We start from the raw sequence: 112,964 nt of genomic DNA on the forward strand, positions 1-112,964 counted from the left end.
TAGGCAGAGAAAATCCAAGCAAAACAACACGTTAGACGGTATTATTAATTCGCTTGCCGCTTAAGGTTCTGTACATGAGTGGCGATACGAGATAAATGAGGATAGTGAAATGGACAAGATGAAAGATGTTGCGCTGCTGGCGAGTCGTGTACTGCTGGCGCTGATGTTCGTGATGGCGGGCTGGAGCAAGATCGGCGGTTACGCCGGTACTCAGGGTTATATGGAAGCGATGGGCGTGCCGGGCTTTATGTTGCCGCTGGTGATCCTGCTTGAGCTGGGCGGTGGCCTTGCCATCGTGCTCGGTCTCTTTACCCGCAGCCTCTCCGTGCTGATGGCCGGTTTCACCCTGATGGCCGCCTTTATTTTCCACTATCAGCCTGCGGAACAGATGCAGATGCTGATGTTTATGAAGAACGTCTCAGTGGCCGGTGGTTTCCTGGCGCTGGCGGCGGCTGGTGCGGGTGCCTTCAGTGTGGATGCCCGTCTCGGCAAAAACTGGTAATGCCCTGAAGATTCAAGTTTTCCAATGCCTTTTGGCCGGTGCAACTGCACCGGCTTTTTTCTGTCTGCGTTTTCCGGGTCGGTGAGGCGGTGAGCCAAATCTGCGGCACCCTTCATGATTCCGCCTCTTTCCTGTCGCTGGCCATAAGCGCCTTTTGCATCTTCCCCCCCGATCCCTGACAATTCCCACTCCGGTGAAGTGACGGAAATGGCTCGTTTTTTCCGGCGCTCATCCCCTCTTGTGAATTGGCGGGAGTCGTCCATGTTTACCCTCTACCACTCCAATCAGCTGGATCTGCTCAAAGAGCTGCTGGTCAACCATATCCGGCAGGCCCCTCTCTCTCACCCCTTCGATCGGGAGCAGATCCTGGTGCAGAGCCCGGGCATGGCCCAGTGGCTCAAGCTGGAGCTGGCCAAAGCGTTCGGCATCGCCGCCAATATCGACTTTCCGCTGCCCGCCAGCTTTATCTGGGAGATGTTCACCCGGGTGCTGGCGGATGTGCCGCGTCAGAGCCCCTACAACAAGGGCTCCATGAGCTGGCAGCTGATGACCATTCTGCCCGCCTTGCTGGATCGTCCCGCCTTTGCCCCGCTCGCCGCCTATTTAGGCGGGGGAGATGAGGAGGATCCTGCCAAGGATCCCGAGCAAGTCAGGCTGTGGCAGCTCTGCCAGAAGGTAGCGGATCTGTTTGACCAGTATCTGGTCTACCGGCCGGACTGGATCGCCCGCTGGGAAGAGGGCGAAGGATTGGGGTTGGAACTGGCCGGGGTGAGCGGTCAGGATTGGCAGCCCGAGCTGTGGCGCGAGCTGGTGGCCCGCACCCTGGCGCTCTCTCCGAGCGGCTACCATCGCGCCAACCTCTACGAGGAGTTTATCCACGAGCTGCAACGCACCGCCGATCTGCCGGGCAAGCTGCCGCAGCGGGTGTTCGTGTTCGGCATCTCGGCGCTGCCGCCGCGCTATGTGGAGGCGCTGCTGGCCCTCGGCAGCCGGCCGGAGGTGGAGGTGCACCTGTTCGTCACCAACCCCTGCCGCTACTACTGGGGGGATCTGCTCGATCGCAAGACCCTGGCGCGGCTGGAGAACAAGCTCAAACCCGGCACCGATATCGAGACCCTGCAGGGCCCCGCCAACCCGCTGCTCGCCTCCATGGGCAAGCTGGGGCGCGATTACCTGCATCAGCTGATGGAGCTGGAGGTGCCGCAAATCGAGGCTTTCGTTGATATCGACGAGGTGGACGCTAGGGGCAATGTCAGCCTGCTGCGCGCCATCCAGAAGGATGTGCTGGAGCTGGCCGAACGGGGCGCCGGTCAGTTCGATCTCGACAGCAGCCACCACAAGAGCCCGATCGATCCGGCGGATGGATCCTTGCAGATCCACGCCTGCCACGGCCCGATGCGGGAACTTGAAGTGCTGCACGACCGGCTGCTGGCGCTGTTCGAGCAGGATCCGACCCTCACCCCGAAAGATGTGGTGGTGATGATGCCGGACGTGAACAGCTACGGCCCCTACATTCAGGCGGTGTTTGGCGCGCGCGGTCAAATCCCGTTTGCGGTCTCGGATCGGGCGGCGAGTCAGGAGAGCCCGCTGCTGCAAAGCTTCCTCGCCCTGCTCAGGCTGCCCAACGCCCGCTTCGGGGCAGGGGAGCTGCTCGCCATTCTCGAGGTGCCCGCCGTGCTGCGCCGCTTCGAGCTGGATGACGACGAGTTCAACCAGCTGCGGGTCTGGGTGCAGGAGACCGGCATCCGCTGGGGGCTGGACGACGGCTACCCCGTCCGCTTCGATCTGCCGCCCATGTCCGGCAACAGCTGGCTGTTCGGCCTGCGCCGCATGCTGCTCGGCTTTGCCATGGGGGATGGCGAGCCGGTGGCGGGCATCCTGCCCTACGCCGATATCGAGGGTCAGCAAGGGCTGGCGCTCGGCAAGCTCGCCTGGTTCGTCGATTCGCTGGCCGAGTTTTTGCCCCGCCTGCAACAGGCGCAGCCGCTGGCCGAGTGGAACGCCTGCCTGCTGGCGCTGCTGGAGCGTTTCTATCTGGCCGACGAGGATGAAGAGCGCCAGCTCCAGCTTATTCGCAGCCAGCTGGTCGAGTGGCAGACCCGGCTCGGCGAGGCTCGCTTCGAGCAGCCCATCAGTGCCGACCTGTTGCAGGATTACCTCGGCAGCGTGCTGGGGGAGTCCCGCTCCAGCCAGCGCTTCCTCGCCGGTCAGGTCAACTTCTGCACCCTGATGCCGATGCGCTCCATCCCATTCAAGCAGGTTTGTCTGCTCGGCATGAACGATGGCGTCTACCCGCGTACCCTGGCCCCCATGGGGTTCGACCTGATGGCGGTAGCGTCGCGGCGTGGGGATCGCTCCCGTCGTGATGATGACCGCTACCTCTTCCTCGAGGCGCTGCTCAGCGCCCAGCAGGGGCTCTATATCAGCTATCAGGGCTTCAGCGCCCAGGACAACAGCGACAAGGTGCCCTCTGTGCTGCTGGCGGAGCTGATCGACTATGTGCGGCAGGGTTTCGTGCTGGCGGGGGATGAGAGCCTCGATGACGAAACCTCCGGCAAGCGGCTGCTCAACCACCTGATGGTGGCGCACCCGCTCACCCCCTACAGCCGCAACTACTTCTATCCGGAGGCGGGTTCACGCCTCTTTACCTATGCCGCCGACTGGCTGCCCGCCCTCAATCCGGTGCGCGGCGCGGCCAACTTCCAGAGCGGCGAGCTGCCTTTACCCCCCGAATGGGGCAAGGAGCAGGGGCTGGAGCTGGCGGAGCTGCTGCGCTTCTATCGCCAGCCCACCAAATATTTCCTCAACCGTCGCCTCAAGGTGTGGTTTGAGCTGAACGAGGCCAACATCGAGGACAGCGAGCCGTTCGAGCTGGATGGCCTGCAACATTATCAGCTGAAAGATCTGCTGCTCGATGCCCATCTGGCGGAAGGTGAAAGTACCGAGCGTCGCGAGCGGTTGCAGCTCACCGGCCTGTTGCCGCAAGGGTGGTTCGGCAGCCTGCTGCTGGACGATCTGGATGCCGAGATGGGCAAGCTGGCTGATCGGCTGCGGCCATGGGTTGCTGCCAATGAGTCAGAAAAGCAGGCGGTGGAGATCGATATCTCCCTCACTCAGGGCCAGCTGCAAGGGTGGATCGACACCCAGAAGGGGCGCTTGCTGGTGGTCAAGCCCGGCAGCTTCAACGGCAAGGATCTGCTGCTGGGCTGGATCCAGCACCTCTGCCTCTCATTGAGCGGTGCCCCCGGCGACACCCTGCTGTTCGATGCCAAACAGAGCCTGCGACTGCCTGCGCTCGCTGCCGACGAGGCGCGCCCCAAGCTGGCGGCGCTGGTGGCGTGCTGGGCGCAGGGGATGAAGCGGCCGCTACCCTTCTTCCCCAACACCGCTTGGGATTGGCTCAAGGCGATCGAGAAGGATCCCGACAAGCCGGAGGCAGCTGACAAGGCGGCCCTCACCCGTTTCAACGGCGGCTGGATGATCAATGGGGAGGGGCAAGACCCTTATGTCGCCCGCTGCTTCCCCGAACTCGATGACGAGGTGCTGGGGCAGTTGCAGGTGCTGGCCCGCGAACACCTGACCCCGCTGCTCAAGACCCTGGAGGAGCTGAAATAATGGCTAACCCGCTCAATACATTGCGTTTTCCCCTCCATGGTGAACGACTGATCGAAGCCTCCGCCGGTACCGGCAAGACCTACACCATCGCCGGTCTCTACCTGCGCCTGCTGCTGGGCCACGGCCCGCTCATCAAAGAGGGGGCCGATGCCGGTCAGCCGAGCGCCCATGAACGGCCGCTCTCGGTGACCGAAATTCTGGTGGTGACCTTTACCGAAGCCGCCACCGCCGAGCTGCGCGGGCGGATCCGCGGCCGCATCCACGAGGCGCGGCTCGCCTTTATGCGCGGCCATAGCAGTGACACCCTGCTGACCCAACTGCTGGAAGAGGTGGAAGATCACGAGCTGGCGGCCCGTCGCCTGCTGGCCGCCGAGCGGCAGATGGACGAGGCGGCGGTCTTTACCATCCACGGTTTCTGCCAGCGGATGCTCAAGCAGAACGCCTTCGAGTCGGGCGCCCTCTTTGAAACCGAATTTCTCACCGACGACAGCCAGCTCAGGCTGCAAGCGGTGAGCGACTACTGGCGCGCCGAGTTCTATCCGGTGGATAAAGCCCTCGCCAGCGCCGTGCGCGCACTCTGGCCGAGCCCCGCCGCCCTGCTGCGAGAGATGGGCAGCTGGCTCGACAACAGCGAGCTGGAGATCCACCCCGCGCTGGGGGATGAGACCCTTGCCGCCCGCCATCAGGCGGCCATGAGTCGCATCGCGGCGGTGAAGAGCGAATGGCTGGCGCAGACGGACGAGATCCGCCGCCAGACTGACGGCCAGATCAGCCGCTACACCGGCAAGAACTACGAAGGGTGGCTTGCCAAGATAGCCGACTGGGCACAGGACGAGAGCAGTGGCTATGCCATCCCCAAGGAGCTGGAGCGCTTCGGCCAGACGGTGCTGGAGGAGAACCTCAAGAAGGGGGGCGCCGTGCCGACCCTGCCGCTGTTCAGCCAAATCGATGAATTGCTGGCGAGCCGCCCCGGCATTCGGGATCTCATCCTGCAACGGGCGGCCAAAGTAGTGCGCAGCCGGATGCAGGCCAGCAAGCGCCAAGCCCATCAGCTCTCGTTCGATGACCTGCTCAAAGACCTCGACGGGGCGCTTGGCTCCAGCCTTGGCGAGCGGCTCTGCGAGCGCATTCGCGCCACCTACCGGGTGGCGATGATCGACGAATTTCAGGATACCGATCCCCAGCAGTACCGCATCTTCCATCGGCTTTACGGCGGCCACACAGACACGGCGCTATTGATGATCGGTGACCCCAAGCAGGCCATCTACGGCTTTCGCGGCGCCGACATCTTTACCTACATTCAGGCGCGGCGAAATGTGAGCGCCCACTACACCCTCGGGCGCAACTGGCGCTCCAGCAGTGCGCTGGTGGGGGCGGTCAACGGCCTGTTCGAGCGGGCGAGAGATCCCTTTATCTACGAGGCGGATATCCCCTTCCTGCCGGTGGAGGCGCAGGGCAAGAGCAAGGCGCTGCTGCTCGATGGCACCACCGCGCCCGTGCTCCACTGCTGGCAGCTGACCGGCCAGCCCACCTTCAACCGGGGGGATTACCAGAGCAAGATGGCCCGCGCCACCGCCGCCGAGATCCACCGCTTGCTGACTTTGGCCCGCGAGGGCAAGGCGCTGATCGGTGACAAGGCGGTGAAGGCCGGGGATATCGCCGTGCTGGTGCGCACTGGCGCCGAGGGCAAGCTGGTGCAGCAGGAGCTGGCGCGCCTCGCCATCGCCTCCGTCTATCTGTCGAACCGCGAGAGCGTGCTGGAGCAGGTGGAGGCGCGGGAGATCCTGCTGATTTTGCACGCCTGCCAGAACCCGAGCGAGGAGCGCAGCCTGCGGGCTGCGCTCGCCACCGGGCTGTTTGATCTGGATGCCAAGGCACTCGATGGGCTGGCCAGCGACGAGCGGGCGTGGGAGAGCGCGGTGCAGGAGTTTATGGAGTACCGCAAGATCTGGCACCGCCGCGGCGTGCTGGCGATGCTGCGGGCCCTGCTGCACCGGCGCAATCTCGCCTCTTCGCTTTTGGCGAGCCCCTATGGCGAGCGGCGGCTGACCAACTTCCTCCATCTTGGCGAGCTGCTGCAACAGGTGAGCAGCGAGCTGGACGGGGAGTACGCCCTGCTGCGCTGGCTGGGGGAGGCGGTGAGCCGCCCGAGCGGCCAGGATGCGGAGCAGGTACTGCGCCTCGAATCCGAGCGGAAATTGGTGCAGATCGTCACCATCCACAAATCCAAGGGGCTGGAGTACCCGCTGGTGTTCCTGCCCTTTATCTGTAGCCACAGAACCGCCGAGACCCCGCTCTATCACGAGGCGGATGAGGCGGGCAATCGCACCATTCTCGATCTGACCGGCGCCGACTCGTCGCTCGCCGAAGCGGACAGGGAGCGCCTTGCCGAAGATCTGCGGCTGCTCTATGTGGCGCTGACCCGGGGCGTCTATGCCACCTGGCTGGGGCTGGCGCCGGTGCGGGCGGGGGCGGGCAAGTCGGAGAAGACCGACCTGCACCACACCGCCATCGGCTACCTGCTGCAAAAGGGCGAAGAGGGGGATGCCGCCACCTTGGCGACCGCCCTGACCGAACTGTCGCAGGCGCTGCCCGGGGTGGCCGTCGGTGAGCCCTCGCTCACCCGTCCGGCCCCGCTGCCGCCAGAGGAGGAGCAGCTGGGCGAGCCGCAGGTGCGCCACTTTAGCGGCTCCCTTGAGCGGGACTGGTGGATCAGCTCCTACTCCGGGCTGGCGGCGCAGGGCCACGGCCACAGCAAGGGCGTACTAGCCAATCCCGGCTTCGATGACGAGGTGGTGACCGAGGCGGCCGCGCTGGTTTCCGAGCAACCGGAGGAGGCTCCCCAGCCCTCCATCTTCACCTTCCCGAAAGGGGCGCGCCCCGGCACCTTGCTGCACAGCCTGTTCGAGACCATCGACTTTCAGAGCGCCGCGGGCGAGCCGCTGGCAGAGCATATCGCCAGTCTGTTGCTGCAAGACGGCTTCGACGAGAGCTGGGCCCAAGTGCTGCAACAGCAGGTGGAGGCGGTACTGGATACCCCGCTGGAAACAGGCTTTGGCGAGCCGGTGCGGCTGCGGGATCTGGCGCCCGAGCGCAAGCAGGTGGAGCTGGAGTTCTTCCTTCCCATGGGGCGGGTGACGGCACCGGCGCTGACGGCGCTCTGCCAGCAGCACGACCCGCTGTCGCGGGGCAACAAGCCGCTGAGCTTTGCCACCGTGCAGGGGATGCTCAAGGGCTTTATCGATCTGGTGTTCGAGTGGCAGGGGCGCTGGTATCTGCTCGACTACAAATCGAACCACCTCGGCATGAGCCCCGCCGATTACAGCCGTCCGGCGCTGGAGCGGGCGATGGCGGAGCACCGCTACGACCTGCAATACCAGCTCTACTCGCTGGCGCTGCACCGGCTGCTCACCCTGCGCCTGCCGGGCTACGACTTCGAGCAGCACTTTGGCGGTGTTTTCTATCTGTTCCTGCGCGGCATGCCGCAGGGGGGCATATTCCATACCCGCCCCAGCCGTGAACTGGTGCTGGGGCTGGATAAGTTGTTTAGCGAAGGTTGTGAGACACCCACAGCAGGATCTCATCCATTGAACGAGGTAGAGGCATGAGCGGCACCATGATCAGCACCGCAACCAGCGCAATGATGGTTGAACGGTTGAAAACACTGGCGCTGGCTGGCCGTATCCGCCAGCTGGATCTGCAATTTGCCAAGCTGGTGGCCGATCTGGGCGGCAGCCCCGAGCTGGTGCTGGGGGCGGCGCTCGCCTGCTTCGAGCTGGGGCGCGGCCATGTCTGTCTGCCCCTTGAAATGATCATCGCCGGATCACTGCGGCCGTTCGGGCTGGATCCCCAGCAGAGCCGGGATCTGCTGCTGGATCTGGCGGATCCGGCCCGCTGGCCCGCCCTGTTTGCGGCCAGCCCCTTGGTTGGTACGGAACAGCATGACGGGCTCGCCCCGCGCTGGCCGCTGCGGCTGTGGCACGGGCGGCTCTACCTTACCCGCTACCACGATTTTGAACTGGGGGTGGCCCGCCATCTGCGCGCTTTGAGTGAACGCGCCGAATGGCCGGAGATTGCCCCGGCCCTGTCGCGGCTGTTTGCCCGCGACTACGGGCTGGTGTTCGCGGCGCTGCTCAACGCTCGCCTCGCCCCCGACTTCTCGGCCCGCCACTTTATCGAGAAGTACCTCGATTTGGTGTTCCCGAGCGAGGTGGATTGGCCCGCCATTGAGGGGCTGCTGGCCAGCGCGCAGGCGGCGAGCGACCTTGGCAAGCTGGATACGCTGGTGCCCGAGGCGCTCTGCTGCAACGGCCAGAAGCTGGCGGCGGCTACCGCGGCGGCGCGCCCCTTTGCGGTGATCTCCGGCGGCCCCGGCACCGGCAAGACCACCACGGTCGCCAAACTGCTCGCCATTCTGGTGGAGACCGGCCTGCAAGCGGGCAAGGCCCCGGCGATCCGGCTGGTGGCTCCCACCGGCAAGGCGGCGGCGCGCCTCACCGAGAGTATCGGCTCTGCCCTGCAGGCCCTCGACTTGCCTCCCGAGTGGGTGGAAGCGATCCCCACCGAAGCGGGCACCCTGCACCGGCTGCTCGGGGTCATTCCGGGGCGCAGCCAGTTCCGCCACCACGCGGGCAACCCGCTGCACCTCGACTTGCTGGTGGTGGATGAGGCCTCCATGGTCGATTTGCCGATGATGGCGCGCCTGCTCGATGCGCTGCCAAGCCACGCCCGCCTGATCCTGCTCGGCGACAAGGATCAGCTCGCCTCGGTGGAGGCGGGGGCCGTGCTCGGCGATATCTGCAGTTTTATCGAACAGGGCATCAGCCCGGCGCAGGCGGAGTGGCTCTCCCGCCAGACCGGCTACCGCTTGCAGGGCTCGCCCGCGGGGGCACCGGTGCGCGACAGCCTCTGTTTGCTGGCCAAGAGCTGGCGCTTTGATCAGCACTCGGGCATCGGCCAGCTGGCGCGCGCCTGCAACAGCGGCGATGCCACGGCGGTGGAATCAGTCTGGGGCGCAGGATTCGCCGATATCAGCCTGCACCCCTGGGCGGGGGAGGCCTACGACGCCCTGATTGCCCAAGGGGTCGCCGGTTACGGCAGCTATCTGAAGGCGGCCCGCGCGGGGGAAGCGCCCGCCGCCGTATTCAAGGCATTCAACAGCTTCCAGATCCTCTGCGCCCTGCGCGACGGCCCGTTCGGGGTGCAGGGGTTAAACGAGCGGCTTGAACTGGCCTTGTCTCGGGCCGGGCTGATTGCCCGCGATGGCGACTGGTATGCCGGTCGCCCGGTGATGGTGGTGCGCAACGACCATGGGGTCGGCCTCTATAACGGCGATATGGGGCTCTGCCTGCCCGATGAAAGTGGGCGGCTCAAGCTATGGTTTGAGCAGCCGGATGGCACCCTGCGTGCCCTGTTGCCGAGCCGCCTGCCACCCCATGAGACGGTCTACGCCATGACCATCCACAAATCCCAGGGGTCGGAATTTGCCCATACCGTGCTGGTGCTGCCCGACAGCTCCAGCCCCTTGCTGACCCGCGAGCTGGTCTATACCGGCATCACCCGCGCCAAGGCCCGGCTCGATCTCTACGGCGATCGCGCCCTGCTGGCACAAGCGGTACGGAAAAAGACCGAGCGTTATTCCGGATTGGCGGAGAGGTTGGGGGAGTGATTGATTGAGGGGCGGTAAAGAGGGATTGTTGTTATCTAATTATTTTTCTACATCCGATACTGCATTATCCCCTCTCCCTTTGGGAGAGGGCAGGGTGAGGGGGAGCATTCAGGCATTAGATGGTCAGCTCCAGCCGGTTGCCTTCTGGGTCGAGAAAAGTGCTCTCGTAATAACCGTCGCCAGTCCAGCGTGGGCCATCTAAATGGCGTACGTCGATCCCTTTTAATAGCTTGAGGCGGGCGGTCATCTTATTTACCGCATCCACGCTGCCGAGGGAAAAGGCGAGATGGGCCAGCCCCTGCAGTGGGTGCGGCAGACTGGGATCTGCCGGAAACAGTATGGGGGTGTGCATCAGCTCCAGGCTTGCACCGCTTTCAAAACGGATAAAGGTGGAAGAGAATTGCTTGGCCGGATTGTAATAATGTTCATTTGCCTCACCGCCAAACAGCTTGCAGTAGAATATCTTGAGTGCTTCCAGATCCTGTGCCCAGATAGCGACGTGGTGGATGTACATGGCTTGTTTCCTTTGAGTTGATAGCCTCCATGTTATGCTGGGGTTTGAATGTACGACATGGCTGAGCCCGTCCTGATGATGTCTGAAACTGCCAAAGCTGAAATTATCGAACTCTCCCCTGATTGCCACGAGCAGATCTGCTGTGACAGCCTGCTGCCGGCCCTAGCGCAGGAGCAAGTGTGGCTGGCGGGTTACTCCTGTCTGCGCAGTCATTACCGGATCGAGCGCCGTTTGGCTGATGTGCATTGTTTTCTGCTCACGTTGGCGGGTGAGGGGGAGGTGCTGATCGGCGATTGCCGAGAACGGCTTTCAGCCGGGGAGTGGGCACTGATCCCGGCCGGAGAGCCTCTCTGTTATCAGTTACGCGAGGCGGGCGAATGGGAGCTGGTGTGGCTGCTGCTGCACAGGGACTCCCCATGGGATGCTTTTGCCAGCAGATCTCACCTTGGTTGCACTTCTCAGCAAGCGACTCTGCTGCGCACTATCGAGAACCTCTATGCGGAGCAGGAGCGCCATCAGGACCCGCAGCTCAGCGTTCTGCTGGTGGAGCAGCTGGGCTTCTATCTGCGCCGACTGTTGCAAAAGGGAGAGGGGAAGAGTCGCGGAGAGCGGCTGGCCCTGAATCTCGAATTGATGCTGAAAGAGGCGCTGACCGAATGCTGGGATATCGAGCGGATGGCCGGGGTATTGCACCTTTCCGAACGTCAGCTTTACCGGCTCTGTCAGCAGCACTTTGCCCTGGCACCTATGGCGCTATTGCAGCGGTTGCGACTGCAGCGGGCTGCCCTACTGCTGGCTAGCCGTACCGATCCAGTGAAGCAGTTGGCTCTGCTGTGTGGTTTCAAGAACGAATACCACTTTTCCACCGCTTTCAAACGCCTGCATGGGGTGGCGCCTACCCATTACCGAAATCTGCATCATCCCGGTTTTAAATAAGGCTCTGTCCCAATTACGTGTTGAAAGGCTAATCTTGAATCTCGTATGTTGGGCTTCGCAGGCTCAGCACCAACCTACCGATTGCGTAGGTTGTGGCTGAGCGTAGCGAAGCCCAACGTTTACCGCGTGCTCTCTTTTTTCCTGCCCCTCATCCCCGACCCTTCTCCCGCAAGGGGAGAAGGGAGCAATGCTGCTACCGCTGTCCGATTACGCTTCGCTAATCGAACCTACGTGGCTGGCGATCATATTTCCGGTGCCGCTTTATCCCCTCTCCCTTTGGGAGAGGGCTAGGGTGAGGGGAGCGGGTTGGCACAATATGCTGCACTTGGTCACTCCTCTTACACCACCCGATAATCCCATCCCCCAAATGACTGAATCGTGAGTTAAATCCGGTAAATGGGGCGCACTTGAACCACACTTATGGCTCCCCTGATTCGGCCTGTGTCGTGAGTGGCCGATAACCGGGGAAACGGTGGTGCGGTGGGGTTCTGGCTGACAGATTTTTTGAAATATGCCAAGGTAGCGCTTCACGACAATATGGCGATTCCCCGCAGTGGCGTGGGGCAGAAGAATAAGGATGGCCACTATGCTGCAGGACAGTGACACGATCAGGATCTCGGATGTCAGCGAAGCCGTGGTGCATGGCATTCTGGAGGTGATCAGCGATGGCATCTGGGATTGGCATGCCAATACCGGTTTCGTCTATCGCAACCCCGGCTGGTACCGGATGCTGGGCTACGAGCCGCATACCCTCGGTAATACCGTCTTCACCTGGGAGGGGGTGATCCACCCCGACGATCTGGCCGGGGTGATGGCCAAATTCGATGCCTGTCTGAGCGGCCAGGCTTCCGAATATTGTGCCGAGTATCGTTGTCGCTGTCGGGATGGCAGTTACCTCTGGATTGAGGATTGTGGCCGCATCATAGAGCGCAATCCCGATGGCTCTGTGGCACGGATGATCGGTGCCCACCGCGATATCCACGCCAGCAAGCTGTTGCTGGAGCAGCTGGAGCGGCGCAACCACTCGCTGGAGCAGCAGGTGGCGGATCGCACTGCCGAGCTGGTGCGGCTCAACGAGGAGCTGAAACTGCGGGTGGAGGAGAATCGTCAGTTGGCGGAGACCGATGCCCTGACCGGTGCCGCCAGTCGTTACCGGCTGGAGCGGGCATTGCAGTTGGAGTGCGAGCGCGCCCGCCGCTTCCACCTGCCTTTTACGGTGATCGCCATGGATGTGGACAACTTCAAGCAGATCAACGACCGCTACGGCCACAACGCCGGGGATCAGACCCTGATCAACATAGTGGCGCTGGTGCGCAGCCATATCCGCGAGATCGATCTGCTGGCTCGCTGGGGTGGCGACGAGTTTATGGTGCTGTTGCCCAATACGAACCGCGAGGATGCCATGGTAGTGGCGACCAAGCTGCAGGCATTGATGGCGAGCGAGTCCATCTGCCCCCATGCCCCTGCGACCATGAGCTTCGGGCTGGCGGAGTACCAGCAGGATGAGCAGAAGGAGAGCCTGATGGTGCGTGCCGATCGGGCGCTCTATCAGGCCAAGCAACTGGGCAAAGACCAGATCTGCTAACGGCGCAGCGTGTGGCAAAAAGGGCAGCAAAAAGGGCCGCAGGATTGCAACCTGCGGCCCTTTTGTATCTGCGCTTTGCGCATCAGCACACGAGCGGGGCGGCGTGACTTAGAAGTGGTAGCGCAGACCCAGCTTGAAGGTATCCAGAGAGTAGTGCTCGTCACCCAGACTCAGGGCGTTGAACTGGCGCTCGTAACCGATCCCTGCGGAGAAGTGGTCGTTGAAGGCGTAGTCCAGACCCACTTCCAGATTGGGGTGCAGGGTGCCTTTGGTCTCGTTGAGGTTGCCCTGAACGCGGTAGCCCAGCATGGCGCCGCTGCCGATGAGTTCCACTTCGGTGCTGGTGTAGGCAATGCCCGGCTTGGCGTAGGCGCTGAAGCCCCAGGCCAGTGGCTGGCTCAGCTTGGCGGCCAGGCTGATGCTGCGGGTGTCGATGGTGGTGTCGGTGAAGCCGGTCAGGCCCGGGGCGTTGACCCACATCAGCTGGCTCATCTGCTGGGCGTGCAGGCCCCCTTCGATGGCCAGCCAGTGGTTGAGGTCGTAGCCGACGATCAGGCTGCCGCCATCGAGCTGGTCATCGATGATCTTGGCGTCATAGGCCTGTTGGGCTGCGCCATCGAGATCCATGTTGGAGGTGGCGAGGTCCAGACCGACATACCAGCCCTGGGCGCAAGCGGCGCCGCTGAAGGTCAGGCCGAGCAGAGAGAGCATTGCAACTTTATTGAACTTGTTCATGGATGGATTTGCCCTGTTAATGCGAACTGCGTGTGATTGAATGGCCTCATCCATGAAGCTTATTTATATTCCATCGGGTCTCTATATCAGAGGGCGCGCAGTATAGAGAGGCCGTTTGATAATAACAACCCATCGCTGACCAGTTAATGACTGGATATAAATGGCGGGCTGTTTATGGCTGTTCAAATAATAGTTTGTTTAGAGTTATCACTTTATTTATAAGTGACCAAAATAAGGCGAAATATTCTCTGGCGGTTATTTGGTGCGATATTGGCGGGACGCACTTGATCTGGCTGGCTATTTTTCTGTCCCGGCCATGCCCCGGCCGATCACCAGCTGCTCGTTAATTAATCGCTTGTCAATCGTGCCGATTGTCAACGGTTTGCCGGTTTTTTGTGCGTGGCCTCGCGAGGAGGGACACGCTACTTTTTTGCCGGTTATTGCATTTTTGCTCTGAAAGCTGATTCAGCAATCACGGTTTATTGCTGTATTTTTGTTCATACGTAGTCTCTTTTGCTGTCAGTTGCGCATCTTGCCCGCTGGCCGGAACGGCTCGTCATGGTGCTGTCGGCCGAGAGGTGATGCTGTTGTCTGCCAACCCTGATGGCTGGTTGGAGAGGGGCGGCATGGCGCGGCGGGAGCAGGAGAGAGGAGCTGTGTTTTCCGGCTGAAAATAGCGATGATGAGCACATTCTCTATTTTATGAAGCGCCGCACAGTCGCGAATAAATAAGTGCGACCATCCCCGCATCATGCATGCCGTGATTGTGTTAGCGATATATTTTTGTCGCAGCAGATAGTTGCCGAAATATTGTTTATTGCGGTGGTGATCACACCAGCCAATTCTATTTTCAGATTGTCACTGATACCCTCCCGAATCCCAATCGTCAGAAGTCATCCTTCGCTGTGATTGGGCCGCAATCGTGCAGTAACAGGGGTATGTTTATGTCAACAATCTTGATTCTGGTGGTGGTGGGGCTGGTTGCCTACGCCATGCTCAAGCGGTTCAATCCGCAGGCGACCTTGCTGACCGCGGGTCTGGTGCTGCTGGCGTATGCCCAGTGGGCGGGGATCTCGTCGATCCTGCCAGCCGAAAACAGTCAGGGCTTCTGGTTCTTCGACCTGTGGGAGAAGTTCGCCATGGTGACCAACTCCCGCCTCGCCTCCACCGGTCTGACGCTGGTGGCGATCGCCGGGGTGGCGACCTACCTCAACCAGATTGGCGCCTCGGCGGCGCTGGTGAAGGCCACATCGCGCCCCATCATGGCGCTGAAGAACCCCTATCTGCTGCTGGCGATCATCCTGCTGCTGGTCTCCATTCTCTATGTCTTTATCACCGGGGCGACCTCGCTCTCCCTGCTGTTGATGGGCACCCTCTATCCGCTGCTGCGCAACGCCGGGATCAGCGCCAAGACGGCGGTGGCGACCATCGTTATCCCCACCGCGTGGGAGTTTGGCCCCGGCCAGATCAATGCGGTGATCGGTGCCAAGGCGATCAATATCGAGGTGATGCCGTTCGTGGTGAACCATCAGCTGCTGTTCCAGATCGCGCTGCTGGTGACCATTCCGTTCGTCAACATCATGTGGCAGCGCCACTGTGACCGCAAAGATGGCCACGATGCAGCCGCCGAACGGGGCAAGTATCTGCACGAGCTGGAGGCGAAACACGAGAACACGCCGGGTTATTACGCTCTACTGCCGGTGATCCCCTTCGTCTTTCTGTTCGGTTTCTCCGAGCTGTTTGTCAGCGCCATCAAGATGACCATTCCGGTGGCCATGATGTCCACCATGACGCTCTGCATCATTATCGAGGCGCTGCGTTACCGCTCTCTCAACAAGGCGTTCGCCAACTTCGAGGCGTGGCTGACCGGCACCGGGATGATCTTTGGCAGCGTGCTGACCCTGATGCTGGCGGCCGAGTTTTTCTCCGCCGGTCTCACCAATATCGGCGCCATCACCCAGCTGATCGAGCTGGCCAAGTCGTTCGATCTCAATCCGCTCGGGCTGTCGCTGGTCTTCTCGCTCTTTATCCTGCTGACCGCATTTATCACTGGCTCGGGCAACGCCCCGGTGATGGCCTTTATTCCCATCGTGCCGCTGGTCTCCGGCCAGTTCGACATCAACCCGCTGCTGCTGCTGGTGCCGATCCTGTTTGCCGCCGGGATTGGCCGCACCATCTCGCCGGTGGCCGGGGTGATCATCACGGTCGCCGGTATCGCCAATCTGAGCCCGGTGGATGTGGTGAAACGCACCTTCGTGCCCATGATGGCGAGCATGGCGGTGGTGATGGTGCTGACCGCGATCCGCTATATCTGATTGCTGAAACCAGGATGCAAGCGTCTGCCATCGGCAGGCGCTTTTTTGTGCCCGATATCGGGTGGCAGTGGCGATTTGAGCGATGGGAGAGGGGGCGGGTGTTGCTTTTATCGCCGGATGCGGGCAAAAGAAAAGAGCGGTGCTTTTGCAAGCCCGCTCAATGCCAGGAAAGAGAAAAAACCTTGTGGTTTAAAAGATAAAAATTTGGAAGCAAACAATCGATTTCTCAACCAGGAAGGGTCTTGAATTCGATACGTTTCGATTATGCGCGATGTTCTATGCAGCACTAGCAAAATGTTTGCGGGTTGAAAGATATGCACTGTCTGGTGTCACATTCTGCGACCTCATCGTTCAACTGGTCTGTCCTCACGGGAATATGCGGCGATTTTTTCTCTAGGCTGTTTTTTCGGTGTCAATATCTGAGCCTTGAAGGTAAAAACAGGTCAGAAGCTGACTCGGCATAACCATGCAGTGAAAGTGCGATAACAAGGAAGAGTGGCATGACCTACAGCCAGACCCTGGCCAACAATATTCTCGACACCCTGAAGAAGACCCTGACCGACAAGGGGATCCGCTATCAGACGCTGGCGGAGGCGATGGGCGTCTCCATTGCGACCGTGAAGCGGATGATGAACAAGCCCTCGCTGCCGTTCGATACCCTGCTGGAGATCTGCCATCTGGTGGGGCTCTCGTTCGAGGAGCTGCTGGATCGCACTCAGGACGCCCAGAGCCGCCGCGCCGTCTTTACCCAGGAGCAGGACGAGGCGTTTCACAACGAGCCGGGGCTTTACGCCTTTCTCGCCAATATCTTCTGGCGCGACAAAACGCTGATCGATCTCAAGCGGGAGTACGGCCTGACCGATGCTTCCTGTTACCTCTATCTGCGCAAGCTGGAGAAGCTCGGCATTTTGCAGCTTGGTATCGACAACAGTTACCACTTCCTCATCAGCGAGCGGATCAGCTTCGAGCAGCACAGCCGTTTCGCCCGCCAGCAGGCGCGGCAGGCGATGTCGGTGCTGGGGGAGTATCTGGTGGAGAATATGCACAAGTCGAACAACTACATGGCGCTCTGCCAGCTGCACCTCAACGAGGGGGAGGCGATGGCGTTGATCGACCGGATGAAGGAGTACTGGCATCAGGAGATCAAGCTCAACCGCCCCGCCATCGGTCAGCAGGAGCACGCCAAGACCTACACCATGTCGCTGCAACTGGCCGACTGCGGCTACCAGAGCTTCGACGACATGATCCCCAATATCGACAACTGATCCCGGCGGATCCTGCGGGATCCGCTGCGCTGATTGGGGCCTACTCGGTGAGTTGAGTTTGCTGCAATCTGCCTGCGACCGGTTGCAACGCCCGCGTATCGAGACAGATGCGGATCGCATCCGGTCGCCAGTGCTCGATATCGCAATCCACCAGACCGCCCCGCTCGTCGTAGTTGACCCGCACCAGCCGCAGCACGGCGCTCCCCTCCGCCAGATTGAGGGCGCGGGCGATGGCGCCCCGTGCCGCCGAGGGGGTGATCTCGAGGCTGGCCCCACCCTGGCCTATGCCATAGCGCTGCTGATAGAGCTCGGTGAGGGAGCTGGCCAGCGGCGCGCTGGCGATATCGGGAAAGCGGCTGGCCAGCAGGTGGTGGCTGACATGAAGCACCGGGCGGCCGTCGATCAGCCGCTGGCGGCGGATTTCATAGAGCGGGGTAAAAGGATCCAGCCCCATCCAGCGGCACAGTTCGCTGCTGGCCAGCGCACTGCCGTGGGCCAGTACCCGGGTTTCGGCGGTGCGTTGCTGCTCGCCGATCCACTGGTGAAAGTGGGTGTGGATGGCGGGATCGTAGGTGAGACGGGGCGGTGCAACGAACCAGCCGCGCCGCTCGGCCCGGTAGATAAGGCCATCCGCTTCGAGGCTGGAGAGCGCCTCCTTGATGGTGATGCGGGTGGTGGCGAATCGCTCGCTCAGCGCCCGTTCTGCGGGTAGCTGTTGCCCGGCCCCCAATTGGCCGCTGCCGATATAGCGGCGCAGGGTCTGGCAAATCTGTTCACACTTGGAGGCGCGGCCATCTGCCGCTACCCGTTCGCTCAATCTCGGTTCAATCACGCTCGTATCCCTGTCGCTCATTCTGGCTGTGCTGGCTGGACAAACCATCATTGGAGTAGTCCAGCCTCACTCGGGTTCAGAGTTGTAACCGCGCTGGATGACAGCGGCGTGACAGGGTGATTGTCATCAAACTGCCATCAAAGCGCCCCGCCACCGTCATATTTCCCCTCTAGCATCCCTCTCGAACCTTAACTGACCTAGTCCAGAGGGATGGGATGATGAAAAGCGTGATCGCAAGTGCACTGGCCCTGGTGGCCATCAGTCAGCCACTGTTTGCCGCCGACAATATCGCGGATCTTGAGAAGGCCGCCCGTGGCGAAGGGCAACTCAGCAGTATCGGCATGCCCGATAGCTGGGCCAACTGGAAGGATACCTGGCAGCAGCTCGGCAGCATCTACGGCATCAAGCATCAGGATACCGACATGAGCTCGGCGCAGGAGATCGCCAAGTTCGCCGCCGAGAAGGCCAATGCCACCGCCGACATCGGCGACGTGGGCGGCGCCTTCGGTCCGGTGGCGGTCAAGCAGGGGGTCACCCAACCCTACAAACCCTCCACCTGGGCCGATATTCCGAACTGGGCCAAAGATGCGGACGGTCACTGGATGCTGGCCTATACCGGCACCATCGCCTTCCTGATCAACAAGGATCTGGTCAAGGCGGCCCCCACCAGCTGGCAGTCCCTGCTGGGTGGCGACTACAAGGTGACTCTGGGTGATGTGGGCGTGGCCTCCCAGGCCAACAACGGCGTGCTGGCGGCGGCCTATGCCACCGGCGGCAGTGAGAAAAATCTGAAACCCGCGCTGGAGCTGTTCGGCCAGCTGGCCAAGCAGGGTCGCCTGTCGCTGAATGACCCGACCATCGCCAACATCGAGAAGGGCGAGGTGGAAGTGGGTGTGCTGTGGGACTTCAACGCCCTCAACTACCGCGACCAGATCGACCCCAAAAAGTTTGAAGTCGTGATCCCGAGCGACGGCTCCGTCATTGCCGGTTACACCACCATCATCAACAAGTGGGCCAAGAACCCCAACGCCGCCAAGCTGGCGCGGGAATACATCCTCTCCGATGCCGGTCAGATCAACCTGGCCCGCGGCTATGCCCGCCCGATCCGCAGCAACGTGACCCTGCCGGATGACGTGAAGGCCAAGCTGCTGCCGGCCGAGCAGTATGCCAATGCCAAGCCGGTGCAGGATCATGCCGCCTGGGAGCAGAGCTCCAAGGCCCTGCCGCGCCAGTGGCAAGAAACCGTCATGATCAACATGCAGTAAGGGAATCCAGTGCAACACAAGGTGATAGTGGTACTTGTGGATGGTCTGGCAGCCGAGGTAGCCCACACTATGGGCTACCTCGGTGGCATGGTGGAGGCGGGGCGGGGCCTGCATACGACCCTGAATGCTGCCCTGCCGTCTCTCTCCCGACCCCTCTACGAGTGCATCCTGACCGGCGTGCCGCCGGTGGCGAGCGGCATCACCCACAACGGGGTGAGTCGCCTCAGTCTGCATGACTCCATCTTCCATCTGGCCCGCGCCGCGGGTAAACGCACCGCGGCGGCGGCCTACTACTGGGTGAGCGAGCTTTACAACAAGAGCCCCTGGCTGGCGGCCCGCGATCGCTTTACTCACGATGAGCAGCTACCCATCCAGCATGGTTGCTTCTACTGGGATGACGGCTACCCCGACAGCCATCTGCTGATGGACGGCGAGTGGCTGCGCAGCCAGTACGACCCCGATTTCCTGCTGATCCACCCGATGGGGGTGGATGACGCCGGCCACCAGTTTGGTCTCGATTCCCGCCAGTACCGCAATCAGGCGCGCCGGATGGACAGCTTGCTGGCCGACCTGCTGCCCCAGTGGCTGGCGGAGGGGTATCAGGTGGTGATCACCTCGGATCACGGCATGAACAATGACCTGAGCCACGGTGGCACCCTGCCCGAAGAGCGCACCGTGCCGCTCTGGTTGTTTGGCGATGCCTTTATCGAGCGCTGGCCGGATGGGGTGGCGATCGCCCAGACCCAGCTCTGCGCCCTGATGGCCGACCTGCTGGGCATTCCCCACGACAAGCCGGTGGCTCCCCCGCTGCTCAAGGCGGCCTTTATGCGCGAGGTGCACTGATGATGCCTGCAACCACCGAGATCCTCGTGGATCAACCCGTGGCAACCAAGCACAAGGTGCGCCGCCACTGGCTGCCTGCGCTGGTACTGCTGCCGTTTATCCTCTTGATGATCCTGTTCCAGTTCGCCCCCATGGTGTGGGTGCTGGTGGGCAGCTTTCAGACCCCCGATGGCTGGGGCCTCGACTACTATCGGGAGATCCTGAGCTCCCCCTTCTACCTGCAATCGTTCGGCAACTCGTTGCGCATCGCCGGTATCGCGAGTCTGGCGGGGCTTGCCATCGGCACGCTCGGGGCGGCGGCGCTGCGCCACAGTGGTGAGCGGGTCAAGCGACTGCTGCTGGCCTTTGTCACCATGACCGGCAACTTCAGCGGGGTGCCGTTGGCGTTCGCCTTTATCATCATTCTCGGCATCAATGGTGCGGTGACCCTGCTGCTGAAATCCTGGGGCCTCATCGACGGTTTCAACCTCTACTCGGGCAGCGGCCTTATCCTCATCTACACCTACTTCCAGATCCCGCTCGCCCTGCTGCTGCTCTATCCGGCGTTCGATGCGCTGCAGGATGAGTGGCCGCAGGCCGCCGCGCTGCTCGGCGCGAGCAAGGGGCAGTATGTGTGGCATGTGGCGCTGCCGGTGCTGACTCCCGCCCTGCTTGGCACCCTGATCATCCTGTTTGCCAACGCGGTGGGGGCCTATGCCTCCGCCTATGCCCTCACCACCGGCAACTTCAATCTGGTGACCATCCGTGTGGCCAGTCTGGTCTCCGGCGATATCTTCCTCGAGCCCAATATGGCGGCGGCGCTGGCGGTGATCCTGATGGTGCTGCTGGGGGTAGTGACGGCCGCCAACCAGTGGCTGCTGAAAAAGAGCTATGTGAACAAGGGGCAATCACATGCATGATTTGACGCCGCGCTGGCCCAAGTGGGTGCTGGGTGGGCTGGTCGCCACCCTGCTGCTGCCGCTGCTGGCCACGTTTCTCTACTCCATCTCCACTCGCTGGGGGGCGACCCTGCTGCCGGATGGCTTTACCCTCGACTGGTATCTCAAGCTGTGGGGCGACCCGCGCTTTCTGGCGGCGTTTGGCCGCAGCCTGCTGGTCTGCTTTGCCACTCTGCTGCTGGGCACCCTGGTGCTGGTACCGACCGTGCTGGTGGTGGCCTATTACTTTCCCAGGCTGGATCCCTGGATGAACCTGCTGATCCTGCTCCCCTTCGCGGTGCCACCTGTGGTCTCGTCAGTGGGGCTGCTGCAGATCTACGCCGATGGCCCGCTGCCGATTATCGGCACGCCGTGGATCCTGATCGGCACCTGGTTCACCGTGGTGCTCCCCTTCATGTACCGGGCGCTGGCCAACAGTTTGCAGGGTGTACCGCTGAAAGATCTGATGGATGCCGCCCATCTGCTGGGGGCTAGCAGTCGGCGCGCCTTCCTGCTGGTGGTGATCCCTTGCCTGCGCAAGGGGCTGCTGGCGGCGCTGTTTCTCTCTCTCTCCTTCCTGCTCGGCGAGTTCGTGTTTGCCAACATGCTGGTGGGCACCCGTTACGAGACCCTGCAGGTCTACCTCTACAACATGCGCGCCACCTCGGGCCACTTCACCAGTGCGCTGGTGATGAGCTATTTCCTGCTGACCCTGCTGCTCACCTGGGCGGCCAATAGATTTCATCGGTGATCCAAGATGTTTCATTTAGAAGTCAATCAGTTGCACAAATCCTACGGCGAGATCCCTGTGTTCGAGGGGATCGAGTTCGGTATTCGCAAGGGGGAGCTGGTGACCCTGCTCGGCCCCTCCGGCTGTGGCAAGTCCACCCTGCTGCGGGCGCTGGCCGGGCTCACTCCGGTCGATGGCGGTCAGGTGCGGGTGGCCGGTGAAGAGATCACCTGGCAGGAACCCCAGAAGCGGGGCATCGGCATGGTGTTCCAGAGCTATGCGTTGTTCCCCAACATGACGGTGCGGGACAACGTCGCCTTCGGCCTCAAGATGAAGCCCCAGCCGGGACGTGATCTCGCCGCCAGCGTGCAGGAAGCGTTGGAACTGGTGGAGCTGACCGGCTTCGAGCGCCGCTATCCGGCCGAGCTCTCCGGCGGCCAGCGCCAGCGGGTGGCGCTCGCCCGCGCCCTGGTGGTACGGCCACGGATCCTGCTGCTGGACGAGCCGCTCTCGGCGCTGGATGCCCGCATCCGTCGCAGCCTGCGCCAGCAGATCCGCGAGATCCAGCAGCGCCTCGAACTCACCACCATCTTCGTGACCCACGATCAGGAGGAGGCGCTCACCCTGTCGGATCGGATCTTCCTGATGAACAAGGGATCCATCGTCCAGAGCGGCACGCCGGAGCAGATCTACACCCGCCCCGCCAGCGAGTTTGTGGCGGGCTTTATTGGCAACTACAACCTGCTCGGCGCCGAGCAGGGCAAGTCGCTGTTCGGCCCCCGTTTTCAGGGCAAGCTGGCGCTGCGACCAGAGTCCATCACCCTGTTGCCCGCCGGAGCGACCAGCAGCGAGCCCAGCCTGCCCGGCATCGTTCGTCAGCAGCAGTTGCTCGGCAACGTCATCCGCTATCAGGTGGAGTGCGAGGCGGGGCTGTTGACGGTGGATTGCCTCAACCGTTCGGCTCGCGATCTGCTGGCCACCGGCAGTGCCGTGACCCTGGTGGTGGCCCGGGATCAACTCTGTGAGGTAGCATGACGCCTCGTTTCATTTTCGTTGTTACCGCAAGGAGCCCTCATGGCACTGGCACTGTTTGATCTGGACGAGACCCTGATTGCCGGGGATTCTGCCAGCCTCTGGCTGGAGTACATGGTGGCCGAGGAGCTGGCCCCCGCCAGCATGATCGCCGAGGAGCAGGGGATGATGTCCCTCTACCATCAGGGCAAGATGGACATGCACCAGTACATGGCCTTCACCCTGCAACCGCTGGCGGGCAAGACGCGCCAGTGGCTCGACTCGCTCTGTAGCCGCTTTGCCGAGCAGGTGCTGCGCGAGCGCATCTATCCAGAAGGGTTGGCACGTATCGAGTGGCACCGCCAGCGCGGCGACGAGCTGGTGCTCATCTCCGCCTCCGGCGAACATCTGGTGGCCCCCATGGCGCGGATGTTGGGGATGGAGCACTGCGTCGCCCTCCTGCTCGATGAAGAGTCCGGCATGCTGACCGGCCAGACCCGCGGCACCCTCAGTTTTCGCGAAGGCAAGGTGGCCCGCATCAACCAGCTCTTTGCCGGGCGGGACAACCTCTGGCAGGGGAGCTTTGGTTACAGCGACTCCCACAACGATCTGCCCCTGCTGCGGGCGGTGGCCCATCCCCATGCGGTCAATCCGGCCCCCGCCCTGCGCCAGCAGGCCGAGGAGCTGGGCTGGCCCACGCTGGAGTGGCTGCGCTGAGTCGCATGCTCACACAGGCTTAACGCGCGGCAAGAAGCACGATAAACAAAGAGAGAGGCTGGAGCCTCTCTCTTTGTTTTTGCTGACGGCGTTGTGGTTGATGCTGGCGGCGGTGGCTACCCCTCGTTGGTTTGTTGCCGGGGCTCGCCAAAGGCGGGAATATCCTCCTCGGCACTCTGGTGAGGGGCGTGGCGCAGCGGGAAGCAGATACGGTTTTTCCCCTCCCGCTTGGCCTGATAGACCCCCTTGTCGGCCAGCTCCACCAGCTCTTTGGCCGAGAGCCCGGAGCGACTGAAAGCCACCCCGCCGCTGATGGTGATGGTGAGATCGGGTTCGCGCCACTCCAGCTGCTCCACCCCGAGCCGGAACGCTTCCAGCAGTGAGGGAAGCATCGGCTGCTCTTCGCCGTAACGGAAGATCAGCACCAGCTCCTCGCCGCCATAGCGGCAGAACCAGCCCCACTCGTGGAACAGACTCATGCCCAGCTTGCTCACCCGCTTGAGCACCACATCCCCCGCTTGATGGCCGTGGGTATCGTTGACCCGTTTGAAATCATCCAGATCGAACATCACCACCCCGAAGGGAGCGCCACTGTTGAGCTGCTTTTGCAGGCACTCGTCGAAGAAGCGACGATTGTAGAGCCCGGTGAGCTTGTCCTGATGGGCTTGCAGGCGGATCTGGGCAAAGTCCTGACTGGCGGCATCCATCTCTTCATAGACCTTGGCCAGCTCCAGCATGCGGCGGCCGTTGTAGGCGATACCGCCGGAGCGGCTGGCGCGGATCAGCAGGGTGATCTCCCCCAGCATGCGGCGGAAGTAACGGGACCAGAGCAGGGCCAGCAGCAGATAGAGAATGCAGGCGACGGCAATCATCAGCTGCACGTTGATGGAGACGCTGTCGATCACCTGCTGCATGCTGGCGGTGGGTTCGACGCTGAGCAGGATCCAGCGCTGCTCGGGGATGCGGTAGTAGGAGACCATCAGGCCGCTGGTGTCATCGAGGAAAAAGCCCTGCGGCAGTTGCATCCGGGCCAGCCAGTCAGGGTGAGCGAGTGGTTTGAATACCCGCTCGCGATCCGGATGGGCCAGCACCAGCCCGTCATGGTTGAGCAGGATCTGATAGCCCTTGCCCAGAGGATGACTCTGCTCGGGCCGACTGTTGAGCCAGTTGGCGAGGGGGGTGAGCTGGGTATCCAGCGAGAGCACGCCAACCCGCTTGCCGTCAGGATCTTCAATCACCCGGGCCAGCGCCATGGTGAGGGTGCCCAAGGTGTAGTCGTAATAAGGATCGGTCCAGACAATCTGTCCGGGATGGCTGGATGCCAGCAGATACCAGGGGCGGGTTCTGGGATCGAACTTCTCGTCGGCTTGCCAGGAGGGGTGGATCAGCATCTTGCGATGCTCGGTACCCACGTAGACATAATCGAGCTCCATCACCTTGTGATAAGCCTGCCATTGCTGCAGGTAGCGCTCGCCGTGGCGGATCTCCGGGCCGCTGAAATCCTGATAATTTACCTGCTGATAAATGAGCGTAAACTGGCGTTTGAGGGTCGCCAGATAGGGTTCGATCAGGGTATGGAAATACTGGGTGTTGCGAGCAATCAGGTTCTGTTGCTGCTCGTGGCGCAGGGTGCGCTCCATATGCAGGTAGTAGATGCTGCCAAGCAGCAACACAGGGATAAAGAGCAAGAGGAGGCCCAGCCGCATGCGGGTGATCAAAGACCAAGTGTTCTTGGGCTTGGCGGGGGACATGAACAGATCCTTTTCAGCTCGGGTGACACCAGCATATATGATGCCGTGCTGCTCGTCTAAAGGCAGAAAATGAGATTTTTCCGATGCTGAACCACTCTCTGCTCTTCATGGCCCATTACGGCAGCATAGCGGTGCTGAGCCTTGCCCTCTGTGTCGAGTATCTGATCTTTAGGCGCGGCCTGAACATGCTGCGAGTGCGCCGCCTGCTGCTGGCAGATGGGGTAGCAGCGCTGGCGCTCTTCTCTATCTTTGCCACCGGATGTCTGCTGGCCCTCGAGCATGCCAGCTCGGTGGCGGAGATCTTTGCCCATCCTGCCCACTGCCTCAAGATGGGGCTGTTTCTGCTGATTGTCGGCACCCTCGTTTATCCCAGCCGCCTCTTCTATCGCTGGCGTCGCGCCCTGCGTCTGGGCAAAGCGCCGATGATCTCCATCCAGCAGCACTTCCGGGTGGTCTGGATCCTGCGGGGCAATCTGCTACTGATTGCCCTGCTGGCCGTGCTGACAAAACAGCTGTCGCTCTAAAGACAAGAGGGTAGAGAGACGGGTATCTTGGATCGGATAACCCGTCACGCGCCGATTTAAGGAAGAATCGCCATGCGCTCCAATCTGATGTTGCTGATGGCTGCCACCATCTGGGGTATGGGCTTTGTCGCCCAGCGCCTCGGGATGGATCACATGGGGCCCTATACCTTCAATGGCCTGCGCTTTCTGCTCGGTGCCCTCTCCCTGCTGCCGCTGCTCTGGTGGCTCAAATCCCGACAACCAGTTGCCGTCGCGGGCGACCATCGCCAATTGCTGACCGGTGGTGTGCTGGCGGGGCTGGTGCTGTTCTGTGCCGCCTCCCTGCAACAGGTGGGGCTGCTCTATACCACCGCTGCCAAGGCCGGTTTCATCACCGGGCTCTACATCATCCTGGTGCCCGTGCTGGGGCTGCTGCTGCGTCACAAGAGCGGGCTCAATACCTGGATTGGTGCCTTGATTGCCCTGACGGGCCTCTATGTGCTGAGCGTCACCGACGAGTTCACCATCGGCTTTGGCGATCTGTTGCAGGTGGTTGGCGCCCTGTTCTGGGCCATTCACCTGCTGCTGGTGGATCACTACTCCAACCGGGTAGCCCCCATCAAGCTCGCCGGCGTGCAGTTCGTGGTCTGCGGCCTGCTCAGCCTCGCCACTGCTTTTGTTATCGAAACCCCGACTGTTAGCGGCGCCGTGGCCGGTTGGCAGGCGCTGCTCTATGCCGGGCTGGTGTCGGTCGGGGTGGGTTATACCCTGCAGGTGGTGGGGCAGCGGGGCGCCCATCCGGCCCACGCCGCCATCATCCTCAGTCTGGAGACCGTGTTTGCCGCCGTGGGTGGCGTGCTGCTGCTGGGGGAGACACTGGACGAGCGCGCCATCGCCGGTTGTGCCCTGATGCTGGCGGGGATGCTGATCTCCCAGATCCGCTTGAGATGGTGGTGGAAGTCGCGCCGGGACAAGGTGCCGCAGGCCAAGTAAACCGCGCTCTGCCTGCATAACAAAAACGCCCCGACAGTCGGGGCGTTTTGCATGGTGACGGCTTGGATCAGGGGCGTTGATCCAGCTCGCGCTCCAGCTCTACCGCCTTCAGGCGGGCCGGATGGGTATTGAGGCGTTCCCAATAGGCTTGCAGGTGCGGGAAGTGGGCCAGCTGACCGCTTTGCGCCAGCAGATCCGCCAGGAAGGAGTTCATGATGTCGGCGCCGGAGAGGCGATTCCCCACCAGATAGTGGCGGGTGGCCAGTACCTCGTTGAGGTAGCCCAGCACCTTGGCACACTCCGCTTTGGCGTAGTCCGGCAGGAAGCGCATCGGGCTGCCATCTTTTCGCACGAACATGTCGAGCAGCAGCGGTAATATGCCGGAGCTCTCGGCAAAGTGGAGCCACTGCAGATATTCGGGATAGTCGGGGCTATCTGCTGCCGGTGCCAGCCGCTCGGGGGCGTAGCGGGCGATCAGGTACTCGGTGATGGCGCCCGATTCGGCCAGCACCCGGCCGTCGAACTCGATGACCGGCGACTTGCCGAGAGGGTGAATGGCTTTCAGCTCGGGCGGCGCCAGAAAGGTGGCTGCATCGCGCTGATACGCCTTGATCTCATAGGGCTGGCCCAGCTCTTCGAGCAGCCAGATGATGCGCTGGGAGCGGGATTTGTTCAGGTGGTGCAGGACTATCATAACGACCTCGATTCGGTGGCAGGATGGGGTATACGAGCGGGCGAGGGATGCGGTTCACCGATGGCTAAAAAAGAGCGGGCTGATGCCCGCTCCCTCGTTGATTGACTTATGCCTCCAGCGCCTGATCCAGATCCGCCAGTATGTCCTCGATCGCCTCGATCCCCACCGACAGCCGGATCATCTCCGGTTTGACGCCAGCCTTGGCCTGCTCCTCCTCGCTCAACTGGCGATGGGTGGTGGAGGCGGGGTGGCAGGCCAGCGACTTGGCGTCGCCGATATTGACCAGCCGCTTGAAGATCTTCAGCGCATCGTAGAAGCGCACGCCTGCCTCGTAACCCTCCTTCAGGCCGAACGAGAGGATAGCCGAGGGGCGACCGGCCATGTACTTCTCTGCCAGCAGATAGTGCGGGTGACCCGGCAGACCGGCATAGCTGACCCAGGCCACCTTGGGGTGATGCTTGAGGTGGTTGGCGACCCGCAGGGCGTTATCGACGTGGCGCTCCATGCGCAGGCTCAGGGTCTCCAGCCCCTGCAGCAGCAGGAAGGCGTTCATCGGCGCCAGCGCCGCACCGGTATTGCGCAGCGGCACGGTGCGCACCCGACCGATAAAGGCGGCGGGGCCAAAGGCCTCGGTATAGACCACTCCGTGGTAGGAGGGTTCGGGTTTGGTCAGTTGCGGGAAGCGCTCGGCATGATCGGCCCAGGGGAACTTGCCCGAGTCCACCACCACGCCACCCAGCGAGTTGCCGTGGCCGCCGACATATTTGGTCAGGCTGTGCACGACGATGTCGGCGCCGTGTTCGATCGGTTTGCATAGCACCGGGGTGGCGACCGTGTTGTCGACGATGAGCGGCACGCCACGGGCGTGGGCCGCCTTGGCCAGCGCGGCCAGATCGACGATGTTGCCAGCCGGGTTGCCGATGCTTTCGCAGTAGACCGCCTTGGTCTTGTCGTCGATAAGGGCGGCGATGGCCTCGGCGCTGTCATCCCTGGCAAAGCGCACCTCGACCCCGAAACTCGGCAGCATGTGGGCGAACAAGGTGTAGGTGCCGCCATAGAGCTGAGGGGTGGAGACAATGTTGTCACCGGCGGCGGTCAGCGCCTGAATGGCGTAGGTGATAGCGGCGGAACCTGCCGAGACCACCAGCGCGGCAATCCCCCCTTCCAGCGCGGCCATCCGCTGTTCCAGCACATCGTTGGTGGGGTTCATGATGCGGGTGTAGATGTTGCCCGGCACCGCCAGATTGAACAGGTCCGCCCCGTGTTGGGCGCTCTCGAACTCGTAGGCCACCGTCTGGTAGATGGGTACGGCGACCGCCTTGGTGGTCGGGTCGCTGGAAAAGCCGTGGTGCAGGGCCAGGGTCGCATCTTTCATCACACACTCCTTGTTGGATGTTGCTTATGGCATTTATAGATGGATAGACGTCCAATCTATCAGGCCCGTGGCCGATGTAAACAGCAAGATCCGGCAAAGCAATGTCGCCCGCAGGGGATGCGCGTCCCGAGTGGCGGGCAGGCCTGCCGTACTCAGAGGCGGCGGCGATACTCCTTGTCATCGATCTGGTTCATATCCCACTGCATCAGCCGGTTGAGCTGCTGCATGGGATCCTCGATGAGCGCCAGCGGGCGCGGCAGGATCCGCTTGAAGTAACGGCGCAAGGTCTGCTGGATCCGGTTTGGTTTGATGGGGTTGGCGTGGCTCATGATGGTGCTCCTGTGCGGTGGTTCTCACGTTCGCCAGCAGTATTGAGCTAAAATGCGGAAGTAAAAACTGATGACTTACAGCAACGGGATTTCCTCTTTTATGCCGACCGGTCGCCTCTACCAGCAATTTCAACGACTCGCCCAGCTGCTTGGCAGCGATGAGCGGGAGATCAGTCTCGCCGAGGTGGCGGATCTGCTCTGCTGCACCCCGCGCAATGCGCGTCTGCTGCTGCGGCGGATGCAGGATCAGGGCTGGCTCAGCTGGACGGCGGAAGCGGGGCGGGGGCGGCGCTCCCGGCTCACCCTGCTCGACAGTCAGGAGAGCCTGACCCGGCGCCGCTTGCGGGATCTGCTCAGTCAGGGCCAGCTGGCGCAGGCGGTGCGGCTGGCCGAGGATCGCCTCGATCTGCTCACCCCGCTGCTGCTCGAACAGCTCGGTCAGGCCACCCGCGAGGGGCGCCAGATCCTGCGGGTGCCCTACTACCGGCCGCTGCCGCAGTTGCTGCCCACCGGCCCGATGCGCCGCTCCGAAATTCACCTGAGCCGCCAGATCTTCAACGGCCTCACCCGGCGAAATGAGGAAAATGGGGAAATCGAAGGGGATCTCGCCCATCACTGGGAGTGTCTGGGCCCCTGCCACTGGCGCTTCTATCTGAGGCCAGCGGTGCGCTTTCACCACGGCCGCGAGCTGGTGGTGGAGGATGTGATGGAGAGTCTGCTGGCCCTGCGGGATCGCCCGTTGTTCGCCCATCTGGACCGGCTGGAGAGCCCCTGGCCGCGCACCCTGGATCTCTATCTCGACAGCCCGGATCCCTGGCTGCCCCACCTGCTGGCAGAGCCGGTGGCCACCATCTTGCCGCGGGAGCTCAAGGGGGAGGCGGGCTTTGCCCTGCAACCGGTCGGCACCGGCCCTTACCGGGTGGCCGCCAACGATCCGCTGCATCTTTGCCTTGCGGCGTTCGATGACTATTTCGGTTTGCGGGCCCTGCTCGACGAGATCGATATCTGGATGCTGCCGGAGTTGGCGGAGCGACTGGAGACCCACCTGCAGTTGGGGCGCGACCGTCCGGAGCTGGGCACCATGCGCGGCGAATCGGAGCTGGAGTCGGGCTGCTACTTCCTGCTGCAGGACGATCGTTCCGGATCCTTGCAGGATCCCGCCCTGCGGCAGTGGCTCGGCCAGCTGTTCAATCCGGTGGCCCTGATGGGGCGGGTCGCCCCCGAGTTGCAACGGGGCTGGACCAGCGCCCTCGGCCTGCTTCCTCACTGGCGCGAAGCGCTGCCCGCGCCCTTGCCCACACCGGCGCAGTTGCCGACGACCTTGGTGCTCGCCTGCTTCAACCAGCATCTGGAGTTCAATGAGTGCGCCAACGCCATGAGCAGCCTGCTAGGGTCGCAGGGCATTGAGCTGGAGGTGCGCACCCTCGATTACGGCCGCTGGGTAAGCGGCGAGGATGAAGACGTGGATCTCTGGCTCGGCACCCTCAACCTCGAACATGCCGGCCCCTTTGCCCCCTACGCCTGGTTGCAGGGCACCCCGCTGCTGCGCAAGGTGTGGGGCAGCCAGCACGAGCTGTGGCAAGGGCTGATGCAGTGGCGGGCCAGCGGTGAGGAGCCGGGGCCACGCGCCCTGCTGGCAACGGTGCAGCAGCAGAGCTGGTTTGTGCCGCTGTTTCACCACTGGCTGGAGCTGGAGAGCCGGGTCGGGGTGCACGGGGTGCGGATGACGGCGCTCGGCTGGTTCGATTTTCGCAGCGCCTGGCTGCGGCCCGAGCCGATCCATCAGCCCGCAGCGGCGCCATAGTTCGTCCCATTCCTGTCGCGGCTGACGGGCGCTCCGTGGCCGCTTGCGTGAAAGATCCGTAAAGCGGCCGCCGCTGCACAGTTTGTGTCACGCCTCTGTGCCATGCTGTTTCAGGTTATGGACAGCAGAGCAAATGAGGAAAACGATGAGCAACAATTCAGACAGTTCCGCAGGAAAATGCCCGGTCATGCACGGGGGAACCACCTCCGTCGAGACGTCCAGAATGGCGTGGTGGCCGAAGAGCCTCAACCTCGACATTCTTCACCAACACGATACCAAGACCAATCCGCTGGGGGTCGGCTTCAACTATCGGCAAGCCTTGAAGGGGCTCGATATGGCGGCCCTCAAGCAGGATGTGACCGCCCTGATGACCGACAGTCAGGATTGGTGGCCTGCCGACTGGGGCCACTACGGCAGCCTGATGATCCGCATGGCCTGGCACTCGGCCGGGACTTACCGCATCGCAGATGGTCGCGGCGGTGGCGGTAGCGGCAACCAGCGTTTCGCCCCCCTCAACTCCTGGCCGGACAACGCCAACCTCGACAAGGCCCGTCGCCTGCTGTGGCCCATCAAGAAGAAGTACGGCAACAAGATCAGCTGGGCCGATCTGATCATTCTGGCGGGTACCGTGGCCTATGAGTCCATGGGGCTCAAGACCTTCGGTTTCGCCTTTGGCCGCGAGGATATCTGGCACCCGGAGAAGGATATCTACTGGGGATCGGAGAAAGAGTGGCTGGCGCCCAGCGGCAAGCCGGGTGGTCGCTACTCCGGCGAGCGGGATCTGGAAAACCCGCTGGCGGCGGTGATGATGGGGCTTATCTACGTTAACCCGGAAGGGGTGGATGGCCAGCCCGATCCGCTGAAAACCGCGCAGGATATGCGGGTTACCTTCGCCCGCATGGCGATGGATGATGAAGAGACGGTGGCGCTGACCGCCGGTGGCCACACCGTCGGCAAGGCCCACGGCAACGGCGACGCCAAACAGCTTGGGCCCGAGCCGGAAGGGGCCAGCCTCGAGGAGCAGGGGCTCGGCTGGATCAATCACCAGAGCCGCGGCATCGGCCGCGACACAGTGACCAGCGGCATCGAGGGAGCCTGGACCACCCACCCTACCCAATGGGACAACGGCTACTTCGATCTGCTGTTCAAGTACGACTGGTGGTTGCAAAAATCTCCGGCGGGGGCCCATCAGTGGCAACCGATCAATATCGCCGAAGAGGATATGCCGGTGGATGTGGAGGACCCGTCGATCCGCTGCAAACCCATGATGACGGATGCCGATATGGCGCTCAAATTTGACCCCGCCTATCGCAAGATTGCCGAGCGCTTCCGCGATGATCCGGCGGCCTTCTCCGACGCCTTCGCCCGCGCCTGGTTCAAGCTGACCCACAGGGATATGGGGCCAAAGAGCCGCTATGTCGGCCCCTATGTGCCGACAGAAGATCTGATCTGGCAGGATCCGGTGCCTGCCGGACGCGCCGATTATGACGTGGCGGCGGTGAAGGCCAGGATTGCCGCCAGCGGCCTCTCCATCAGTGAGCGGGTGAGTACCGCCTGGGATAGTGCCCGCACCTTCCGTGGCTCCGACAAGCGGGGCGGTGCCAACGGCGCCCGCATCCGGCTGGCGCCACAGAAGGATTGGCCGGGCAACGAACCGGCGCGGCTGGCGAAGGTGCTGGCGGTCTATGACAAGCTGGCGGCCGAGTGTGGCGTCAGTGTCGCGGATCTCATCGTGCTGGGGGGCAACCTCGCCATCGAGCAGGCTGCGCAGGCCGCCGGGGTGACGGTGAACGTGCCGTTTGCGCCGGGCCGGGGGGATGCCACCCAGGCCCAGACCGATGCGGCCTCGTTCGAGGTGCTGGAACCGCTGGCCGACGGCTTCCGTAACTGGCTCAAGCAGGACTATGTAGTGACGGCGGAGGAGCTGCTGCTGGATCGCGCGCAGCTGATGGGGCTCACCGCCTGCGAGATGACGGCGCTGGTCGGCGGGATGCGGGTGCTCGGTACCAACTACGGCGGTACCGGGCTTGGGGTCTTTACCGATCGGGTCGGGGTACTCAGCAACGACTTCTTCGTCAACCTGACCGACATGGGTTACCAGTGGCTGCCGAAAGCGAGCAATCTCTACGAGATCCGCGATCGCCACAGCGGCGCCTTGAAGTGGACGGCCACCCGGGTGGATCTGGTGTTCGGCTCCAACTCGGTGCTGCGCGCCTATGCCGAGGTCTATGCGCAGGATGACAACAAGGAGAAGTTTGTCTGTGACTTCATCACCGCCTGGAACAAGGTGATGAATGCGGATCGCTTCGATCTGCTCGGCTAGTCCCCGAGCCGCTTGGTTATCTGCATCAGCCCCGCACACCCAAGGTGTGCGGGGCTTTTTACTGCCTGCTTTTTGCAGAGCACCACAATTCGCCGTGCTGCGACACCCGCTGGTCGGTCGCGCAGAGACGCTGGCATCCCTGTGCTTGGGTCAGCAGTATCATGTAACATGCTGATCCGCTGATGATGCCCGGCAGCCACCCATTGGCCACTGATGTCCAATCAACAGGACAAGGACAGAAACAAAGAGACAAGGAGTCACCCATGCTGGAAATGCAGATCCAACCCCGCTTTCAGGAGACGGATGCCCTCGGCCATATCAACAATACGGTGCCGGCGGTCTGGTTCGAATCGGCGCGGGATCCCCTGTTCCGGATCTTCTCCCCCGAGCTGGATGTGCATAACTGGCATCTGATCATCGCGGGCTATACGGTGCAGTTCAAACGGGAGCTGTTCTACGGCCAGCCGGTCACCATCAAGACCGGCGTGCGCCGCATCGGCACCAGCTCCTTTACGGTCTGGCAGGAGGCCTGGCAGGGCGGCGAACTGGCCGTCACCGCCGAAACGACCCTGATCCATTTTGACTACCGGGCCCGCCAATCCCTGCCCCTGAGCGATGCTCACCGGGAAGGACTGCGAGCCTGGCTGACAGAGAGTTAACCACGGGCCGGATGGCCCATCACAGGAGTGCTATGTACAACTCAATGCGCAACACAGCGATCGCGCTGACCCTGGGATTCTGCTCCCTCCCTTCTCTGGCCGCTTCTCTCGCCGAGCAGTTTACCCTGATGGAGAAGGGGGCCGAGAGCGCCCTCGATACCCGTCAATTCAGCCATGACGGCGTCGACATCAAGGCCTGGATCGATGGCGCCCCCGTCATCATCGCCGTGCCCATCATGAACGAGCTGGGAAAGCTGGAAGGGGAGAGCCGCTACTACTTCAAGGGCGGCAAGTTGTTCGGGGTCAAAGAGCCCGCCGCCCAGTTCGCCTTTGACGACAGCGGCAAGCTGACCCAATGGCTGGACGAGAAGGGGCAGCCCGCCGAGTTCGTCAGCAAGATGAGCATGCAGCAGCGTCAGGAGTGGCTCACCAAGCGGGCCGCCGAGCTGAGCAAGCTGTTTGTGGTGAGCGCGGCCGAACAGAAGGCCGCCAAGGGTAGCGTCAAGCTGAAGGGGGCGGATCTCGCTCACTGGCTCTGCAACGGCAAACTGATGGAACTCGCCCACGGCGACAAGGTGATCTTCGAGCAGGATAAGCTGAAGATTGGCGAGCAGGGGATCGAGGGGGAGGTCTCCCTGCGTCAGGATAAGGGGTGGCAGGAGCTGAGCCTCAAGTGCGAGGTGCAGGGCACTCAGGTAACCCGCCTCACCTGGCAGCCGCTGCCGGGTGCCAACAAGCCGCAATAAGCGCAGCAGCAAGGGGGCCCATCGCGGGCCCCCTTCTCATTCGGCTGGTGGCTCCCCCAGCTTGAGCCTGGTGAGCGCCTCGACCCGGCGCCACTGTCCGGGCTCGAACCAGCGGGCCAGCAGCTCTTGATGCTGTGCGGCCCGGGCCTCGTTCGGCAGTTGCCTGAGTTCGGCCAGAAAGCCGCTGAGCTGCTCGTCGAATCCCTGCCGGTTCTGCTCCAGCTGGCGCATTCGATCCACCGCTTCCGGCCCTCCCGTCTCCAGCAGCAGGGCATCCCGTTTGGCCGAGTCTATCTGCGCCAGCCCTTGCAACTCCTCAAGCAGGCGACTGTTGGCCTCCGCCTCGCGAAACCAGCCCGGCTGCTCTGCCAGCCAGAGATCCAGCTCGCTGGCCAACTGCGATTTCTCGCTGTCTCTCGCCTCTGCCAGTGCCCTGCGGCGCAGGGTCAGCTGCTCCATCAGTCGATCCTCGGCAAACAGCTGCGCCTGCTCGGCGGGGGTAAAGCTCTGCTGGCGCAGCTGCTCCCGCTCGTCAAACAGGATCTGCAGGCTGGTGAGGGAGATCTCGGTGGGCACCGTCAGGCTGCTCTGGGCGGAGACAAAGGTGCGGTAGCGCGCCTGCAGCGCATCGGCGGCCTCCTGCTCGGGATCGTGCGGGTGGCTTTGGGCATGCTGGTTGGCTTGATCGGATGATGAGCCTGCCGTCGGTGCAGCGGGCCAGAGCATCACCCCGCCAAGCAGCAGGGTGATGGCGCAGGGCACGGCGAGCAGGGTGGCTATCTTCATAGGCCCAGCTCCTTGAGGCGGTTGGCGTGCTGGCGATAGAGGGTGACCGGATCGGTCTCGAACAGATGGTGGATGCCGAATGACTGGTTCACTTCGTCCAGGTGGTTCATCCGGTAGCCGGTGCCTATCACCTTGCCGAGGTGGCTGCTGCAGACCCCGACCAGCCCGTCATTGGGCTCCTTGAAGAAGGCGCCGGTCAGCGCCAGCGCAGGATCCACCGGATCCAGCAGATTGGTCAGGTTGCCGCGCCCGCTCCAGGAGAAGTAGTAGACGCCGTTGCTGGCCTGCAGCGGCCCCTCGCCGCAATAGCGGCCGGGCAGCCCTTCCGGATAGCGCTGGTTGAATTGGCTGGCACCCTTGCTGGTGAGGGCATCGAGTGCGGCGATCGGATCTTGCGGCAGCGGGCTCCCGCCCGAGAGCAGTGAAATCATGCCGGAGAGGGCGTGGGCAGCGGCGGCAGCCAGTTTCTCGGCGGCGCTGCCCGGGGCGGCGTTGGCCCGCACCAGATCGGCAATCTCGGAGCCATAGTTGACCCCGCCGACGCTGGTGGCTGAGGCGACCAGTTCGGGGGCGACCGAGGCGACATAGCGGATGGTGGGGCCGCCGTGGGAGTGGCCGATCAGGTTGACCTTCTCGGCGCCGGTGGCCGCCAGCAGCAGCTCGACCTGGGCGAGCAGCTGCTCCCCCCGTTGTTCCGAACTGGCGGTGGCCGACACCTGCGCCACGTAGACCTTGGCACCATCCCGGCTCAGGGCCTGGGGAATGCCGTAGAAGTAATCGACTCCGAGCAGCTTGTCGAAGCCGAACAGGCCGTGTACCAGCACTATGGGGTAGCGGGTCTGGGTGTATCCGCTGGCGTGTGCCAGCATGGGCAGGGTGCAGAGCAGCACCAGAAGCCATCTTTTCATCATCAGCATCCTTGTTGATTCGTGAGGAAGAGATTGTGTGGCGTACTCCATGTTCGCCGGTGCCAGTATGGTGGCTGCTGACGGGAGAGGTTGTGAGGGGGATCGCAACTCAGGATTCAAAAGAGATTGTTGTTGGCCTGACCTCGCCTGGGCACGGGCGGGGAGGCTGAGCTCCCCGCCCTGCGGCTTATTGCCACTCCACCAGGTGATACTGCTTCTTGCCCCGGCGCAGCAGCAGGTAGCGACCAAACAGCCGATCATTGGTACTCAGCTGATCATCTTGCTTGAGCACACCATTGAGGCTGATGGCGCCCGCCGCCAGCAGTTCGCGGGCGATGCGTTTGGAGTTAGCCAGACCGCAGCTGACCAGCAGGCTGACCAGATCCGTCTCGCCGCTGACGGTGCTGCTCGGCATGCCATCCTGCGCCAGCTGGGCCAGATCGCTCTCGCCGAGGCGAGCAACATCGCCGCTAAACAGCAGCTCGCTGATGCGCTGCACCGCCGCCAGCGCCGCCTTGCCATGTACCAGCTCGGTCAGCTCGTTCGCCAACACCTGCTGGGCCTGCTTGCGCCCCTGCCGCTTCGCGTCTTCCGCCTCCAGTGCATCAATCTCGCTCAGCGACATAAAGCTGTAGTAGCGCAGGAAGCGGTAGACATCCTCATCCGCGGTGCCGAGCCAGAACTGGTAGAAGGCGTAAGGGGAGGTGAGCGCCGGATCGAGCCAGACCGCTCCACCCTCGGTCTTGCCGAACTTGGTGCCGTCCGCCTTGGTGATAAGGGGCAGGGTCATGCCGTGCACCTGCGCCTGATGGAGACGACGGGTGAGATCCATGCCGCTGGTGATATTGCCCCACTGGTCGTTGCCGCCAATCTGCAGGGTGCAGCCGAGCCGCTGGTGCAGCACTGCAAAGTCGTAGGATTGCAGCAGGGCGTAGGAGAATTCGGTGAACGAGATGCCCTGATCTGGGCGAGCCAGCCGCTGACGCACCGACTCTCGCGCCAGCATGGCATTGACCGAGAAGTGCTTGCCGATATCCCGCAGAAAATCGAGGGCGGACATCTGCCCCATCCAGTCGCCATTGTTGACCAGTTGCGGGGCTGACAGGCCCTCATCGGCGGGCAGCAGCGCCCTGATTTGGGCAGACAGGCTGGCGACCCAACCCTGCACGGTATCGGCACTGTTGAGGCTGCGCTCGGTCGCCTTGAAGCTGGGATCGCCGATAAGACCGGTCGCCCCGCCCACCAGTGCCACCGGGGTGTGCCCAGCCAGCTGGAAGCGGCGCAGCATCAACAGTGGCACCAGATGACCGATATGCAGGCTGCCGGCGGTGGGATCGAACCCGCAATAGACTGTGCGCGGGGTGGCAAGATGATCGGCCAGGGCCACGGGGTCGGAATTCTGGGCCACAAGGCCGCGCTCGGTCAGCTCATCGAGCAGGTGGGGGTTGATCATGGGAGCTCCAACAACAGGGGAAAAGCCGTTATCCTCGCCGTTCTGGCCGGTGGCGGATATGTCCCCTGAGGGACAGTTCTGCCACTCTCGTGCTAGCATTCAGCCATAGCGGGGAATCGCTCCCCGTCACCGGAAACGTGCCACCATGACCCAGCCATTCACCACAGATGCCTTGACCCGCAGTATGACCGAGGTGGTCGATGCCCTGCACAGCAGCGCCTTTGCGGCGGCGCTGGTGCGGCTGATCCAGCAGCAGGTGGCGTTTGATTGCGCCCTGCTGCTCGGGGTGGGGCAGCGGCCCGTCTACCTCTACGACAACCTCAACCATCAGCGGGCTCTGCTCTTTGATCGCTACCTCACCAGCCACTTCAGTCAGGATCCCTTTATGCAGGCGCTGGAGCAGGGCTTGCCTGCCGGCGTCTGGACGCTGGCGCAGGTCTCCCAAGGGCGGCTCGATCCCGAATATCGCCACCACTTCTATCAGGCCACCGGCTGGCAGGAGGAGGTGGGGCTGATCCTGCCGGTGCGGGATGGACTGACGCTGATGCTGTTTCTGGGGCGGCTCGACAAGCGCAGTACCCTCAGTCGTGACGAGCTGGCGAGGCTGGAGCAGCTGTTCCCGCTGGTGCATTCGCTCTGTCGTCAGCAGTGGCGGCAGAGCCAGCCGCTGTTGGCCCAGAGCACTGCGCTGCCAGACTGCGCCAGCCTCCGGAGTGCGGTGGAGCAGGCTATGTCGAGTGTCGGGGGGGATTTGCTCACCCGGCGCGAGCGGCAGGTGGCGGAGTTGCTGCTGCAGGGGCTGGATACCGAGGCGATCGCCGCCGAGCTCGGCATTGGCAGCGGTACGGTGAAGAATCACCGCAAGCATCTCTATGGCAAGCTGCGGCTCGGCTCGCGGGCCGAGCTGTTCAATCTCTTTCTGAACCACCTCATTACGGCTCCGGTGGAGGCATCACAGGCATCACAGGCGTCATCGGCGGGAGATAGAGAGAGCCCGCCATAGGGCGGGCCGGGGTTACTCTAGGCGCGGGATGGTGGGAGTGGTTTCGGGCAGGATACTGAGCAACTGGTAGCGCTTCATCAGCTGCTTGTATTCATCCCCCTGTTTGACCTTGTCCAGCGCCTGTTGCAGGCGGGCAACCTGTTGCTTGTCTGCCCTCAGGTTGAAGGCGAAGCAGTTATCCTGCTCTTCAATAATCGCGACGGTGACAAAATCCTCGCTGGGAAAACCCAGCTCTTTGGCCTGATGGCGCAACATCACCTCGTTGCCCGCCACCAGATCGGTGCGCGCCATGATGAGCTGGCGCACCACCTGCTCCATGCGCTCCACCGACATCATATTGCCCGGGCTGATCCCGCGATTGAGCAGCAACTGCTCCCCGACATCCGCCTGCATCACGCCGATCTGCAGCTTGGCGAGATCCGCTTTGCTGGCCACTTTGGGGGCATCCTGCTTGCGGCCGACCAGCGCGACCCTGGAGTGGCTGATGGGGCAGACCCAGAGGAAGTGGGGATCCCGCTCCTTGGTATGGGCCGTAGTAAACAGCACGGCCTCTTGCTGCTGGGTCAGCAGATACCAGCCGCGGGCCCAGGGCAGAAAGTGAATGGGTTGCTCCGGCTCCCCCATTTCGCGCCACATCAGGCGCAGCAACTCGACCGCCAACCCCACAGGCTGACCATTTTTATCCTGGCCATTGAGTGGCATGTTCTGCTCCGAATAGTAGATAAGTGCCGGAGCCGGGAGCGCGATAAACAGCGCGAGAGAAGCGAGAACAGAGAGCAGGCGCATGGTGCACTCCTTGTGCGGGTAGTTACCTAACAGTCTATGTGGCCTTTGCCATAAGTTCATGATCCGGTTACGCGATAAAACAACAGGCCACCTTGCGGTGGCCTGTCGGTCTATTTGAGCAGGGCTTCCATCTCCGCCTCGGCTTTGGCGCGTGCCTTGGCCTCCGCCGCTCTGGCGGCATCGGCGACACTCTCTCCGGCCGTATGGGCGGCGGCACTGACGGCCTGCTGGGTGGGGGCAGCCACAGCCTTGGTGGCCTCTTGCGTCACGGTGGCGGCAGCACTGCTGACCGCCTGTTTGGCGGGAGTGGCAACAGCCTTGGTGGCTTCCTGTGTCACGGTCGCGGCGGCGCTGCTGACGGCTTGTTTGGCCGGAGCGGTAACGGCCTTGGTGGCCTCTTGTGTCACGGTCGCTGTAGCGCTGCTGGCGGCTTGTTTGGCAGGTGCGGCAACGGCCTTGGTGGCTTCTTGCGTCACGGTCGCTGTAGCGCTGCTGACGGCCTGTTTGGCCGGAGCAGCCACGGCTTTGGTCGCTTCTTGCGTCACGGTCGCTGTAGCGCTGCTGACGGCCTGTTTGGCAGGTGTGACAACGGCCTTGGTGGCCTCTTGCATCACGGTGGCGGTGGTGCTGCTCACCGCTTGTTTGGCTGGTGCGGCCACGGCCTTGGTGGCTTCCTGTGTCACGGTAGCCGCGGTGCTGCTCACCGCCTGCTTGGCGGGCGCGGTGACAGCAGTGGTTGCACTGCGGGTAAGATCGGTCGCGCCTTGACTCACCGCTTGCGTGGCCTGTCCTGTGGCGTTGGCGGCTGCGCCGCTGATGGCCTGGCTGGCGCTGTCGGTCAGCGAGCCGGTGACGCCGCGGGTCACGGTGCCCAGAGCGCTGCCAAGGGAGAAGGGGGCGGTGCCACTCTGACTGGTCGCCACGCCGGTTAGGGCATTGGTAGCCGGGGTGAGCTGGCTGGTGGGGGTCTGCCAGCCTTGCATGGCGGTTGGCCAGGTCGGTGCCGTGCCCGCCAGATTTTCGCCAAAGGTTTGGGTGGTGCCATCCCCTTTTTGCAGCAATACCGACATCTGGTTGGTTTGCGAGTTCCACACCATCCCCGCCTGCTTGGCGATATCCGGCACCGGTGCATAACGGGATACGACGTAAAACAGCGGACCTTCCTGCTGCAATTCATTGGCGGTCTTGAGCAACTGCATGGTGCTGTCGTAGTTGGGGCCAAGGATGGCGGTCATCCGATCCTTGATCAGGGGTTGTTCGAATAGATTGACCTCGTTCGGGTCAAAGCCGACCAGCGGCTTGAGCAGGGCCCACATCAGCTGGCTGGTGGGCCCCATCATCAGCAGGGGGGCAACGCAGGCGGACAACATCAGGCTCAGGCAGGCCGCCTGAAATAGTGGCATGATACGCATTGGGATAATATCCAAATAACGATTTGATAAATAAGGTTATATTTTGTCAGAACGTGACAAATTCACCGGAAGTTTGCGGGTGGCAGCGAGAGACTGCCCGCAGGCGCTGGCAGGCTACCATATTGGTTCCACAATGCCAGCAGGCAGTATGATTGTCAGTCAAGTAAACCCCGGCGCTGGTCGATTCTTCAAGAGTGCCCCGCATCGAAACAGGATCCATCCTATGAGAAATTTACTGCTCTGCCTGCTGGCCTCCCTCTGGCTCGTTCCCGCCCTGGCTGCGTCCAAAACCACTGTGGTGGGCGAGTCTGCCAGTCCCGAGCTGGTGCTGCCACTGGGTTCGCTGCCCGAGCGGGTCTGCTGGTTTGCCGATCAGAAGTATTCCGAAGGGGCCCGCATTCTGCAGGGAGATATCTGGCTGGAGTGCGGCCCGCTCAACGATCTCGAGAGCAATGGCCCGCTTGCCTGGCGCTCTCCTGCGGTGGTGCTGCCTGCCACTCGTGGGGCGAAAGATCAGAAGACTATTTCCGTGGGTCAGTGAGGCTTTTCTTGATCCAGCTAAAGACATGGACGTGATCCCTGTCGCATAATGCAGCTCCTTTCTTCTCTTGGCTGGAACCTAAGAAATGGCTCGTCGCTCTTCCAATGCACAACGTCGTCGCAGTAGCTGGTGGTACAAACGCTTGTTGGCAAGGGAGCGGGAAGAGCGTGAAGCGCGTTCCGTAAGGGATTGATACTGCATTGAAAAACGGAGCCTCGGGCTCCGTTTTGTATTTATCACCAGCTCGGCGGTACTCTTCCAATGCACAGCCTGGTTGCTGTAACGGGTGGTACAAACGCTTGTTGGCAAGGGAGCGGGAAGCACGTTCCGTAAGGGATTGATACTGCATTGAAAAGACGGAGCCTCGGGCTCCGTTTTGCATTTATCACCGTCAGCATCATGACAACGGGGGCCATCAGGCCCCCGTTTTGCTTTTGCAGATGTTGGCTGCTTGCGACTTAGCGCTGCAAGGCGGCCAGTGCCAGTTCGACCCGCTTGGCGTACTCGGGGTCGGCCTGCTCGAAGTGCTTGAGCTGGGCCGCGACGATGGCGTCATCCTCCACATTGATGAGAGATCGGGCCAGGTTGGCGGCGAGCCGTGAACGCTGCCCCTCGTCCATGATGCGGAACAGGTTGCCCGGCTGGCTGTAGTAGTCGCTGTCGTAGTCACGGAAGTCGTAGTGCAGGGCGGCCCCTTCCAGACTCAGCGCCGGTTCGTGTTGCTCGCTCGGCTGCTGGGTACCGAAACGGTTTGGCTGATAGTTGGGGCTGGCGCCGCCATTGCTGTCTGCCCGCATGGCGCCATCACGATGGGCGCCGTGGTGGAACGGGCAGCGCGGGGCGTTAACCGGCAGCAGACCGTGGTTGACGCCGAGGCGATAGCGCTGGGTGTCACCGTAGGAGAAGAGCCGCCCTTGCAGCATGCGATCCGGCGAGAAGCCGATACCGGGCACCACGTTGGCCGGGGTAAACGCGGCCTGCTCCACATGGGCGAAGTAGTTGTCCGGGTTCTGGTTAAGCTCCAGCACGCCCACCGGGATCAGCGGGTAGTCGCTGTGTGGCCACACCTTGGTGAGGTCGAACGGGTGGATGTTGTAAGTCTGGGCTTCGGCCTCCGGCATCACCTGCACATAGACCTTCCAGCGCGGGAAGTCGCCCCGCTCGATGGCGTTGAACAGGTCCGCCTGACTGGTCTCCCGATCCTGCCCGACGGCGGTGGCGGCCTCTTCATCGGTGTAGAAGCTGTGGCCCTGCTCGGTCTTGAAGTGGAATTTGACCCAGAAGCGCTCGTTCGCATCGTTGATAAAGCTGAAGGTGTGGCTGCCGTAGCCGTTCATCTCCCGCAGGCTCTTGGGAATGCCGCGATCGCTGAACAGTATGGTGACCTGATGCAGGGATTCCGGATGGCGTGACCAGAAGTCCCAGGCGGCGGTGGCGCTGCGCAGGTTGGTGCGCGGATCCCGCTTCTGGGTGTGGATGAAGTCAGGGAATTTCAGCGGATCGCGGATGAAAAAGACCGGGGTGTTGTTGCCCACCAGATCCCAGTTGCCCTGCTCGGTGTAGAACTTGAGGGCGAAGCCGCGCACGTCGCGTTCGGCATCGGCGGCGCCCTTCTCGCCTGCCACGGTGGAGAAACGCAGAAAGACCGGGGTCTGCTTGCCGATAGCGCTGAACAGATCTGCCTTGCTGAACTGGCTGATGTCGTGGGTCACGGTAAAGGTGCCGTAGGCGCCCGAGCCCTTAGCGTGAACCACCCGCTCGGGAATGCGCTCACGGTCGAAGTGGGCGAGTTTCTCCATCAACCAGATATCTTGCATCAGGATGGGGCCGCGCGGGCCAGCGGTGAGGCTGTTGTTGTTGTCGACGACGGGGGCACCGTTGGCGCTGTGCAGGGTCTTGTCAGTCATGGCTTCTCTCCTTGTTGATATGGGGCCAGCCTACGGATCTGCTCTTTGATCGGCCAATGGGCCTTTCCTCGCCCTTTGATAGGCAAGACAAATGGGTGTGGATAGGGGATGTTTCACTGCGCCGGATATTGCATGATGGAGGCTTCGAGAAGGAGCCTCATATGCAGATTACCATTCGTCATGCCGAACCGGCCGATGCCCCCGCCTTGCGGGATCTCTACGCCATGCCCAATGCCCAGGCGGGCACTTTGCACCTGCCTATGCCTCCCCTTAGCCAGTGGCAGAAGCGGTTGGAGAGCGGTGATGTGGTCGCCTTGGTGGCGGAAGCAGATGGGGGGCTGGTGGGCCAGATCTCATTGCATGTGGAGCCCAATCCGAGACGCAAGCATGTGGCCGGTATCGGCATGGGGGTACGGGATGACTGGGCTGGCAAGGGGGTGGGCTCTGCCCTGATGGCAGCAGCGCTGGATCTGGCCGATAACTGGCTCAACCTGCACCGGATTGAGCTGACCGTCTATACCGACAATGAGGCCGCACAGGCGCTCTATCGCAAGTTCGGTTTCACTCAGGAGGGGCTGGCCCGCGACTATGCCTTCCGGCAGGGACGCTATGTGGATGTGTTCCATATGGCCAGAGTGGCGGGGGGCGCCAGTCGCTAACAGCATGGTCGATTATCAGGCCAGATTGCGCCCGGTGATCCGGGCGCTGGAGCAGAATCCCGAGCTCTGCCTCAGCGAAGCCGCCAAGCTAGCCTCGCTCTCCAGCTATCACTTTCATCGGGTCTTTACCGCCGTCACCGGTGAAACCCCGGCCGAGATGCAGCGCCGCCTGCGGTTGGAGCGGGCAGCCCGCTCCCTCTGCTACAGCCGCGACCCGGTGACCGAGATTGCCTTCTCGGCCGGTTTTGCCAGCTCGCAGGCCTTTGCCAAGGCGTTTCGCAAGCAGTTTGCCACGACGCCGGGGGCGCTGCGCCAGCAACCTTCACTGCTACAACTGAGCAAGAATGGACACGCCGTTGCCCGCGAGGCTGGTTATGCTGAAAGCCGTTCCGATGAAAGGAGGCAACCGATGAAAACCGAACAGATGGCGCCGCGCACCCTGGCCTATATCCGGGTGACCGGCCCTTACGGCACTGGCTACGAGCCGGTGTGTGACCAGCTCTACCAGTGGTCGGCCGAGCAGGGGCTGGTCGAGGGGGAGTGGATCTTCATCTACCACGACAACCCCGAAATCACCGCGCCCCAGCAGTGTCGCACCGATATCTGCGTCACCGTTCCGGCGGGTACCAAAGGCAGTGGAAATGTGGAGATCCAACTGTTGGTGGGTGGCCGTTATGGCCAGTCACGTTTCACCGTGACCGACCCGGCCCAATATCCCGCGCTCTGGCAGCAACATATCGGTGAGGTGGTAGCGGCCGGTTTCGAATTTGATGATCGGCCCTGTTTCGAGCTCTATTACAGCTTCGATCCGGTGACCAAGGTCGCGGATGTCAGCTTCTGTTCCAGCCTCAAGGGGTAGGGCGCAAGAAGACGGAAGAGGCGGCGCAGAACGTCGCGCAGAAACGAGAGAGCCGGACAGTGTCCGGCTCTTTTGCATCTGGCGGTTGGGGGGCGGTTAGCGCTGGAACCCCTTCTGGGCGAACTTGGGTCTGGCATTCATGATCTGCTCCACCTGCTCGTCGCTCATCTTGCCACGCGACAGTCCCAGCACCTTGTAGGTGAGCAGCGGTCGGGCGGGCAGGGCGATCATCAGGGCGCGGATCTGGTTCTCGTCATCCTTCTCCCGGGTCGGCTTGCCGTAGGCGTAGGTGAGGACGCCGGCATCCATCAGGTTTTTGACGGCGGGCTCGGTGATCGGCAAGTTTATGACGCTTTTACGCTGCAGCACGAACTCGCGCAGCACCGCTTTCTCGTTGAAGTCGAGGAAGCCGATCATTTGGGCCAGCTGGTCTTGCTGACGGCGCGCCTGCCACTCTTCGCACGCCCACTCCCAGGCGATCAGGAAGCCCTGACTGCAGAAGTAGGAGATGGCGATCAGCATGCCGACCCCCAGCCAGGCCGCATGATCCGCAGCCCACTGGCTGACGGCCCCTTTCATCAGCCCGGCCGGAAACAGCAGAATGATGCTGCAGCAGAGCAACAACCAGACCATCAGCCAATTGAGGCGGTTCAGTTGATAGAAATGTTGGATCCACCGTTTCATTGTTCATCCTTCCCAAACTGTTGTGGATAGTGAACTACCTACAGCAATCGGTGTGCCAACAGCGCAATGGTGGCGGGGAGGGGGCGCTGGCGAGGTTACATTCCCTTACAACTTATTGAATGAGTTGTCATTAATTTGCCTTGTGAGGCGGCGGTCGAGTTGGTAAAACGTCCCCTCAGTCATTGGGGAGTAGCAACCCGCCCGCATTCCGGGCCGGGCCCATGTCAACACTCTTGGATCCTCGCATCCATGGCATGGGCGGCGATAGGCACTATCGCTCTGCAAGACCTTTGGCCTCGATATGCACGCCAGCTGGGCGAGCCATGTCGGGTCCATCGGTTATTCTGCTCGCCTGGCGGTATCTATTATGTTGATTACCCTGCTGTTATTTCTCGTCTCTGCGGTCACCATCTACCTTGCCTGCGAATACTTCGTCAACGGCATCGAGTGGACCGGCCACCACTTCAAACTCTCCCAAAGCGCCACCGGTTCGCTGCTGGCGGCACTGGGTACGGCGCTGCCCGAGTGCATCGTCACCCTCACCGCCCTGCTGATGGGCAACACGACTGCCCAGCAGGAGATCGGCATCGGTGCTACCCTCGGCGGGCCACTGGTGCTGGCGACCATCGGCTATGCAGCGGTCGGTCTTACCTTGCTGCTTTGCATGGGGCGTACCGAACGGGCCATCGATGGCGAGGTACAGCGCGAGATTGGCCGGGATCAGCGCTGGTTTATGGGCATCTTTCTGGTGGCAACCGCGCTGGGTCTGGTCGCTTTTAGCGGCAAGAGCTGGCTGGCCCCGCTCTTTGTGCTGTTCTACCTCGTCTATGTGCGGCGCGAGCTGAAACAGAGTGACAGCCACGAGGTCGAGCTGCCGGAGCCCCTCAAACTGGCTCCCGACGCGGGGATCCCGCCCCTTGGCAAGGTGCTGCTGCAGACGTTGGCTGCGCTGGTGATAGTCGCACTGGCGGCTCAGCTGTTCGTCCATCAGCTGGAGAGCATGGGCGAGCTGTTTGGCCTCTCGCCGGTGCTGGCGGCCCTGCTACTGAGTCCGGTGGCGACCGAGATGCCGGAGCTGATGAACGTGCTGATCTGGGTGCGACAGGGCAAGAACCGGCTGGCGCTGGCCAATATCTCCGGGGCCATGATGATCCAGGGCACCATCCCCAAGGCGTTCTGCCTGCTGTTTACCCCCTGGCTGCTGGATGGCGCCATGATGGCCTCCTCGCTGGTGACGCTGCTGGCAGTGGGCTTGCTGTGGTGGGGGCTCCGAAAGGGGGCCATGACTGCGGGGCGGTTGGCGCTGGTCGCGCTGCTCTATCTCGGCTTCTGCTGCTGGCTGTTGGTGAGCTGAAACGGGAAGCGCGGATATGAAAAAGCCCCCTTGGGTCAGGGGGCTTTGCTGTAGCGGTTAGACGCGGCGCTTACAGCGCGGCGATCTCGGCCTGCTGGGCTTCCAGTTTGGTCAGCTGGAGACGGTAATCTTCCAGCTTCTCGCGCTCTTTGGCGATCACCGCTTCCGGCGCCTTGGCAACGAAGGCTTCGTTGCCGAGTTTGCCTTCGATGCGGCCGCACTCACCCACCAGACGGGCAACCTCTTTGGCCAGACGGGCCAGCTCGGCGTCCTTGTCGATGAGACCGGCCATCGGGATCATCAGCTCGGTAGCGCCGATCAGCTTCTTCACTGACAGGGGAGCCACTTCACCGTCTGCCAGTACGCGGATGGACTCCAGACGGGCCAGGGACTTGAGGAAGGCCTCGTTGTCACCGGCGCGCTGGGCATCCTTGGCATCGCACTGGAGCAGCACGTTGAGGGGCACGCTGGGCGCCACGTTCATTTCGGCGCGGATGTTGCGGATGCTGACGATGAACTCCTTCACCCACTCCTGATCCGCCATCGCGGCCTCGTCCACCTTGGCGGCGTCGAACTCGGGGAAGGCCTGAATCATGATGGTGTCGGCGTGTACGCCAGCCAGCGGAGCGACCGATTTCCAGATGGTCTCGGTGATGAACGGGATGATCGGGTGCGCCAGACGCAGCAGGGTTTCCAGCACGGTCACCAGGGTATGGCGGGCAGCGCGCTGCTCAGCCTCGGAACCCTTGCCCAGTACCGGCTTGGTCAGCTCCAGATACCAGTCACAGAACTGGTTCCAGATAAATTCGTACAACACGCCAGCGGCGATGTCGAAGCGGTAGGTATCGAGGGCGGTACGGAAGTCACGAATGGCCACTTGCAGCTGGGACTGGATCCAGCGATCCGCCAGACTGAACGCCATTTCGCCACCGGCAAAACCACAATCCTGATCTTCGGTGTTCATCAGCACATAGCGGGAGGCGTTCCACAACTTGTTGCAGAAGTTGTTGTAGCCGTCCAGGCGCTTCATGTCCCAGTTGATGTCACGACCGGTAGAGGCCAGCGCCGCCAGCGTGAAGCGCAGGGCGTCGGTACCGTGAGCCTCGATCCCTTCCGGGAACTGCTTGGCGGTACGCTTGCCGATCTTCTCGGCCATCTGCGGCTGCATCATGTTGCCGGTGCGCTTCTCCAGCAGATCTTCCAGCGAGATGCCGTCGATCATGTCGAGGGGATCCAGCACGTTGCCCTTGGACTTGGACATCTTCTGGCCTTCTTCGTCACGGATAAGGCCGGTGATGTAGACGGTCTTGAACGGGACTTGCGGCTGGCCGTTTTCGTCCTTGATGAAGTGCATGGTCATCATGATCATCCGGGCAATCCAGAAGAAGATGATGTCGAAGCCGCTCATCAGCACGTCGGTCGGGTGGAAGGTCTTGAGTGCTTCGGTGTTGTTCGGCCAGCCCAGAGTGGAGAAGGTCCACAGGGCGGAGCTGAACCAGGTGTCGAGCACGTCTTCGTCCTGACGCAGGGTGGTCACGGACGGGATGCTGTGCTTGGCACGCACTTCCGCCTCGTCACGGCCCACGTAGACATTGCCGGCGTCGTCATACCATGCCGGGATGCGGTGACCCCACCACAGCTGACGGGAGACGCACCAGTCCTGAATGTCGCGCATCCAGGAGAAGTACATGTTTTCGTACTGCTTGGGCACGAACTGGATGCGGCCATCTTCCACCGCTTCGATGGCGGTCTTGGCCATGGGGGCCACGCGCACATACCACTGGTCGGTCAGCATCGGCTCGATGGGCACGCCACCGCGATCGCCGTAAGGCTGTTGCAGCACGTGATCCTTGATCTCGTCCAGCAGACCCAGCTCTTCGAGCTTGGCCAGAATCGCTTTACGGGCCGCGAAGCGCTCCAGACCGGCGAACTCGGCCGGCAGGGCCGCGTCATAGGCGGTGCTCGGGTTGCCGTTGGTATCGACCACTTCGGCCTCGGCACGCACATGGGCGTCCAGAGTGAAGATGTTGATCATCGGCAGGCTGTGGCGCTTGCCCACTTCGTTATCGTTGAAGTCGTGAGCCGGGGTGATCTTCACGCAACCTGTGCCCTTCTCCATGTCGGCGTGTTCATCGGCGACGATGGGGATCAGACGGTTCACCAGCGGCAGCAGGATGTGCTGGCCTATCAGTGCCTTGTAGCGCGGGTCTTCCGGGTTCACTGCCACGGCGGTGTCGCCCAGCATGGTCTCCGGACGGGTGGTGGCGACAATCAGGTAATCCTTGCCTTCGGCAGTCTTGGCGCCGTTGGCCAGCGGATAGCGCAGGTGCCACATGTGGCCCTTGATCTCGCGGTTTTCCACTTCCAGATCGGAGATGGCGGTGTTGAGTTTCGGATCCCAGTTCACCAGACGCTTGCCGCGGTACATCAGGCCATCTTCGTAGAGACGGACAAATACTTCCTGCACGGCGGCGGAGAGACCCTCATCCATGGTGAAGCGCTCGCGCTCCCAATCCACGGAGTCGCCCAGACGGCGCATCTGGCGGGTGATGGTGCCGCCAGACTCTTCCTTCCACTGCCAAATCTTGTCGATGAAGGCATCACGGCCGTAATCGTGGCGAGTCTTGCCCTCTTCTGCTGCGATCTTGCGCTCAACCACCATCTGGGTGGCGATACCGGCGTGGTCGGTACCTGCCTGCCACAGGGTGTTTTTGCCCTGCATGCGGTTGTAGCGGATCAGGGTATCCATCAGGGTTTGCTGGAAGGCGTGCCCCATGTGCAGGCTGCCAGTGACGTTCGGCGGCGGGATCATGATGCAGAAGGAGTCTTTGCTGGTGTCGCCGTGGGGCTTGAAGTAACCCTGGGCTTCCCAGTGCTGATAGAGCGCCTGTTCGATGGCGTTGTGATTAAAAGTCTTTTCCATGGTCTCGCCGTAATCTGGATGGATGGATTCTGGTGTTGATTCTTTTTGGATCAATAGGTTGCAGTCATGGCTGCGCCGGATCCGGTGCGGCAAGGACGGGCTGATCCCTCATTTCGAGGGTATGGCCTGCCTGGCGATAGTGCTTGTAGCGCTCGCGGGCTTGCTGCTTTTGTGTTTCATCAGTGGGGACAAAATCTACCACTTGAGCGAAGTGTCCTGCAAACAAAGGTGTCGCAGTGGCCAGATTGATGAGGCGGGCGTAGCGCCGTTTCGGCGGCTGAAAGCCGATCTCCACCGGGGCCATGCCGCTTTCGCCTTGCAGCTGGTGCGGCACGAAGCGCTCCGGCGGCAGCTGCCACAGCAGTTCGTCGAGGCGCAGGGCCTGCGCCTCATCGTCGCACAACAGGTAGATATGGCCCGCGCCCCACGACTCGGCCGCAAGGGTGCAGGCCAGTCGTTCGACCGCAGAGGCCTGCGCGTCATCCTGTTCGCTCATCAGGTAAAAGGTCACTTGGCTCATCAGGTTGATCCCGTTTTGCGGTGACGGACTGTTGACCGCCTCATGAGGCTGACGGGGCGTTTCCCGTCCGCAGCTCACTGATTCAAGAATGAAACAAGGAAGAGGCGGGCCTCTTCCTTGTGGTTCAGGGTAACGCCAACCCTTCCGATGCAGCCATCGGCAGGGGCCGGAGAGTTACTCTTTCTCTTCGATATCCACGCCAGCCCGGTTCAACAGGAACTGGGTCAGCAGGGGCACCGGACGACCGGTGGAGCCTTTGTCCTTGCCACTCTTCCAGGCGGTCCCGGCGATATCCAGGTGGGCCCAGTTGTACTTCTTGGTGAAGCGTGACAGGAAGGCCGCCGCGGTGATGGTACCGGCCGGACGACCGCCGATGTTGGCCATGTCGGCGAACGGGCTGTCGATCTGCTCCTGATACTCGTCGAACAACGGCAGACGCCAGGCGCGATCACCCGCCTGCTCGGAGGCGTTGAGCAGCTCGTGGGCCAGCGGGTTGTGGTTGGCCAGCAGACCCGAGGTGTGGTGGCCCAGCGCGATGACGCAGGCACCGGTCAGAGTCGCCACGTCGATCACGGTTTCCGGATCGAAGCGGTCCACATAGGTCAGCGCATCACACAGTACCAGACGACCTTCCGCATCGGTGTTGAGCACTTCGATGGTCTGGCCGGACATGGAGGTGAGGATGTCACCCGGACGATAGGCGTTGCCACCCGGCATGTTTTCACAGCCAGCCAGTACGCCGATGACGTTGATCGGCAGTTGCAGCTGTGCCAGCGCATGCATGGTGCCGAGCACGGAGGCGGCGCCACCCATGTCGTACTTCATCTCGTCCATGCCGTCGGCCGGCTTGATGGAGATGCCGCCTGAATCAAAGGTCAGACCCTTGCCGACCAGCACGATGGGCTTGGCATCCGGATGACCCTTGTATTCGATGATGGCCATCATGGCTTCGTTGTCGGAGCCGCGGGCCACCGCCAGATAGGAGTTCATGCCGAGCTCGGCCATCTCCTGCTCGCCCACCACCTTGGTGGTGATGTTGTCATAGGCATCGGCCAGACGACGGGCCTGGGAGGCCAGATAGGCCGGGTTGCAGACGTTGGGCGGCATGTTCGCCACGTCGCGACAGACCCGCACACCCTTGGCCACGGCCAGACCGTGAGCGATGGCTTTTTCACCAATGGTCAGTTCCCGACGCGTCGGCACGTTGAAGACCAGCTTGCGCAGCGGGCGACGTGGCTCGGCCTTGTTGGTCTTGAACTGATCAAAGCTGTAGAGGCCCGCCTTGGTGGTTTCTACCGCCTGGCGCACCTTCCAATAGGTATCCCGACCCTTGACGTGCAGCTCGGTGAGGAAGCAGACCGCTTCCATGGAGCCGGTTTCGTTCAGGGTGGTGATGGTCTTGTTGATGATCTGCTTGTACTGGCGTTCGTCGAGTTCCCGCTCCTTGCCGCATCCGACCAGCAGTACGCGCTCGCTGAGCACGCCCGGTACTTGATGCAGCAGCAGCATCTGGCCTGGTTTCCCTTCCAGGTCGCCACGGCGCAGCAGCGAACTGATATAGCCATCGCTGATCTTGTCCAGTTGTTCGGCAACCGGAGAGAGGCGACGAGGCTCAAATACGCCGACTACGACGCAGGCGCTACGTTGCTTCTCTGGACTGCCACTCTTTACACTGAACTCCATGGAATCTCCTACATCCTAAAGACAAAAGGCACCTTTTATTGAATAATGCGGTGCTTGTTGGGGTATCAGAGGCGGAGCGAACAGCCACAGGCTCCGCAGTTCAAACTGGTAAAAATCCAATATACGGCCCTATTTTTCAGGCATTCGACTAAAAACACAAGTTTACTTGGGAATGACTGTGATCGTTTTCCGATATTTGTTCAGGGAAACCCTGAAAACCCAGCTGGCAGTGTTATTCGTATTGCTGCTTATCTTTGTCAGCCAACAATTTATCAAGATCATCGGTGATGCCGCCGATGGTGAGGTGCCGACACGTCTGGTCTCCACCCTGCTGCTGCTCAACTTGCCCAATATGGCGCTGTTGATGCTGCCTATCAGTCTCTTTTTAGCCATCTTGTTTGCCCATGGTCGCCTCTACGCCGAAAGCGAAATGACGGTGATGCATGCGGTCGGTTTCAGTCACCGTTTCGTGATGCGCAGCGCCATGTTGCTGGCCTTGCTGACTGCTGCCGTCGCGGCATTCAACACCGGCTGGATCGCCCCGCAAGCCAAGGAGCGCGAGTATCAGGTGATCGACGAGTTCAAGGCGGATCCGGGTATCTCCTTCCTGCAGGCAGGCCGCTTTATGGAGCTCGACAAGGGGCGTCTGGTTGCCTATATCCAGGATCTGAACGACAACGGCTCAAAACTGCAAAAGATCTTCGTGCTGCAGCGGGCGGAGGGGAACAATCCTCCCTCGGTGGTGGTGGCGACCGAAGGGGTGGTGACGGTCGATGAGAAAGGCCTGCAGTGGCTGACCCTGATGGATGGCTCCCGCTACGAGGGGAACTTCTCCGGCAAGCAGTTCCAGATCTCCGATTTTCGCGAATATGGTCTGGTGATCCGCCAGCAGGAGATGGAGCGTTCCAACCGCAAGGCGGCGGCCAAGCCGACCATGGAACTGTTCGGTACCCAGGACAACGCCATGATGGCGGAATTGCAGTGGCGCATCTCGCTGCCCCTCTCCATTCCGGTGCTCACCCTGCTGGTGGTACCGCTGGCGCGGGTCAATCCCCGTCAGGGGCGCTACGCCAAGCTGTTGCCCGCCATCATGCTCTATCTCTCCTACTTCCTGCTGCTCAGTGCCGCCCGTTCGGCCATTGACAGCGGTCGGCTGCCCTACTGGCCGGGGATGTTCCTGGTGCCGCTCGGTTACCTGCTGTTTATCGGCCTGCCCCTCAATCTGCAGGGCACCAGCTGGTGGAACGGGGTGAAGAGCAAATATTTCATAAACAAATCAAAATGATGAAGCCACATAGGAACTACCGCTGATGTTTGGCATTCTCGATAGATATGACAATCGGGTCATTTTGATGCCGACCCGGTGCATCGCTCTTCAGGAGAAAATCAGCATGAAGCTGCAAGATAGGAGTCTCGGCTGATGTTCGGCATTCTCGATAGATATATCGGTCGGGTCATTTTCATGTCGATCCTGCTGTGTGAAATCACGCTGGTTGGTCTGGCGGGGCTCATCAAGTATGTGGAGCAGCTCAAGTCGGTCGGTGACGGCAACTACGACATGATCAACGCCCTCTACTATGTTCTGCTCTCCATGCCCAAGGAGGCGGTGCTGTTCTTCCCGCTGGCCGCGCTGCTGGGTGGCCTGATTGGTCTGGGTCAGCTGGCGACCAGCTCCGAGCTGGTAGTTATGCAGGCGGCTGGTCGCTCCAAGATCAGTATCGTGATGGCGGCGCTCAAGACGGCGATCCCGCTGATGATCCTGGTAGGGCTGATGGGGGAGTATGTGGCCCCCATCGCCAAGCGGATGGCAGATGACATCAAGGCGGGTGCGCTGTCCGAAGGTCGTCTGACGGTCTCCGCCTACGGGGTGTGGGCTCGCGATGGTAACAACTTCGTCAATATCAACGGGGTGCGCAACGATGGCGCGCTCACCGGCATCACCCTCTATCGCTTCACCCCCGAGCGCAAGCTGATCGACGTGGTGCAGGCGCAGGAGGGGGTGTTTGAGCGCCACCACTGGCTGCTCAAGCAGACCCAGGTTACCCGCTTCGACGACCCGGCGCAGATCCGCAGCGAACAGCACGACAAGATGGAGTGGAGCTCGGAGCTGACGCCCAAGCAGTTGGGGGTGGTGAGTATCGACCCCGAGAATCTCTCGGTCTCCGGTCTGCTCGACTACATCGGCTATCTCGATGCCAACAAGCAAGATGCCGGTCGCTACAAGCTGGAGATGTGGCGCAAATTGCTGTCACCGCTCTCGGTGGTGGCGATGATCCTGCTGGCCTCCTCCTTCATCTTCGGCCCGCTGCGCTCGGTGAGCATGGGGGCGCGGATGCTGATGGGGATCATGACCGGCTTCGCCGTCTATGTGAGTGATCGGGTGTTTGGCCCCATCAGTCTGGTCTATGCGGTACCGCCCATTCTGGCGGCCGTTGCGCCCAGCCTGCTGTTTGGCGGTATCTCCTTCTACATCCTCAGTCGCAAGCAGTAATCCGCACGAGGTTATGAGGCTATGCAAAGAGGGCACCTGTTGGTGCCCTCTTTCGTTGCTGCATTAAACCGATATTACTTGTTCAGTAGCTCCAGATTTTCCTGCTTGCTCAGCACAATCACTTCGCACTCGGCCCAGATATCCTGGAACGCCCGCGGGCGCTGGCGGTTGAACAGGCACATCAGGTTGCCCAGACCAAAGGCGGCGGTAGCGAGACGGATCAGCGCCTGGGTAACGCGGATGTGGCTGCCATCCTCGTTCTGAATGCGCAGCCGCCAGGCGCGCATGCCGACGGTCTGGCCAGCGCGGGTCCAGAACCAGGTGTAGAAACCGCAGATGACGAAGGCGAGCCACAGGGTGTAGATCAGGCTCAGGTGGTGGCGGGTCAGCAACCAGACGGTATCTTCACCCGCCGGTACGCTGGCCATGCCGGTGACCAGCAACAGCTTGGCGACACCCATGCCGATGAAGCCAGCGATGATCAGCAGCGAAGTCACCACCAGCGCATCATAGACCAGGGCGCCGAGGCGACGCAGCAGACCCGCTGACGGGTATGGCTGAGTGGCGGTAGAGGGGGATTTTTGTTGGACTTTTTTAGGCTTGGCCATCGTTTTTATTCCATTAAGATGATGGCGGCATTCTATGTAACTGGCCCCGCATCGGCAAGGCGTTGAATAAATGAACAAACGGGAGTGTTCAATCGAAAAACACCTTGCATGGCATCGCGCCATTCGTATAATCCCTCGCAGTTGCCCGGGTGGCGAAATCGGTAGACGCAGCGGATTCAAAATCCGCCGGTGAATAACCGTGTCGGTTCGAGTCCGACCCCGGGCACCATCAAATTCATGACAAAAGGCCATCAGCAATGATGGCCTTTTGTTTTTGGCGTTCCTGCGCTTTTGGGGCGTCGCTGCTGAGCAGGCTGTACTTCCCGTTACCTCTTGGTATCCCTTCTCTTTTTCCGCTCTCCGTTATTTCCTTTTCTTGATGTGGCTGCTGACGGCATCACCGCCAGCGGCCTGTTTCTATTGTGGTTTTTTTCCAAACCTTGCTGCATCAGAACATGGTTGCCGCACTATCCCAGCAGGGCAAACAGCAGGGTACCGAGGGTACCTGCGAGCGTCAGCACGATGATGGCTCTGGGTGTGCCGTGCAGCTTGGTCCACATAAACAGGCTGGTGAGGGCCAGCAGCAGCAGGGCCAGGGCGGCGATATCGCCAAACAGCTGCCAGCCGAGGCCGGTGCCCATGCCGCGGTGCAGCCGGTTGAGGCTGGCGGCAACGTTGGCCAGTTGCAGATCGGTGCGCACCAGCAGGGTGCCCTCGACATAGCTGGCGGCCACGCTCTGGCTGAGGGTGACGCCGCGCATCTCCCACTTGGCGGGCAGGGTGAGCGGGCCGTTCGGAGTGGGCAGGGTCTGGGGCGGGGTGATTATGGTTCGTCCGTCGGCAAAGGTATCGGGATAGCGCTGTTGCAGCAGGCTTTTCAGCTGCTCCGGGCTGGCGAGCGGCGCCTCCAGCACAATCTCTTCACTCGATTTGTCGGTGTGGGGGCCAGGGATGGGCAACACGGCTCGGTGTTGCAGCCAGAGGCCGGTGATGCCGTACATCAGCATCAGGGCGAGGGTAAAAAAACCGGCCCAGGCATGGAGGCGGCGTACCCATTTGTTGTTGTGAAGGGGAACTCTTCTGCGTTTCATCGTGGTTGCTTCATAAAAAAACTGGCCAGCAAGGGCTGGCCAGTCGGGGTGGTTGTCACTGGGATCAGAAACGGTAGGTACCGGTCAGGCTCAGCTGGCGGGGTGTGCCCGGCATGATCTGGGTGGCACTGGTGGCGCTGACGAAGTACTCGTGATCGGTCAGGTTTTCGGCGCTCAACTGGGCTTCCCACTGCTGCCAGCGATAACCGGCGCGCGCATCGAAGCGGGCGTAACCGGGCAGTGTGGTGGTGTTGGCGTTGTCGGCAAAGCGATCGCCCACCGCCGTTACGCCGGTTTCACCGAACCAGCCCAGCTCGCCACTCTTGTAGCCGAGATAGAACTGGCCATTCTGGCGGGAGACGTTCATCGGGCGCTTGCCCTGCAGGTCCGCATCCGCCTTGACCTGCTCCGCATCCTGGATGGCGAAGCCGCCACGCAGGTAGATCTCGTCGGTCAGTTCGGCGCGGGCGCTCAGCTCGATCCCCTCGGTACGCTGCAGGCCGGTGAGGATCACCTTGGTGGGATCCAGCGGATCCTTGGTGCGCTTGTTGTACATCTCCAGTCGATAGAGGGAGAGGGTGGTCGCCAGCTTGCCATTCAGCCAGTCACTCTTCACACCTCCTTCGTAGAGGCGGGTGTGTTGGGGTTCCAGCCCGTTATTCTTGTCGCCCGGGGTGATGCCGATCAGCTCGCCACCCACTGGAGTGAAGGTCTTGCTGTAGGAGGTGTAGAAGGCGTGATCCTCGAGGGGGTTCCACACCAGACCGAGGCGCGGGCTCAGGCTATTGACCGAGACGCTCTCCTCCTTGTTGAGGTCGTAGCGGCGACTGGTGACGGTGAAGTCGTCACGGCGCAGCCCGCCAACCAGATGCCAGTCACCCAGGCTGAGCTGATCCTGCAGATAGAGGCCATTGCCGCGCACCTTGTGTTTGGCGTCGCTGGAGAGCTTCATGGCACCATTGTAGGTAGGCAGCGAGCCAGGATCGTAGAGGTTGCCAGACGGGATGGCGGTGGCATTCTGGTAGAGCTTGGGTGTGCGCTCCTGCCAGTTCTGCTCGAAGCCAACCAGCAGACGATGTTCCACCGGGCCGGTCTGGAACAGACCCTCGGCCTCGGTGTTGCTGATCAGGTTCTTCGCTTTCAGATCCTGCTGCCAGCGGGAGCGGGTCACCTGATCCCCTTTGACGCTGGTGACATAGGTGTTGTCAAACTGGCTGTCGAGGGTGGAGTAACCGAGCTGCTGGCGCAGCTGCCACTGATCGTTGATGTCCCAGGAGAGGCGGGAACGGGTGGATTGCGCCACGTCATCGATGAAGTCACGGCTGGTATCGCTGTAAACATACTCCCGCGGCACATCGGCCGGGCGACCATTGACCCCGGGAATGCCGCGATCCGGGGTGCGGTCATGTTCGTTGCGCTCGTACTGCACCAGCCAGTTGAGGTTGTCGCTGATCTCCCAGTTGGCGGAAGGTGCCAGCAGGGTGCGCTTGCTCTTCACGCCGTTGCGGAAGCTATCTTTGTCCTCTTGCGCCATGTTGAGGCGCAGTTGCACCTGCTCACTCGCCTCGCCATTGAGGTCGGCTGCCAGCCGCTGGCTGTCAAAGCTGCCGACCCGGGCGGTGACGCTGGACTCCTGTCCTTTCTGTGGCTTCTTGCTGACCCGGTTGACGATGCCCCCAGTGCTGCCACGTCCGTAGAGCACGGCAGCCGGGCCCTTGAGCACTTCCACCCGCTCGATGTTGCCGAGATCCCGGGTGTACTGCATGTCGTCGCGGAATCCGTCGAGATAGAAGTCGTTGCTGGCGCTGAAGCCGCGGATATTGACCCCATCGAAGCGGGTGTCACCGCTGGCGTTGACCCCGGGAATGCCGCTCAGGGCTTCACTCAGCGTCGGTTGGCCGAAGGCGGTCAGCTCGCTGACCTTGACGCTGTCGATGGTCTGGGGCACCAGCTTGGCTGGCGTATTGGTACGGGTAGCGGTGGCAACTTCCTGATGCTGGGAACGTTTGCCAACCACAGTCATGGTTTCATCGGCGGCCTGGGCTGTGAAGCCGGTGCCCAGCAGTGCCAATGAGACCAGCGTTCTGCGAAAGTGAGGGTGCTGCATATTCAATATTGACTCTTTGGATGTCGACCTGACGGCTCGAACATATTGATTTAATTATAATTAGCCTGACCCGCTTAAGCGGGATGCCAATGATATTGATTTTCATTTGTCTGGCAAGGTGAAAATGGAGGGTTGCATTGGAGGCGGGTTGTGCGGTCGGGGGAGCTAGGCTGAAAAGCAGAGTCATTGCAGCAAACGGCGAGAATGAAGCGAGGGAAAAAGGGCGTAGCGGAAGAGAAAGGGGCTAAACGTGAAGAGGTATCCGGCCCGATAGGATGGGCCGGATACCGGATCAGTGGGTGCGCAGCAGTCGGCGGGTGAGGGGCAAGGCCGCCAGCAGGCGATAGACCAGCAGAGACGATCCCAGCAGCAGCGGCACCTTGGCGATCTCCCACAGGATGGATGCGCCCTGTGGGCCGAACACGAAGAGCCAGACCACCAGCATCATGTGCAGGCAGTAGAGCCCGAGCACTTTGGGGGCCTGACGTTCAAGCCAGCTGCCCTTGCCCCACTCGGGGTTGGCTAGCAGCAGGCCAAACAGACCGAGAGCCCAGGGAAGGGAGCCGAGCAGGAAGTCGTGGCGGGTGAGTGGCACCCCGGCGAAGTGCTGCAGCCCCCAGGCTTCACAGCCATAGAGCGCCACGCCCGCCAGCAGCAGTCGCCAGCCGGTGCGGGCATCGGGCTGCCACTGACGCTGGCGCAACAGGGCCCCGAGTGCCACAAACAGCAGGGAGAAGAAGGGGCCGTTACGGGTGAGCAGTGGCCACTCGGCACCCAGCAGCGGCTTGGCATAGGAGCCCCCCAGCAGCGCCAGCAGGTAGAGGCCAAGACCCAGCCAGATGGCGAGCGATGGTCTGCCAAGCCGGTAACAGAGTGCCAGCAGGGTCACCGCCATGATCAGGGCTGGCAGGAACCAGAGGTGGATCATGCCGCCCACCAGCCAGCCATTGAGGGGGTCGCCGAGCTGGAATTGCCACTGCCCGCGCAGGGAGGCCAGATAGCCTTGCTGCACGGCATCCAGCGGATTGAACGGCACCAGCAGGTAGACCAGACTCCATACCAGCCAGAGCAGCAGCAAGGGGTGGCAGTAGCGCCAGGCAACGGTCAGCGGCGCTTCGCGGCTCAGTCTCGGCTGCAGAAAGTAACCGGCACAGAGGAAAAACAGCGGCACGGCAAAGCGGCATAACTGGTTGATGGTGCCGCTCAGCCAGAGCCAGGATCCATTTCCCCACATGGCGGGATTGAACGGATTGGCGAAGGGGGATACGTGAATGGTCATCACGGCCAGAATGGCCAGTACCCGCCCGCACTCGATACTGGAAATACGCATGGTGGCTCGTCGTTACAGGGGTTGTGATGGCACGCTAAAATTCTTGCTGCCAGGTTACAACCAATTGATTCTATTAGTGTGAATCACGCTGTTGAGTAGTTACGTTTTGTAACGGGATGGCAGAAGGTGTTACCTGTAGCGGGAACTGGATCCCATTTTTTGGGCGCGCTCATGCAGATAAAAAAAGCGAGGCAGGTGCCTCGCTTGGTTGGGGAGCTCGAGCTTACTGGTGAGTCAGCATGCTGCTCTGGTTGGCTGCAAGGGTGGTTCTGCCCGAGCTCTCCAGCCAGGTTTTGATCCGCTTGGCATCGGCGACCCGATCGTTGGTGGTCTCGGCATTGAGCAGCACCATGATCACCGGCTCACGATTGACCTTGGTGCCCAGCACCAGACAGCGGCCCGCTTCGCGGATATAGCCGGTCTTGGAGAGGGTGAACTCCCATTGCCCTTCGCGGATCAACCGGTTGGAGTTGAGGTAGTGCAGCTGACGCTTGTTGGTGCGCACATAACTCTGCTCGTCGGTGGAGTACTGGCGGATCAGCGGATAGGAGGCCGCTGCGGCGGCGAGTTTGGCGAGATCCTGCGCGGTGGAGACATTGCGCGGGTTGAGCCCGGTACTGTCGGCGTAGCGGGTATTCCACATCCCCAGCATGCGGGCTTTGGCGTTCATCGCCTCGACGAAGGCACGCTGGCCGCCGGGATAGTGGCGGGCCAGCGCCGAGGCGGCGCGGTTTTCAGAGGACATCAGGGCGATATGGAGCATTTCGGCGCGACTGAGCCTGGAACCTATGGCCAGGCGCGAGCCGGTTCCCTTGATGCGGTCGATGTCGGCATTGGTCACGGTGAGCATTTCGTTGAGGCGCAGGTTGGCATCCAGCACCACCAGCGCCGTCATCAGCTTGGTGAGTGAGGCGATGGGCATTACCCGGTTGCCGTTGCGCTCGGAGATCACCTCGCCGGTTCTGTGGTTGGCCACCACGAAGGCAGCCGAGCTGAGGTTAGGCACATCCCGTCGCTCGAGAAAGCCGCTGCTGCTCTTGCTGCTGGCGGAAAAGGGGTTGGCATGGGCACTGTCCATAGTGGCCGGCAGCATTACTGCGCCAAGCAACAGGGGAAGGAGGGAACGCATCATCATGATCAGCTCTACCGGGCGAAATACAGGGATATCTCGCTAAGTTATATGTCGTGAACTGGCGCTTCACAATCATTCTCACCTTGATATTGATAATTTGCGGCGTTAAAAGGGCTCTGGCAGCGAAACGCGGGTGAAAATGGCCTCTCTGGAGTCTATTTATGGGGGCTGCCGACAGGACATCATGGTGAGGGTTTGCCGGGGCATGGCATCGCGGAGCAAGAAAAATCGGGACCAGAGCGGTCCCGATTGGCATGGTGCGTTGCTTACCGTTTAGTGGGCATCCTCCTGCTTGATCTTGAAGCGCATGGCGATCACCACGAACAGCAGCGGGCCAATGATGGTCCAGACGCCGGTGGAGATATCGCCGGAGATAAAGGGGGCCACCACGGTAAAGACGTTGCCGAAGGCGACCAGGATCAGGCTGATGATGGTGGCAAGCAGTACCGAGCCCGCGCTCTTGAAGAAGATCAGGTCCTTGCCCAGCGCCGGGTTGTTGCGATAGCTATACCAGGCGTAGATGAGGAACATGTAGGGCAGGGTCATGCCGACGTTGGTCATGGTGATGATCAGCTCATAGAGGGCGGCGGCCCCTTCCGGGTTGATCAGGGTGAAGATGGATTTGGCGGCAATGAACAGGCAGACCACCCAGGCTTGCATCTTGAGAGCTTCAATCCGCACGCCATTCTCGTTCTCGCGCTGGAAACGCTCCGGCCAGAAGTAGCTCGGGGTGCCGGTGATGAACTGGCGCAGCGGCGCGTAGGAGAGGGCGATAAAAGCACCCAGATAGCTCAGGAACATGCCCAATCCGGCAAAGCGCATGAATACCTGTCCCAGCCACTCGCCACCCAGATGGCGCCCCAGCTCCAGCATGATGATGAAGAGGGCGGAGAGAGAGGTGATCCCCTCGGCCGGGAAGTCGCTCCAGCGCATGATGGAGCCGACCGCCAGAAAGCCGATGATGTAGCAGAGAACGATGAAGGCGCCGGAGAGGAAGATGCCGCGCTTGAGGTCACGCTCGGGATCTTCCAGCTCGTCAGCCACCCCGGCCATCGCCTCGACCCCGCCGTAGGCGAAGATGGCGAACACCATAAAGCCGAGGAAGGGGATGATGTCGTTGAAAGCGGCATTGGGAGACGCCGTCAGCGATGCCTGGGTGAAGGGCTCCTGCAGAGTCATGCCGCTCACCGCGAAGGTGAAGACGCCACCGACCAGCAGCAACACGTTGAGTGCCACCACGGAGAGACCGCCGATGGCCGCCACTTTAGCGAAGCGGGCGCTGCCCAGAGTGATGAGCTTGGTGACGGTGGCAACCAGCGCGATGGCGACCACGCCCAGAATAAAGGGGCCGAAGTCGACCCCAGTGCCCAGGGTGACCGGGATGACGGTGATGTCGCGGCCAAACAGCATGAAGGAGAGGGGCACCCACATAGAGAGCGCCTTGCCAAACATCCAGATGACGTAGGAGGCGAACCACATGGTCAGACCGATAAAGGCGAATCGGGTCGAGACCGAGTGGCGCATCCAGGTAAAGATACCGCCCGCCTCTTTGCGAAAGCCGGTGCCGAATTCGATCATCATCAAAATGAACGGGATGAAGAAGAACAGTCCGCCGATCACGAACATCGGAATGGCGGCATATCCCATTCGGTAAAAACCGATCCCGATATTAGTGACGCCAAATACCGATGTTAATATCATCAATATAAAGGCGCCCAACTTCAGCTTTTTTGCTGACATATTAAAAACTCCCTGATGGTGCTGGATTTAAAATAATCAAAAATTAAACGGACGAAACCGGACCCATTAATAACGCGGTAGCGCCATGCCATCCTGCTGTGGCGGGCGCGATCAGGTCATCTCTGACCGGGCTGGCTTACCGGTCAGGCGGTCAATGAATGTATGGGTGGAGCGGCATGGTCTGTGCCATGCGAGGTATTGGTCAGCGTTGCCGAAAATTAACTGTGAACGATTTTATCATTAATGTTGCTGGGCAGGTAAGTTTCCCGAATGAAGCTGTGGTTGAAATAAACAGGCCTGCCAGTTAATTGATACGTTGCGGATGTAAACATTTACGCCAGGGCTGACACTTATTTCCATTATTGGTATTCGGCATATTTGGCGGAGTGAATTACGCCACCCTGTCAGATAAATCCGCACCAATGGCGACAGCGCTTATCCTCCCAGCCGGGTCAGCAGCACGCCGCCGGTAATAATGGCCGCCGCCGTCAGCCGCACGCGCCCGAGCGGCTCTTTCAGCAACCAGACCGAGAGCAGCATGGCAAACAGCACGCTGCTTTCACGCAGAGCCGCGACCACGCCAATGGGGGCTTGGGTCATGGCCCAGATGACAATCCCGTAGGCGAGCAGTGACATGGCGCCTCCTGCCATGCCTGACAGTGCATGGCGGCGGATTTGGCGCCATGCGTTGCGTTTCTGGTGGACGATCAGCACCAGCAGCATCGCCAGCCCGGTACAGGCAAAGAGCCAGAGTGTGTAGCGTACCGGTTCACCCCCTGCGCGCGCGCCGGCCCCATCCGAGAGGGTATAGGTCGCCGTGAACATGGCAGTGATCAGTGCCGCCCGAACCGCTTTGCTGCCAAGGCGCTGCTGCCCCCCTCGCCAGGCCATCAGCAAGACCCCCATGATCAGCACGCAGGCGCCGAGGATGCCGCCGTAGCCGGGGTAGTCCCCCAGCAGCATGGCACTTAACACCATGGCAAGCAGCGGGGCACTGCCACGGGCCAGCGGATAGATCTGGCCAAAATCGCCCTGATTGTAGGCATGGCTGAGAAAAAGGCAGTAACCGGTATGGAGCAGGATCGAGAGGCCGAGCCAGGGCAGCTCGGCTGCGGAGGGAAGCCCCATGGGCAGCACTGCTACGGCGGCGATAAGCCCGGAGAAGATCGCCACCAGCGACACGCCCACCAGCCGCTCTTCGCCTATTTTGACCAGCGCATTCCAGCTGGCGTGAAGCAGGGCGGCCAGCAGGACGGCAAAAAAGACGGTAGTGCTCATGGGGGCAGGCTCTCGGGCGATGGGGGCCAACAGCATACCCGCCCGGAGCCTGATTGGCCGAGATCTGTATCAAGGCTTCGGCTTTTCGGGGCTCGCCTCCTGTGTGGAGGCGTTGCCCAGTTGTCCCAGCACCAGCTTGGGATTAGGGTCGGTCTGCAGCGGTATATCCTGCAGCTGTGTTCCCTGCTGGTGGCGATGGATGATCCCGGCGGCCATCTTGCCCAGCGCCTCGTAGCTGCTGATGGTGCCAACGCTACAGCCGTGCTCGACGAACAGTTCGGCACTGCAGATGGTGGGGATAGCGGCCTCGTTCAGTGCATTCAGCAAACGGGGGGCGATGGAGAGCAGATAGCTGTCTGCGGCCAGAAAGACGATGTCATTTTTGGCATCCTGTTGCAGCCGCTTCAGTTCGTTGTCCAGCCGCCGTGGGTCAGGGGCCATCCGCCAGGTGACCATCTGCCATTGATAGCGTTTCGCCTCGTTGAGCAACATATCGGCCACCAGCAGGGTGTTCTGCTCCCGCGGGTTGAAGGGCAGTAGCAGCCGTTTGCTGGTGGCCAGATGCTCGCTGGCATTGGCCAGTTGCAGCGCCATCGGCACCATGTTGCTCACCCCGGCCACCATGCTGTTCTGGGTTTTGTCTTCCGAGAGGATGCCTGCTCCGACCGGATCGGAGACCACGTTGAAGATCAGTGGCTTGCGGTTGGCCAGCAGACTCTTGGTCATGGTGGTGGCGGTGGTGCCAAAGGTGTAGATGTAGTCGTACTCTGCCAGTTTCGGCAGCATCTGCTGGCGCAGCATGGTCGCCAGCGCCGTGCGATCCTGATCTGCGTTATAGGTGGTGATGGTGGCCTGATAGCCAAGTCTGGTCAGCTCTGCCCGAAAGCCCGCTTCGGCCGCGGTTTCGCCGCGCCACAGCACCATGGCGATAGAGAGTGCGTGAGCCGGCAGGGACAGCAACAACAGTAGTGTGACAAGCAGTTGACCCCTCATTTTCTCACCTCCCGTGCAGACCCTTGTCTGATGAGCCTAGGCCACTTTCTCCGGTCGTGAATGGCGCGCAGCAAAAAGCGCGATGGCAAGCCATCGCGCTTTTGGTATCCATCATGACCCGATTAGAAGTCGTAACGGGCAGCCAGCTGGAAGTCATCCTGGTTGGCCGTCGCCTTGCCGGCAACGCTGTCCAGATTGTTGATGCGGTACTCGCCAATCACCCGCAGGTTCTTGTTGAACTTGTACTGGGCACCCAGGGTGTAGTAGTCCACGTTGTCTTTCTTGATACCAGCCTTGTCCTGCTCCTGCTTGTTCCACAGGGCCATCAGACCGAAGCCGTTCTCGAAGTTGTAGCCCAGCGCGGCTTCCCAACCGGTGTGATCGGTACCGGTCGCCAGGAAGTCGCTGCCATCGGCATAGCTCAGGGCGGCGTAGGCGGCCTTGTTGTCGAATTTGGCGGAGATCAGCCACAGCTTGGCATCTTCTTCACCGCTCTTGTCGCGCAGGCCGACGTTGTAGGCGGTACCCAGTGACAGGTTGAACGGGAAGGTGTAGGCCACGGCAGCACCGTAGGCCGCGTCGCTATCCTTGCTGGTGGTCTCTTCGGTGTCACCACCGTCGAACTTGTAGCTGGTGTCGAGCTGGAAGCCATTGAACAGGCCGGAGTATTTCAGTACGGAACCGGCACGGTTGGTGGCGAAGGTGTCGGTCTTGGCGCCCAGCGCTTCGTTGCCGTAGCCGTCGGAGAGGGAGACATCAGTCCAGTCGGCCAGGAAGCCCGGGGCCCCTTTCTGGCGACCGAAGGTCACGGTGCCCCAGTCAGCGCCCACACCGGCAAAGGCCAGACGGGTACGCAGGTTGTCGGAGTTTTCGGTGATGGTCTTCTCGCTGTCGTTGATGTACATCTGCACTTCGTACTGGGCCAATGCTTTCAGACCGCTCTGGATCTGGGTCTCGGCCTTGGCGCCGAAGCGGACAAACTGGTTGGCACCCTGTTTGTCGCTGTACTCGCTTTTCGGTTTGCCGCTGGCATCCAGTTCCTTCTTGTCACCGAAGAAGTGGCCAGCGTAGATACGGCCATAGAGATCCAGCATGGCGGTGTCATTTTTATACACTTCAACGGCTTGAGCCTGGAAGGCTGCGGTCAGAGCCAGTGCCACTACAGTCAGCTTTTTCATCTTAATCCCTTGTGTTGCAAGCTTTTGTTTTGAAGACGGGGCCATGCTAGGCAGCAGGGATGACAGCGGGGTGACAGTTGGGTGAAGAGTCGATGGCAATTGGATTGCATTTGGATGAATTGGCTACATTCTTGCTCGCAACGGCTACTTTTGTGCGCAAAGGTTTGCCCTTGTGGTAGAATGCCGCCCGTTTTCGAGCTCCATAGGTTGGATATGCGATGAGACGTGAACTGGCAATCGAGTTTTCCCGAGTGACGGAAGCGGCTGCACTGGCTGGCTACAAGTGGCTCGGACGTGGTGACAAGAATATCGCTGATGGTGCGGCCGTAGCGGCCATGCGCCACATTCTCAACCAGATCGAGATCGATGGTGAGATTGTTATCGGCGAAGGTGAAATTGATGAAGCGCCGATGCTCTATATCGGTGAGAAGGTCGGTACCGGACACGGCGACGCGGTGGATATCGCGGTCGATCCTATTGAGGGTACCCGCATGACCGCCATGGGTCAGGCCAACGCGCTGGCTGTGCTGGCGGTGGGCGACAAGGGTTCCTTCCTGAAGGCACCTGACATGTACATGGAAAAGCTGATCGTCGGGCCCAAGGCCAAAGGCGCCATCGACCTGAATCAGGCTCTCGAGCTGAACCTCAAGTCCGTGGCCAAGGCGCTGGGCAAGCCGCTCTCCCGTCTGACCGTCATTACGCTGGCCAAGCCGCGTCATGACAAGGCGATCAAGGAGATGCAGGGTCTGGGCGTGCGGGTGTTCGCCATTCCTGATGGTGACGTTGCCGCCTCCATCCTCACCTGTCTGCCGGACAGCGAAGTCGACATGCTGTATGGCATCGGCGGCGCACCGGAAGGGGTGATCTCCGCTGCGGTGATCCGCGCGCTGGATGGCGACATGCAGGCCCGTCTGGTGCCGCGTCACCGCGTCAAGGGCGACAGTCCGGAAGTGCGTGCGCTGGGCGAGCAGGAAATTGCCCGCTGCGAAGCGCTGGGTATCGATGTGAACAAGGTGCTCAAGCTGGAAGACATGGCGAAGAATGACAACGTCATCTTCTCCGCCACCGGCATCACCAAGGGTGATCTGCTGGACGGTATCACCAGCGATGGCGTGATGGCGACCACCGAGACCCTGTTGATCCGTGGTAAATCTCGCACCATCCGCCGCATCAAGTCGATCCATTACCTGGAACGCAAAGACAGCGTGGTACGCGACATCATCCTGTGATGATGGCTCGCTGAACTTCCCGTGTTGTCTGAAGCCCGATCGCCTGTGCGGTCGGGCTTTTTGTTGTGCGCCAGCTACGTTTGTGCCGCCGCTTCGGCTATGGTGGCTCAGATCGTCCCAAAGGAGTGGAGTCTATGGAGTGTCGTAGCGGCTGCGCTGCCTGTTGCATCGCCCCCAGTATCAGCAGTGCCATTCCCGGTATGCCAGATGGCAAACCGGCTGGCGTCCCCTGTATCCAGCTCGACAGCGCCCTCGGCTGCAAGATCTTCGGTCAACCGGAGCGGCCGGCGGTGTGCGGCGGTTTTCGCCCCATGATGGATGTGTGCGGCAGCCACCGTGCCGAGGCCATCTGGCTGATCGGCGAGCTGGAGCGGCTCACTACCTGACGAGGGCAGGGCGACGAGATAAAAAAAGAGGCCGCATCATGCGGCCTCTCGCGTTTCTGTTTGCCGGGGATCAGACCCCCGCCAGCGCCAGTGCCTGACGATAGTACTCGTTGGCCTTGTTGGTGAGGCGGCGCTTGTCCATCAGCTGGCCGAGAGCGTGGTAGGCGGCGGCGCTCGGCGCCCGCTCCACTTCCTGCTCCAGCAGCTTCTGGGCGTCGTCCAGCTGACCGGCCAGCAGATAGAGCTGGGCCAGTGCGGTGTCCACCTCCGGTTGCCCCTGCTGTTTTTGCAACAGCGCCAGCAGTGGCTGGTAGCTGTCGAGTTTCAGCTTGGGCAGGCGAGCCAGCAGTTGTGGCATCGGCTGTTTGCGCAGCGCCTCCTGCCACAGGGTGGCGGCTTCGTTGTCGGCACCGAGCTGGCGCAGCAGATCGCCGTAGCAGGCCAGCAGTTCCGGCTCAAGGCGCAGCTTGCGCGGCAGATCCTGCCATACCGCCTTGAGGGTTTCGAGACTGCCGGCAGCCTGTTGCAGGCGGCCACACCAGGCCTGTTGCAGCAGATCTTCTTCCTGTTTCGGGGTCAGCTTGCCCACCTTGTGCAGCGCCGGGATCAGGTCGCACAGGGCGCTCCAGTCCTGACGGGCCAGATGCACCTGACGCAGCTGATCCAGCACCATGGGGTGGCGCGGGTTAAGGGCGTAGACCGACTCCAGCATCGCCAGCGCGGTATCGTACTGGCCCTGCTCGATCTGCAGCTGGGTCTGGGTCAGGGTGAGCGCCAGTTCGGCCTTGGGGTTCTCCTCCTGCGCTTTTTGCAGGTATTGATCCCGGCGAGCGTCGTCACCACGGGCCTGCGCCGCCTTGGCGGCGCTCAGGTAGTTGAGCAGCGGGGTGTCGCTGTTGCTGGCCCCCTTGATCAGCAGCTTTTCGGCCTGACTGTATTGCCCTTCGGCCATCGCCAGGGTGGCGGCAACGGTCTGCTGATTGGCCTTGCGGCGGCGGCGCGAGCCGTACCAGCCGAGGGTCTTGCGGCGCAGGCCGAACACCCGGCCCAGCAGCCACTCGACGATCAGCAGGGCGCCGTAGAACAGCACGGCCAGGATCACCGCACTGGTGACGGAGGATTCGATGGTGTAATTGCCAAGGGCAATCAGCACATAGCCCTTGTTGCCTGAGGCTTGCGGGCCAAAGATCAGCCCTGCGACCATCACGGCAACCAGAATGATTATACGGATCATGGTGCCCTCCTCAGCTGCTGGCCAGAATGCGTTGCAGGCGTTCGGTCAACACCTGCTCCAGCATGGCCTGGGTCTTGAACTGGGCCGGATAGTCGATCTGGATCTGCTCACCCTTGAGCTTGTCGATCTCGCCCTGCATGTAGCGGGTGGCGCTGTTGTCGGTATCGAAATACTGGGTCAGCCAGCGCTGGGCCTTGTCCAGACTGTCTTCGTAGAGCGCCTGCTGCTCGCGATAGACGGAGAGCTGGGCCTGCAACAGCTTGGTCTTGAGGTTTTCACGCAGGAAGATCTCCTGCTGCGGCGAGAGCAGCGCCTCGACCGCGCCATCGCGGCGGCGGATGGTGACGAAGTTCTCGGTGAACTTGACCCAGTTCTTCTTCAGGTTGCTCTCCCACTCGTCGGGATTGGTGCTGACCGCCTGATCCGGTTCGGCCTTGGCTTCCGGCATGCTGACGGTGGAGAGGGGCAGCAGCTCGATCTGGTCGGACAGCGCGGCCAGCTTGAGGGTCAGTCCCTCGCGGTCGATGCGCGGCATCCCCTTGAGCTTGGCGATATCCTCGGCCAGCGCCTTGCGGATCGGCATCAGGCTGGGGTCGTTGAGGGCGGCGATGCGCTCGTCGGCGTTGCCGAGCAAGGTGATGGCGGAGACGAGGTCATGCTCCAGCCACAGCTTGCGGCCCGCCATCCGTACCAGGTACTCGGATTCGGCCAGCATCCAGTCGTTGGGGCGCTTGTCGTTGAGATCCAGTACCCGATTCTGCAGGCCCTGCATCTCCCCCTGCAGCCGCTGCTGGGTTTGATCCAGCGCGGCCAGCTGCTCGGCATCCTTGCTGCTGGTCTGGTCGATCTTGCTCAGGGCGCTCGCCAGCTGCTGCTTGAGCTGGGCCAGTTCGGCCTGCTGGGCCACGGCATTCTTGTGACCGTGCAGATAGAGACCGCCGGTCAGGCCAAGGGCCAGCAGGATGGCGACCCCTCCCAGTACGGCACCGGAGCGGCTCTTGCTGCCATTGACCACAGCGGTCGGCTGGGGTTTGACCTGGGATTCTTGTTGTTCTGTCATTCCATCTTCCTCAGTTCCAGTGCGGCCATCAGGGCCTGGTTGGATGCACCTTGGGCAATCGTGATATGGATAAAGCCCGCTGCGCTGGCCATCTCGGCCACGCGCGGACTGGGGACCACCAACAGGCGGTCAAAAAGCCAGGGCCGCTGGTGGTCGGGAACCAGCTCCAGCAGCCGTTGCAACAGTTCACCACTGGTAATGAGCAGGCTGTCCAGCCCCGCTGCCTGCCAGTGGTGGGTCAATCTGTTCCCGTCTAGCTCGGGGTAGTGGCGCTCATAGGCCGCACAATAGTGCACCAGAGCACCGCGTGAGGCCAGCGTGCTGGCGATGAGATCCCGCCCGCCATTGCCCCGCAGGATCAGCACCCGTTTGCCTGCTACCTGCTGCAGTTCGGGCAGGGCTAGCAGCCCCTCGCTGCGCGGGTCATCCGGGCAGGTCGCGGTTATGCCGACGGCGGCAAAGGCATCGGCGCTGGCCTGACCCACCGCAAAGTACTCAATATGTGGCCAGGTCTGACCAGTTTGCAACAGAAAATCGTGTGCAAAATGAACGGCATGGATGCTGACTGCGATAACCATGTCGGCACTGCGCAGCAGGTCGGGTAAGCGAGGGAGTTCACTGCCTGCCACGGTTTCCAGCAGCGGGCAGCAGAGTGGTGCATGACCGTGCTGGCGCAGCAACTGCACCAGCTCGGCGGCCTGAGCGGCCGGACGCACCACCAGCGGGGTCATGCGCGGTAGACCTCGGCCAGGATCTCGTCGGCCCCGGCGGCCAGCAGGCGCTGGGCCAGTTGCTCGCCGAGGGCCTCGCCATCGGCCTGCGGGCCGCGGATCTCGTCACGGATCACCTGAGTGCCATCCGGGCTACCCACCAGACCGCGCAGCCAGATCTGCTCGCCCTCGACCAGTGCATAGGCACCGATAGGCACCTGACATCCCCCTTGCAGGGCGCGGTTCATGGCGCGCTCGGTCAGCACCCGGGCGCGGGTCTCGGCGTGCTCCAGCGGCGCCAGCAGGGCGTGCAGTTCTACATCGTCGAGGCGGCATTCGATACCGACGGCGCCCTGACCGTTGGCGGGCAGGCTCTGTTCCGGCTCGATAAAGGCGGTGATGCGCTGCGCCATCTCCAGTCGTTTCAGACCTGCGGCGGCGAGGATGATGGCGTCGTACTCACCGGCATCCAGTTTGGCGAGGCGGGTGTTGACGTTGCCACGCAGGTCGCGGATCACCAGATCCGGGCGGGCGGCGCGCAACTGGCACTGGCGGCGCAGGCTGGAGGTGCCGACCACGGCCCCTTGCGGCAGTTCGGCAATGGCCTTGAAACGGTTGGAAACGAAGGCATCGCGGGGATCTTCCCGCTCGCAGATGGTGTGCAGACCGAGCCCCTCGGGGAACTCCACCGGCACATCTTTCATGGAGTGAACGGCGATATCGGCCCGTCCTTCCAGCATGGCGGTCTCCAGCTCCTTGACGAACAACCCTTTGCCACCGACCTTGGCCAGCGGGGTATCGAGGATCTTGTCACCCTGAGTGCTCATGGGCACCAGTTCGACCTGCAACTGCGGGTGCAGGGCTTCGAGCCGGTCTTTGACAAAGTTGGCCTGCCACAGGGCCAGCGGGCTCTTGCGAGTGGCAATTTTCAGGGTTCGGGCTGCCATATCAATCAGTTGTTTCATTTTTAGAAGGAAATCGATATTACCACCCTTTGCCCGGGCTTTCATGGCGGAGCCGGCAAAAGCGGGGCCAAGCTCAAAAATGCATGCTGAAAATGATTTTCATTAAGTCATGCCAGATGATTAATTCATTGAATGTATTGGAATTTAACGATTTCTCCTGATACTTTTTGTGGTCATACCAGAAATAATCTGACGATTAGCGGAAGGCTTGTTTACCACTGCTGTTTGCATTGTTAACATGATCACACTTTTTTGACGTATCCCCCTTTTGGTGCGTCATTTTCACCTAGGTGATAGGCAGGGCATTGCAGGAACACATCGATACGCTGGTTGCGCGTTATGACGACATTACCCGTCTCAAGACGCAACGGGCGTTAGGCCTCATGAGTCGCTATGGGCAGCAGGTATTCCAACTGCTGCCTGTCATGCTGCACTTCAATCACCCCCTGCTGCCCGGTTATGTCTCCGGTGATGTTCCTCATGGCATCTGGAGCTTCAGCGCCACCGCCGAGCAGCAAGCCTTTATCGATGACCTCTGTCGCAACGCCAACTGTCAGAACGGTCTTGCCACCCATGATCGGGCCATTCAGGGGCTCTACTCCATGGGCAGCACCTCTTCCATCGGGCAGTGCTGTCACTCCGATCTCGATATCTGGGTCTGCCACGTGGCCGGTTTGTCGCAGGAGCGGCTCGATCTGCTGGAGCTGAAGTGCCAGCAACTCTCCAAGTGGGCCGAACAGCGCGGGGTCGATCTCAACTTCTTCCTGATCCCGGAAGACAAGTTCCGCCAGACCAATGATGCCCAGATGCAGGGTGAGAGCTGTGGCAGTGCCCAGCACCTGCTGCTGCTCGACGAGTTCTACCGCAGTGCCATGCATATCGCGGGCAAGCGCTTGATCTGGTATCTGGTGCCCATCGAGTGTGACGAACACTACGATGAGTATGTGAACGAGCTGTTCGAGAGCGGCAAGCTCAAGCAGGACGACTGGCTCGATCTGGGCAGTTTTGACCGTATTCCGGCCGAAGAGTATTTCGGCTCCGCCCTGTGGCAGCTCTACAAGGGGATCGACTCCCCCTACAAGGCGGTGCTCAAGTCGGTGCTGATGGAAGCCTACTCCCACGAGTACCCCAATACCCGTCTGCTGTCGATGACTGGCCGTGACTGGTTCCAGCACAACGAGGGGATGCACTACCGGCTCGACAACTACTGTCTGATGCTGGACAAGGTGACCAACTACCTCAAGTCCATCGGCGACATGGCGCGGCTCGATCTGGTGCGTCGCTGCTTCTACCTCAAGGTGTGCGACGGCCTCAGCCATCCCAAGGATGATCACTCCCCCGAGTGGCGCCGCGAGCAGATGAGCCAGCTGGTCTCCTACTGGGGCTGGAGTCAGGACAAACTCTATCAACTCGATCACCGCCACGAGTGGAAGATCGAAGAGGTGAAGATCGCCCACGCCGAGCTGCTGGAAGCCCTGATGCAGAGCTACCGCAACCTGATCCAGTTTGCCCGTCGCAACAACATCAGCGAGTCGATCAACCCGGAAGATATCGGCATTCTGTCGCGCAAGCTCTACGCCGCGTTCGAGAGCCTGCCGGGCAAGGTGCAGCGCATCAACCTCAAGATCGCGCCGGATCTCAGCGAGCCGGATCTCAGCTTCGTGCAGGTGCCCCACGGTCGCCTCAACCGCGCTGGCTGGTATCTCTACAAGCATTCGCTGGAACCGGTGGACATCATTGGCCGCGCGCCGCTCGAGTTTAACGGCTACATCAGCAAGCTGGTCTCCTGGGCCTACTTCAACGATCTGTTGACGCCCCAGTCGCGGGTGCACCTGTTCAATCAGGGGTCGGATCTGCACATCGACAATCTGCACCAGTTCTGTCGCGATCTCTCCGGCTGCTTCCCCGAGAAGTACCCGCTCGCCACCAACCTGGCTCTCAGCCGTCCGTGCGAGATCCGTCAGCTCTCCATCTTCCTCAATCTGGAGATGGACCCGACCAGTCACTGGGTCGGTCAGGTGATCGAATTTGACGCCAACACCGTGGATGTCTTCTCGTTCGGCCGCAATCAGGAGTGTCTGGTGGGCTCGGTGGATCTGGTCTATCGCAACTCCTGGAGCGAGATCCGCACCCTGCACTTCCAGGGGGACGAGGCGGTGGTCGATGCCCTCACCACCATCCTCGGCAAGATGCATCAGGATGCTGCCGCCCCCGAGATGATCGAGGTGTTCTGCTACAGCCAGCACTTCCGCTCTCTGGTGCGATCCCGCTTCCAGACGCTGGTGGCGGAGTGTATCGACCTGCGTCTTGCCCGCGACAAGCAGCAGCTGGTCAAGACCATGGCCCTTGGCCGCGAGAAGTACGGCATCTTCTTCGAGCGGCGCGGGGTATCGGTCAAGAAGCTGGAAAACGCCATCGATTTTTACCGCCACATCTCCCACAACAAGCTGGATCACCTGCCGCTGCGGCTCGACAAGACCCACAGCCAGCATCTGCCGAGCATCGTCGATGCCTACGCCAGCGAAGGGCTGGTGCAGTTCTTCTTCGATACCCGGGATGCGGGCACCAACATCTATATCCTTGATGAGGCGAACCGGGTGGAGATCTACCAGCACTTCGCTGGCAACAAGGATGAGCTGGTGGCGGGGGTCAACCGCTTCTACACCTCCAATCACGAGCGGTTTAGCGATGACGGCCAGTTCATCAACTTCAACCTGCCCCAGTACTACGAGATAGTACAAGTGAATGGCGAGCTGGATGTGATCCCCTATCGCAGTCAGGGCACTCTGCGTGAACAGGTGCCGCCCACTCGGGAAGTGGGCTGACCCGCCAGTGGTAATCGCCATAAAAAAACGGCCTGCAGATGCAGGCCGTTTGCTTTATCGGGGTAGCTCAGGCGCCGAGGCGAGCCAGCAGCCAGCTGCGAATGTCGCCGAGCTGCGGACGGCAGATCTCGTGGCGCATCGGGTACTCGTGCCACTCGGGGGCGAGTCCGGCACTTTCCAGCCGGTTCTTGGCATCCCAACCGAGCGACAGGCTCACCACATCGTCATAGATGCCGTGCATGTAACAGATGGGCAGGGAGCGAGCGGCCTCGCTCATCTCGCCGAGCAATTTATCGGGGGCGGCCAGATAGGTGGACATACAGAGCAGGCCTGCCAGCGTTGCCTGATAGCGCAGCGCGGTGAAGGAGGCAATCACCCCGCCCTGAGAGAAGCCCGCCAGCACGATGCGCTCGGGGGCAAACCCGTCGGCCACCAGCTGATCGAGCAGGGTGGCAATCTGGTCGGCCGAGTCACGGACATGGGACTCCACGGCCCGCTCGGCGGGATCCTCGAAGCTCTTGATGTCGTACCAGCCGCGCATCTTGTAGCCCATGTTGATGGTGATGGATCGCTCGGGGGCATCCGGCAGCAGGTGACGCACCGGCAGATCGGCGGGCAGGTCCAGCGCGTCCACCAGCGGGGCGAGACCGGCGCCGGAATCCCCCAGCCCGTGCAGCCAGATCACCGCGTGACGGGCGCCCTGCGGGTGCAGGTCGATCATGGGAACACCACGGTTTCGCCAGCCTGGGCGGTGCAGGACTTGCTCAACAGCGCCTTGAGCTCGTGTCCGAAGCGGTTGTCGATCCAGGTGTCACCCTGCAGGTCGAAGTGGAAGCCGTTCTCGCGGGTGGCGACCCAAATCTGGTGCAGTGGCTCCTGCTTGTTGATGATGACCTTGGTCTTGTTCTCGAAAGAGAGGGTCAATACGCCGCCGTTGCGCTCGCAGTCGATATCCGGATACCCCTCGTCGAGAGTGTCTTCCACATATTGGAAAAAGGCGTCGGTCAGGGCGTGATACTCGTGATCCTTCATCGGTTTATCCTGTTGCTTTTAACAATGTGAGTGCGATTATAGAGGGCCAAAAATTTTTTCGCAGCGAACCATTATGATCACCCAGTTCACCAAGTGTCTGCTTGCCACTCTTCTGTCCCTCGGGTTGGCCGCGTGCGGTCTGAAGGGGCCGCTCTATATGCCGCCACCCGAGCAGCCACAGAGCCAGAGTACACCGCAAGCAGCACCGCCTGCGACCTCCGAGGCTGCCACCGAGGCCGCGCCGCACTAATGCCGCACCCATTCTAGGAAGGAACCGCCCCCTTGGATCACTTTAACTACGACGCCGACGGCCAGCTTCAGGCCGAGCAAACCTCGCTGCAACAGCTTGCCGAGCAGTACGGTACCCCGCTTTACGTCTACTCCCGTGCGACCCTCGAGCGCCACTGGCACGCCTTCGACAAGGCCGCTGGCGATATTCCCCATCTGATCTGCTATGCGGTGAAGGCCAACTCCAACCTGGCGCTGCTCAACCTGCTGGCCCGTCTGGGCTCGGGGTTTGACATCGTCTCCGGTGGCGAGCTGTCGCGGGTACTGGCGGCGGGTGGTGATCCGGGCAAAGTGGTCTTCTCCGGAGTGGCCAAGAGCGAAGCCGAGATGCGCCTCGCGCTGGATAAAGAGATCCTCTGTTTCAATCTGGAGTCGGAAGCCGAGCTGGAGCGCCTCAATCGGGTGGCGGGTAGCATGGGCAAGAAGGCTCGCGTTTCGGTACGGGTCAATCCGGATATCGATGCCGGTACTCACCCCTATATCTCAACTGGACTCAAGCAGAATAAGTTCGGCATTCCCATCGAGCTGGCGCCTGACATCTACCGCAAGGCGGCCGCGATGGCGAACATCGAGATCGTCGGGGTGGATTGCCATATCGGCTCGCAACTCACTGAATTGAATCCCTTTATGGAAGCGGCTGACAAGTTGCTGCGGCTGATCGACGGTCTGGCTGCAGAAGGGATTCATATCCACCATCTGGATGTGGGCGGCGGTCTCGGGGTCAACTACGGTTCCGAGCAGCCACCCCATCCGACCGAATATGCCGAAGCGCTGAAGCAGAAGCTGGCGGGCCGGGATCTGACCCTGCTGTTCGAGCCGGGCCGCGCCATCGTCGCCAATGCCGGTGTGCTGCTGACCCGGGTTGAGTACCTCAAGCCGGGCGAGACCCGCAACTTTGCGCTGATCGATGCCGGCATGAACGACATGCTGCGCCCCTCACTCTACGGCGCCTGGATGAACATCATCGAGGTGGATAGCCGTGCCGGCTATACCCCTGCGCTCTATGACGTGGTGGGGCCGGTGTGCGAGACCGGCGACTTCCTCGGCAAGGAGCGCACCCTGGCGATTGCCGAGGGGTCGCTGCTGGCAGTGCGTTCGGCCGGTGCCTACGGTTTTACCATGTCATCCAACTACAACACCCGTCCGCGGGCGGCCGAAGTGCTGGTGGATGGTGCCGAGGCGCACCTGATCCGCGAGCGGGAGCAGTTGGCCGATCTCTGGCGCGGTGAGCACCTGCTGCCCTGATGGCGCAGGCTGGGACAATGATTTCATAACGGTTGACGGTGAGTTTTTACAGCCCTAACAGCACAGGAATGCACGATGTGGATAGATTGTTCCAGGATGCATGGGGCTTTGGACAACGACTTCATGGCGCTTGACGACCCTTGGGTCGGTGAATTTTTACAGCCCTAACAGCACAGGAATGCACGATGTTGATAGATTTTTCCAAGATGCATGGCTTGGGCAACGACTTCATGGTGGTGGATGGCGTCACCCAGAAGGTATTTTTCAGCAATGACGTCATCAAGAAGATGGCTGATCGCCACTTCGGGATCGGCTTTGACCAGCTGCTGCTGGTGGAGCCGCCCTATGACCCTGAACTCGACTTTCACTATCGCATTTTCAATGCCGATGGCAGCGAGGTGGAGCAGTGCGGCAACGGCGCCCGCTGTTTTGCCCGTTTCGTGCGCCTCAAGGGGCTGATCAACCGGGATCGCATCGCGGTCAGTACTGCCCGGGGTCGCATCGTGTTGCAGTTGGAGGGGGAGAATCAGGTCACGGTCAACATGGGGGTGCCCCAGTTTGAGCCGGGCAAGATCCCGTTCCGGGCCCAGAAGGCAGAGAAAACTTATCTGCTGCGGGCGCAGGAGCATACCGTGATGTGTGGCGTGGTCTCCATGGGCAATCCCCACTGTGTCATTGAGGTGCCGTCGGTCGCCGATGCGCCGGTCGAGACGCTCGGTGCCATCATGGAGCGCCACGAGCGTTTTCCCGAGCGGGTCAACGTCGGCTTCATGGAGATGGTCAACGCCACCGAGATCCGCTTGCGGGTGTTCGAGCGCGGGGTGGGTGAGACTCTGGCCTGCGGCACCGGTGCCTGTGCAGCGGCGGTGATTGGCATCAGTCAGGGCAAGCTCAAGGAGCGGGTCACCGTCAGCCTGCCGGGCGGCAAGCTGACCATCGCCTGGAAGGGGCCGGGCCAGCCGGTCTATATGACAGGGCCCGCCGAGCATGTGTTTGACGGCCAGATAGAGGTTTAGCCGGATAAAGGTTCAGGTACGGGGGGCGCTGGCCCCCTTTGCCCATGATGTCGGGGCAGCGAGCCCCATTTCTCTGATGGATCAACCAATTTATGAGCGAACTCAAACGGCAGGAGCAATCGGTGGATGAAGCCACTGTGCTGGAGTACCTGGCCCGTTATCCCGAGTTTTTCCAACGCCATGCCGCCGTGCTGGACCGGATCCGCATTCCCCATGAACGCAAAGGGTCGGTCTCGCTGGTAGAGCGCCAGCTGGAGCGTCAGCGCGAGCGGATCGAACAGCTGGAGCAGGAGATCACCGAATTGATGGGGATCGCCAGCGAGAACGAGCGGATCTTCCGGGTCTATGCCGATCTCTACGGCGAGCTGTACGGTTGCCAGACCCTGTTCGAGGTGAGTGCCGTAATGGGCAAGGCCTTTGTCCAGCGGTTGCGCCTGACCGGGCTGCGGCTCTGGCTCAATCCCAAGAAGTTTGCCCTGAGCGGGCCCGAGCAGCGCTTTCTGGCGCAGGGCAAGCAGCTCGAATCCCTGCTGGGTCAGCGTCTGCCGGGGCAGGATTACTACTTTGGCCGCCTGAGCCAGAGCGAGAAGCAAGCGCTGTTTGGCCACGACGTGCTGGTCAACTCGGTCGCCCTGATGCGGCTCGGCGATCTCGGTGTGCTGGCCTTCGCCAGCTCGGATCCCAGCCACTTTACCCCTCACAACGACACCTTGCTGCTGGGCCAACTGGGGCGCCTGCTGCAATTGCGACTGCCCGAGCTGACTCATGGCTAGAACACCGGCCAGGGCGCCCGCCAAGGCTCCCGCCGTCGCGCCGCCACTGCCTGCTGCACTGGCGGACGAGCTGGCGGCCTTTATCGAATACCTGAGGGTCGAGCGTCAGCTCAGCCCTCATACCCGCAATAACTATCAAGCCCATCTGGAGGCGATGACCGCCGAGCTGGTGACGCTGGGTCTGGCTGACTGGGGCCTACTCGAGGCGAGTCAGGTGCGCACTCTGGTGACCCGGATGCACAAGGGGGGACTGGCCCCCCGTTCGCTGGCCACCAAGGTTTCTGCCCTGCGCAGCTTTTGCGACTGGCAGGTGCGGCAGGGGCGGCTGACCGCCAATCCGGCTCGTGGCATCGTCACCCCCAAACAGGGGCGACCGCTGCCGAAAAACCTCGATGTGGACGAGATGTACCAGCTGCTCAACATCACCGACGAGCAGGATCCGCTGGCGGTGCGGGATCGCGCCATCATGGAGCTGATGTACTCCTCAGGGCTGCGCCTCGCCGAGCTGGTGGGGATCAATCTGGTGGATCTGAAGCTCGATGACCGTCAGCTCAAGGTGACCGGCAAGGGCTCGCGGGAGCGGGTGCTGCCCATCGGCCGGATGGCGGTCGAGTGGCTGCAGAAGTGGCTCAAGGTGCGCCCGCTACTGGCCGGGGACGAGAGCGAGGCGCTGTTTGTCTCCAGCCGCAAGCAGCGGCTGTCGGCCCGCTCGGTGCAGGCCCGCCTCGATGGCTGGGGCAACAAGCAGGCGCTCAACGCCCACGTCCATCCCCACAAGCTGCGCCACAGCTTTGCCACCCATATGCTGGAGTCCTCCGGCGATCTGCGAGCGGTGCAGGAGCTGCTGGGACACGCCGATCTCTCCACCACCCAGATCTATACCCACCTCGACTTTCAGCATCTGGCCAAGGTTTACGACAGCGCCCACCCCAGGGCCAAGCGTGACCCGGATGCGCAGGACGATGAATAACGGGCCCCGAGCCCGCGTTGCAGAGGAGAGTCCATGCACTTCTATCGCCGCTGGCAGCCGGTTGCTGCCATCTCGTTTGACCTCGATGACACCCTCTATGACAACGGCCCCGCCATCGTGCGCGCCGAGCAGTGGATGCTGAGCCATCTGCGCAGCGAATATCTGGCCACCGCCATGCTCGACAAGCCGCGCTGGTTGGAGCTAAAACGCGCTGTGTTGCTGGCCAAGCCCGAGCTGCGCCACGATGTCAGTCTGGCGCGCCAGCAGACCATCCGCGCCGCCATGGTCGAGGGGGGGATGGCCGACCAGCAGGCCAGCCGAGAGGCGGAGCAGGTGTTTGCTGCGTTTCTGGCGGAGCGCTCGAAGATCGAGGTGAGCGAGTCAACCCATCAGCTGCTGGCCAGACTGGCCGAACGCTACCCGCTGGTGGTCATCACCAACGGCAATCTGGATCTGGCGCAGGCAGGGCTGGAACGCTACTTCACGCTGGTTTGCAAGGCGGGGGCGGGCGCCAGAATGAAACCGGCGCCGGATATGTTTGAGCAGACCCGCAGCGCCCTCAAGTTACCTGCAGAGCGGATCCTCCATGTGGGGGATCATCCCGAGACCGATGTGCTGGGGGCCCGCTTGCATGGCTTTCGCGCCGCCTGGCTCAACGAGCGGCAGCAGCCGTGGCAACAGCTGCAACTGTTGCCGGATGTGGAGTTGACGGCACTGGAGGAGCTGGCCGAGCTGTTGCTCTGACGAGGTTGGCGGTTGCCATGCTCAGGGGCAATGGCTGTCAGTGAATAGCGATGTATGGCAAGGGGTTACGACCGCTATTTGCGGCAAACCAGCCCGAGCAGGGTGTAGCGGTCGCGCTGGTTGACGCGGCAGTAACTGATGCCGACGGGCAGCGCCTGCTGCAGGGTGATGGCGCTGTTCTGATAGCGGCAGACCAGATAGAGGGGGCTCAGGCTGCTATCGAGCTGGCTCCAGTAGTGGATCTCGTCGTTGTCGCCGTTATCCGGTTTGAGCTGAGCCAGCTCGGCAGGATCTCCGTCGAACAGGGCCAGATTATCGAGCCGGTGGCTGAGGGTTTCGTCCGGTTTGCCATCGTCATCGCGGGTGAACGCCTGCCAGCCCTGCTGCGGGGTCAGCAGCTGCTGGCGAGTCTCGATGGTGGCAGGGCAATCAAATTGCAGGCTGGCGGCAAGGGCCAGGGTGGTCAGTAACATGGCTGCGCCTCTCTCTTCACGTCCTCAATATCGCGCCATGTTACGTCATCTTCCTCCGAACAGCTTCATCAGTTTATCAAGCAGATCAAGCTGTTGTGGTGGTTGTTTCATGGCTTCCGCCTCCCGCTCCAGCAGCGTCCGCTGCTCCTGCTGGCGGTCGCTCAGCACCCGGTAGAGGGGCTCGACCAACGATTCCCGCTGCATCACCAGCTCCTGAAACATTGCCTGATTGATGCGATAGGTTTCGACGGTGGCCACCGCCCGTACCGTGAAGGAGCTGGGCTCGCCGGTGAGCAGGCTCAGCTCGCCAAAGAAGTCCCCCGCGCCGAGGGTGCCCAGTTTAAGCTCCCGTCCCTCGACGTTGACCACCATCTCGGCCTCCCCTTTGACCAGCACGAACAGCCAGCTGGAGACATCCCCCTGCTCCAGCATGATGTCGCCGCTGACGAAGGGGGCGAACTTCACCTGATCGGCCAGCTGGAGCAGCTCGTCCTCCTGCAACATGGCAAACAGCGGCAGTTTGCGCAGGGTGTCGGTACGCTCGGCGGTGTGGCGCTTGTGGCGCGCATCCTGATGTTGTTTCTCCTTACTCATGAAGACGTTGAAGATCGGCGGGGTGAGGCGGCGATCGTTGCGGCGCAGGGCAGCATCGATCAGGCTGCGTACCATGGAGTCGGTCGGATCGTCGCGAGCCAGATCGGTCAGCCAGTAGCGCACCGCGTAACGGGCAATCCCCCCTTCGACGTTCATCAGCAGGCAGTCCGGTTGCGGATACTTGGCGACGCAGGGGAGCTTGGTCTCCCGCAGGGATTTCTCAATCAGCGCGATGATCTGGGTCGGCAGGGTATCCAGCGTCAGATCGAACCAGACCCAGCGTCGCCACTGCAGCGGCTCGCCCCGACGGCGGCCGAGTACGGTGAAGCGCTGTTTGAGCAGGTGGCTGTTGGGGATGACGACGGTCTCCCAGTTGCGGGTCTCGATGGTGGTGGCGCGCCAGTTGATTTCCACCACCCGGCCCTGGGTGGTATCGACTTGCAGCCAGTCACCGATGGCGATGGAGTTGTCGAGCTGAATGGAGACCCCGGCCAGCAGGTTGCCAAGGGTGTCCTGCATGGCGAAGGCGATGACCGCAGTGATCACCGCCGAGGTGGTGACTATCTCCCCGAGCGCCATGCCGGAGGCGTAGAGGCGAAACAGACCCCAGCCGATATAACCGATGGTGATGACGATATCGGCGATGATCCGCGGGATCCGCACGTGGCAGAGAGGGAGCAGAAACTCGAATAGCAGGATCCCCCACACCTTGACCAGTATCAAACCGGCCAGCAGGGTGGAGATCTCGACCAGCAGTTGATGGGGCAGCGGCAGTTTGAACCAGCCCCCCTCCAGCTGGATCAGCAGGATGACCACCGCGCTTATCATCACGAAGCCGAGCTCGGAGAGCAGCTCCCGTCGCTGCCCCGGGCGGCGCCAGAAGTGGGTCAGCATCAGGGAGAGGGTGAGCAGGGTCCAGAACGGGTGTTCGCCAATCCAGATCAGTGTCGGTAGCGCAGTGAAGTTATCGCCAGCCATAGCAGCACCTTATTGTGGTTTACATCCAGCATAGCTGCTGCGGTGCGGGGAAATGGTGCGTTGGGGCGGCAATTTATTTATCCTGTGCAGGACAAGGCAAAGGAGTGCGATTACGTGGAATTTTCAAAGAAAATCATCTGTTTGATGGCCCTGTTGCCACTGGCTGGCTGCGATCTGCTGACGGACAAGTACCGGGTCGAGTTCAGGGATGGTTCCTGGCGGGAAATAGCCATTACCCCTTTCGCCAGTGAGGCGCGCTGGCGCGAGGGGTGTGCCACCGGCGAGGTGCTGACCGATATGAAGGTGCCCATCAAGCACGGTGACACGGTCAATGGGCGGGAGCAGTTGCTTATCGGGGGCGAGAAGTTCGAGCTGGATGACAACAACCTCTACCGCAGCAACGGCATGGTGTTTGGCCAATCCCCTGACCATATCCAGCGTGGGCTCAAGGGGATGGATATCTGCCGCACCCTGCGCCCGGAGCGAGGCGGACTGCCCAAACTCAAGGCGCGGGGGTTTGGCGACTGAATCGATGGGGGTTAACGGCCAGCCATCACGGCACAGCGCTGACGGCAGGCATCGCCAAAGGCCTGGAAGATCTTGATGGAGTGGGGGTTTTCATTGGCCTTCCACTCCGGATGCCACTGTACTGCCAGCAAGAAGGGTGACAGGATGGGGGCATGAAGTGCCTCGATCAGCCCATCCTCGGCGTGGGCCAGTGGCTCCAACCCGTTCCCCAACCGGTTGATGCCCTGTCCATGCAGGGAGTTGACCGGAATCCGCGCTTCCCCCATCAACTCGGCAAACCAGCTGCCCGCCAGCAGTTCAATCTGATGGCTCGGCCCATACTGATCATCGACCGGATCGTCGGCATCCTCCCGATGATCGTCATAGCCCGGCTCGTTGTAGACCTTCTGATGAATATCCCCCCCCAGTGCCACGTTGATCTCCTGCATGCCGCGGCAGATCCCGAGGATCGGCAAACCACGGGCGAGTGCTCCTTTGATCAGCGGCAGATCGAACAGGTCGCGATCCCTGTCCTGCTGTTTCTCCGGGGTGAGGTTCTCCTGGCCGTAGAGGGCCGGGTCGATGTTGGAACCGGCGCCGCTCAGATAGACCCCATCGGCCAGATCCAGATACTGATCCAGATCGGCGGTGCCGCAACAGGTGGGCACCAGCAGCGGGACGCAGTCGCTGATGTCGACCAGCGGCATGATGTATTTGTGGGTCATCACCTGATAGGCGTGGCCGTTGCGGGGCTGGGCGCCCATGGTCATCAGCACGACCGGTTTTTTACGGGTAGCGGGAGGCAGGGGATTTGGCATAGGGCACCTTGATTATCCTTGGCGTTGAAGTCTCATCCTGCGCCTTGGGTAGGCCCTTGCAAACCGACCGGGCAAGGGTATGCCTCAAGGCATGGTCATGGGATCCGGCGTCGGGCAGGGTGGCAGAATCGTCGGTCAGCCTGGGCAGCAACAGCCTGGATCCTCTCTCCAGTCTGCCAAGGCCGTTCAATATGTCAAACAAAATGATGCCAAGTTGTTAACGAGTTTGTTTTGGCCTGCTCTGAAGTGGCGATTTAACGGGGCTGTTCAGATGGGGTGTCGTGGCTGTGTCGCCTGAATGGTGGATATATTAAACGCGCAGGGATGGCGGGGAATGGGGCTGGGCAGGGGCAAAGGCATCAATAGAAGCACGCCTCCGCGAGGGAGGCGTGTGTCGGGGATCACAGCAGATCTTCGATCTCACCGCGCAGATACTGGTACATCTCGCGATAGGCGACCGGCGGCTTGTTCAGCTCCCGCTCCTTGTTGGCGGAACGGATCAGCTGGCGCAGCTTCTGGCGATCCAGCTCGTGGAACTGGGACATCAGCTCGTTGAGGGCGCTGTCACCTTCGGTGATCAGGCGCTCGCGCCACTGTTCCAGCCGATGCAGGCGGGCATTCACGGTGGAGTGGCGATTCTTGAAGATCGACAGAGCTTCGATGATCGGCTCCGGGTCGCGGTTGCGCATCAGACGGCCGATGAACTGCAGATGGCGACGGTAGGATTCGTCTTTTTTCGGCTTGAGCTTGCGCCCCAGCTCGATCGCATCAGCCAGCTCTTCGTCCATCGGCACTTTTTCCAGTTCGCTATGGCTAAGGCTGACCAGCTCATCGCCCATTTTTTGCAGGGCGTCGGCGTCGCGCTTGAGCTGGCTCTTGCTCGGGCCCCAGTCTTCGAACTCGTTGTCGTCTTGATATTGACTCATCGGTCTCTTGATTCCTGTCATTCACGTTTGGTGGATATGTTACCAGCTTCTCCCGCTGGGCGCAGGGGTCTGATATGCTTACCCCCCTTTCCTTCTTTCATATAGATGTGAGTTATGGATCAGCAAGACCAAATCCGCCAGGATCAAGCCCATCTCGAGGCCGTGGTTGCCGAAGCCCTGGAGATAGCCAAGGGACTGGGCGCCTCGCTGGCCGAAGTCTCCATCAGCAAGCAGACCGGGTTGTCGGTGAATACCCGGGGTTGTGAACTGGAAAGCATTGAATTCAATAAGGATGGTGCCCTCGGCATCGCCGTCTATCGCGATGGTTGCAAGGGATCCTCCTCGACCACCGACCTGAGCAAACCCGCCATTCGTGCCGCCGTTGAAGCGGCCATCGAGATTGCCCGCCACACCTCGGCCGATGATTGCGCCGGTCTGGCGGACGCCGAGCTGCTGGCCTGGGATGCCCCCGATCTGCAGCTGTGCCACCAAATCGAACTGGATCCCCAGCGCGGCATCGAGCTGGCCATCGAGTGCGAGCGCTTGGCGCTCGGCCGCGATGCCCGCATCAAGCACTCCGATGGAGCCGGTTTCTCCAGCCATCTCGGCATCAAGGTCTATGGCAACAGCCACGGCTTCGTCAAAGGCTACGCGGCCTCGCGCAACTCCCTGAGCTGCGTACTGATCGGCGAGCAGGATGGCGATATGCAGCGGGATTACGGCTACTCCTCCAGCCGTACCCTCGACGGGCTCTGGAGTCCGCAGCGCATCGCCGACGAAGCCGTTGAGCGTACCGTCTCCCGCCTCGGCGCCCGCAAGATCTCCACCCGCCATGCGCCGGTGCTGTTCCACCCCGATACCGCCTCCGGCCTGTGGGGCCATCTGGTGATGGCCATCAGCGGCGGCAACCTCTATCGCAAGTCGAGCTTCCTGCTCGACAAATTGGGCAAGCAGATCCTGCCCGAGTGGCTCACCATTCAGGAGTTCCCGCATTTGCTGGGCGGGCTCGCCAGTACCCCGTTCGATGGCGAAGGGGTGCGTACCCGCGATATGGATATCATCCGTAACGGCGAGCTGATGAGCTGGCTGCTTACCTCCTACTCTGCCCGCAAGCTGGGACTGACCACCACCGGTCATGCCGGTGGCATCCACAACTGGCAGGTTTCCAACTCCGGCCAGGACTTTCAGGGCATGCTGAAAGAGATGGGCACCGGCCTGCTGGTGACCGAGCTGATGGGGCAGGGGGTCAATATCGTCAATGGCGATTACTCCCGCGGCGCCGCCGGTTTCTGGGTCGAGAATGGCGAGATCGCCTATCCGGTCGAGGAGATCACCATCGCTGGCAATCTGGCCGAGATGTTCAGCCACATCGTGGCGGTGGGCAGTGACGAAGACGAGCGTTCCAGCCTCAAGACCGGCTCGGTGCTGGTGGAGAATATGAAGCTGGCGGGTCACTGATCCCGGTTTCAACAGAACCGAAACCATGAAAAAGGCCCCCTCGCCAACGCGAGGGGGCCTTTTTATCGGCCAGCGATCAGGGGGCTATCAGCCCTTGATGCGCTCGATGCGGCCACCCAGACCCTGCAGTTTGTGCTCGATGTCTTCGTAACCACGGTCGATGTGATAGATACGATCGACGATGGTGGAGCCTTCGGCCACGAAGCCAGCCAGCACCAGACTGGCGGAGGCGCGCAGATCGGTCGCCATCACCTGGGCACCCTTGAGTTGCTCGGTGTCACGGCAGATGGCCACATTACCTTGCAGTTCGATGTCTGCGCCCATCCGTACCAGTTCGGGAACGTGCATGAAGCGGTTCTCGAAGATGGTCTCGGTGACCATGCCGGTGCCTTTGGCGACGGCGTTCAGCACGGTGAACTGGGCCTGCATGTCGGTCGGGAAGGCCGGGTAGGGAGCGGTCTTGATGGTGACCGGCTTGAGGGTGCGGCCAGTCATGTCGAGGGTGATCCAGTCGTCACCTTTCTCAATCAGGGCGCCAGCCTCTTCCAGCTTGACCAGTACCGCTTCCAGCAGGGTCGGGTCGGTCTTGCGGCAGGTGATTTTGCCGCCGGTAACCGCAGCGCCCACCAGGAAGGTACCGGTTTCGATGCGGTCAGGCTGGACGCTGTAGTTGCCGCCGTGCAGACGCTCGACACCGTCGATGGTCAGGGTATCGGTGCCCGCGCCCTGAATCTTGGCACCCAGGGTATTGAGGAAGTTGGCCAGATCGACCACTTCCGGCTCGCGCGCGGCGTTTTCGATCACGGTGCGGCCATCAGCCAGGGTCGCGGCCATCATCAGGTTTTCGGTGCCGGTGACGGAGACCATGTCCATCAGGATGTGGGCGCCTTTCAGGCGGCCATCGACACGGGCCTTGATGTAACCATCTTCGATGGTGATCTTGGCACCCATCAGCTCCAGGCCGTGGACGTGCAGGTTCACCGGACGGGCACCGATGGCGCAACCGCCGGGCAGGGAGACGTCGGCAGCACCGAAACGGGCAGCCAGCGGGCCCAGCGCCAGAATGGAGGCGCGCATGGTCTTCACCAGCTCGTAGGGGGCGACGTGGTTGTTCACCGCACCGGTCAGAACGGTCACATTGCCGTTGACCTTGGTGGTCGCACCCAGCATCTCCAGCAGCTTGATGGTGGTGCCCACATCTTTCAGACGCGGCACGTTGGAGAGGTGTACCTCTTCATCACACAGCAGGGTTGCGAACAGGATCGGCAGGGCGGCGTTTTTGGCGCCGGAGATGGTCACTTCGCCGTTGAGAGTGCAACGACCATCGATTTTGAATTTGTCCATTTTTACTTCGTTACCAAATCAGGAGGGCAATAGGAATTTACGTTCGCGTTTCCACTCGGCGTCGGTGAACGCCTTGATGGAGAGGGCGTGAATGGCGTTGCTGGCGATCTTGTCCATCAGCGGGGCATAGATGGCCTGCTGCTTCTTGACCCGGCTCATGCCGTCAAACATGTCGCCGACGGCGATCACTTGGTAGTGACTACCGTCCCCTTTGACATGGACTTCGGACAATGGCAGAGCCTCAAGGAGTATCGCTTCAATTTCAGAGACTTGCATTATGCGTCCTCAGTTGTGAGCGGGGTTGACTGAAACAGCCCGGCCACCCCGTAGAGGTTGGCCAGGGTATAGAAATCACTGGAGGCGCCCACCAGTTGCGGTGTGGCGCCTCGCGCTAATACGGCTTTGGCCCATTTGACCAGCAGGGCCAGTCCGGCGGAGTCGAGGGTGGTGACGCCGCCGAGATCGAGCCGGTCATCCTGCCACCAGTCGGCACGGCGTTGCCACAGGTCATTGACCTGTGGCGCCTGCAGCTCACCGCTGAGAGTCATGGTTTGAGTACCAGCGGCTTGGCGTTGTGCTCGCGCAACTGGGCGATCACCGCATCAATGCCGTTCTGGCGAATGAGGCCGCCCAGCTCGCTCTGCTTGGCGGAGAGCAGGCTGATCCCCTCTGCCACCATGTCGAAGGCTTTCCACTCGCCGGTTTTGTTGTTCTTACGCAGCTTGAACTCGAGGAAGATGTCCGGCTTGCCGGCCTCTTTCACGCTGACGTTGACGGCGGTGATGTTGCCGCTGGGAGCCTTGCCCGGCTCGACCTTGACGGTCTGTTTGTCAAAATGGGCCAGCGCATCGGCGTAGGAGCTCACCATGTACTCGGTGAACACCTCGACGAAGGCATTGCGCTGCGCTTCGGTAGTCTCTTTAATCTGGTTGCCAAGCACCTTGTAGGCGGCGAAGCGGTTGTCCACATAGGGCAGCAGCTCTTCGCGGATGATCACACGCAGGTGATCCGGATTGCTTTTCACCTGGGCCTGATCGGCTTTCAGGCGGGCAAAGGTCTGCTTGGCAGCCTGATCCACCAGCGCGTTGGGGTCGGTGGCATCGACTGCGGCCTGGGTAGACAGGGAAAAGAGCATGCTGGTCATCAGACCCAGCAGCAGGGCGATCTTCTTGAACATGGTTACTCCTTCTTGCTGTCTGATTTGCTGTCGGAGGATTGGCTATAGAGGAACTTGCCAATCAAATCTTCCAGCACGATGGCGGATTTGGTGTCTTCAATCAGGTCACCATCCTTGAGCATGGCGGTGCCCATCTCCTCATCGCTGAAGCCGGGCATCAGGCCGATGTACTGCTCGCCGAGCAGGCCCGAAGTGAGGATGGAGAGCGAGCTGGTTTCGGAAAACTCACCGGCACTCTTTTGCATCATCAGGGTCACTTCGGGCACCTGGGTTTTCGGATCCAGTGCTATGTCGCTGACCCGACCCACCACCACGCCGCCGACCTTGACCGGCGACCGGACTTTCAGGCCGCCGATATTATCGAAATGCGCGCGCAGGGTATAGGTTTCTCCTTCCGGTTTGAAGCTCAAACCGGCCACTTGCAGGGCCAGTGCCAGAATGGCTGCTATGCCAGCCAGCATGAAGGTGCCGACCAGGAATTCTACTTTGCTGAACTTCATCTTTACCTTATCCAAACATGACTGCGGTGAGTATAAAATCCAGGCCGAGCACGGCGAGGGATGAGTGGACCACGGTACGGGTCGTGGCCTGACTGATCCCGGCCGAGGTCGGCTTGGCATCATAGCCGTTAAAGAGCGCAATCCAGGTGATCACCAGGGCGAAGATCAGGCTCTTGATGGCGCCCTGCATAATGTCTTCACCCCAGTCGACGGAGGACTGCATGGCAGACCAGAAGCCCCCTTCGTCCACCCCCAGCCAATCCACGCCAACCAGTTTGCCACCGAAGATACCGATCAGGCTGAACATAAAGGCCAGCAGCGGCATGCTGATGACACCGGCCCAGAAGCGGGGGGCCACCACCCGGCGCAGCGGGTCGACCGCCATCATCTCGAGGCTCGAAAGCTGTTCGGTGGCCTTCATCAGGCCGATCTCGGCGGTCAGGGCCGACCCGGCGCGACCGGCAAATAGCAGGCCGGTTACCACCGGGCCCAACTCCCGCAACAGGGAGAGGGAGACCAGCGGCCCCAGGCTCTGCTCGGCGCCGAAGTCTTTCAATACGTTGTAACCCTGCAGCGAGAGCACCATGCCGATGAACAGGCCGGAGACCAGGATGATGGCCACCGACTGCACGCCCACCACATACAACTGCTGGACCAGCAGCGGGAAGTGCTTGCGCGGCTCGGGTTTGCCCGCCAGCGCATGAAACAACATGATGGTGGCGCGGCCGACGGCGCTGATGACGCGCACGCCAACTCGCCCCAGCTTGCTTATTTGACTTATCAACATCACAGATCCTGTAGCAGGTCGCCTGCCGGAAAATGAAACGGAACAGGACCGTCGGGCAATCCTTTGAGGAACTGCTCGACTTCGGGATTGTGCTCCTCGCGCAGCTGTTCCGGTGTGCCGTGCGCCACCACCTTGCGATTGGCGATGATGTAGGCGTAATCGGCAATGGTCAGCACCTCGTTCACATCGTGGGTGACGATGACGGAGGTGATGCCGAGGGCATCGTTCAGCTCTTTAATCAGCTTGACCAGCACCGCCATGGTAATGGGGTCCTGCCCGACAAACGGCTCGTCATACATGATGAGGTCGGGATCGAGGGCAATCGCCCGCGCCAGCGCTGCCCGGCGCGCCATGCCGCCGGAGAGCTCGGAAGGCATCAGTTTCGCCGCCCCGCGCAAGCCCACCGCCTGCAACTTCATCATGACGATGGTGTGGATCAACTCCTCCGGCAGGCCGGAGTGCTCCCGCAGCGGGAAGGCCACGTTGTCGTAGACCGTCATGCCGGTAAACAGGGCGCCGCTCTGGAACAGCATGCTCATCCGCTTGCGCACCTCGTAGAGACGACTGCGGGAGAGGGTGGGGATATCTTCCCCGTCAAACAGAATGTGACCGGACTCCGGTTTGAGCTGGCCACCGATCAGCCGCAGCAGGGTGGTTTTACCGATGCCGCTCGGGCCCATGACGGCGGTCACCTTGCCACGAGGAATGGTCAGGTTGATCCCGTCATACAACAGCCGATCTCCGTGACTGAAGGTCAGATCGGAGATGGTGATCAGGTCATTGTTCAAACAATTGTCCATCCGGTGTAAATGAGGTGCGAATTTTATGGGGTAGTCTAGGTCTAAGCAACAGCAAGGAACAACTATTGAACAGGCCGCCAGCCCATTTGCACGACAGTTTTCTGCAACAAAGTGCGTTATTGATAGCGGGACTTTCCATCCGATTCGCTTATCCGGGCAGACTTTTTTATAATCCCGCAGCTAATTTCGGCCCGGAGCTGTGCCTTTATGTCTGTAAAGCCTGAGAAAGTGTCTGAACTGTTCGATTTTCGTCGCAGTGCCCGCGCGGTGCTGGACACAGAAAAGCAAGCCATTGATGGACTCTATCAGTATCTGAACGACGCCTTCGACAAGGCGTGCGAGATGGTGCTGCGCTGCGGTGGCAAGATTGTGGTCACCGGCATGGGCAAGTCGGGCCATATCGGCAGCAAGATTGCCGCCACCCTCGCCAGCACCGGCACGCCAGCCTTCTTCCTCCACCCTGGGGAGGCGAGTCACGGCGATCTGGGGATGATCTCCAGCGGCGACCTTATCATCGCCATCTCCAACTCTGGCGAGAGCGACGAAATCCTGGCCCTGCTGCCGGTGCTCAAGCGCCGCGGCATTCCGCTCATCTGCATGACCGGCAATCCGGCCTCCACCATGGCCAAAGAGGCCAACGTGCACCTGTGCATCAAGGTGGAGAAAGAGGCCTGCCCGTTGGGGCTGGCGCCCACCTCCAGCACCACGGCAACCCTGGTGATGGGCGATGCCCTGGCCGTCGCCCTGCTGGAAGCGCGCGGTTTTACCGCCGATGACTTCGCTCTTTCCCATCCGGGCGGTTCCCTTGGCAAGCGTCTGCTGCTGCGGGTTGGCGATCTGATGCATCGCGGCGAGCTGTTGCCCCGGGTAGGGATCGATGCCACCATCAGTCAGGCGTTGCTGGAAGTGAGTCGCAAGGGGCTCGGCATGACCGCTGTGGTCGATGGCAACGGCCTGCTGGCCGGGCTGTTTACCGATGGTGATCTGCGCCGCATTCTCGACCAGCAGATCGATATCCATCACACCCCCATCAGCCGTGTGATGACCGCCAACTGTGTTACCGTAGGCCCAGAGATGATGGCTGCAGAAGCCGTCAAGCTGATGGAAACGAGAAAAATCAACGGATTACTGGTAGTGGATGAAGAGAAGCGCCCGCTCGGCGCCTTCAACATGCACGACCTGCTGAAAGCCGGAGTCATTTGATGCAAAACGTACCGACCCTCTATGGTCCGGTGACGCGCAGCCAGTACGACAAGGCGGCGCAAATCCGCCTGCTGGTGTGCGATGTGGACGGGGTGCTCTCCAACGGCCTCATCTACATGGGAAACAACGGCGAAGAGCTGAAAACCTTCTGCACCCGCGATGGCGCAGGTATGCGAGCGCTGCTCAACGCCGGGATCGAGATCGCCATCATCACTGGGCGCAACTCCCGTATCGTCAGCGATCGGATGAAAAGCCTGGGTGTGGCCCATGTGGTGCAGGGGGCCGATAAAAAGCTGCCTCACTTCGAGGCGTTGCTGGCCAAGCTGGGACTGACGCCGGAACAGGCTGCTTACATGGGCGATGACACCATCGATCTGCCGGTGATGCAGGTCTGTGGGCTCGGCATTGCCGTGGCAGATGCCCATCCGCTGGTGCTGAGTCGTGCCGATCTGGTCACCCGTCTCGGCGGTGGCATGGGGGCGGTGCGCGAGGTGTGCGACCTCATTCTGCAGGCGCAGGGCCACGGTGATTATCAGCCCGAGGCCTCGGTATGAGCAGACAGACCCTGTTGTTCGCCCTGTTGCTGCTGGTGGCGCTGGTTGCCTGGCAGTTGGGCAAGGTGGAGCTGGTGCCGGAGAGCGCCGTCAAAATCGAAAACTATCAGCCGGATTTTGTCGCCAAAGATCTGGTGACCACCCGTTTTGATATCAATGGCAAGCGCACCGAACGGCTGGAGTCGACCTACGCCGAGTATTATCAGATCCTCGAGCAGGCCACCTTCGACAAGCCGGTGGTCTACATGTTTGACGAGCAAGGTACTGCCGAGTGGAAGGTCACCGCCGAAACCGGCGTACTCAACACCGGCGACAACGTCATCCTGCGGGACAAGGTGCATCTGGATGGTCTGCTGCCCACCGCCTTCATCTCCACACTCGATACGCCCTATCTGGAGCTGGATCTGGTGACACAGGATGTGCGCAGCAACCGGGAAGTGAACATTCTGGGTCGGGATTTCCAGACCCAAGGGGTTGGCCTCAAGGGCCATCTGGACCGCAAATATTTTGAGTTACTGGATCAAGGTCATGCAATCTATTTCAATGAAAAACGCTAATCTGGCCCTCGCAGCCCTGTTGTTGTGTAGTGCGGTGACCGCCAAAGAGTCCGACTTTGCCGAGAAGGTCTACGTCGATGCCGTCAAGCAGGTGGCTGAGATGCAGGACAACCGCATCACCTTCGAAGAGGATGTGACCATCAATCAGGGCACCATCAAGATCAAGGCTGACAAGGTGGTGGTGACCCGTTCCGGCGAGAAAGGGGCCGAGGTAATGACCGCCTACGGCAAACCGGCCACCTTCTTCCAGATCCTGGATAACGGCAAGCCGGTCAACGCCCATGGCAACACCATCCGCTACGAGTTGAAGAACCGGCTGGTGACCATCACCGGCAACGGTCAGCTCAAGCAGGAGGATAGCCAGGTCAATGGCGATCTGATCCGCTACGACATCGTCAAACAGAAGATGATTGCCGAGAGCAAGAGCCCGAACCAGCGGGTCAAGACCGTGTTCCTGCCGGATCAGGTAGAGAATTTCGACAAGCCCGCCGATCAGCAGAAGCAGGGAAAATAAACCATGGCAGTGTTAAAAGCAGTGGGCCTGCAGAAGAGCTACAAACGCCGCATGGTGGTGAGTGACGTCAGCCTGGAAGTGGGCACCGGCCAGATTGTCGGCCTGCTCGGCCCCAACGGGGCGGGCAAGACCACCTCGTTTTACATGATCGTCGGGCTGGTGCAGCGCGATGCAGGTCTCATCACCATCGACGATCAGGACATCAGCCTGCAGCCCATGCATGTGCGGGCTCGCAACGGTATCGGTTACCTGCCGCAAGAGGCCTCCATCTTCCGTCGCCTGTCAGTGTTCGACAATCTGATGGGGGTGATGCAGACCCGCAAGGGGTTGAGCCGCGAGGAGCGTGAGGACAAGGTTCAGCAACTGCTGGAAGAGTTCAACATCACCCACATTCGCGACAACCTGGGTCAGAGCCTCTCCGGTGGTGAGCGCCGCCGGGTCGAGATCGCCCGTGCACTGGCGGCCGAGCCGCGTTTTATTCTGCTGGATGAGCCATTTGCAGGGGTTGACCCGATTTCTGTGATAGACATCAAGAAGATCATTCAGCATCTGAAAGATAGGGGCCTCGGCGTCTTGATTACCGACCACAACGTCAGAGAGACTCTGGACGTATGTGAGAAGGCCTATATCGTCAGCCACGGCAAGATGATTGCCGAAGGTGCACCGGCTGACATCCTCGCCGATGAACAGGTCAAGCGCGTCTATTTGGGCGATCAATTCAGTCTATAGTAAGGGGGCATGCCTTCATTTCCTTTGACGCCTGCCTCGCTGAACATAAGGATATCCCGACGTAGATGAAGCCGACATTACAGTTGCGTCTCGGTCAGTCCCTGACCATGACGCCGCAATTACAACAAGCGATTCGTCTGCTCCAGCTCTCCACCCTGGAACTTCAGCAGGAAATTCAGCAAGCGCTCGAAAACAACCCTCTGCTGGAGCAGGAAGAGAGTGAGCAGCAGGAGAGCGCCCCGGAAGCGCCGGTCGATGATAGTCAAATGGACTCCAGCGATGCCATGGCTCAGGAGCAGATGCCGGATGAGTTGCCGGTGGATACGACCTGGGATGAGGTTTACTCCGCCGGCACAGCCCAGAGCGCCGGCCCCATCCACGATGGGGAAGATAGCGTCTATCAGGGGGAGACCACCGAAAACCTGCAGGATTATCTGCTGTGGCAGATGCGACTCACCCCGTTCAGCGACGTGGATGCCGCCATCGCGCTCGCCATCATCGATGCCATCGACGAATCCGGCTATCTGACCGTTGCGCTGGAAGACATTCAACAGGCAGTGGGTAGCGACGAGCTGGAGGTCGAACTCGACGAGGTCGAGGCTGTGCTCAAGCGGGTGCAGCATTTCGATCCGGTCGGCATTGCCGCCCGTTCGGTGCAGGAGTGTCTGCTGATCCAGCTGGAGCAGTATGACCCGCAGACCCCCTGGCTCAATGAGGCCAAGGAGGTGATCCTCGAGCACATGGAGCTGCTCGGCAACCGCGATTACCGTACCCTTGCCCGCAAGACCAAGCTCAAGGAGAGCGACCTCAAGGAGGTGCTGGATCTGATCCAGCTGCTGGAGCCACGCCCCGGTAACGGCATCATCCAGAGCGACTCCCAGTACGTGATCCCCGACGTCTCCGTGGTCAAGAAGGGCAACAAGTGGGTGGTCGAGCTCAATCCCGATTCCGCTCCCCGCATCCGGGTCAACGAGACCTATGCCGCCATGGCCCGCAACGCCCGCAGCAGCACCGATACCCAGTTTATCCGCTCCCATTTGCAGGAAGCCAAGTGGTTCATCAAGAGCCTGGAGAGTCGCAATGACACCCTGCTGAAGGTGGCCAGTTGCATTGTCGAGCAGCAACAGGGCTTTTTCGAGTATGGTGAAGAGGCGATGAAGCCCATGGTGCTCAACGACATCGCCGAAGCGGTGGAGATGCATGAGTCGACCATCTCCCGGGTGACGACCCAGAAGTACATGCATACCCCCCGTGGTATCTTCGAATTGAAGTTTTTTTTCTCCAGCCATGTGAACACCGAAGGAGGAGGAGAGTGCTCATCGACCGCAATTCGCGCGCTCATCAAGAAGCTGGTCACGGCAGAGAATCCTGCCAAGCCGTTAAGTGATAGCAAGATCGCGGATTTGCTGGCCGAACAGGGTATTATGGTGGCGAGACGCACGATCGCTAAGTATCGCGAATCCTTGTTTATCCCACCTTCCAATCAGCGCAAACGCCTGGTTTAGGCAAAACAAAAGGATGATGTTATGCAAATTAACCTGACCGGACACCATGTCGAGATCACCGAAGCTCTGCGTGATTATGTGAACAACAAATTTGCCAAACTCGAGCGTCACTTCGACCACATCAACAATGTTCATGTGGTGCTTAGCGTGGAAAAACTGAACCAGATAGCGGAAGCCAAATTGCACGTCAGCGGGGGTGAAGTCTTCGCCAACTCTGAACATGCCGATATGTATGCTGCGATAGACACCTTGCTCGACAAGCTGGACAGGCAGATCATCAAGCACAAAGATAAGTTAAACAAAAAATAACTATGCAACTTGAACACATACTGAGTCGGGACTGCACCAAGAGTGCAGTCCCTTGTACCAGCAAGAAACGCGCCCTCGAAATCATCAGCGAGCTGGCCGCCGAACGCCTTGGCACTTCCCGTCAGGCGCTGTTCGAATGTTTGCTGGCCCGCGAAAAAATGGGCAGTACCGGGATCGGTGCCGGTATTGCGATCCCCCACGGTCGCATTGACGATGAATTCCCGCCAACCGCGATCCTGATGACCTTTGCCGACCCTATTCCTTTCGACGCCATCGACAATCAACCGGTTGACCTGCTGTTTGCCTTGCTGGTGCCGGAAAGCGAGTGCAAGCAGCATCTCAAGACCCTTTCCCTGATGGCTTCCAAGCTCGGTGACAAGGCGGTCTGCCGCCAGTTACGTCAGGCAACCAGCGATGAAGAGCTCTATCAGATCATGACCTCGGCCTGACAGCAGGCCAAGGATGAGACACCCGTTTTGGCGTGAGGGAACAAGATGCAGTTAATCGTGGTAAGTGGACGTTCGGGCTCCGGTAAAACGGTAGCCCTGCGAGTGCTGGAAGATCTGGGTTACTACTGTGTAGACAACCTGCCGGTCAATCTGCTGCCGCAGCTGATTGTCTCGGTCGAGAGCCAGTATGACAAACTTGCGGTCAGTATTGATGTGCGCAACCTGCCGAGCGATCCGGAGAAACTGGAAAATCTGCTGGCCCAAGTGCGCAATGAAGGGCGGGTAAAGTTCTCCAGCTTCTTCTTCGACGCCGACAACGGCACCCTGCTGAAGCGTTATGGCGAGAGCCGCCGCTTGCACCCCCTGTCACGCAACAAGCTATCGCTGGATGAGGCCATTCGGGAAGAGACCAACCTGCTTTCCCCCCTCTCTTCAACCGCTGATCTGCGCATCGACACCACCAACCTCAGCATTCACGACCTGAGTGAGCTCATCAAGACCCGGGTGCTCGGCAAGAAAGAGAACGAGCTGGTGCTGGTGTTCGAGTCGTTCGGTTTCAAGTACGGCATTCCCAAGGATGCCGACTTCGTGTTCGATGCCCGTTTCCTGCCCAATCCGCACTGGATCCCTGAGCTCAAGCCGTTTACCGGCAAGGATGAGCCGGTCGCCAACTACCTTTCGGCGCAAGCTGACGTGATGCTGTTTACCCAGCAGATCGAAAACATGTTGGTGACCTGGTTGCCCCATCTGGAGCGCAATAATCGCAGCTACCTCACGGTGGGCATCGGTTGCACCGGCGGTCAGCACCGCTCGGTTTTTATTGCAGAACGGTTGGCCAGCGCATTTCGCCTGCTTGGCAAGAACGTGCAGATCCGCCACCGTACTCTCGACAAGAGTGCCCCCCAATCCTGACGGACCAATAGGACGACCCGATGACTGTTTCCGCCTCGGTTGAAGTGAAAAACAAGCTGGGTATTCATGCCAGACCGGCCATGATGCTGTTCGAGCTGGTGCAGGGTTTCGATGCCCACGTCTTGCTGCGCAATGAAGATGGTGTCGAGGCAGATGCTGACAGCATCATCGGCCTGCTGATGCTGGATTCCGCGCAAGGGCGGCAGGTGGAAGTACAGGTTGAGGGCCCCGAAGAGGTCGAGGCCCTGGCCGCCGTGGTGGAGCTGTTCACCTCCGGCTTCAACGAGGAGTAGTCACTCCTCGTTTTATTCTGATCCGCAATGCAGTGATCGGCTGTGTAATGATTCAGGGTTTGCAGTATGGCAGCAGGGGATAGTCGACCTCATTGTTGCATCGATGAATCCCAGTCGCGGCCGATTATCTCGCCAGTAATATAATCTCCCTCATGACAAGCGCGCAGCGCCACAGCCGGAGCTGCACGTTAGCTGGCCGATGCGGCGCTCGAGCTGGCCATTCTCTGCTGATAGCGCAGATCTTCTTCTATGGTGACCACCACTTCCAGCGGCTTGCCGGAGCGGAATACCGAGATGGTCAGCTTGGTGCCGGGGCGGCTCTCGACAATCTTGTCCATGGCGCTGCGCACGCCACTGATGGCTTCTCCGTTGATCTTGAGTAGCACATCCCCCCGCTGCAGGCCGCCTTTGGCCGCAGGACCATTGGGATCCAGACTCTCCACCACCAGGCCACGCAGGTCGCCCAGGTTCATCATCCGCGCGACGATGGGATTGATCTCGACGCTGGAGACCCCGAGGTAGCCGCGGATCACCCGGCCGTTGGCGATCAGCTCATCCATGATCCGTTTTGCCAGCCGGTAGGGGATGGCGAAGCTGATGCCGTAGCTCTCCTGGTTGCCGTTGAGGTGATAGGTGGCGGTGTTGATGCCCACCAGGTCGCCACGGCCGTTGACCAGCGCCCCACCCGAGTTGCCTTCGTTGATGGCGGCATCGGTCTGCAGCAGATCCTGACGGCCATTGCTGTCGGGCCCCATGCTGGAGAGGCCGGTGCGGCCGGTCGCACTGATGATGCCCTGGGTGATGGTCTGGCCGACGTTGTAGGGGTTGCCGATGGCGAGCACCACATCCCCCACTTCTGGCAGTCGCTCCGGATCCTGCGGGATCACCGGCAGGTTGTCTGACTCGATATAGAGCACGGCGAGGTCGGTGAGCTGATCGGTGCCGACCAGCTCGGCGCTGAAGACCCGGCCATCCTGCAACGCGACGATGATCTGGTCGGCATCGGCGATGACGTGGTAGTTGGTCAGCACATAGCCGCGCTGGTTCATGATGACGCCGGAACCCAGCCCCTGCGGGCGCAGCTCCCCCTGATTGCCCTGATTGGGGGCAAAGCTGCGGGTGTAGATGTTGACGACGGCAGGGCCAGCCCGATGGGCGGCATAGGAGAAACTCAGTTCACGGGCATTGGTGATGATGCCGGGCAGTTGGGCACCACCGCGAAAATGGGGAAACAGCAGCAACAGCAGCGCCGCGACGGTCAATCCAAAACCGACAGACTTGCCCAAGTAACTGACTAAAGGGGGGATTTTCATGTCATTCTCATCCGTACAGGCTGCGCGCAGAGAATAACACTATCGGTGGATAAAAATCACCCGCGGTGAAGACCGCGGGTGATAGAGGGATTGGCGAACAACCCGAGTGTTAGCGGATCACCAGATAGAGCGAGGAGTCGCCGCGCTGGATATTGAGGGCCAGTACGTCAGGCTTGTTCTTGAGCGCCTTGGTCAGCTCGCCCAGGGTGTTGATGCGCAGGCGGTTGACCCCGATGATGATGTCGCCCTTCTGCAGGCCGGAAGCGGCTGCCGGAGAGCGAGGATCAATGTCAGCCACCGCGACGCCGGAGACCGGGTCGGTGGTGGTGCTCAGCTTGGCCCCTTCCAGTGCCGGATGCAGCGCGCTGGCGCGCACTTCGCTGTCATCGGCCTGCTTCAGGGTCACTTTGGCAGTTTGTGACTTGCCATCGCGGATCAATCCCAACTCGACCTGCTTGCCCGCGCCCATGGTGGCGATCTTGGCACGCAGCTCGCCGAAGGAGCGAACCGGTTTGCCATCGATGCTGACGATGATATCGCCAGCCTTGATACCCGCCTTGTCGGCCGCCGAATCAGGCATGACCTGATTGACGAAGGCTCCGTCCTTCTTGTTGTAGCCGAAGGTTTTGGCGATGTCGGAGGTGAGCTCGGTGCCAGTAATGCCCAGCTGGCCGCGACGCACTTCACCGTACTTGACAATCTGCTCGGTCAGATCCCGCACCATGTTGGAGGGGATGGCAAAGCCGATGCCGATATTGCCGCCATTCGGGCCCAGAATCGCGGTGTTGATACCGATCAGCTCACCACGCAGGTTGAGCAGGGCGCCGCCGGAGTTACCGGAGTTGATGGCCGCATCGGTCTGGATGAAGTTCTCCAGATTCTCGATGTTGAGGCCGCTGCGACCCAGCGCGCTGACGATACCTGACGTGACGGTCTGACCCAGACCAAACGGGTTGCCGATGGCCAGCGCATAGTCACCCACCCGCAGCTCGTCGGAGTCGGCGAACTTGATCTGCACCAAGTCCTCGGCCTTGATTTGCAGCAGGGCGATGTCGGACTGCTTGTCTTCACCGATCTTCTTGGCCGCGTACTCACGACCATCCTTCAGGTTGACCTTGATCTCGTCGGCCTCGTGAACCACGTGGGCGTTGGTGATCACGTAACCCTTCTTGGCATCGACGATGACGCCGGAGCCGAGCGCCTGGAACGGCTGCTCGCTCACCTGTTCGTCGGGCATGTTGGGGCCGAAGAAGAACTTGAACTGCTCCGGCAGACGCTGACGGGTAATTTTTTTGCCAGAAACCGAGATATTGACCACAGCCGGGGTGACCTGTTCGAGAACAGGCGCCAGGCTTGGCATCTCCTGATTTGAGCCTAACAGGGAAGGCAGTGCAGCCTGAGCAGGGGCCGCAGACATGGCGATACCGACACTGAGGGCTAGCACACTGAGCATGGAAAGAGGTTTACGCATATGAAAAACAGCTCCCAGAAAAAGTTGCATTGCAATCGTCAAGGTCAGACCACGGGACTGGCCAATTAGTTCCGCGAGGAACTAGTTTGGTTGTTTGAGCAGTCCGGAAGAGGCGCCCGCATAGTCGCGAGGCGGAACGCCCGGCTCTTCTGCCACATTGGCAGGGGCTTCTTCTACCAAGGACTCGCGGAACAGTGGTTCCTGCGCTTTGGCCAGGAATTTGCTCTGCTCGGCCATGTGGCGATAGAGGGTCTGATACTGCTCGGCCAGTTGCTCCATCAGCGCGGCACTGTCGGCGAAGTGGGTGTTGATCTGGCCCTGATAACTCTCGAGCTCCTTGTGGGCCTTCTTCAGTTCCTGTTCCAGACGGCCTGCATCGCGGCTGCGCACCGAAAAACGGCCGAGAACGATACCGATAATCAAGGCCGCGACAGCCAGCAGGATCCCAGTTAACAGACTCATAGATGCTCCTTGTTACAGCTAAAACAGAGTGGGTTTATGCGGTCGTCATAACCGCCATGCCTTGATGGCACTATACCGTGCGTCCTGAGGCCGTGATACCATTTTGTCCTCGATTCAGGGACTTGGAGAGGCGCTCAAGGATGACACCGCAGCAAAAATACCAGCAGGATCTGCTGCGCCCCGGCTTTGTGGCCGACCCCGCACAGGGGGTGGCCATTAGCAGGCTGGAGCGACTGTATCAGGATTTGCTACGGCGCCCGACTCCGACCAGATCTCGAGGGTTGTTTGGTTGGCTGCAAAAGCCCAAGCCGCCGGAGCCCGTCCAGGGTATCTATATGTGGGGCGGAGTGGGCCGAGGCAAGACCTGGCTGATGGATACTTTTTTCGACAGCCTGCCGGGGACGCGCAAGATGCGCAGCCACTTCCACCGCTTCATGCACCGCATTCACGATGAACTGCAGGGGCTGAGCGGGCAGTCCGATCCGCTCAAGCTGGTGGCCAGCAAGCTTGCCAGCGAGACAGACATCATCTGTTTCGACGAATTTTTTGTCTCCGATATCACCGACGCCATGCTGCTGGGCACACTGTTCCAGGAGTTGTTTGGTCACGGTGTCGTACTGGTTGCCACCTCAAATATTCCGCCGCAGGATCTTTATCGCAACGGGCTGCAGCGAGCCCGTTTTCTGCCAGCTATCGAGCTTATCGAGCGCCATTGCGAGGTACTTAACGTGGACGGTGGTATAGACTATCGCCTGCGTACGCTGGAACAAGCCGAGATTTATCACTGTCCGCTGGATTTGCAGGCAAAAGCCAATCTCGACCACTATTTTCAGCAATTAACCGGTGGGCACTCGGCTTGCGAGGGGGCGTTCGAGGTCAATCATCGTCAGCTGAGGTCGCTGGGGATGGGGGAAGGGGTGCTCTATATGGAATTCGAGCAACTTTGCTGTACTCCTCGCTCCCAGAACGACTATATCGAGCTGGCCAGGTTGTTCCATACCGTCTTGCTGGCCAATGTGCAGCCAATGGGCACAGGCACGGATGACGCGGCTCGCCGCTTCATCGCCATGGTCGATGAGTTCTACGAACGGCACGTCAAGCTCATCATGTCGGCGGCGGTTCCCATGGCAGAACTCTACGGCGAAGGGCTGCTGAATTTCGAATTCAAACGCTGTCTTTCGCGGCTTCAGGAAATGCAATCGCACGAATACCTTGCCAGAGTGCACCTTCCTTAGTCACAATACCGCGCCTGCCAGTCGGATGGGCATCTGCGGCAGGTAGGGCCGGGCGACATTTGCTAGCTTCATGGCAGTGAAATTAGCAGGTGATATTTAAGGCAACTTCACTTATAATCGCCCGGCCCACGTTACAGCTGTCGATAAGACAGCAACACTTTAAGCTTTACTTGTATTCGAAGGGGTACAGGTAGGCCATCGTTTGTTGTTTGTGGGAGAGCCCCCATAAGCAATTGGGTCTGTAACAGGTAATTGGGTTTAACTTAATGAAAACTTTCGTTGCCAAGCCAGAAACCGTAAAACGTGACTGGTACATTGTGGACGCAGAAGGTAAAACTCTGGGTCGTATCGCAACCGAGATCGCTGCTCGTCTGCGTGGTAAGCACAAAGCTGAATACACTCCGCACGTTGACACCGGTGATTACATCATCGTTGTAAACGCTGAGAAGGTACACGTAACCGGTAAGAAATTTACCGACAAAATGTACCACGCTCACTCCGGTTTCCCGGGTGGTATCAAGTCAATCAGCTTCGACAAGCTGATTCAGCGTAAACCGGAAATGGTAATCGAAGCAGCCGTCAAAGGCATGCTGCCGAAAGGTCCTCTGGGCCGTGCCATGTTCCGTAAACTGAAAGTTTACGCAGGCGCCGAGCATGCTCATGCTGCTCAGCAACCTCAAGTACTGGATATCTAATCGGGAACTGGCAACATGGCAGAAAATCAATACTACGGTACCGGCCGTCGCAAAAGCTCCACTGCTCGCGTATTTATCAAAGCGGGTAGCGGCAAGATCGTAATCAACCAGCGCTCCCTGGAGCAGTACTTCGGCCGTCCGACTGCCCGCATGGTAGTTCGTCAGCCGCTGGAACTGGTTGAGATGACCGAGAAACTGGATCTGTACATCACCGTTAACGGTGGTGGCATCTCCGGTCAAGCTGGTGCGATCCGCCACGGTATCACTCGTGCTCTGATGCAGTACGACGAAACCCTGCGTTCCGAACTGCGTAAAGCTGGCTTTGTTACTCGCGATGCCCGTAAGGTTGAGCGTAAGAAAGTCGGTCTGCACAAAGCTCGTAAGCGTCCGCAGTACTCCAAGCGTTAATTCGCTTTTGGTACTCACTCTTTCGAGTGTCAAAAAAGCCTGGCAACTGCCAGGCTTTTTTTATTGGTAATATTACCGACATCAATGCTAACCACGCGTCACAAAAGACAAAAAATTGTTTCTTTATTGTTTTCATTGCTCACCGCTCTTTCTTGTCAAGTTGTTATCTTTTCTTTAAAATTTCCCCTGTTTTCTGTGGCAATTGTAAATCCAGCTTCCGCCGCTGTTGTCACGGGAAAAATGGGGAACAGGGACACTATAAGAATGTGCGGAGTCCACATGGGAGAGTTTTTGGATGAGCAATGCGCCAGTTGATACCGGTCGCCGCAGATTTCTTACCTGGTCAACGGTTGCCGTTGGTGGGGTAGGAGCTGCGTTTACCGCAGTGCCGTTTATAAAGTCATGGAATCCGAGTGCCAAGGCCAAAGCAGCCGGTGCACCGGTTGAAGTCGATATCAGCAAGTTGGAACCGGGCCAGCTCATCCGTGTCGAGTGGCGAGGCAAGCCTGTCTGGGTGGTGAAACGCACCAAACAGACGCTGGATGCCTTGGCTGCCCATGATGACAAGCTGCGGGATCCCTCATCTGAAGAGCCGCAGCAGCCTGACTATGCCCATAACGGGTACAGATCGATCAAGCCCGAGATATTTGTCGCGGTCGGTATTTGCACCCACCTCGGGTGTTCACCTTCCTATCTGCCTGACAGCTTTGGCGAGCAGGTGCAGGGCGTCACGTCCGGCTTCTTCTGCCCGTGCCATGGCTCCAAGTTCGACATGGCCGGCCGTGTGTTCCAGGGGGTGCCTGCACCGCTGAACCTGGTCATTCCGCCCTATCAATTCATTAATGACACCACCATCCAGGTCGGTGCCGATGGCAAGGAGGCCTGACCATGTTGAGTAAACTGATGGGCTGGATCGATTATCGATTCCCGCTCACGGCCATGTACAACGACCATATGGCCAAGTATCCGGCACCGAAGAACCTGAACTTCTGGTACTTCTTCGGCTCGCTGGCCATGCTGGTGCTGGTCAACCAGATCATCACCGGCATCTGGCTGACCATGAACTACAACCCCTCCGCGGAAGGTGCGTTTGCCTCCGTGGAGTACATCATGCGTGATGTGGAGTACGGCTGGCTGCTGCGTTACATGCACTCAACCGGCGCGTCTGCATTCTTCATCGTGGTCTACATGCACATGTTCCGCGGCATGATCTATGGCTCTTATCAGAAGCCTCGTGAACTGCTGTGGATCTTCGGCATGCTGATCTTCCTGGTGCTGATGGCGGAAGCCTTCATGGGCTACTTGCTGCCCTGGGGCCAGATGTCATTCTGGGGTGCCCAGGTCATCATCTCGCTGTTTGGCGCCATTCCGGTCATCGGTGACGATCTGACCCTGTGGATCCGCGGTGACTACGTCATCTCCGGTGCGACCCTGAACCGCTTCTTCGCGCTGCATGTCATCGCGTTACCGCTGGTGTTGGTGATGCTGGTTGCCATGCACATTCTGGCGCTGCATGAGGTGGGGTCCAACAACCCGGATGGTATCGACATCAAGAAGCACAAGGACGAAAACGGCTGGCCGCTGGATGCGGTGGCGTTCCACCCTTACTTCACCGTCAAGGATATGATCGGTGTGGCGGGCTTCCTGTTCTTCTTCTGCGCCATCATCTTCTTCAAGCCAGATATGTGGGGTTACTTCCTCGAGAAGCCGAACTTTGAAGTGGCTAACGGCCTGAAAACCCCGGCGCATATTGCGCCTGTGTGGTACTTCACGCCGTTCTACGCCATTTTGCGGGCGGTGCCGGACAAGCTGCTTGGCGTCATCATGATGGGTCTCTCCATTGTGGTGCTGTTCCTGCTGCCGTGGCTGGATCGCTGCAAGGTGCGCTCGGTGCGCTATCGCAGCAAGCTGCACAAGCTGAACATTGCCCAGTTTGTGGTGTGCTTCGTGATTCTGGGGATCCTTGGGGTGCTGCCGTCGACGCCGACTCTGACGCTGATTGCCCAAATTTGTACCTTGGGTTATTTCGGGTTCTTCGTCCTGCTGTTCTTCTATAGCAAGAACGAAAGCACCAAGCCGCTGCCGGAGAGGGTGACATTTAAATGAAAAGAATAATATTTGCAGTGCTGACCCTGCTGCCGTCACTGGTGTTTGCCAATACCGGAGCCGTGCATCTGGACAAGGCCAACTATGACCTGAGCGACAAGGCTTCTCTGCAGCGTGGCGCCGCCACCTTCATGAACTACTGCTTTGGTTGCCACAGCACCCAGTATCAGCGTTACAACCGGGTGGCAGAGGATCTGGGGATCCCGGCTGATCTGATGGCTGACAATCTGATCGTCAATGGCGCCAAGATTGGTGACCTGATGGAAAACTCGGTCTCGGAGAAGGATGCCGCCAAGTGGTTTGGTGCGCCGCCTCCCGATCTGACGCTGGTTGCCCGGGTGCGTGGTGCAGACTGGATCTACACCTATCTGCGCTCCTTCTATGTGGATGAAACCCGTCCGTTCGGGGTGAACAACGCCGTATTCCCGTCCGTGGGCATGCCCCATGTACTGGAGCCGTTGCAGGGAACCCCCCGTGCCGAGTTCGCCACTCACACGGTCGATGGCGTGGAAACCCATCAGGTTGTCAGCATCAAATCTGACGGTAATGGTGAAATGAATAACGAAGAGTATGATCAGACGGTGCTGGATCTGGTAAACTTCTTGGTCTACTCGGCTGAACCGGTACAACAGGAGCGTGAACGTATGGGCTTCTGGGTACTTGGCTTCATCGTGATCTTCTTCATCTTCACTGTGCTGTTGAAGAAGGAATTCTGGCGCGACGTTCACTAAGCGACCAGATACGGGTAATATAATGCACGGCAATGAAGACCAAGATGCTTCATTGCCGTTTCTGCTTTTTTATGACGGGAGGGTTCAATGGCTGTAGCTGCCAATAAGCGTTCGGTAATGACGCTGTTTTCCGGTGCCAACGATATGTTCAGCCATCAGGTGCGTATTGTCCTGGCGGAGAAGGGTGTTAGCGTGGATATCTGCCAGGTTGACCCAGCCAATCTGCCGGATGAGCTGGCCGAGCTGAACCCGTACAACTCTGTACCGACCCTGGTGGATCGTGAGCTGGCACTCTATACCTCACGCATCATCATGGAGTATCTGGACGAGCGCTTCCCGCATCCGCCCCTGATGCCTGTTTACCCGGTTGCTCGTGGTAACAGCCGTCTGATGATGCACCGCATCGAGCTGGACTGGTACTCCCTGGCCGACAAGATCATGGCCGGTACCGATGCTGAAGCGGCACGCAACGAACTGCGTGACAACCTGCTGGCCATCGCGCCGATCTTTGGTGAAATGCCCTATTTCATGAGCGAAGAGTTCGGTCTGGTGGATTGCTACATGGCTCCGCTGCTGTGGCGTCTGCCGAGCCTGGGCATCGACCTGACCGGTCGTGGTGCCAAAGAGCTGAAGGCCTACATGGTTCGTCTGTTCGAGCGTGAATCCTTCCAGGCCTCTCTGACCGAAGCCGAACGCGAGATCCGTTCTGGCGTATGAGCATGGAACCGACAATGACCCCGAGCCGCCCGTACCTGTTACGGGCGTTCTTTGACTGGTTGCTGGACAATGACCTGACCCCCCATCTGGTGGTCAACGTCAACATTCCCCATGTGATGGTGCCGATGCAGTTTGCCCAGGATGGGCAGATAGTGCTGAACATCGCGCCTCGTGCCGTGATGCAATTTCATATGGATAATGAGGCCATCAGCTTCAGCGCCCGCTTTGGCGGGGTATCCCAGCAGGTCTATATCCCGATGGCGGCCGTACTGGCTATCCATGCCCGGGAGAACGGCGTGGGCACCATGTTCCCGCCCGAGCCGGGTTACGACATCTGGCTGGAACAGGCCGAAGCACCGGTGGAGCCTGAGCCGGAACCGCCGCGCCCCAGCGGTCGTCCGACCCTGAAGGTCATCAAATAAAAAACGCAGCCGATTGGCTGCGTTTTTTTATGCCGGTTTGGCTTAGTTCTGGGCGAACTCGAAGGCCTTGATCACGCGCTTCACGCCCTCAACATGGCGAGCAATCTGCACTGCCTGTTCCCCCTCCTGACGCGTCACCAGACCAATCAGGAACACCTCGCTATTCTCGGTGACCACCTTGACCTTGGTGCTGTCGAAGTTTTTGGTACCGAACATGTCGGCCTTCACCTTGGAGGTGATCCAGGAATCATTACTGCGAGTGGTGAAGCTGGCGGGCTGGCCGAGGCGCAACTCGTTGTAGACGTGGCGGACCCCTTCGATGCGACTGACAATTTTGCCCGCCTCAATCTTGTAAACGTCAGAAGGTGTCTGGCCGACCAGCAGCACGCGGCCGTTGTTGCTGTAGACGCTGATCTTGCTGGCTGCGCTGAGCGGTTTATTGTCGGCCAGCAGATTGGCCGCTTTCAGCTCGATGGCCTGGTCATCCCACTGTGCGCCCAGCGTTCGGCGATCGCCAGAGGCCTTGGCTGTCCCTGCGGCGCCGCCAACAACTACGGCTGCGCAGCCTTGCAGCAGCAGGCTGCTCACCAGCAGACCGAGCAGGATAGTGTGCTTTTTCATGGTTTCAATCTTCCTGTTGCGGGAAAAGTGTCTGGTCGATGAGATCACACAGGCAGTGCAGGGTCAACAGATTCACTTCCAGAATGCGAGGCCGACGGGCGGAGGGAACGCGGATCTCCACATCATTCGGACCGAGCAGCCCTGCCATTTCGCCACCGTCCCCCCCGCTCAGCACCACTATGGTCATATCGCGGGAGAGGGCGGCCTCGGCGGCCTTGATCAGGCTGCGGCTGTGGCCGGAAGTGGTGATGACCACCAGAATGTCGCCGGGCTGGCCCAGTGCGCGGATCTGTTTGGCGTAGACCTCTTCAAAACCGTGGTCGGTGGCGATGGCGCTGATGGTCGCCATGTCCGGGGTCAGGGCCATGCCGGGCAGGGAGGGGCGCTGGGTCTCGTAGCAGTTGACCAGCTCGGAGATGAACAATTGCGCCAGTGCGGCAGAAGGACCGTTACCGCATGCCAGCACCTTGTGGCCATTGAGCAGGCAGATGGTGATCATCTGGGCTGCAGTATGGATGGCATCCGGCAGCGCCTCGGCGGCGGCTATCTTGGTCTGGATGCTTTCGGTGTAGTTCTCTTTGATGCGGTCAGTCATAGGGTCCTCTTAAAACGCGTTCTGGATCCAGGCTGGCTGGTCGCCCTCGAACGCAATCACATCGAATCGGCAGGCCTGATTGGCCTCGTTGATGGCATGTTGCTTCAAATAGTGGCGCGCTGCCAGCATGATCTTGTGCTGTTTGCTGCGGGTGACCGAACTAGCGGCCCCGCCATGGCTGCCGGTGGCCCGGTAGCGCACTTCAACAAACACCAGGGTCTGGCCCTGGTGCATGATGAGATCTATTTCGCCGCCACGACAGCGGTAGTTGCGCGCTACCGGTTGCAGGCCCTGGGCCTGCAACCAGCGTTCAGCGACTTGTTCAAAGTGCTGTCCCTTGCTCGTCGGTGAGAGGAACAGGCTCGGCAACTGCTGGCGCATCCGTTTCCATAGTTCCTTCATTGGAGGGCTCCTCCAGCTGCTGAACGGCGTTCTCGTCGACCAGTTTGCCGTTCTGGTAAGTCCCCCAGCTCAGCATCCGCACGATATTGCCCTGGGCATCCACGCTCAGCTGACCGCTCATGCCAGCCTGCTGCATGCCACCGACCTTGCGCATCTGCTGCAGGTTCTCTGCCAGGCTGACGGCATCGTAACCCATGGCAAACAGACGCAGCAGGTCACCCTGAGTCTGCGGCCAGAGCAGGGCGATCTGCTCGCGCTGTTTCTCGTAGCCGCCAAGCAGCAGCGGCATATCGGCGATATGCATGCCGTTGAGCTCGGAGGCGACCTCGGTGGCAGCGCTGTCGTAGCCACGGGAGCTGGTGTAGATGGGCAGGCTGCCCATCGGATTGACCGAGACATCCACGTAGGGCTTGATCATCCGGGTTTCCAGACTGTTGGCCACCACATAAACGGCATCGATGCTGCGCGGTGCGGCATCAGAGAGTTGCACCACTTCACCTGCACGGGCGGTAGAGCGGCCGCTCAGGGCATTCTTGACCATCCCCTGTACTTCGTTGCGGGCACCGAAGGTGGCAACGACCGGCTTATCCTGGCTCAGGGTGGCCCAGCTCTGCTCGAACGCCTTGATACTGCTGTAACCGATCCGTCCCTGGGCGGCGATCAGCAGCGGTTTGCGGTAGCCCTGTGTGTAGAGGTACTGGGCTGCCTGCGCGGCATCTGCGGCGGCAGAGAGGGAGAAGTAGTAGGTAGTATCGTTGACGATCGGCTTGTCCAGCTCATTGAGCGCCAGCACCGGCACGGTCGGATTGGCCTTGAGCAGCTCCTCGACCCGGTCTTTCAGCAGCGGGCCGATGATCATGTCCGCCCCTTCCTGAATCGCCTGCTTGTAAAGATCGCCGGTCGACTTGCTCTGGGTGTCGTAGAAGTTCAGGGTAAATTGCCCCTGATTTTCCTTATAAGACATCAGCATACCGTTGCGGATGGCGGCGCCCTGCGGCTCCAGATTGCCGGAGAGGGGCAGCAGCACGGCGATCTGCTGCACCGAGGTGCTGGCAGTGGTAGCCAGATCGCCCAACCCTGCCGGCATATCCTTCTGGGCCGGATGGTTGGGGAAATCGCGCTTCCAGCCTGCCAGCTGGCGGGCCAGCAGGTTCGGCTGGGCGCCAAACTCGTTGACCAGTGCCGCCAGTCGCAGCCAGCCGGTAGTCACATCAGGGGCCGGCGCCTCTTCCAGCGCTTGCAGGGTGGAGGGGGTCATGCTTTTGAGCAACGACCAGATCTGCTGATGGTTGGTCGCCTGCTCGCTCTGGTTGAGGTAGGGCTCCAGTGCAATCAACGACTTGGCTGCGCCAAACTTGTTATTGATGTCGAGCTGCAGCACCACGCGCTGGCGATACCAATCCTTCTGGGTATCGGCATCCAGCACCACCTCGGGTTTGCCTTCCAGCAGGATCAGCGCCTGATTGGCGTGGCCCTGCGCCAGCAACAGATGGGCTTGCAGCAGTTGCAGCTGCGCCTTCTGGGTGGGCTCCTTGGCCTGCTTCTGCAATTGCTGGAACAGTGCCGAGGCCGGTTTGGCCTGGCCCAGCGCCAGATAGCTGCGTGCCGCCAGCATCTGCCAGGTAAAGGCTTCGGCCGGCTTGGCCGGGTCCACCTGCTCAAGATACCACTGGGCATTCTTGGTCAGATTGGAGAACGCAGAGGGCATGCCTGACTGCCCTGACGGTTGATTGGGCTCCGACGCACAGGCGGCGAGCAGTACTGCCGCGAGTATGATGCCGAAGAGTCGTGATACACTTAGCTGCTTTGTAACCCGGTTCAAGTTCATTCCCCGACCAGTGTTGAAGTTCCCCATAGTGTAAACGGGCCAATATGGCGACACAATTGTCGGGGCACTCGGAGATCCCATGAGTGACATCCCAACCCTGTATATAGTCCCCACTCCGATCGGTAATTTGGCGGACATCACCCAGCGTGCATTGGATATTTTACGCAGTGTCGATCTGGTGGCAGCCGAAGATACCCGTCATACCGGTATCCTGCTCAGCCACTACCAAATCTCGGTGCCGACCTTCGCCCTGCACGATCACAACGAGCAGCAGAAGGCCGATGTGCTGATCGGCCGGATCAAAGAGGGCAAGAGTGTCGCGCTGGTCTCCGATGCCGGCACCCCGCTCATCAGCGACCCCGGTTATCACTTGGTCACCCGTTGTCGTGAAGCCGGGGTCAAGGTGGTGCCGCTACCTGGCCCCTGTGCCGCCATCACCGCCCTGAGCGCAGCCGGTCTGCCTACCGATCGCTTTGCGTTTGAAGGTTTTCTGCCCGCCAAGAGCAAGGGACGCGACGATCGTCTGCAAGCGGTTATTGAAGACACCCGCTCGCTGGTATTCTACGAATCGCCACGCCGGGTGAAGGATACGGTGGAAGCGATTGCTCGCATTCTTGGCGAACGTCAGGTGGTGGTGTGCCGCGAGCTGACCAAGACTTTTGAATCGATCCACGGTCTGCCAGCGTCCGAAATGCTGACCTGGCTCGGTGAGGATGACAACCGCTGCCGCGGCGAGATCGTGCTGGTCGTGGCTGGCGCCTCCAAAGATGAAGAGGATCTGCCGGCCGAGGCGATCCGCACTTTGGGGCTGCTGGTGGCCGAGTTGCCACTGAAAAAAGCGGCTGCCCTGACCGCCGAGATCCACGGCGTGAAGAAGAATGCCCTCTACAAATACGGTCTCGAGCACTATTGAGCCGATGAAATAGGCCAACAGACTGTTTTTTGACCTGTGCAATTCCCCGAACCGGCGAGTATTCAGCCTGTAAACGGGGGTCAAAGCGCGATAAATGGCTGTAAACGGGAATTGCCGGTTTACCCCGTGCGTATCGCAAGGCTATAATCCGCGCCTCGGAGTTGGCTGGGCAATCGCTGCTTCGTCGTTGTGTCCCTCGGGACAGACGGGCGGAGGGGAGGAAAGTCCGGGCTTCATAGGGCAGGGTGCCAGGTAACGCCTGGGGGGCGTGAGCCTACGACCAGTGCAACAGAGAGCAGACCGCCGATGGCCCGCAAGGGATCAGGTAAGGGTGAAAGGGTGCGGTAAGAGCGCACCGCGCGACTGGCAACAGTTCGTGGCACGGTAAACTCCACCCGAAGCAAGACCAAATAGGCCCCTATTGGCGCGGCCCGCGTTGGGGGCGGGTAGGTTGCTTGAGCCAGCGAGCGATTGCTGGCCTAGAGGAATGATTGCTACCCGGGGCAACCCGGTACAGAACCCGGCTTACAGGCCGACTCCGACCTCATTCCGAAGAGCCCTGCGATTTATCGCGGGGCTCTTTTTTATGCATGAGAAAATATGGCTTCGTTGGTCGGATATTTTTTGTCTCGCCATGTTGAATGAAATTATATGTTTTAAATCAGTCGAATAGTCTCGTATTTAGCGCAATGGCAGCGATAGATAGTGATAGGACACCGGGTGGCTGTTCGCACCCGCATATTGTGTCTGTTCTCAGTTCATTCACTTATTTCAATTAATCACCAGAGTTTAACGCCAAATAACTTGTGGAAAATCAACCCACTCAATCCGCGGTATGCAAATGCTGCGTCAATATGTTCCCTCTGTCCCATCTCCTTGCTTGAAAAGCCCCCTGCACGTCCTTAAACTTCAACGTGGGGAAAAGTGGATCAAAGTGGTTTTTAGAGGGGCAATCTGCCTGCTCACTCACCTTCAGGGACTGCAATTTGTTGCGTGGCGCTCATGCCATCAGCCTGGACAGTAAAGGGCGGCTGGCTATTCCGACCAAATTCCGTGATTGGCTGCGCGATGAAAGCGACGGTCAGCTGGTCTGCACCATCGATATTGCCCATCCCTGTCTGCTGCTTT

108 protein-coding genes, 1 tRNA gene, 1 other RNA gene and 1 riboswitch (1 of these 111 running past the window's edge) are annotated in these 112,964 nt (G+C 60.7%); of the genes, 60 read left to right on the forward strand and 50 right to left on the reverse strand.

Features of this window, described 5'->3' with window-relative positions; translation table 11 throughout:
* Positions 1-109 precede the first annotated feature (109 nt).
* From PG888_RS00005 to recD, 4 genes are all read left to right on the forward strand, one after another.
* Positions 110-502, forward strand: coding sequence for a DoxX family protein (locus PG888_RS00005; protein ID WP_270692583.1), 393 nt, complete (start codon positions 110-112; stop codon positions 500-502).
* 261 nt (positions 503-763) lie between these two features.
* Positions 764-4,117, forward strand: coding sequence for an exodeoxyribonuclease V subunit gamma (gene recC / locus PG888_RS00010; RefSeq protein WP_270692582.1), 3,354 nt, complete (start codon positions 764-766; stop codon positions 4,115-4,117).
* Complete coding sequence (recB, locus tag PG888_RS00015) at positions 4,117-7,725, forward strand: exodeoxyribonuclease V subunit beta (RefSeq protein ID WP_270692581.1); 3,609 nt, start codon at positions 4,117-4,119, stop codon at positions 7,723-7,725. The genes recC and recB overlap by 1 nt, the downstream gene beginning before the upstream one ends.
* Positions 7,722-9,785: an exodeoxyribonuclease V subunit alpha gene (gene recD, locus PG888_RS00020; protein WP_270692580.1), complete on the forward strand. Its 2,064-nt coding sequence runs from the start codon at positions 7,722-7,724 to the stop codon at positions 9,783-9,785. The genes recB and recD overlap by 4 nt, the downstream gene beginning before the upstream one ends.
* A gap of 115 nt (positions 9,786-9,900) precedes the next feature.
* Here recD and PG888_RS00025 read toward each other — a convergent pair whose 3' ends face one another.
* Positions 9,901-10,299, reverse strand: coding sequence for a VOC family protein (locus PG888_RS00025; RefSeq protein ID WP_270692578.1), 399 nt, complete (start codon positions 10,297-10,299; stop codon positions 9,901-9,903).
* 57 nt (positions 10,300-10,356) lie between these two features.
* Between PG888_RS00025 and PG888_RS00030 the strand changes: the two genes are divergently transcribed.
* Positions 10,357-11,235, forward strand: coding sequence for an AraC family transcriptional regulator (locus PG888_RS00030; protein ID WP_270692575.1), 879 nt, complete (start codon positions 10,357-10,359; stop codon positions 11,233-11,235).
* 586 nt (positions 11,236-11,821) lie between these two features.
* A complete protein-coding gene (locus PG888_RS00035; RefSeq protein WP_139709518.1) occupies positions 11,822-12,820 on the forward strand; it encodes a sensor domain-containing diguanylate cyclase in 999 nt (332 codons plus the stop codon).
* Positions 12,821-12,928: 108 nt separating this feature from the next.
* Here the strand turns inward: PG888_RS00035 and PG888_RS00040 are convergent, their stop codons facing one another.
* Entirely contained in the window at positions 12,929-13,555 is a 627-nt protein-coding gene (locus PG888_RS00040) for a porin family protein (RefSeq protein WP_042061648.1), read from the reverse strand.
* Positions 13,556-14,499: 944 nt separating this feature from the next.
* Between PG888_RS00040 and dcuC the strand changes: the two genes are divergently transcribed.
* Together dcuC and PG888_RS00050 are read left to right on the forward strand one after the other, a co-directional pair.
* Positions 14,500-15,870 carry a C4-dicarboxylate transporter DcuC gene (gene dcuC / locus PG888_RS00045; RefSeq protein ID WP_042061647.1) on the forward strand — a complete coding sequence of 457 codons (1,371 nt, stop codon included), beginning with the start codon at positions 14,500-14,502 and terminating at the stop codon, positions 15,868-15,870.
* Between the two features lie 500 nt (positions 15,871-16,370).
* A complete protein-coding gene (locus tag PG888_RS00050; protein ID WP_005336490.1) occupies positions 16,371-17,135 on the forward strand; it encodes a helix-turn-helix domain-containing protein in 765 nt (254 codons plus the stop codon).
* A 40-nt stretch (positions 17,136-17,175) separates the two neighbouring features.
* Here the strand turns inward: PG888_RS00050 and PG888_RS00055 are convergent, their stop codons facing one another.
* Positions 17,176-17,988, reverse strand: a complete 813-nt coding sequence (locus PG888_RS00055) for a UTRA domain-containing protein (protein ID WP_270692573.1) — start codon at positions 17,986-17,988, stop codon at positions 17,176-17,178.
* 197 nt (positions 17,989-18,185) lie between these two features.
* Here PG888_RS00055 and PG888_RS00060 point away from each other — a divergent pair, with 197 nt between their 5' ends.
* The 6 genes from PG888_RS00060 to PG888_RS00085 are packed head-to-tail and all read left to right on the forward strand — an operon-like array spanning position 18,186 to position 23,450.
* Positions 18,186-19,232 (forward strand): ABC transporter substrate-binding protein, encoded by a 1,047-nt coding sequence (locus tag PG888_RS00060; RefSeq protein ID WP_029302561.1) that lies wholly within the window; start codon positions 18,186-18,188, stop codon positions 19,230-19,232.
* Between the two features lie 9 nt (positions 19,233-19,241).
* Positions 19,242-20,075: an alkaline phosphatase family protein gene (locus PG888_RS00065; RefSeq protein ID WP_270692572.1), complete on the forward strand. Its 834-nt coding sequence runs from the start codon at positions 19,242-19,244 to the stop codon at positions 20,073-20,075.
* A complete protein-coding gene (locus PG888_RS00070; protein WP_111806296.1) occupies positions 20,075-20,974 on the forward strand; it encodes an ABC transporter permease in 900 nt (299 codons plus the stop codon). The genes PG888_RS00065 and PG888_RS00070 overlap by 1 nt, the downstream gene beginning before the upstream one ends.
* On the forward strand, positions 20,967-21,743 hold the full coding sequence (locus PG888_RS00075; protein ID WP_247627480.1) for an ABC transporter permease: 777 nt from the start codon (positions 20,967-20,969) through the stop codon (positions 21,741-21,743). The genes PG888_RS00070 and PG888_RS00075 overlap by 8 nt, the downstream gene beginning before the upstream one ends.
* Before the next feature lie 6 nt (positions 21,744-21,749).
* Positions 21,750-22,757 carry an ABC transporter ATP-binding protein gene (locus PG888_RS00080; RefSeq protein ID WP_270692571.1) on the forward strand — a complete coding sequence of 336 codons (1,008 nt, stop codon included), beginning with the start codon at positions 21,750-21,752 and terminating at the stop codon, positions 22,755-22,757.
* 39 nt (positions 22,758-22,796) lie between these two features.
* Positions 22,797-23,450, forward strand: coding sequence for an HAD family hydrolase (locus tag PG888_RS00085; protein WP_270692570.1), 654 nt, complete (start codon positions 22,797-22,799; stop codon positions 23,448-23,450).
* A 116-nt stretch (positions 23,451-23,566) separates the two neighbouring features.
* Here PG888_RS00085 and PG888_RS00090 read toward each other — a convergent pair whose 3' ends face one another.
* Positions 23,567-25,201, reverse strand: a complete 1,635-nt coding sequence (locus PG888_RS00090) for a sensor domain-containing diguanylate cyclase (RefSeq protein WP_270692569.1) — start codon at positions 25,199-25,201, stop codon at positions 23,567-23,569.
* Between the two features lie 83 nt (positions 25,202-25,284).
* On the opposite strand from PG888_RS00090, the gene PG888_RS00095 reads away from it, so the two are divergent.
* Complete coding sequence (locus PG888_RS00095; RefSeq protein WP_270692567.1) at positions 25,285-25,725, forward strand: DUF2214 family protein; 441 nt, start codon at positions 25,285-25,287, stop codon at positions 25,723-25,725.
* Between the two features lie 72 nt (positions 25,726-25,797).
* Positions 25,798-26,697: a DMT family transporter gene (locus PG888_RS00100; RefSeq protein ID WP_182933096.1), complete on the forward strand. Its 900-nt coding sequence runs from the start codon at positions 25,798-25,800 to the stop codon at positions 26,695-26,697.
* 67 nt (positions 26,698-26,764) lie between these two features.
* Here the strand turns inward: PG888_RS00100 and PG888_RS00105 are convergent, their stop codons facing one another.
* The 3 genes from PG888_RS00105 to PG888_RS00115 all read right to left on the reverse strand — a co-directional run bounded on the left by PG888_RS00105 (position 26,765) and on the right by PG888_RS00115 (position 29,095).
* Complete coding sequence (locus tag PG888_RS00105) at positions 26,765-27,391, reverse strand: glutathione S-transferase family protein (RefSeq protein ID WP_270692564.1); 627 nt, start codon at positions 27,389-27,391, stop codon at positions 26,765-26,767.
* A gap of 106 nt (positions 27,392-27,497) precedes the next feature.
* Complete coding sequence (locus tag PG888_RS00110; protein WP_270692563.1) at positions 27,498-28,766, reverse strand: O-acetylhomoserine aminocarboxypropyltransferase/cysteine synthase family protein; 1,269 nt, start codon at positions 28,764-28,766, stop codon at positions 27,498-27,500.
* A 152-nt stretch (positions 28,767-28,918) separates the two neighbouring features.
* Positions 28,919-29,095, reverse strand: coding sequence for a hypothetical protein (locus tag PG888_RS00115; RefSeq protein ID WP_110303950.1), 177 nt, complete (start codon positions 29,093-29,095; stop codon positions 28,919-28,921).
* 100 nt (positions 29,096-29,195) lie between these two features.
* Between PG888_RS00115 and sgrR the strand changes: the two genes are divergently transcribed.
* The 4 genes from sgrR (at position 29,196) to PG888_RS00135 (ending at position 34,627) form a co-directional block, all read left to right on the forward strand.
* Entirely contained in the window at positions 29,196-30,899 is a 1,704-nt protein-coding gene (gene sgrR / locus PG888_RS00120) for an HTH-type transcriptional regulator SgrR (RefSeq protein ID WP_270692590.1), read from the forward strand.
* A gap of 145 nt (positions 30,900-31,044) precedes the next feature.
* A complete protein-coding gene (gene katG / locus PG888_RS00125) occupies positions 31,045-33,222 on the forward strand; it encodes a catalase/peroxidase HPI (RefSeq protein WP_270692562.1) in 2,178 nt (725 codons plus the stop codon).
* Positions 33,223-33,485: 263 nt separating this feature from the next.
* Positions 33,486-33,881, forward strand: a complete 396-nt coding sequence (locus PG888_RS00130) for an acyl-CoA thioesterase (RefSeq protein WP_040095454.1) — start codon at positions 33,486-33,488, stop codon at positions 33,879-33,881.
* A 44-nt stretch (positions 33,882-33,925) separates the two neighbouring features.
* The gene (locus tag PG888_RS00135; protein WP_075111863.1) at positions 33,926-34,627 is read left to right on the forward strand and encodes a hypothetical protein; all 702 of its coding nucleotides are present in this window, start codon (positions 33,926-33,928) and stop codon (positions 34,625-34,627) included.
* Positions 34,628-34,663: 36 nt separating this feature from the next.
* On the opposite strand, the gene PG888_RS00140 is transcribed toward PG888_RS00135, so the two are convergent.
* The 3 genes from PG888_RS00140 to tyrS form a co-directional block, all read right to left on the reverse strand.
* Positions 34,664-35,413: a lipase secretion chaperone gene (locus tag PG888_RS00140; RefSeq protein WP_270692560.1), complete on the reverse strand. Its 750-nt coding sequence runs from the start codon at positions 35,411-35,413 to the stop codon at positions 34,664-34,666.
* Positions 35,410-36,321, reverse strand: a complete 912-nt coding sequence (locus tag PG888_RS00145) for a lipase family alpha/beta hydrolase (RefSeq protein WP_270692559.1) — start codon at positions 36,319-36,321, stop codon at positions 35,410-35,412. The genes PG888_RS00140 and PG888_RS00145 overlap by 4 nt, the downstream gene beginning before the upstream one ends.
* 187 nt (positions 36,322-36,508) lie before the next feature.
* Entirely contained in the window at positions 36,509-37,774 is a 1,266-nt protein-coding gene (gene tyrS, locus PG888_RS00150; RefSeq protein WP_270692558.1) for a tyrosine--tRNA ligase, read from the reverse strand.
* 145 nt (positions 37,775-37,919) lie between these two features.
* Between tyrS and PG888_RS00155 the strand changes: the two genes are divergently transcribed.
* Positions 37,920-38,777, forward strand: coding sequence for a helix-turn-helix transcriptional regulator (locus PG888_RS00155; RefSeq protein ID WP_201992370.1), 858 nt, complete (start codon positions 37,920-37,922; stop codon positions 38,775-38,777).
* Positions 38,778-38,789: 12 nt separating this feature from the next.
* On the opposite strand, the gene PG888_RS00160 is transcribed toward PG888_RS00155, so the two are convergent.
* Positions 38,790-39,563 (reverse strand): substrate-binding periplasmic protein, encoded by a 774-nt coding sequence (locus tag PG888_RS00160; RefSeq protein WP_270692557.1) that lies wholly within the window; start codon positions 39,561-39,563, stop codon positions 38,790-38,792.
* A 110-nt stretch (positions 39,564-39,673) separates the two neighbouring features.
* A complete protein-coding gene (locus PG888_RS00165) occupies positions 39,674-40,975 on the reverse strand; it encodes a hypothetical protein (RefSeq protein WP_270692556.1) in 1,302 nt (433 codons plus the stop codon).
* Between the two features lie 223 nt (positions 40,976-41,198).
* Here PG888_RS00165 and PG888_RS00170 point away from each other — a divergent pair, with 223 nt between their 5' ends.
* Positions 41,199-41,516, forward strand: coding sequence for a DUF1496 domain-containing protein (locus PG888_RS00170; RefSeq protein WP_270692555.1), 318 nt, complete (start codon positions 41,199-41,201; stop codon positions 41,514-41,516).
* A 458-nt stretch (positions 41,517-41,974) separates the two neighbouring features.
* On the opposite strand, the gene PG888_RS00175 is transcribed toward PG888_RS00170, so the two are convergent.
* Positions 41,975-43,423 (reverse strand): catalase, encoded by a 1,449-nt coding sequence (locus PG888_RS00175; RefSeq protein WP_005355226.1) that lies wholly within the window; start codon positions 43,421-43,423, stop codon positions 41,975-41,977.
* Between the two features lie 161 nt (positions 43,424-43,584).
* Between PG888_RS00175 and PG888_RS00180 the strand changes: the two genes are divergently transcribed.
* Both PG888_RS00180 and PG888_RS00185 read left to right on the forward strand, forming a co-directional pair.
* Complete coding sequence (locus PG888_RS00180; protein WP_270692554.1) at positions 43,585-44,082, forward strand: GNAT family N-acetyltransferase; 498 nt, start codon at positions 43,585-43,587, stop codon at positions 44,080-44,082.
* Between the two features lie 4 nt (positions 44,083-44,086).
* Complete coding sequence (locus PG888_RS00185; protein WP_270692589.1) at positions 44,087-44,941, forward strand: AraC family transcriptional regulator; 855 nt, start codon at positions 44,087-44,089, stop codon at positions 44,939-44,941.
* A 96-nt stretch (positions 44,942-45,037) separates the two neighbouring features.
* Here the strand turns inward: PG888_RS00185 and PG888_RS00190 are convergent, their stop codons facing one another.
* Positions 45,038-45,625, reverse strand: coding sequence for a superinfection exclusion B family protein (locus PG888_RS00190; protein ID WP_005336432.1), 588 nt, complete (start codon positions 45,623-45,625; stop codon positions 45,038-45,040).
* Between the two features lie 172 nt (positions 45,626-45,797).
* A riboswitch (yybP-ykoY riboswitch) is annotated at positions 45,798-45,905 on the forward strand.
* Positions 45,906-45,992: 87 nt separating this feature from the next.
* Here PG888_RS00190 and PG888_RS00195 point away from each other — a divergent pair.
* Positions 45,993-46,979 carry a sodium:calcium antiporter gene (locus PG888_RS00195; protein ID WP_270692553.1) on the forward strand — a complete coding sequence of 329 codons (987 nt, stop codon included), beginning with the start codon at positions 45,993-45,995 and terminating at the stop codon, positions 46,977-46,979.
* Positions 46,980-47,049: 70 nt separating this feature from the next.
* Here PG888_RS00195 and PG888_RS00200 read toward each other — a convergent pair whose 3' ends face one another.
* From PG888_RS00200 to pepA, 3 genes are all read right to left on the reverse strand, one after another.
* Positions 47,050-49,902, reverse strand: a complete 2,853-nt coding sequence (locus PG888_RS00200; protein WP_270692552.1) for a valine--tRNA ligase — start codon at positions 49,900-49,902, stop codon at positions 47,050-47,052.
* A gap of 64 nt (positions 49,903-49,966) precedes the next feature.
* On the reverse strand, positions 49,967-50,422 hold the full coding sequence (locus PG888_RS00205) for a DNA polymerase III subunit chi (protein ID WP_075113329.1): 456 nt from the start codon (positions 50,420-50,422) through the stop codon (positions 49,967-49,969).
* A gap of 174 nt (positions 50,423-50,596) precedes the next feature.
* On the reverse strand, positions 50,597-52,105 hold the full coding sequence (pepA, locus tag PG888_RS00210; protein ID WP_005336423.1) for a leucyl aminopeptidase: 1,509 nt from the start codon (positions 52,103-52,105) through the stop codon (positions 50,597-50,599).
* A 172-nt stretch (positions 52,106-52,277) separates the two neighbouring features.
* Here pepA and lptF point away from each other — a divergent pair, with 172 nt between their 5' ends.
* Together lptF and lptG are read left to right on the forward strand one after the other, a co-directional pair.
* Positions 52,278-53,390 (forward strand): LPS export ABC transporter permease LptF, encoded by a 1,113-nt coding sequence (gene lptF / locus PG888_RS00215; protein WP_042655616.1) that lies wholly within the window; start codon positions 52,278-52,280, stop codon positions 53,388-53,390.
* A 135-nt stretch (positions 53,391-53,525) separates the two neighbouring features.
* On the forward strand, positions 53,526-54,596 hold the full coding sequence (gene lptG, locus PG888_RS00220) for an LPS export ABC transporter permease LptG (RefSeq protein ID WP_042061597.1): 1,071 nt from the start codon (positions 53,526-53,528) through the stop codon (positions 54,594-54,596).
* Between the two features lie 74 nt (positions 54,597-54,670).
* On the opposite strand, the gene PG888_RS00225 is transcribed toward lptG, so the two are convergent.
* The gene (locus PG888_RS00225; RefSeq protein WP_270692548.1) at positions 54,671-55,204 is read right to left on the reverse strand and encodes an RDD family protein; all 534 of its coding nucleotides are present in this window, start codon (positions 55,202-55,204) and stop codon (positions 54,671-54,673) included.
* 143 nt (positions 55,205-55,347) lie between these two features.
* Between PG888_RS00225 and PG888_RS00230 the strand changes: the two genes are divergently transcribed.
* Positions 55,348-55,433: transfer RNA gene (locus PG888_RS00230), tRNA-Leu, on the forward strand.
* Between the two features lie 238 nt (positions 55,434-55,671).
* On the opposite strand, the gene PG888_RS00235 is transcribed toward PG888_RS00230, so the two are convergent.
* From PG888_RS00235 to PG888_RS00270, 8 genes are all read right to left on the reverse strand, one after another.
* Entirely contained in the window at positions 55,672-56,295 is a 624-nt protein-coding gene (locus PG888_RS00235) for a PepSY-associated TM helix domain-containing protein (RefSeq protein WP_270692546.1), read from the reverse strand.
* A gap of 64 nt (positions 56,296-56,359) precedes the next feature.
* A complete protein-coding gene (locus PG888_RS00240) occupies positions 56,360-58,402 on the reverse strand; it encodes a TonB-dependent receptor (RefSeq protein WP_270692545.1) in 2,043 nt (680 codons plus the stop codon).
* Between the two features lie 292 nt (positions 58,403-58,694).
* Complete coding sequence (locus PG888_RS00245) at positions 58,695-59,732, reverse strand: acyltransferase (protein WP_270692544.1); 1,038 nt, start codon at positions 59,730-59,732, stop codon at positions 58,695-58,697.
* 223 nt (positions 59,733-59,955) lie between these two features.
* Positions 59,956-60,867 (reverse strand): D-alanyl-D-alanine endopeptidase, encoded by a 912-nt coding sequence (gene pbpG / locus PG888_RS00250; protein ID WP_005336410.1) that lies wholly within the window; start codon positions 60,865-60,867, stop codon positions 59,956-59,958.
* 270 nt (positions 60,868-61,137) lie between these two features.
* Positions 61,138-62,604 carry a glutamate/gamma-aminobutyrate family transporter YjeM gene (gene yjeM, locus PG888_RS00255; RefSeq protein WP_270692543.1) on the reverse strand — a complete coding sequence of 489 codons (1,467 nt, stop codon included), beginning with the start codon at positions 62,602-62,604 and terminating at the stop codon, positions 61,138-61,140.
* A 435-nt stretch (positions 62,605-63,039) separates the two neighbouring features.
* Entirely contained in the window at positions 63,040-63,918 is an 879-nt protein-coding gene (locus PG888_RS00260) for a DMT family transporter (RefSeq protein ID WP_333563448.1), read from the reverse strand.
* A gap of 33 nt (positions 63,919-63,951) precedes the next feature.
* Positions 63,952-64,875: an ABC transporter substrate-binding protein gene (locus tag PG888_RS00265; RefSeq protein WP_270692541.1), complete on the reverse strand. Its 924-nt coding sequence runs from the start codon at positions 64,873-64,875 to the stop codon at positions 63,952-63,954.
* Between the two features lie 122 nt (positions 64,876-64,997).
* Positions 64,998-66,053, reverse strand: a complete 1,056-nt coding sequence (locus PG888_RS00270) for a porin (RefSeq protein WP_270692540.1) — start codon at positions 66,051-66,053, stop codon at positions 64,998-65,000.
* Between the two features lie 218 nt (positions 66,054-66,271).
* Between PG888_RS00270 and glpX the strand changes: the two genes are divergently transcribed.
* Positions 66,272-67,282, forward strand: a complete 1,011-nt coding sequence (gene glpX, locus PG888_RS00275) for a class II fructose-bisphosphatase (RefSeq protein WP_042061575.1) — start codon at positions 66,272-66,274, stop codon at positions 67,280-67,282.
* A gap of 134 nt (positions 67,283-67,416) precedes the next feature.
* Positions 67,417-67,668: a YkgJ family cysteine cluster protein gene (locus PG888_RS00280; protein ID WP_005336384.1), complete on the forward strand. Its 252-nt coding sequence runs from the start codon at positions 67,417-67,419 to the stop codon at positions 67,666-67,668.
* 70 nt (positions 67,669-67,738) lie between these two features.
* Here the strand turns inward: PG888_RS00280 and PG888_RS00285 are convergent, their stop codons facing one another.
* From PG888_RS00285 to hemC, 4 genes are read right to left on the reverse strand one after another with little or no spacing between them, the layout of a single operon-like run.
* Entirely contained in the window at positions 67,739-68,902 is a 1,164-nt protein-coding gene (locus PG888_RS00285; protein ID WP_270692539.1) for a heme biosynthesis HemY N-terminal domain-containing protein, read from the reverse strand.
* 10 nt (positions 68,903-68,912) lie between these two features.
* A complete protein-coding gene (locus PG888_RS00290) occupies positions 68,913-69,962 on the reverse strand; it encodes a uroporphyrinogen-III C-methyltransferase (RefSeq protein WP_076495577.1) in 1,050 nt (349 codons plus the stop codon).
* Positions 69,959-70,693, reverse strand: a complete 735-nt coding sequence (locus PG888_RS00295; protein WP_270692538.1) for a uroporphyrinogen-III synthase — start codon at positions 70,691-70,693, stop codon at positions 69,959-69,961. The genes PG888_RS00290 and PG888_RS00295 overlap by 4 nt, the downstream gene beginning before the upstream one ends.
* Positions 70,690-71,619 carry a hydroxymethylbilane synthase gene (gene hemC, locus PG888_RS00300; protein WP_270692587.1) on the reverse strand — a complete coding sequence of 310 codons (930 nt, stop codon included), beginning with the start codon at positions 71,617-71,619 and terminating at the stop codon, positions 70,690-70,692. Before hemC ends, PG888_RS00295 begins: the two co-directional genes overlap by 4 nt.
* 323 nt (positions 71,620-71,942) lie before the next feature.
* Here hemC and PG888_RS00305 point away from each other — a divergent pair, with 323 nt between their 5' ends.
* Positions 71,943-74,462 (forward strand): class I adenylate cyclase, encoded by a 2,520-nt coding sequence (locus tag PG888_RS00305; RefSeq protein ID WP_042061565.1) that lies wholly within the window; start codon positions 71,943-71,945, stop codon positions 74,460-74,462.
* Positions 74,463-74,529: 67 nt separating this feature from the next.
* Here the strand turns inward: PG888_RS00305 and PG888_RS00310 are convergent, their stop codons facing one another.
* Positions 74,530-75,183, reverse strand: coding sequence for an alpha/beta hydrolase (locus PG888_RS00310; protein WP_270692536.1), 654 nt, complete (start codon positions 75,181-75,183; stop codon positions 74,530-74,532).
* Positions 75,180-75,494, reverse strand: coding sequence for an iron donor protein CyaY (gene cyaY, locus PG888_RS00315; protein WP_042655643.1), 315 nt, complete (start codon positions 75,492-75,494; stop codon positions 75,180-75,182). The genes PG888_RS00310 and cyaY overlap by 4 nt, the downstream gene beginning before the upstream one ends.
* 73 nt (positions 75,495-75,567) lie before the next feature.
* Between cyaY and lptM the strand changes: the two genes are divergently transcribed.
* The 6 genes from lptM to PG888_RS00345 all read left to right on the forward strand — a co-directional run bounded on the left by lptM (position 75,568) and on the right by PG888_RS00345 (position 80,530).
* Positions 75,568-75,744 (forward strand): LPS translocon maturation chaperone LptM, encoded by a 177-nt coding sequence (lptM, locus tag PG888_RS00320; protein ID WP_074045189.1) that lies wholly within the window; start codon positions 75,568-75,570, stop codon positions 75,742-75,744.
* A gap of 32 nt (positions 75,745-75,776) precedes the next feature.
* On the forward strand, positions 75,777-77,027 hold the full coding sequence (lysA, locus tag PG888_RS00325; RefSeq protein ID WP_270692534.1) for a diaminopimelate decarboxylase: 1,251 nt from the start codon (positions 75,777-75,779) through the stop codon (positions 77,025-77,027).
* A gap of 185 nt (positions 77,028-77,212) precedes the next feature.
* Positions 77,213-78,043, forward strand: coding sequence for a diaminopimelate epimerase (dapF, locus tag PG888_RS00330; protein WP_042061560.1), 831 nt, complete (start codon positions 77,213-77,215; stop codon positions 78,041-78,043).
* Between the two features lie 92 nt (positions 78,044-78,135).
* Entirely contained in the window at positions 78,136-78,816 is a 681-nt protein-coding gene (locus PG888_RS00335) for a DUF484 family protein (RefSeq protein WP_058053479.1), read from the forward strand.
* Positions 78,809-79,786 (forward strand): tyrosine recombinase XerC, encoded by a 978-nt coding sequence (xerC, locus tag PG888_RS00340; protein WP_270692533.1) that lies wholly within the window; start codon positions 78,809-78,811, stop codon positions 79,784-79,786. The genes PG888_RS00335 and xerC overlap by 8 nt, the downstream gene beginning before the upstream one ends.
* A gap of 33 nt (positions 79,787-79,819) precedes the next feature.
* Positions 79,820-80,530, forward strand: coding sequence for an HAD-IA family hydrolase (locus tag PG888_RS00345; RefSeq protein WP_270692532.1), 711 nt, complete (start codon positions 79,820-79,822; stop codon positions 80,528-80,530).
* Between the two features lie 74 nt (positions 80,531-80,604).
* Here the strand turns inward: PG888_RS00345 and PG888_RS00350 are convergent, their stop codons facing one another.
* Together PG888_RS00350 and PG888_RS00355 are read right to left on the reverse strand one after the other, a co-directional pair.
* A complete protein-coding gene (locus PG888_RS00350; RefSeq protein ID WP_139440305.1) occupies positions 80,605-81,003 on the reverse strand; it encodes an STY0301 family protein in 399 nt (132 codons plus the stop codon).
* Positions 81,004-81,048: 45 nt separating this feature from the next.
* Complete coding sequence (locus tag PG888_RS00355; protein WP_270692531.1) at positions 81,049-82,575, reverse strand: mechanosensitive ion channel family protein; 1,527 nt, start codon at positions 82,573-82,575, stop codon at positions 81,049-81,051.
* Positions 82,576-82,719: 144 nt separating this feature from the next.
* Between PG888_RS00355 and PG888_RS00360 the strand changes: the two genes are divergently transcribed.
* Complete coding sequence (locus PG888_RS00360; RefSeq protein WP_042655741.1) at positions 82,720-83,103, forward strand: hypothetical protein; 384 nt, start codon at positions 82,720-82,722, stop codon at positions 83,101-83,103.
* A gap of 11 nt (positions 83,104-83,114) precedes the next feature.
* Here PG888_RS00360 and PG888_RS00365 read toward each other — a convergent pair whose 3' ends face one another.
* Together PG888_RS00365 and yjgA are read right to left on the reverse strand one after the other, a co-directional pair.
* The gene (locus PG888_RS00365; protein WP_270692530.1) at positions 83,115-83,900 is read right to left on the reverse strand and encodes a gamma-glutamyl-gamma-aminobutyrate hydrolase family protein; all 786 of its coding nucleotides are present in this window, start codon (positions 83,898-83,900) and stop codon (positions 83,115-83,117) included.
* Positions 83,901-84,301: 401 nt separating this feature from the next.
* Entirely contained in the window at positions 84,302-84,826 is a 525-nt protein-coding gene (gene yjgA / locus PG888_RS00370) for a ribosome biogenesis factor YjgA (protein ID WP_042061545.1), read from the reverse strand.
* 114 nt (positions 84,827-84,940) lie between these two features.
* Here yjgA and pmbA point away from each other — a divergent pair, with 114 nt between their 5' ends.
* Complete coding sequence (pmbA, locus tag PG888_RS00375; RefSeq protein WP_182969919.1) at positions 84,941-86,284, forward strand: metalloprotease PmbA; 1,344 nt, start codon at positions 84,941-84,943, stop codon at positions 86,282-86,284.
* A gap of 87 nt (positions 86,285-86,371) precedes the next feature.
* Here the strand turns inward: pmbA and murA are convergent, their stop codons facing one another.
* Genes murA through mlaF form a run of 7 tightly spaced genes read right to left on the reverse strand, consistent with a single transcriptional unit; the run spans position 86,372 to position 90,892 of the window.
* The gene (gene murA, locus PG888_RS00380; protein WP_111806413.1) at positions 86,372-87,628 is read right to left on the reverse strand and encodes a UDP-N-acetylglucosamine 1-carboxyvinyltransferase; all 1,257 of its coding nucleotides are present in this window, start codon (positions 87,626-87,628) and stop codon (positions 86,372-86,374) included.
* Positions 87,629-87,646: 18 nt separating this feature from the next.
* On the reverse strand, positions 87,647-87,904 hold the full coding sequence (gene ibaG, locus PG888_RS00385; protein ID WP_005306001.1) for a BolA family iron metabolism protein IbaG: 258 nt from the start codon (positions 87,902-87,904) through the stop codon (positions 87,647-87,649).
* Positions 87,904-88,176, reverse strand: a complete 273-nt coding sequence (locus PG888_RS00390) for an STAS domain-containing protein (RefSeq protein ID WP_270692528.1) — start codon at positions 88,174-88,176, stop codon at positions 87,904-87,906. The genes ibaG and PG888_RS00390 overlap by 1 nt, the downstream gene beginning before the upstream one ends.
* Positions 88,173-88,805, reverse strand: a complete 633-nt coding sequence (locus PG888_RS00395) for an MlaC/ttg2D family ABC transporter substrate-binding protein (protein ID WP_139428274.1) — start codon at positions 88,803-88,805, stop codon at positions 88,173-88,175. Before PG888_RS00395 ends, PG888_RS00390 begins: the two co-directional genes overlap by 4 nt.
* A 2-nt stretch (positions 88,806-88,807) precedes the next feature.
* On the reverse strand, positions 88,808-89,305 hold the full coding sequence (gene mlaD / locus PG888_RS00400; RefSeq protein WP_058053468.1) for an outer membrane lipid asymmetry maintenance protein MlaD: 498 nt from the start codon (positions 89,303-89,305) through the stop codon (positions 88,808-88,810).
* 7 nt (positions 89,306-89,312) lie between these two features.
* Positions 89,313-90,092: a lipid asymmetry maintenance ABC transporter permease subunit MlaE gene (mlaE, locus tag PG888_RS00405; protein ID WP_042655657.1), complete on the reverse strand. Its 780-nt coding sequence runs from the start codon at positions 90,090-90,092 to the stop codon at positions 89,313-89,315.
* On the reverse strand, positions 90,092-90,892 hold the full coding sequence (gene mlaF / locus PG888_RS00410; RefSeq protein ID WP_058053466.1) for a phospholipid ABC transporter ATP-binding protein MlaF: 801 nt from the start codon (positions 90,890-90,892) through the stop codon (positions 90,092-90,094). The genes mlaE and mlaF overlap by 1 nt, the downstream gene beginning before the upstream one ends.
* Positions 90,893-91,099: 207 nt before the next feature.
* On the opposite strand from mlaF, the gene PG888_RS00415 reads away from it, so the two are divergent.
* The 10 genes from PG888_RS00415 to npr all read left to right on the forward strand — a co-directional run bounded on the left by PG888_RS00415 (position 91,100) and on the right by npr (position 97,917).
* Positions 91,100-92,095 (forward strand): KpsF/GutQ family sugar-phosphate isomerase, encoded by a 996-nt coding sequence (locus PG888_RS00415; RefSeq protein WP_042655659.1) that lies wholly within the window; start codon positions 91,100-91,102, stop codon positions 92,093-92,095.
* Entirely contained in the window at positions 92,095-92,649 is a 555-nt protein-coding gene (gene kdsC / locus PG888_RS00420) for a 3-deoxy-manno-octulosonate-8-phosphatase KdsC (RefSeq protein ID WP_270692524.1), read from the forward strand. Before PG888_RS00415 ends, kdsC begins: the two co-directional genes overlap by 1 nt.
* Entirely contained in the window at positions 92,646-93,206 is a 561-nt protein-coding gene (gene lptC / locus PG888_RS00425) for an LPS export ABC transporter periplasmic protein LptC (RefSeq protein ID WP_270692523.1), read from the forward strand. Before kdsC ends, lptC begins: the two co-directional genes overlap by 4 nt.
* Positions 93,193-93,720: a lipopolysaccharide transport periplasmic protein LptA gene (lptA, locus tag PG888_RS00430; RefSeq protein ID WP_197931203.1), complete on the forward strand. Its 528-nt coding sequence runs from the start codon at positions 93,193-93,195 to the stop codon at positions 93,718-93,720. The genes lptC and lptA overlap by 14 nt, the downstream gene beginning before the upstream one ends.
* Positions 93,721-93,723: 3 nt before the next feature.
* A complete protein-coding gene (gene lptB, locus PG888_RS00435; RefSeq protein WP_005336333.1) occupies positions 93,724-94,449 on the forward strand; it encodes an LPS export ABC transporter ATP-binding protein in 726 nt (241 codons plus the stop codon).
* A gap of 65 nt (positions 94,450-94,514) precedes the next feature.
* Positions 94,515-95,954 carry an RNA polymerase factor sigma-54 gene (locus PG888_RS00440; protein ID WP_042061525.1) on the forward strand — a complete coding sequence of 480 codons (1,440 nt, stop codon included), beginning with the start codon at positions 94,515-94,517 and terminating at the stop codon, positions 95,952-95,954.
* Between the two features lie 21 nt (positions 95,955-95,975).
* A complete protein-coding gene (gene hpf, locus PG888_RS00445; RefSeq protein WP_005336323.1) occupies positions 95,976-96,263 on the forward strand; it encodes a ribosome hibernation promoting factor in 288 nt (95 codons plus the stop codon).
* Positions 96,264-96,265: 2 nt separating this feature from the next.
* Positions 96,266-96,712 (forward strand): PTS IIA-like nitrogen regulatory protein PtsN, encoded by a 447-nt coding sequence (gene ptsN, locus PG888_RS00450; RefSeq protein WP_042061522.1) that lies wholly within the window; start codon positions 96,266-96,268, stop codon positions 96,710-96,712.
* Between the two features lie 45 nt (positions 96,713-96,757).
* Complete coding sequence (gene rapZ / locus PG888_RS00455; protein WP_111806425.1) at positions 96,758-97,624, forward strand: RNase adapter RapZ; 867 nt, start codon at positions 96,758-96,760, stop codon at positions 97,622-97,624.
* A gap of 20 nt (positions 97,625-97,644) precedes the next feature.
* Positions 97,645-97,917, forward strand: a complete 273-nt coding sequence (gene npr / locus PG888_RS00460) for a PTS phosphocarrier protein NPr (protein ID WP_005336318.1) — start codon at positions 97,645-97,647, stop codon at positions 97,915-97,917.
* 188 nt (positions 97,918-98,105) lie between these two features.
* On the opposite strand, the gene degS is transcribed toward npr, so the two are convergent.
* From degS to PG888_RS00475, 3 genes are all read right to left on the reverse strand, one after another.
* Positions 98,106-99,230, reverse strand: a complete 1,125-nt coding sequence (gene degS / locus PG888_RS00465; protein ID WP_042655663.1) for an outer membrane-stress sensor serine endopeptidase DegS — start codon at positions 99,228-99,230, stop codon at positions 98,106-98,108.
* A 109-nt stretch (positions 99,231-99,339) separates the two neighbouring features.
* The gene (locus tag PG888_RS00470) at positions 99,340-100,701 is read right to left on the reverse strand and encodes a Do family serine endopeptidase (protein WP_005336295.1); all 1,362 of its coding nucleotides are present in this window, start codon (positions 100,699-100,701) and stop codon (positions 99,340-99,342) included.
* 81 nt (positions 100,702-100,782) lie between these two features.
* Positions 100,783-101,163 carry a YhcB family protein gene (locus PG888_RS00475; protein WP_005356646.1) on the reverse strand — a complete coding sequence of 127 codons (381 nt, stop codon included), beginning with the start codon at positions 101,161-101,163 and terminating at the stop codon, positions 100,783-100,785.
* 140 nt (positions 101,164-101,303) lie between these two features.
* On the opposite strand from PG888_RS00475, the gene zapE reads away from it, so the two are divergent.
* The 8 genes from zapE to PG888_RS00515 all read left to right on the forward strand — a co-directional run bounded on the left by zapE (position 101,304) and on the right by PG888_RS00515 (position 107,477).
* On the forward strand, positions 101,304-102,398 hold the full coding sequence (gene zapE, locus PG888_RS00480; RefSeq protein WP_270692518.1) for a cell division protein ZapE: 1,095 nt from the start codon (positions 101,304-101,306) through the stop codon (positions 102,396-102,398).
* 266 nt (positions 102,399-102,664) lie between these two features.
* The gene (rplM, locus tag PG888_RS00485; RefSeq protein WP_005336289.1) at positions 102,665-103,093 is read left to right on the forward strand and encodes a 50S ribosomal protein L13; all 429 of its coding nucleotides are present in this window, start codon (positions 102,665-102,667) and stop codon (positions 103,091-103,093) included.
* A 15-nt stretch (positions 103,094-103,108) separates the two neighbouring features.
* Positions 103,109-103,501, forward strand: coding sequence for a 30S ribosomal protein S9 (rpsI, locus tag PG888_RS00490; RefSeq protein WP_005336286.1), 393 nt, complete (start codon positions 103,109-103,111; stop codon positions 103,499-103,501).
* A gap of 295 nt (positions 103,502-103,796) precedes the next feature.
* Positions 103,797-104,387: a ubiquinol-cytochrome c reductase iron-sulfur subunit gene (gene petA, locus PG888_RS00495; RefSeq protein ID WP_005336284.1), complete on the forward strand. Its 591-nt coding sequence runs from the start codon at positions 103,797-103,799 to the stop codon at positions 104,385-104,387.
* A gap of 2 nt (positions 104,388-104,389) precedes the next feature.
* Positions 104,390-105,607, forward strand: coding sequence for a cytochrome b (locus tag PG888_RS00500; RefSeq protein WP_019444835.1), 1,218 nt, complete (start codon positions 104,390-104,392; stop codon positions 105,605-105,607).
* Positions 105,604-106,338, forward strand: coding sequence for a cytochrome c1 (locus PG888_RS00505; protein WP_042655665.1), 735 nt, complete (start codon positions 105,604-105,606; stop codon positions 106,336-106,338). The genes PG888_RS00500 and PG888_RS00505 overlap by 4 nt, the downstream gene beginning before the upstream one ends.
* 87 nt (positions 106,339-106,425) lie before the next feature.
* Positions 106,426-107,055 (forward strand): stringent starvation protein SspA, encoded by a 630-nt coding sequence (gene sspA, locus PG888_RS00510; protein ID WP_042012397.1) that lies wholly within the window; start codon positions 106,426-106,428, stop codon positions 107,053-107,055.
* On the forward strand, positions 107,052-107,477 hold the full coding sequence (locus PG888_RS00515; RefSeq protein ID WP_005336278.1) for a ClpXP protease specificity-enhancing factor: 426 nt from the start codon (positions 107,052-107,054) through the stop codon (positions 107,475-107,477). The genes sspA and PG888_RS00515 overlap by 4 nt, the downstream gene beginning before the upstream one ends.
* A 42-nt stretch (positions 107,478-107,519) precedes the next feature.
* Here the strand turns inward: PG888_RS00515 and dolP are convergent, their stop codons facing one another.
* Genes dolP through PG888_RS00535 form a run of 4 tightly spaced genes read right to left on the reverse strand, consistent with a single transcriptional unit; the run spans position 107,520 to position 110,803 of the window.
* A complete protein-coding gene (dolP, locus tag PG888_RS00520) occupies positions 107,520-108,098 on the reverse strand; it encodes a division/outer membrane stress-associated lipid-binding lipoprotein (protein WP_042061511.1) in 579 nt (192 codons plus the stop codon).
* Positions 108,099-108,102: 4 nt separating this feature from the next.
* A complete protein-coding gene (locus PG888_RS00525; protein ID WP_005336275.1) occupies positions 108,103-108,693 on the reverse strand; it encodes a D-sedoheptulose-7-phosphate isomerase in 591 nt (196 codons plus the stop codon).
* Between the two features lie 9 nt (positions 108,694-108,702).
* Complete coding sequence (locus PG888_RS00530) at positions 108,703-109,074, reverse strand: YraN family protein (RefSeq protein ID WP_333563449.1); 372 nt, start codon at positions 109,072-109,074, stop codon at positions 108,703-108,705.
* Positions 109,016-110,803, reverse strand: a complete 1,788-nt coding sequence (locus tag PG888_RS00535; RefSeq protein WP_232093580.1) for a penicillin-binding protein activator — start codon at positions 110,801-110,803, stop codon at positions 109,016-109,018. The genes PG888_RS00530 and PG888_RS00535 overlap by 59 nt, the downstream gene beginning before the upstream one ends.
* A gap of 199 nt (positions 110,804-111,002) precedes the next feature.
* Between PG888_RS00535 and rsmI the strand changes: the two genes are divergently transcribed.
* From rsmI to mraZ, 3 genes are all read left to right on the forward strand, one after another.
* Positions 111,003-111,836, forward strand: coding sequence for a 16S rRNA (cytidine(1402)-2'-O)-methyltransferase (rsmI, locus tag PG888_RS00540; protein WP_042655669.1), 834 nt, complete (start codon positions 111,003-111,005; stop codon positions 111,834-111,836).
* Positions 111,837-111,993: 157 nt separating this feature from the next.
* Positions 111,994-112,380: RNase P RNA component class A (rnpB, locus tag PG888_RS00545), an RNA gene on the forward strand.
* Between the two features lie 442 nt (positions 112,381-112,822).
* On the forward strand, positions 112,823-112,964 hold the beginning of the coding sequence (gene mraZ, locus PG888_RS00550) for a division/cell wall cluster transcriptional repressor MraZ (RefSeq protein WP_139709664.1). Its footprint extends 317 nt past the window's final position; only the first 142 of its 459 coding nucleotides appear in the window; it begins with the start codon at positions 112,823-112,825; its stop codon lies beyond the right edge, outside the window.

The sequence above is a fragment of the Aeromonas sp. QDB23 genome (assembly GCF_027707745.1).
GTDB lineage: Bacteria > Pseudomonadota > Gammaproteobacteria > Enterobacterales > Aeromonadaceae > Aeromonas > Aeromonas allosaccharophila.

Coding starts and splice junctions, on each gene's coding strand:
- PG888_RS00070 (WP_111806296.1), top strand. CDS start 20,075: ATGATGCCTGCAACCACCGAGATCCTCGTGGATCAACCCGTGGCAACC.
- sspA (WP_042012397.1), top strand. CDS start 106,426: ATGGCTGTAGCTGCCAATAAGCGTTCGGTAATGACGCTGTTTTCCGGT.
- yjgA (WP_042061545.1), bottom strand. CDS start 84,826: ATGAGTCAATATCAAGACGACAACGAGTTCGAAGACTGGGGCCCGAGC.
- sgrR (WP_270692590.1), top strand. CDS start 29,196: ATGCCGACCGGTCGCCTCTACCAGCAATTTCAACGACTCGCCCAGCTG.
- PG888_RS00505 (WP_042655665.1), top strand. CDS start 105,604: ATGAAAAGAATAATATTTGCAGTGCTGACCCTGCTGCCGTCACTGGTG.
- lptA (WP_197931203.1), top strand. CDS start 93,193: ATGAAAAACGCTAATCTGGCCCTCGCAGCCCTGTTGTTGTGTAGTGCG.
- PG888_RS00040 (WP_042061648.1), bottom strand. CDS start 13,555: ATGAACAAGTTCAATAAAGTTGCAATGCTCTCTCTGCTCGGCCTGACC.
- PG888_RS00095 (WP_270692567.1), top strand. CDS start 25,285: ATGCTGAACCACTCTCTGCTCTTCATGGCCCATTACGGCAGCATAGCG.
- lptB (WP_005336333.1), top strand. CDS start 93,724: ATGGCAGTGTTAAAAGCAGTGGGCCTGCAGAAGAGCTACAAACGCCGC.
- hemC (WP_270692587.1), bottom strand. CDS start 71,619: ATGGCAGCCCGAACCCTGAAAATTGCCACTCGCAAGAGCCCGCTGGCC.
- pmbA (WP_182969919.1), top strand. CDS start 84,941: ATGGATCAGCAAGACCAAATCCGCCAGGATCAAGCCCATCTCGAGGCC.
- PG888_RS00240 (WP_270692545.1), bottom strand. CDS start 58,402: ATGCAGCACCCTCACTTTCGCAGAACGCTGGTCTCATTGGCACTGCTG.
- PG888_RS00075 (WP_247627480.1), top strand. CDS start 20,967: ATGCATGATTTGACGCCGCGCTGGCCCAAGTGGGTGCTGGGTGGGCTG.
- lptM (WP_074045189.1), top strand. CDS start 75,568: ATGATCACCCAGTTCACCAAGTGTCTGCTTGCCACTCTTCTGTCCCTC.
- glpX (WP_042061575.1), top strand. CDS start 66,272: ATGAGACGTGAACTGGCAATCGAGTTTTCCCGAGTGACGGAAGCGGCT.
- pbpG (WP_005336410.1), bottom strand. CDS start 60,867: ATGATGATGCGTTCCCTCCTTCCCCTGTTGCTTGGCGCAGTAATGCTG.
- PG888_RS00170 (WP_270692555.1), top strand. CDS start 41,199: ATGAGAAATTTACTGCTCTGCCTGCTGGCCTCCCTCTGGCTCGTTCCC.
- npr (WP_005336318.1), top strand. CDS start 97,645: ATGACTGTTTCCGCCTCGGTTGAAGTGAAAAACAAGCTGGGTATTCAT.
- dapF (WP_042061560.1), top strand. CDS start 77,213: ATGTTGATAGATTTTTCCAAGATGCATGGCTTGGGCAACGACTTCATG.
- PG888_RS00145 (WP_270692559.1), bottom strand. CDS start 36,321: ATGAAAAGATGGCTTCTGGTGCTGCTCTGCACCCTGCCCATGCTGGCA.
- lptG (WP_042061597.1), top strand. CDS start 53,526: ATGTTCGGCATTCTCGATAGATATATCGGTCGGGTCATTTTCATGTCG.
- PG888_RS00360 (WP_042655741.1), top strand. CDS start 82,720: ATGGCCCTGTTGCCACTGGCTGGCTGCGATCTGCTGACGGACAAGTAC.
- PG888_RS00285 (WP_270692539.1), bottom strand. CDS start 68,902: ATGATCCGTATAATCATTCTGGTTGCCGTGATGGTCGCAGGGCTGATC.
- PG888_RS00160 (WP_270692557.1), bottom strand. CDS start 39,563: ATGCGCCTGCTCTCTGTTCTCGCTTCTCTCGCGCTGTTTATCGCGCTC.
- mlaE (WP_042655657.1), bottom strand. CDS start 90,092: ATGTTGATAAGTCAAATAAGCAAGCTGGGGCGAGTTGGCGTGCGCGTC.
- PG888_RS00500 (WP_019444835.1), top strand. CDS start 104,390: ATGTTGAGTAAACTGATGGGCTGGATCGATTATCGATTCCCGCTCACG.
- PG888_RS00365 (WP_270692530.1), bottom strand. CDS start 83,900: ATGCCAAATCCCCTGCCTCCCGCTACCCGTAAAAAACCGGTCGTGCTG.
- lptF (WP_042655616.1), top strand. CDS start 52,278: ATGACTGTGATCGTTTTCCGATATTTGTTCAGGGAAACCCTGAAAACC.
- PG888_RS00195 (WP_270692553.1), top strand. CDS start 45,993: ATGTTGATTACCCTGCTGTTATTTCTCGTCTCTGCGGTCACCATCTAC.
- PG888_RS00050 (WP_005336490.1), top strand. CDS start 16,371: ATGACCTACAGCCAGACCCTGGCCAACAATATTCTCGACACCCTGAAG.
- PG888_RS00530 (WP_333563449.1), bottom strand. CDS start 109,074: ATGCGCCAGCAGTTGCCGAGCCTGTTCCTCTCACCGACGAGCAAGGGA.
- PG888_RS00200 (WP_270692552.1), bottom strand. CDS start 49,902: ATGGAAAAGACTTTTAATCACAACGCCATCGAACAGGCGCTCTATCAG.
- PG888_RS00165 (WP_270692556.1), bottom strand. CDS start 40,975: ATGCGTATCATGCCACTATTTCAGGCGGCCTGCCTGAGCCTGATGTTG.
- PG888_RS00190 (WP_005336432.1), bottom strand. CDS start 45,625: ATGAAACGGTGGATCCAACATTTCTATCAACTGAACCGCCTCAATTGG.
- PG888_RS00355 (WP_270692531.1), bottom strand. CDS start 82,575: ATGGCTGGCGATAACTTCACTGCGCTACCGACACTGATCTGGATTGGC.
- recB (WP_270692581.1), top strand. CDS start 4,117: ATGGCTAACCCGCTCAATACATTGCGTTTTCCCCTCCATGGTGAACGA.
- PG888_RS00470 (WP_005336295.1), bottom strand. CDS start 100,701: ATGCGTAAACCTCTTTCCATGCTCAGTGTGCTAGCCCTCAGTGTCGGT.
- PG888_RS00390 (WP_270692528.1), bottom strand. CDS start 88,176: ATGACTCTCAGCGGTGAGCTGCAGGCGCCACAGGTCAATGACCTGTGG.
- PG888_RS00090 (WP_270692569.1), bottom strand. CDS start 25,201: ATGTCCCCCGCCAAGCCCAAGAACACTTGGTCTTTGATCACCCGCATG.
- PG888_RS00080 (WP_270692571.1), top strand. CDS start 21,750: ATGTTTCATTTAGAAGTCAATCAGTTGCACAAATCCTACGGCGAGATC.
- kdsC (WP_270692524.1), top strand. CDS start 92,095: ATGCAAAACGTACCGACCCTCTATGGTCCGGTGACGCGCAGCCAGTAC.
- mlaD (WP_058053468.1), bottom strand. CDS start 89,305: ATGAAGTTCAGCAAAGTAGAATTCCTGGTCGGCACCTTCATGCTGGCT.
- PG888_RS00105 (WP_270692564.1), bottom strand. CDS start 27,391: ATGATAGTCCTGCACCACCTGAACAAATCCCGCTCCCAGCGCATCATC.
- PG888_RS00525 (WP_005336275.1), bottom strand. CDS start 108,693: ATGACTGACCGCATCAAAGAGAACTACACCGAAAGCATCCAGACCAAG.
- PG888_RS00135 (WP_075111863.1), top strand. CDS start 33,926: ATGCGCAACACAGCGATCGCGCTGACCCTGGGATTCTGCTCCCTCCCT.
- PG888_RS00140 (WP_270692560.1), bottom strand. CDS start 35,413: ATGAAGATAGCCACCCTGCTCGCCGTGCCCTGCGCCATCACCCTGCTG.
- yjeM (WP_270692543.1), bottom strand. CDS start 62,604: ATGTCAGCAAAAAAGCTGAAGTTGGGCGCCTTTATATTGATGATATTA.
- tyrS (WP_270692558.1), bottom strand. CDS start 37,774: ATGATCAACCCCCACCTGCTCGATGAGCTGACCGAGCGCGGCCTTGTG.
- dcuC (WP_042061647.1), top strand. CDS start 14,500: ATGTCAACAATCTTGATTCTGGTGGTGGTGGGGCTGGTTGCCTACGCC.
- PG888_RS00295 (WP_270692538.1), bottom strand. CDS start 70,693: ATGACCCCGCTGGTGGTGCGTCCGGCCGCTCAGGCCGCCGAGCTGGTG.
- PG888_RS00260 (WP_333563448.1), bottom strand. CDS start 63,918: ATGCTGTTGGCCCCCATCGCCCGAGAGCCTGCCCCCATGAGCACTACC.
- recC (WP_270692582.1), top strand. CDS start 764: ATGTTTACCCTCTACCACTCCAATCAGCTGGATCTGCTCAAAGAGCTG.
- PG888_RS00345 (WP_270692532.1), top strand. CDS start 79,820: ATGCACTTCTATCGCCGCTGGCAGCCGGTTGCTGCCATCTCGTTTGAC.
- recD (WP_270692580.1), top strand. CDS start 7,722: ATGAGCGGCACCATGATCAGCACCGCAACCAGCGCAATGATGGTTGAA.
- hpf (WP_005336323.1), top strand. CDS start 95,976: ATGCAAATTAACCTGACCGGACACCATGTCGAGATCACCGAAGCTCTG.
- rpsI (WP_005336286.1), top strand. CDS start 103,109: ATGGCAGAAAATCAATACTACGGTACCGGCCGTCGCAAAAGCTCCACT.
- PG888_RS00290 (WP_076495577.1), bottom strand. CDS start 69,962: ATGACAGAACAACAAGAATCCCAGGTCAAACCCCAGCCGACCGCTGTG.
- PG888_RS00415 (WP_042655659.1), top strand. CDS start 91,100: ATGTCTGTAAAGCCTGAGAAAGTGTCTGAACTGTTCGATTTTCGTCGC.
- PG888_RS00180 (WP_270692554.1), top strand. CDS start 43,585: ATGCAGATTACCATTCGTCATGCCGAACCGGCCGATGCCCCCGCCTTG.
- ptsN (WP_042061522.1), top strand. CDS start 96,266: ATGCAACTTGAACACATACTGAGTCGGGACTGCACCAAGAGTGCAGTC.
- PG888_RS00185 (WP_270692589.1), top strand. CDS start 44,087: ATGGTCGATTATCAGGCCAGATTGCGCCCGGTGATCCGGGCGCTGGAG.
- PG888_RS00335 (WP_058053479.1), top strand. CDS start 78,136: ATGAGCGAACTCAAACGGCAGGAGCAATCGGTGGATGAAGCCACTGTG.
- PG888_RS00395 (WP_139428274.1), bottom strand. CDS start 88,805: ATGTTCAAGAAGATCGCCCTGCTGCTGGGTCTGATGACCAGCATGCTC.
- PG888_RS00115 (WP_110303950.1), bottom strand. CDS start 29,095: ATGAGCCACGCCAACCCCATCAAACCAAACCGGATCCAGCAGACCTTG.
- rsmI (WP_042655669.1), top strand. CDS start 111,003: ATGAGTGACATCCCAACCCTGTATATAGTCCCCACTCCGATCGGTAAT.
- PG888_RS00245 (WP_270692544.1), bottom strand. CDS start 59,732: ATGCGTATTTCCAGTATCGAGTGCGGGCGGGTACTGGCCATTCTGGCC.
- PG888_RS00235 (WP_270692546.1), bottom strand. CDS start 56,295: ATGAAACGCAGAAGAGTTCCCCTTCACAACAACAAATGGGTACGCCGC.
- murA (WP_111806413.1), bottom strand. CDS start 87,628: ATGGACAAATTCAAAATCGATGGTCGTTGCACTCTCAACGGCGAAGTG.
- katG (WP_270692562.1), top strand. CDS start 31,045: ATGAGCAACAATTCAGACAGTTCCGCAGGAAAATGCCCGGTCATGCAC.
- cyaY (WP_042655643.1), bottom strand. CDS start 75,494: ATGAAGGATCACGAGTATCACGCCCTGACCGACGCCTTTTTCCAATAT.
- rplM (WP_005336289.1), top strand. CDS start 102,665: ATGAAAACTTTCGTTGCCAAGCCAGAAACCGTAAAACGTGACTGGTAC.
- PG888_RS00350 (WP_139440305.1), bottom strand. CDS start 81,003: ATGTTACTGACCACCCTGGCCCTTGCCGCCAGCCTGCAATTTGATTGC.
- lptC (WP_270692523.1), top strand. CDS start 92,646: ATGAGCAGACAGACCCTGTTGTTCGCCCTGTTGCTGCTGGTGGCGCTG.
- PG888_RS00310 (WP_270692536.1), bottom strand. CDS start 75,183: ATGATCGACCTGCACCCGCAGGGCGCCCGTCACGCGGTGATCTGGCTG.
- PG888_RS00535 (WP_232093580.1), bottom strand. CDS start 110,803: ATGCCCTCTGCGTTCTCCAATCTGACCAAGAATGCCCAGTGGTATCTT.
- zapE (WP_270692518.1), top strand. CDS start 101,304: ATGACACCGCAGCAAAAATACCAGCAGGATCTGCTGCGCCCCGGCTTT.
- petA (WP_005336284.1), top strand. CDS start 103,797: ATGAGCAATGCGCCAGTTGATACCGGTCGCCGCAGATTTCTTACCTGG.
- PG888_RS00025 (WP_270692578.1), bottom strand. CDS start 10,299: ATGTACATCCACCACGTCGCTATCTGGGCACAGGATCTGGAAGCACTC.
- PG888_RS00110 (WP_270692563.1), bottom strand. CDS start 28,766: ATGAAAGATGCGACCCTGGCCCTGCACCACGGCTTTTCCAGCGACCCG.
- pepA (WP_005336423.1), bottom strand. CDS start 52,105: ATGGAGTTCAGTGTAAAGAGTGGCAGTCCAGAGAAGCAACGTAGCGCC.
- PG888_RS00515 (WP_005336278.1), top strand. CDS start 107,052: ATGAGCATGGAACCGACAATGACCCCGAGCCGCCCGTACCTGTTACGG.
- PG888_RS00265 (WP_270692541.1), bottom strand. CDS start 64,875: ATGAGGGGTCAACTGCTTGTCACACTACTGTTGTTGCTGTCCCTGCCG.
- PG888_RS00130 (WP_040095454.1), top strand. CDS start 33,486: ATGCTGGAAATGCAGATCCAACCCCGCTTTCAGGAGACGGATGCCCTC.
- PG888_RS00440 (WP_042061525.1), top strand. CDS start 94,515: ATGAAGCCGACATTACAGTTGCGTCTCGGTCAGTCCCTGACCATGACG.
- ibaG (WP_005306001.1), bottom strand. CDS start 87,904: ATGCAAGTCTCTGAAATTGAAGCGATACTCCTTGAGGCTCTGCCATTG.
- PG888_RS00270 (WP_270692540.1), bottom strand. CDS start 66,053: ATGAAAAAGCTGACTGTAGTGGCACTGGCTCTGACCGCAGCCTTCCAG.
- PG888_RS00030 (WP_270692575.1), top strand. CDS start 10,357: ATGGCTGAGCCCGTCCTGATGATGTCTGAAACTGCCAAAGCTGAAATT.
- PG888_RS00280 (WP_005336384.1), top strand. CDS start 67,417: ATGGAGTGTCGTAGCGGCTGCGCTGCCTGTTGCATCGCCCCCAGTATC.
- dolP (WP_042061511.1), bottom strand. CDS start 108,098: ATGAAAAAGCACACTATCCTGCTCGGTCTGCTGGTGAGCAGCCTGCTG.
- PG888_RS00225 (WP_270692548.1), bottom strand. CDS start 55,204: ATGGCCAAGCCTAAAAAAGTCCAACAAAAATCCCCCTCTACCGCCACT.
- PG888_RS00155 (WP_201992370.1), top strand. CDS start 37,920: ATGACCCAGCCATTCACCACAGATGCCTTGACCCGCAGTATGACCGAG.
- PG888_RS00055 (WP_270692573.1), bottom strand. CDS start 17,988: ATGAGCGACAGGGATACGAGCGTGATTGAACCGAGATTGAGCGAACGG.
- PG888_RS00205 (WP_075113329.1), bottom strand. CDS start 50,422: ATGAGCCAAGTGACCTTTTACCTGATGAGCGAACAGGATGACGCGCAG.
- mlaF (WP_058053466.1), bottom strand. CDS start 90,892: ATGGACAATTGTTTGAACAATGACCTGATCACCATCTCCGATCTGACC.
- PG888_RS00060 (WP_029302561.1), top strand. CDS start 18,186: ATGAAAAGCGTGATCGCAAGTGCACTGGCCCTGGTGGCCATCAGTCAG.
- PG888_RS00085 (WP_270692570.1), top strand. CDS start 22,797: ATGGCACTGGCACTGTTTGATCTGGACGAGACCCTGATTGCCGGGGAT.
- PG888_RS00005 (WP_270692583.1), top strand. CDS start 110: ATGGACAAGATGAAAGATGTTGCGCTGCTGGCGAGTCGTGTACTGCTG.
- PG888_RS00475 (WP_005356646.1), bottom strand. CDS start 101,163: ATGAGTCTGTTAACTGGGATCCTGCTGGCTGTCGCGGCCTTGATTATC.
- PG888_RS00035 (WP_139709518.1), top strand. CDS start 11,822: ATGCTGCAGGACAGTGACACGATCAGGATCTCGGATGTCAGCGAAGCC.
- xerC (WP_270692533.1), top strand. CDS start 78,809: ATGGCTAGAACACCGGCCAGGGCGCCCGCCAAGGCTCCCGCCGTCGCG.
- PG888_RS00100 (WP_182933096.1), top strand. CDS start 25,798: ATGCGCTCCAATCTGATGTTGCTGATGGCTGCCACCATCTGGGGTATG.
- PG888_RS00175 (WP_005355226.1), bottom strand. CDS start 43,423: ATGACTGACAAGACCCTGCACAGCGCCAACGGTGCCCCCGTCGTCGAC.
- degS (WP_042655663.1), bottom strand. CDS start 99,230: ATGAAAATCCCCCCTTTAGTCAGTTACTTGGGCAAGTCTGTCGGTTTT.
- rapZ (WP_111806425.1), top strand. CDS start 96,758: ATGCAGTTAATCGTGGTAAGTGGACGTTCGGGCTCCGGTAAAACGGTA.